Annotated in this window: 111 protein-coding genes and 3 tRNA genes (2 of these 114 cut by a window edge); 36 read left to right on the forward strand and 78 right to left on the reverse strand. The window is 62.1% G+C overall.

The genetic code is table 11. The features are described 5' to 3' along the window. The 4 genes in view from LC298_RS04960 to LC298_RS04975 are tightly spaced (each overlapping or abutting the next) and all read right to left on the reverse strand, a layout consistent with a single transcriptional unit that may run on beyond the window. Positions 1-190, reverse strand: partial view of a maleate cis-trans isomerase family protein gene (locus tag LC298_RS04960; protein ID WP_131568518.1) — the 5' portion only. Its footprint begins 554 nt before the window's first position; 190 of the gene's 744 nt are visible here — the first part of the coding sequence; its start codon is at positions 188-190; its stop codon lies off the left edge, out of view. Continuing rightward, positions 187-1,344: a M24 family metallopeptidase gene (locus tag LC298_RS04965; protein ID WP_131568516.1), complete on the reverse strand. Its 1,158-nt coding sequence runs from the start codon at positions 1,342-1,344 to the stop codon at positions 187-189. The genes LC298_RS04960 and LC298_RS04965 overlap by 4 nt, the downstream gene beginning before the upstream one ends. Next, positions 1,341-2,417, reverse strand: a complete 1,077-nt coding sequence (locus LC298_RS04970) for a pyridoxal-phosphate dependent enzyme (protein WP_131568514.1) — start codon at positions 2,415-2,417, stop codon at positions 1,341-1,343. The genes LC298_RS04965 and LC298_RS04970 overlap by 4 nt, the downstream gene beginning before the upstream one ends. Continuing rightward, a complete protein-coding gene (locus LC298_RS04975) occupies positions 2,414-3,397 on the reverse strand; it encodes a LysR family transcriptional regulator (protein WP_131568512.1) in 984 nt (327 codons plus the stop codon). Before LC298_RS04975 ends, LC298_RS04970 begins: the two co-directional genes overlap by 4 nt. 118 nt (positions 3,398-3,515) lie before the next feature. Between LC298_RS04975 and LC298_RS04980 the strand changes: the two genes are divergently transcribed. The 5 genes from LC298_RS04980 (at position 3,516) to LC298_RS05000 (ending at position 7,260) form a co-directional block, all read left to right on the forward strand. Beyond that, positions 3,516-3,971, forward strand: a complete 456-nt coding sequence (locus tag LC298_RS04980; RefSeq protein ID WP_223385553.1) for a cupin domain-containing protein — start codon at positions 3,516-3,518, stop codon at positions 3,969-3,971. A 78-nt stretch (positions 3,972-4,049) separates the two neighbouring features. Then, complete coding sequence (locus LC298_RS04985; protein WP_131568510.1) at positions 4,050-4,433, forward strand: hypothetical protein; 384 nt, start codon at positions 4,050-4,052, stop codon at positions 4,431-4,433. Positions 4,434-4,516: 83 nt separating this feature from the next. Continuing rightward, the gene (locus LC298_RS04990) at positions 4,517-5,248 is read left to right on the forward strand and encodes an NYN domain-containing protein (RefSeq protein ID WP_131568508.1); all 732 of its coding nucleotides are present in this window, start codon (positions 4,517-4,519) and stop codon (positions 5,246-5,248) included. A 57-nt stretch (positions 5,249-5,305) separates the two neighbouring features. Next, the gene (locus LC298_RS04995) at positions 5,306-6,028 is read left to right on the forward strand and encodes a hypothetical protein (RefSeq protein ID WP_131568506.1); all 723 of its coding nucleotides are present in this window, start codon (positions 5,306-5,308) and stop codon (positions 6,026-6,028) included. Positions 6,029-6,903: 875 nt separating this feature from the next. Beyond that, a complete protein-coding gene (locus LC298_RS05000) occupies positions 6,904-7,260 on the forward strand; it encodes a hypothetical protein (RefSeq protein ID WP_131568504.1) in 357 nt (118 codons plus the stop codon). A gap of 66 nt (positions 7,261-7,326) precedes the next feature. Here LC298_RS05000 and dnaE read toward each other — a convergent pair whose 3' ends face one another. From dnaE to LC298_RS05130, 26 genes are all read right to left on the reverse strand, one after another. Continuing rightward, on the reverse strand, positions 7,327-10,824 hold the full coding sequence (gene dnaE / locus LC298_RS05005) for a DNA polymerase III subunit alpha (protein ID WP_131568502.1): 3,498 nt from the start codon (positions 10,822-10,824) through the stop codon (positions 7,327-7,329). A gap of 358 nt (positions 10,825-11,182) precedes the next feature. Beyond that, positions 11,183-11,872 carry an ABC transporter ATP-binding protein gene (locus tag LC298_RS05010; protein ID WP_428977551.1) on the reverse strand — a complete coding sequence of 230 codons (690 nt, stop codon included), beginning with the start codon at positions 11,870-11,872 and terminating at the stop codon, positions 11,183-11,185. Further along, complete coding sequence (locus LC298_RS05015; protein WP_428977550.1) at positions 11,869-13,185, reverse strand: lipoprotein-releasing ABC transporter permease subunit; 1,317 nt, start codon at positions 13,183-13,185, stop codon at positions 11,869-11,871. The genes LC298_RS05010 and LC298_RS05015 overlap by 4 nt, the downstream gene beginning before the upstream one ends. 3 nt (positions 13,186-13,188) lie before the next feature. Next, positions 13,189-14,517, reverse strand: coding sequence for a proline--tRNA ligase (gene proS, locus LC298_RS05020; protein WP_131568497.1), 1,329 nt, complete (start codon positions 14,515-14,517; stop codon positions 13,189-13,191). 397 nt (positions 14,518-14,914) lie between these two features. Further along, positions 14,915-15,184, reverse strand: coding sequence for a DUF1467 family protein (locus tag LC298_RS05025; protein WP_131568495.1), 270 nt, complete (start codon positions 15,182-15,184; stop codon positions 14,915-14,917). Between the two features lie 2 nt (positions 15,185-15,186). Further along, complete coding sequence (gene mce / locus LC298_RS05030; protein ID WP_131568493.1) at positions 15,187-15,591, reverse strand: methylmalonyl-CoA epimerase; 405 nt, start codon at positions 15,589-15,591, stop codon at positions 15,187-15,189. Between the two features lie 9 nt (positions 15,592-15,600). Further along, positions 15,601-17,271, reverse strand: a complete 1,671-nt coding sequence (locus tag LC298_RS05035) for a ribonuclease J (protein WP_428977549.1) — start codon at positions 17,269-17,271, stop codon at positions 15,601-15,603. Between the two features lie 8 nt (positions 17,272-17,279). Then, entirely contained in the window at positions 17,280-18,062 is a 783-nt protein-coding gene (locus tag LC298_RS05040) for a biotin--[acetyl-CoA-carboxylase] ligase (RefSeq protein WP_131568843.1), read from the reverse strand. 37 nt (positions 18,063-18,099) lie between these two features. Beyond that, positions 18,100-19,545 carry an NADH-quinone oxidoreductase subunit NuoN gene (nuoN, locus tag LC298_RS05045; RefSeq protein WP_131568489.1) on the reverse strand — a complete coding sequence of 482 codons (1,446 nt, stop codon included), beginning with the start codon at positions 19,543-19,545 and terminating at the stop codon, positions 18,100-18,102. A 17-nt stretch (positions 19,546-19,562) separates the two neighbouring features. Then, positions 19,563-21,083 (reverse strand): NADH-quinone oxidoreductase subunit M, encoded by a 1,521-nt coding sequence (locus LC298_RS05050; RefSeq protein ID WP_131568487.1) that lies wholly within the window; start codon positions 21,081-21,083, stop codon positions 19,563-19,565. After that, positions 21,083-23,098: an NADH-quinone oxidoreductase subunit L gene (gene nuoL, locus LC298_RS05055; protein ID WP_131568485.1), complete on the reverse strand. Its 2,016-nt coding sequence runs from the start codon at positions 23,096-23,098 to the stop codon at positions 21,083-21,085. Before nuoL ends, LC298_RS05050 begins: the two co-directional genes overlap by 1 nt. A 7-nt stretch (positions 23,099-23,105) precedes the next feature. Beyond that, positions 23,106-23,414: an NADH-quinone oxidoreductase subunit NuoK gene (gene nuoK, locus LC298_RS05060; RefSeq protein ID WP_131568483.1), complete on the reverse strand. Its 309-nt coding sequence runs from the start codon at positions 23,412-23,414 to the stop codon at positions 23,106-23,108. Positions 23,415-23,418: 4 nt separating this feature from the next. After that, positions 23,419-24,042 carry an NADH-quinone oxidoreductase subunit J gene (locus LC298_RS05065; RefSeq protein WP_131568481.1) on the reverse strand — a complete coding sequence of 208 codons (624 nt, stop codon included), beginning with the start codon at positions 24,040-24,042 and terminating at the stop codon, positions 23,419-23,421. A gap of 95 nt (positions 24,043-24,137) precedes the next feature. After that, complete coding sequence (gene nuoI, locus LC298_RS05070) at positions 24,138-24,629, reverse strand: NADH-quinone oxidoreductase subunit NuoI (protein ID WP_131568479.1); 492 nt, start codon at positions 24,627-24,629, stop codon at positions 24,138-24,140. Further along, complete coding sequence (locus tag LC298_RS05075; RefSeq protein ID WP_487353244.1) at positions 24,626-25,084, reverse strand: GFA family protein; 459 nt, start codon at positions 25,082-25,084, stop codon at positions 24,626-24,628. Before LC298_RS05075 ends, nuoI begins: the two co-directional genes overlap by 4 nt. Further along, on the reverse strand, positions 25,081-26,115 hold the full coding sequence (gene nuoH, locus LC298_RS05080) for an NADH-quinone oxidoreductase subunit NuoH (RefSeq protein WP_131568477.1): 1,035 nt from the start codon (positions 26,113-26,115) through the stop codon (positions 25,081-25,083). The genes LC298_RS05075 and nuoH overlap by 4 nt, the downstream gene beginning before the upstream one ends. Before the next feature lie 35 nt (positions 26,116-26,150). Beyond that, complete coding sequence (gene nuoG, locus LC298_RS05085) at positions 26,151-28,238, reverse strand: NADH-quinone oxidoreductase subunit NuoG (RefSeq protein ID WP_131568475.1); 2,088 nt, start codon at positions 28,236-28,238, stop codon at positions 26,151-26,153. Between the two features lie 205 nt (positions 28,239-28,443). Further along, positions 28,444-29,289: an NADH-quinone oxidoreductase subunit E gene (locus tag LC298_RS05090; protein ID WP_131568473.1), complete on the reverse strand. Its 846-nt coding sequence runs from the start codon at positions 29,287-29,289 to the stop codon at positions 28,444-28,446. 140 nt (positions 29,290-29,429) lie between these two features. Then, positions 29,430-30,734, reverse strand: a complete 1,305-nt coding sequence (nuoF, locus tag LC298_RS05095) for an NADH-quinone oxidoreductase subunit NuoF (protein ID WP_131568471.1) — start codon at positions 30,732-30,734, stop codon at positions 29,430-29,432. Beyond that, positions 30,724-30,990, reverse strand: a complete 267-nt coding sequence (locus LC298_RS05100; protein ID WP_131568469.1) for a hypothetical protein — start codon at positions 30,988-30,990, stop codon at positions 30,724-30,726. The genes nuoF and LC298_RS05100 overlap by 11 nt, the downstream gene beginning before the upstream one ends. Continuing rightward, on the reverse strand, positions 30,987-32,198 hold the full coding sequence (locus tag LC298_RS05105) for an NADH-quinone oxidoreductase subunit E (protein WP_131568467.1): 1,212 nt from the start codon (positions 32,196-32,198) through the stop codon (positions 30,987-30,989). The genes LC298_RS05100 and LC298_RS05105 overlap by 4 nt, the downstream gene beginning before the upstream one ends. Further along, positions 32,198-33,388 (reverse strand): NADH-quinone oxidoreductase subunit D, encoded by a 1,191-nt coding sequence (locus tag LC298_RS05110; protein ID WP_131568465.1) that lies wholly within the window; start codon positions 33,386-33,388, stop codon positions 32,198-32,200. The genes LC298_RS05105 and LC298_RS05110 overlap by 1 nt, the downstream gene beginning before the upstream one ends. Next, positions 33,385-33,996, reverse strand: a complete 612-nt coding sequence (locus tag LC298_RS05115) for an NADH-quinone oxidoreductase subunit C (RefSeq protein WP_131568463.1) — start codon at positions 33,994-33,996, stop codon at positions 33,385-33,387. The genes LC298_RS05110 and LC298_RS05115 overlap by 4 nt, the downstream gene beginning before the upstream one ends. Before the next feature lie 30 nt (positions 33,997-34,026). Next, positions 34,027-34,605, reverse strand: a complete 579-nt coding sequence (locus tag LC298_RS05120) for a NuoB/complex I 20 kDa subunit family protein (RefSeq protein ID WP_131568461.1) — start codon at positions 34,603-34,605, stop codon at positions 34,027-34,029. Then, on the reverse strand, positions 34,596-34,961 hold the full coding sequence (locus tag LC298_RS05125; RefSeq protein ID WP_131568459.1) for an NADH-quinone oxidoreductase subunit A: 366 nt from the start codon (positions 34,959-34,961) through the stop codon (positions 34,596-34,598). Before LC298_RS05125 ends, LC298_RS05120 begins: the two co-directional genes overlap by 10 nt. 236 nt (positions 34,962-35,197) lie before the next feature. Continuing rightward, positions 35,198-35,274, reverse strand: a tRNA-Asp gene (locus LC298_RS05130). Between the two features lie 190 nt (positions 35,275-35,464). Between LC298_RS05130 and LC298_RS05135 the strand changes: the two genes are divergently transcribed. Next, positions 35,465-35,540, forward strand: a tRNA-Val gene (locus LC298_RS05135). A gap of 233 nt (positions 35,541-35,773) precedes the next feature. Then, entirely contained in the window at positions 35,774-36,367 is a 594-nt protein-coding gene (locus tag LC298_RS05140; RefSeq protein ID WP_131568457.1) for a HupE/UreJ family protein, read from the forward strand. 165 nt (positions 36,368-36,532) lie between these two features. Here the strand turns inward: LC298_RS05140 and LC298_RS05145 are convergent, their stop codons facing one another. Then, on the reverse strand, positions 36,533-37,090 hold the full coding sequence (locus LC298_RS05145; RefSeq protein ID WP_131568455.1) for a thioredoxin family protein: 558 nt from the start codon (positions 37,088-37,090) through the stop codon (positions 36,533-36,535). A 169-nt stretch (positions 37,091-37,259) separates the two neighbouring features. Here LC298_RS05145 and LC298_RS05150 point away from each other — a divergent pair, with 169 nt between their 5' ends. After that, positions 37,260-38,108, forward strand: a complete 849-nt coding sequence (locus tag LC298_RS05150; protein WP_199223257.1) for a D-alanyl-D-alanine carboxypeptidase family protein — start codon at positions 37,260-37,262, stop codon at positions 38,106-38,108. 81 nt (positions 38,109-38,189) lie between these two features. Here the strand turns inward: LC298_RS05150 and LC298_RS05155 are convergent, their stop codons facing one another. The 4 genes from LC298_RS05155 to LC298_RS05170 all read right to left on the reverse strand — a co-directional run bounded on the left by LC298_RS05155 (position 38,190) and on the right by LC298_RS05170 (position 43,837). After that, positions 38,190-38,465, reverse strand: a complete 276-nt coding sequence (locus LC298_RS05155; protein ID WP_131568453.1) for an HU family DNA-binding protein — start codon at positions 38,463-38,465, stop codon at positions 38,190-38,192. 185 nt (positions 38,466-38,650) lie between these two features. Next, positions 38,651-41,080 carry an endopeptidase La gene (lon, locus tag LC298_RS05160; RefSeq protein WP_131568451.1) on the reverse strand — a complete coding sequence of 810 codons (2,430 nt, stop codon included), beginning with the start codon at positions 41,078-41,080 and terminating at the stop codon, positions 38,651-38,653. A 200-nt stretch (positions 41,081-41,280) separates the two neighbouring features. Further along, complete coding sequence (locus tag LC298_RS05165) at positions 41,281-41,979, reverse strand: response regulator (protein WP_158284757.1); 699 nt, start codon at positions 41,977-41,979, stop codon at positions 41,281-41,283. Then, positions 41,969-43,837, reverse strand: coding sequence for a sensor histidine kinase (locus LC298_RS05170; RefSeq protein WP_131568447.1), 1,869 nt, complete (start codon positions 43,835-43,837; stop codon positions 41,969-41,971). The genes LC298_RS05165 and LC298_RS05170 overlap by 11 nt, the downstream gene beginning before the upstream one ends. 211 nt (positions 43,838-44,048) lie before the next feature. Between LC298_RS05170 and LC298_RS05175 the strand changes: the two genes are divergently transcribed. Both LC298_RS05175 and LC298_RS05180 read left to right on the forward strand, forming a co-directional pair. Then, positions 44,049-44,408 carry a hypothetical protein gene (locus LC298_RS05175; RefSeq protein WP_131568445.1) on the forward strand — a complete coding sequence of 120 codons (360 nt, stop codon included), beginning with the start codon at positions 44,049-44,051 and terminating at the stop codon, positions 44,406-44,408. 39 nt (positions 44,409-44,447) lie between these two features. Next, positions 44,448-44,771, forward strand: a complete 324-nt coding sequence (locus LC298_RS05180) for a hypothetical protein (protein WP_131568443.1) — start codon at positions 44,448-44,450, stop codon at positions 44,769-44,771. Between the two features lie 91 nt (positions 44,772-44,862). Here LC298_RS05180 and clpX read toward each other — a convergent pair whose 3' ends face one another. The 3 genes from clpX to LC298_RS05195 form a co-directional block, all read right to left on the reverse strand. Then, entirely contained in the window at positions 44,863-46,149 is a 1,287-nt protein-coding gene (clpX, locus tag LC298_RS05185; protein ID WP_131568441.1) for an ATP-dependent Clp protease ATP-binding subunit ClpX, read from the reverse strand. A 299-nt stretch (positions 46,150-46,448) separates the two neighbouring features. Beyond that, a complete protein-coding gene (locus LC298_RS05190) occupies positions 46,449-47,081 on the reverse strand; it encodes an ATP-dependent Clp protease proteolytic subunit (protein ID WP_131568439.1) in 633 nt (210 codons plus the stop codon). 307 nt (positions 47,082-47,388) lie between these two features. After that, positions 47,389-47,919 carry a carbonic anhydrase gene (locus LC298_RS05195; RefSeq protein WP_131568437.1) on the reverse strand — a complete coding sequence of 177 codons (531 nt, stop codon included), beginning with the start codon at positions 47,917-47,919 and terminating at the stop codon, positions 47,389-47,391. A gap of 197 nt (positions 47,920-48,116) precedes the next feature. Between LC298_RS05195 and LC298_RS05200 the strand changes: the two genes are divergently transcribed. Continuing rightward, entirely contained in the window at positions 48,117-48,779 is a 663-nt protein-coding gene (locus LC298_RS05200) for a winged helix-turn-helix transcriptional regulator (protein WP_131568435.1), read from the forward strand. Positions 48,780-48,844: 65 nt separating this feature from the next. Here LC298_RS05200 and LC298_RS05205 read toward each other — a convergent pair whose 3' ends face one another. Further along, positions 48,845-49,951 carry an NAD(P)/FAD-dependent oxidoreductase gene (locus LC298_RS05205; protein ID WP_131568432.1) on the reverse strand — a complete coding sequence of 369 codons (1,107 nt, stop codon included), beginning with the start codon at positions 49,949-49,951 and terminating at the stop codon, positions 48,845-48,847. A gap of 113 nt (positions 49,952-50,064) precedes the next feature. On the opposite strand from LC298_RS05205, the gene LC298_RS05210 reads away from it, so the two are divergent. Next, complete coding sequence (locus tag LC298_RS05210; protein ID WP_223385555.1) at positions 50,065-51,315, forward strand: cytochrome P450; 1,251 nt, start codon at positions 50,065-50,067, stop codon at positions 51,313-51,315. Here the strand turns inward: LC298_RS05210 and LC298_RS05215 are convergent. Continuing rightward, positions 51,302-51,649, reverse strand: a complete 348-nt coding sequence (locus tag LC298_RS05215; protein ID WP_131568428.1) for a cupin domain-containing protein — start codon at positions 51,647-51,649, stop codon at positions 51,302-51,304. The genes LC298_RS05210 and LC298_RS05215 overlap by 14 nt on opposite strands. Before the next feature lie 43 nt (positions 51,650-51,692). Here LC298_RS05215 and LC298_RS05220 point away from each other — a divergent pair, with 43 nt between their 5' ends. After that, positions 51,693-52,229 (forward strand): DUF6653 family protein, encoded by a 537-nt coding sequence (locus LC298_RS05220; protein WP_131568426.1) that lies wholly within the window; start codon positions 51,693-51,695, stop codon positions 52,227-52,229. Here the strand turns inward: LC298_RS05220 and LC298_RS05225 are convergent. The 5 genes from LC298_RS05225 to LC298_RS05245 all read right to left on the reverse strand — a co-directional run bounded on the left by LC298_RS05225 (position 52,195) and on the right by LC298_RS05245 (position 55,780). Next, positions 52,195-52,485, reverse strand: a complete 291-nt coding sequence (locus LC298_RS05225; RefSeq protein WP_131568424.1) for a hypothetical protein — start codon at positions 52,483-52,485, stop codon at positions 52,195-52,197. The genes LC298_RS05220 and LC298_RS05225 overlap by 35 nt on opposite strands. 86 nt (positions 52,486-52,571) lie before the next feature. Continuing rightward, positions 52,572-53,855: an O-acetylhomoserine aminocarboxypropyltransferase gene (locus tag LC298_RS05230; RefSeq protein ID WP_131568422.1), complete on the reverse strand. Its 1,284-nt coding sequence runs from the start codon at positions 53,853-53,855 to the stop codon at positions 52,572-52,574. A 107-nt stretch (positions 53,856-53,962) separates the two neighbouring features. After that, on the reverse strand, positions 53,963-54,481 hold the full coding sequence (locus tag LC298_RS05235; protein ID WP_131568420.1) for a CoA-binding protein: 519 nt from the start codon (positions 54,479-54,481) through the stop codon (positions 53,963-53,965). After that, positions 54,478-54,906 carry a VOC family protein gene (locus LC298_RS05240; RefSeq protein ID WP_131568417.1) on the reverse strand — a complete coding sequence of 143 codons (429 nt, stop codon included), beginning with the start codon at positions 54,904-54,906 and terminating at the stop codon, positions 54,478-54,480. Before LC298_RS05240 ends, LC298_RS05235 begins: the two co-directional genes overlap by 4 nt. Positions 54,907-54,967: 61 nt before the next feature. Further along, complete coding sequence (locus tag LC298_RS05245) at positions 54,968-55,780, reverse strand: enoyl-CoA hydratase (RefSeq protein WP_131568415.1); 813 nt, start codon at positions 55,778-55,780, stop codon at positions 54,968-54,970. Positions 55,781-55,870: 90 nt separating this feature from the next. On the opposite strand from LC298_RS05245, the gene LC298_RS05250 reads away from it, so the two are divergent. The 6 genes from LC298_RS05250 to LC298_RS05275 all read left to right on the forward strand — a co-directional run bounded on the left by LC298_RS05250 (position 55,871) and on the right by LC298_RS05275 (position 60,772). Further along, a complete protein-coding gene (locus LC298_RS05250; RefSeq protein WP_131568413.1) occupies positions 55,871-56,305 on the forward strand; it encodes a PaaI family thioesterase in 435 nt (144 codons plus the stop codon). A gap of 369 nt (positions 56,306-56,674) precedes the next feature. Continuing rightward, positions 56,675-57,139 carry a 50S ribosomal protein L13 gene (rplM, locus tag LC298_RS05255; protein WP_131568411.1) on the forward strand — a complete coding sequence of 155 codons (465 nt, stop codon included), beginning with the start codon at positions 56,675-56,677 and terminating at the stop codon, positions 57,137-57,139. A gap of 5 nt (positions 57,140-57,144) precedes the next feature. Then, positions 57,145-57,636, forward strand: coding sequence for a 30S ribosomal protein S9 (gene rpsI, locus LC298_RS05260; protein ID WP_131568409.1), 492 nt, complete (start codon positions 57,145-57,147; stop codon positions 57,634-57,636). Between the two features lie 114 nt (positions 57,637-57,750). Continuing rightward, the gene (gene speB / locus LC298_RS05265; RefSeq protein ID WP_131568407.1) at positions 57,751-58,701 is read left to right on the forward strand and encodes an agmatinase; all 951 of its coding nucleotides are present in this window, start codon (positions 57,751-57,753) and stop codon (positions 58,699-58,701) included. A gap of 39 nt (positions 58,702-58,740) precedes the next feature. Then, positions 58,741-59,670: an N-acetyl-gamma-glutamyl-phosphate reductase gene (gene argC / locus LC298_RS05270; protein ID WP_131568405.1), complete on the forward strand. Its 930-nt coding sequence runs from the start codon at positions 58,741-58,743 to the stop codon at positions 59,668-59,670. Positions 59,671-59,713: 43 nt separating this feature from the next. Further along, positions 59,714-60,772: an aminopeptidase gene (locus LC298_RS05275; RefSeq protein ID WP_131568403.1), complete on the forward strand. Its 1,059-nt coding sequence runs from the start codon at positions 59,714-59,716 to the stop codon at positions 60,770-60,772. Between the two features lie 176 nt (positions 60,773-60,948). Here LC298_RS05275 and LC298_RS05280 read toward each other — a convergent pair whose 3' ends face one another. Then, positions 60,949-61,494, reverse strand: a complete 546-nt coding sequence (locus tag LC298_RS05280) for a glycine cleavage system transcriptional repressor (protein WP_131568401.1) — start codon at positions 61,492-61,494, stop codon at positions 60,949-60,951. Between the two features lie 214 nt (positions 61,495-61,708). On the opposite strand from LC298_RS05280, the gene LC298_RS05285 reads away from it, so the two are divergent. Then, a complete protein-coding gene (locus LC298_RS05285) occupies positions 61,709-62,953 on the forward strand; it encodes a cation:proton antiporter (RefSeq protein ID WP_131568399.1) in 1,245 nt (414 codons plus the stop codon). 45 nt (positions 62,954-62,998) lie between these two features. On the opposite strand, the gene LC298_RS05290 is transcribed toward LC298_RS05285, so the two are convergent. Further along, entirely contained in the window at positions 62,999-63,913 is a 915-nt protein-coding gene (locus LC298_RS05290; RefSeq protein ID WP_131568397.1) for a PhzF family phenazine biosynthesis protein, read from the reverse strand. 230 nt (positions 63,914-64,143) lie between these two features. Here LC298_RS05290 and LC298_RS05295 point away from each other — a divergent pair, with 230 nt between their 5' ends. After that, on the forward strand, positions 64,144-65,055 hold the full coding sequence (locus tag LC298_RS05295) for a hypothetical protein (protein ID WP_131568395.1): 912 nt from the start codon (positions 64,144-64,146) through the stop codon (positions 65,053-65,055). Positions 65,056-65,150: 95 nt separating this feature from the next. Here the strand turns inward: LC298_RS05295 and LC298_RS05300 are convergent, their stop codons facing one another. Beyond that, positions 65,151-66,263: a COX15/CtaA family protein gene (locus tag LC298_RS05300; RefSeq protein WP_131568394.1), complete on the reverse strand. Its 1,113-nt coding sequence runs from the start codon at positions 66,261-66,263 to the stop codon at positions 65,151-65,153. Positions 66,264-66,394: 131 nt separating this feature from the next. On the opposite strand from LC298_RS05300, the gene LC298_RS05305 reads away from it, so the two are divergent. Together LC298_RS05305 and LC298_RS05310 are read left to right on the forward strand one after the other, a co-directional pair. Then, positions 66,395-66,622 carry a DUF2842 domain-containing protein gene (locus tag LC298_RS05305; protein WP_131568392.1) on the forward strand — a complete coding sequence of 76 codons (228 nt, stop codon included), beginning with the start codon at positions 66,395-66,397 and terminating at the stop codon, positions 66,620-66,622. 250 nt (positions 66,623-66,872) lie between these two features. Then, complete coding sequence (locus tag LC298_RS05310; RefSeq protein WP_158284756.1) at positions 66,873-68,042, forward strand: GNAT family N-acetyltransferase; 1,170 nt, start codon at positions 66,873-66,875, stop codon at positions 68,040-68,042. Between the two features lie 9 nt (positions 68,043-68,051). Here the strand turns inward: LC298_RS05310 and LC298_RS05315 are convergent, their stop codons facing one another. Further along, entirely contained in the window at positions 68,052-70,193 is a 2,142-nt protein-coding gene (locus tag LC298_RS05315) for a GumC family protein (RefSeq protein ID WP_131568388.1), read from the reverse strand. 271 nt (positions 70,194-70,464) lie between these two features. On the opposite strand from LC298_RS05315, the gene LC298_RS05320 reads away from it, so the two are divergent. The 4 genes from LC298_RS05320 to LC298_RS05335 all read left to right on the forward strand — a co-directional run bounded on the left by LC298_RS05320 (position 70,465) and on the right by LC298_RS05335 (position 75,081). Next, entirely contained in the window at positions 70,465-70,998 is a 534-nt protein-coding gene (locus tag LC298_RS05320) for a polysaccharide biosynthesis/export family protein (protein WP_428977555.1), read from the forward strand. Positions 70,999-71,034: 36 nt separating this feature from the next. Continuing rightward, positions 71,035-72,180 carry a glycosyltransferase gene (locus LC298_RS05325; RefSeq protein WP_223385556.1) on the forward strand — a complete coding sequence of 382 codons (1,146 nt, stop codon included), beginning with the start codon at positions 71,035-71,037 and terminating at the stop codon, positions 72,178-72,180. Positions 72,181-72,262: 82 nt separating this feature from the next. Next, the gene (locus tag LC298_RS05330; protein ID WP_131568385.1) at positions 72,263-73,795 is read left to right on the forward strand and encodes an undecaprenyl-phosphate glucose phosphotransferase; all 1,533 of its coding nucleotides are present in this window, start codon (positions 72,263-72,265) and stop codon (positions 73,793-73,795) included. Further along, positions 73,792-75,081: an O-antigen ligase family protein gene (locus tag LC298_RS05335; protein ID WP_223385557.1), complete on the forward strand. Its 1,290-nt coding sequence runs from the start codon at positions 73,792-73,794 to the stop codon at positions 75,079-75,081. Before LC298_RS05330 ends, LC298_RS05335 begins: the two co-directional genes overlap by 4 nt. Here LC298_RS05335 and LC298_RS05340 read toward each other — a convergent pair. From LC298_RS05340 to LC298_RS05370, 7 genes are all read right to left on the reverse strand, one after another. Further along, positions 75,044-75,120 (reverse strand) — tRNA-Pro (locus LC298_RS05340). The two genes, LC298_RS05335 and LC298_RS05340, sit on opposite strands and share 38 nt — an antisense overlap. A 58-nt stretch (positions 75,121-75,178) precedes the next feature. Then, entirely contained in the window at positions 75,179-75,742 is a 564-nt protein-coding gene (locus LC298_RS05345; protein WP_131568383.1) for a MerR family transcriptional regulator, read from the reverse strand. A gap of 111 nt (positions 75,743-75,853) precedes the next feature. Continuing rightward, positions 75,854-76,192 (reverse strand): integration host factor subunit alpha, encoded by a 339-nt coding sequence (locus LC298_RS05350; protein WP_131568381.1) that lies wholly within the window; start codon positions 76,190-76,192, stop codon positions 75,854-75,856. Positions 76,193-76,292: 100 nt separating this feature from the next. After that, positions 76,293-77,264 (reverse strand): beta-ketoacyl-ACP synthase III, encoded by a 972-nt coding sequence (locus LC298_RS05355; RefSeq protein ID WP_131568379.1) that lies wholly within the window; start codon positions 77,262-77,264, stop codon positions 76,293-76,295. Between the two features lie 7 nt (positions 77,265-77,271). After that, complete coding sequence (gene plsX, locus LC298_RS05360; protein WP_131568377.1) at positions 77,272-78,336, reverse strand: phosphate acyltransferase PlsX; 1,065 nt, start codon at positions 78,334-78,336, stop codon at positions 77,272-77,274. A 122-nt stretch (positions 78,337-78,458) separates the two neighbouring features. Next, positions 78,459-79,022 (reverse strand): YceD family protein, encoded by a 564-nt coding sequence (locus LC298_RS05365; RefSeq protein ID WP_131568375.1) that lies wholly within the window; start codon positions 79,020-79,022, stop codon positions 78,459-78,461. After that, positions 79,019-79,558, reverse strand: coding sequence for a ubiquinol-cytochrome C chaperone family protein (locus tag LC298_RS05370; protein WP_131568373.1), 540 nt, complete (start codon positions 79,556-79,558; stop codon positions 79,019-79,021). Before LC298_RS05370 ends, LC298_RS05365 begins: the two co-directional genes overlap by 4 nt. Before the next feature lie 112 nt (positions 79,559-79,670). Between LC298_RS05370 and LC298_RS05375 the strand changes: the two genes are divergently transcribed. Then, positions 79,671-80,195, forward strand: coding sequence for an outer membrane protein assembly factor BamE (locus tag LC298_RS05375; RefSeq protein WP_131568371.1), 525 nt, complete (start codon positions 79,671-79,673; stop codon positions 80,193-80,195). Between the two features lie 72 nt (positions 80,196-80,267). Here LC298_RS05375 and LC298_RS05380 read toward each other — a convergent pair whose 3' ends face one another. The 11 genes from LC298_RS05380 to LC298_RS05430 form a co-directional block, all read right to left on the reverse strand. Further along, positions 80,268-82,403 carry a sodium-translocating pyrophosphatase gene (locus LC298_RS05380; RefSeq protein WP_131568369.1) on the reverse strand — a complete coding sequence of 712 codons (2,136 nt, stop codon included), beginning with the start codon at positions 82,401-82,403 and terminating at the stop codon, positions 80,268-80,270. Between the two features lie 150 nt (positions 82,404-82,553). Continuing rightward, positions 82,554-83,783: an MFS transporter gene (locus LC298_RS05385; protein ID WP_131568367.1), complete on the reverse strand. Its 1,230-nt coding sequence runs from the start codon at positions 83,781-83,783 to the stop codon at positions 82,554-82,556. A gap of 4 nt (positions 83,784-83,787) precedes the next feature. Further along, on the reverse strand, positions 83,788-84,303 hold the full coding sequence (nusB, locus tag LC298_RS05390) for a transcription antitermination factor NusB (RefSeq protein WP_131568365.1): 516 nt from the start codon (positions 84,301-84,303) through the stop codon (positions 83,788-83,790). Beyond that, on the reverse strand, positions 84,296-84,742 hold the full coding sequence (gene ribH / locus LC298_RS05395) for a 6,7-dimethyl-8-ribityllumazine synthase (protein ID WP_223385558.1): 447 nt from the start codon (positions 84,740-84,742) through the stop codon (positions 84,296-84,298). Before ribH ends, nusB begins: the two co-directional genes overlap by 8 nt. A gap of 40 nt (positions 84,743-84,782) precedes the next feature. Further along, entirely contained in the window at positions 84,783-85,412 is a 630-nt protein-coding gene (locus LC298_RS05400) for a riboflavin synthase (protein ID WP_199223256.1), read from the reverse strand. Beyond that, entirely contained in the window at positions 85,409-86,512 is a 1,104-nt protein-coding gene (gene ribD / locus LC298_RS05405) for a bifunctional diaminohydroxyphosphoribosylaminopyrimidine deaminase/5-amino-6-(5-phosphoribosylamino)uracil reductase RibD (protein ID WP_131568360.1), read from the reverse strand. The genes LC298_RS05400 and ribD overlap by 4 nt, the downstream gene beginning before the upstream one ends. Before the next feature lie 15 nt (positions 86,513-86,527). Further along, positions 86,528-87,022, reverse strand: a complete 495-nt coding sequence (gene nrdR, locus LC298_RS05410; protein WP_131568359.1) for a transcriptional regulator NrdR — start codon at positions 87,020-87,022, stop codon at positions 86,528-86,530. Between the two features lie 9 nt (positions 87,023-87,031). Next, positions 87,032-88,351, reverse strand: a complete 1,320-nt coding sequence (glyA, locus tag LC298_RS05415) for a serine hydroxymethyltransferase (RefSeq protein WP_131568358.1) — start codon at positions 88,349-88,351, stop codon at positions 87,032-87,034. A 189-nt stretch (positions 88,352-88,540) separates the two neighbouring features. Next, positions 88,541-89,812 carry a L,D-transpeptidase family protein gene (locus tag LC298_RS05420; protein WP_131568357.1) on the reverse strand — a complete coding sequence of 424 codons (1,272 nt, stop codon included), beginning with the start codon at positions 89,810-89,812 and terminating at the stop codon, positions 88,541-88,543. A 318-nt stretch (positions 89,813-90,130) separates the two neighbouring features. Next, complete coding sequence (gene ldtR / locus LC298_RS05425) at positions 90,131-90,640, reverse strand: transcriptional regulator LdtR (RefSeq protein ID WP_428977547.1); 510 nt, start codon at positions 90,638-90,640, stop codon at positions 90,131-90,133. Positions 90,641-90,775: 135 nt separating this feature from the next. After that, positions 90,776-91,207 (reverse strand): DUF6163 family protein, encoded by a 432-nt coding sequence (locus LC298_RS05430; protein WP_131568356.1) that lies wholly within the window; start codon positions 91,205-91,207, stop codon positions 90,776-90,778. A 114-nt stretch (positions 91,208-91,321) separates the two neighbouring features. On the opposite strand from LC298_RS05430, the gene hemB reads away from it, so the two are divergent. The 4 genes from hemB to LC298_RS05450 all read left to right on the forward strand — a co-directional run bounded on the left by hemB (position 91,322) and on the right by LC298_RS05450 (position 94,651). Further along, positions 91,322-92,347, forward strand: a complete 1,026-nt coding sequence (hemB, locus tag LC298_RS05435; protein ID WP_131568831.1) for a porphobilinogen synthase — start codon at positions 91,322-91,324, stop codon at positions 92,345-92,347. A 50-nt stretch (positions 92,348-92,397) separates the two neighbouring features. Continuing rightward, a complete protein-coding gene (locus LC298_RS05440; protein WP_131568355.1) occupies positions 92,398-92,874 on the forward strand; it encodes an RDD family protein in 477 nt (158 codons plus the stop codon). A gap of 67 nt (positions 92,875-92,941) precedes the next feature. Next, complete coding sequence (locus tag LC298_RS05445) at positions 92,942-93,691, forward strand: arginyltransferase (protein WP_131568354.1); 750 nt, start codon at positions 92,942-92,944, stop codon at positions 93,689-93,691. Between the two features lie 21 nt (positions 93,692-93,712). Beyond that, positions 93,713-94,651 (forward strand): DMT family transporter, encoded by a 939-nt coding sequence (locus tag LC298_RS05450; protein WP_131568353.1) that lies wholly within the window; start codon positions 93,713-93,715, stop codon positions 94,649-94,651. On the opposite strand, the gene LC298_RS05455 is transcribed toward LC298_RS05450, so the two are convergent. The 3 genes from LC298_RS05455 to LC298_RS05465 are packed head-to-tail and all read right to left on the reverse strand — an operon-like array spanning position 94,592 to position 97,178. Further along, a complete protein-coding gene (locus LC298_RS05455) occupies positions 94,592-95,095 on the reverse strand; it encodes a flavin reductase family protein (RefSeq protein WP_131568352.1) in 504 nt (167 codons plus the stop codon). The genes LC298_RS05450 and LC298_RS05455 overlap by 60 nt on opposite strands. 14 nt (positions 95,096-95,109) lie before the next feature. Beyond that, positions 95,110-96,021 (reverse strand): aldo/keto reductase, encoded by a 912-nt coding sequence (locus LC298_RS05460; RefSeq protein ID WP_131568351.1) that lies wholly within the window; start codon positions 96,019-96,021, stop codon positions 95,110-95,112. Continuing rightward, positions 96,021-97,178: an LLM class flavin-dependent oxidoreductase gene (locus tag LC298_RS05465; protein WP_131568349.1), complete on the reverse strand. Its 1,158-nt coding sequence runs from the start codon at positions 97,176-97,178 to the stop codon at positions 96,021-96,023. Before LC298_RS05465 ends, LC298_RS05460 begins: the two co-directional genes overlap by 1 nt. Before the next feature lie 159 nt (positions 97,179-97,337). Here LC298_RS05465 and LC298_RS05470 point away from each other — a divergent pair, with 159 nt between their 5' ends. Then, complete coding sequence (locus LC298_RS05470) at positions 97,338-98,069, forward strand: GntR family transcriptional regulator (RefSeq protein WP_223385559.1); 732 nt, start codon at positions 97,338-97,340, stop codon at positions 98,067-98,069. On the opposite strand, the gene LC298_RS05475 is transcribed toward LC298_RS05470, so the two are convergent. From LC298_RS05475 to LC298_RS05485, 3 genes are all read right to left on the reverse strand, one after another. Next, positions 98,066-98,764, reverse strand: coding sequence for a glutamine amidotransferase-related protein (locus LC298_RS05475; RefSeq protein WP_158284755.1), 699 nt, complete (start codon positions 98,762-98,764; stop codon positions 98,066-98,068). The two genes, LC298_RS05470 and LC298_RS05475, sit on opposite strands and share 4 nt — an antisense overlap. Continuing rightward, positions 98,761-99,720 carry a glycoside hydrolase family 25 protein gene (locus LC298_RS05480; protein WP_131568345.1) on the reverse strand — a complete coding sequence of 320 codons (960 nt, stop codon included), beginning with the start codon at positions 99,718-99,720 and terminating at the stop codon, positions 98,761-98,763. The genes LC298_RS05475 and LC298_RS05480 overlap by 4 nt, the downstream gene beginning before the upstream one ends. Before the next feature lie 171 nt (positions 99,721-99,891). Next, a complete protein-coding gene (locus LC298_RS05485) occupies positions 99,892-101,097 on the reverse strand; it encodes a phytanoyl-CoA dioxygenase family protein (protein WP_131568343.1) in 1,206 nt (401 codons plus the stop codon). A gap of 180 nt (positions 101,098-101,277) precedes the next feature. Here LC298_RS05485 and LC298_RS05490 point away from each other — a divergent pair, with 180 nt between their 5' ends. Next, positions 101,278-102,024 carry a sulfite exporter TauE/SafE family protein gene (locus tag LC298_RS05490; protein WP_131568341.1) on the forward strand — a complete coding sequence of 249 codons (747 nt, stop codon included), beginning with the start codon at positions 101,278-101,280 and terminating at the stop codon, positions 102,022-102,024. A 24-nt stretch (positions 102,025-102,048) separates the two neighbouring features. On the opposite strand, the gene parC is transcribed toward LC298_RS05490, so the two are convergent. Beyond that, entirely contained in the window at positions 102,049-104,325 is a 2,277-nt protein-coding gene (gene parC, locus LC298_RS05495; protein ID WP_131568340.1) for a DNA topoisomerase IV subunit A, read from the reverse strand. A gap of 160 nt (positions 104,326-104,485) precedes the next feature. Between parC and LC298_RS05500 the strand changes: the two genes are divergently transcribed. Further along, positions 104,486-105,874, forward strand: a complete 1,389-nt coding sequence (locus LC298_RS05500; protein ID WP_131568338.1) for a putative bifunctional diguanylate cyclase/phosphodiesterase — start codon at positions 104,486-104,488, stop codon at positions 105,872-105,874. 15 nt (positions 105,875-105,889) lie between these two features. Here LC298_RS05500 and galE read toward each other — a convergent pair whose 3' ends face one another. The 3 genes from galE to mscL form a co-directional block, all read right to left on the reverse strand. Further along, the gene (gene galE, locus LC298_RS05505; RefSeq protein WP_131568336.1) at positions 105,890-106,891 is read right to left on the reverse strand and encodes a UDP-glucose 4-epimerase GalE; all 1,002 of its coding nucleotides are present in this window, start codon (positions 106,889-106,891) and stop codon (positions 105,890-105,892) included. A 115-nt stretch (positions 106,892-107,006) separates the two neighbouring features. Then, positions 107,007-108,185, reverse strand: a complete 1,179-nt coding sequence (locus LC298_RS05510; RefSeq protein WP_131568334.1) for a pyridoxal phosphate-dependent aminotransferase — start codon at positions 108,183-108,185, stop codon at positions 107,007-107,009. 25 nt (positions 108,186-108,210) lie between these two features. Further along, entirely contained in the window at positions 108,211-108,624 is a 414-nt protein-coding gene (gene mscL / locus LC298_RS05515) for a large conductance mechanosensitive channel protein MscL (RefSeq protein WP_131568827.1), read from the reverse strand. Between the two features lie 177 nt (positions 108,625-108,801). On the opposite strand from mscL, the gene LC298_RS05520 reads away from it, so the two are divergent. Next, entirely contained in the window at positions 108,802-112,308 is a 3,507-nt protein-coding gene (locus LC298_RS05520; RefSeq protein ID WP_131568332.1) for a hybrid sensor histidine kinase/response regulator, read from the forward strand. Between the two features lie 3 nt (positions 112,309-112,311). Here LC298_RS05520 and LC298_RS05525 read toward each other — a convergent pair whose 3' ends face one another. After that, positions 112,312-112,851: the 3' portion of a response regulator gene (locus LC298_RS05525; RefSeq protein ID WP_131568330.1), read on the reverse strand. 129 nt of this gene lie beyond the right edge of the window; only the last 540 of its 669 coding nucleotides appear in the window; the start codon falls outside the window, past its right edge; the stop codon is at positions 112,312-112,314.

Below are 112,851 nucleotides of genomic sequence, written 5' to 3' on the forward strand. Positions count from 1 at the left end.
GTCTCATCTGCCGCAAGGTCTCGGGGTTAACCGCGTCGGCAAAAGGAATGCGGGTGTGGTGGAGCGCAGCGCCGTCCGCGGCGAACAGCGGCGAAAGCTCCCGCTCCAGCGTCTCGTCGCTTTGCAGCACGACGACGCCGAAAACGCCGTTCGGCGCGGCCTCCCGGTCGAGGTGATAGCCAAGTTTCATGACGCCGCCCCAATGACGGGCAGCTCCGCGGGCGCACGCCATGACAGCAGTTCCGGCGCACCATCGCGAATGACGATATTTTCCTCCTGCACCATCATGCGTCCCTCCGCGACCTCAATGCCCGGCTCGAGCGTTATGACCATCCCGGCCGCCAGGATCGTATCATCGAAGGGCGCGAGCGAGGGCGGCTCGGTCAACTGCATGCCGAGACCGTGCCCGAAACGTCCGACCCCTGCCGTATCGGAGCCGCCGGCGCCGATCTCGCCGGCCATGACCCGGAACAATTCGCTGCATCGAACTCCCGGCCGGGCAATCGCCAGCGCCGCATCCGTGGCACGAGACAGAGTGCTGTAGGCCTTGCGGCTGGCCACCGGAGCGTGGCCAATGGCAAAATTCCGGTCGAAATCGCAATAATATCCCCCAAGCGTCGCGCCGGTGTCGAGCATAAGGATGTCTCCGTCCATGAGCGGCCTTTCGGTAGGCGGGGAGATCACGCCGGAATATCCTCCCTGTCCGGCGCCACCAACGAGATAGGGCACGTCGTCTGCGCCATTCTCCAGCAGCGAAATCCTGAAGGAGCGAAACACCTCCTTCAGGGACTGCCCCGCGGAGAAGAGCGCGGGCGCGGCCTCGAAAGATCGCGAGGCGATGGCGCAGATGGACTTTATCTTCGCGATCTCGTCGGGCGACTTCACCATGCGCAGCTTCTGCACCATCGCCGTGACATCGACGAATTCACATGCCGACAATCGGCGACGGAGGGCCTCGAAATCGGCAAGCGGCATGCGTAGCGACGTTTCGCGGCCCATCATCGCGCCGACCCGCGGATAACCGGTCAGCAACGAAGCGAGCAGGGAGTTGCCGTCGTCGACGGGATCGGGCGAATTCCACGTGCGGATGTCATCGATCCATGTCTCGTGCATCAGCGCTGCGCCGATTTCGGGGATCACCGCGATCGGCTTTCCCCGTTTTGGAACGATGAGAAACCACGGCCTAGTGGGGCTGAGCCAAAACAGCGTGCGGAAGCCGGAAAAGTAGTGCACTTCCGCTTCGGAGGTGAAGAACAGCGCGTCCACCCGTGCGGCATGCATCGCTGCCTGTACGCGCTCCAACCGCTCCTCGTATTCAACCTGCGGAAAGTCGGGCGTCGTCACCCTTCAGCGCCCTCGGTCACATAGGCGAGCACATGCGAGCGTTCGTCGAGCCCGATCGCGTCTGCCTCACCCATATGATGCAGCCCTGCAAGCCCCCCTGCCCCGGAAGGCGATGTGACCAGTCCATGGCGGGCCAGCAGTGCCACCGTTTCGCAGGCGGCATCGTCACTTACGGTCATGAAGGCGTCGGCCTCCCGGGCAAGACAGGCGAGCGCAAGATGCGACGGTTCCTTGCAGTCGAGACGGCCCATGTTCGACTCTGGACCTCTTGCACGCACCGGCTTGCAGGCCCGAATACTCTCCAGCAAGGCCGCCGCTCGATCCGGTTCGACGACGACAATTTTCGGTGCATCGCCCCACAGCGCCCGAGCGGCCACAGTGCAGGCGGCGGCCAGCCCGCCGACCCCCGCCTGAAGGAAGACATGCGTCGGAGGCTGAGCGATCTGTTCGCCGGCCTCGGCTGCCATGACGAGATAGCCTTCCATCACGTCTCTCGCCGGGTCGACATAGTCCGGCCATGAGCTGTCCGAGAGCAGATATCCTTCCTGTTTTTCGGCAAAAGCTTGGGCAGCCGCCATGCCTGCTTCGTAGCCGGCACCCTCGCGCACGACCCGCGCGCCTTTCTCGCGGAGCCGGTCTGCAAACCCTTCGGGAACGGTTTCCGCAAGAAAGACCACCGCCGAGGCACCGAACAAGCGCGCTCCGGCGGCGACCGAAAGTCCGTGATTGCCGGCACTGGCGCAAACGAACGTGACCCCCTTCAGGGCATTCTCGATGTTCTCCACCGACCCGCCGTTCTTATCGAATGCCAACTTGGCGATCGCATAGGCTGCTCCGAGCGCCTTGAAGCTGCCGAGCCCCATCCGGCCGCGCTCGTCCTTGACGGAAAGGCCGGCGACGCCGAGATCGCGCGCAAGAACATCCATGGATATCAGCGGCGTTGCATGGGCGGCTGGGCATCGGGCAAACAGGCGCCTTGCCGCCGCGTTATCGTTCGACACAGGCTTCCTGTCCCACTCGCGGAGTGTCGCGAGCCCGCAGCCCCTGTGAGGATTGAGGAGGAAATCGGTCATTCTGCCGCGCGACCCGCCCCGTGTGGCGGCGCGACGTCGCCGAATACCGGATCATCGTCGAGCATCAGCGCCAGTTCCACCTGCCGCCGGAGCCACCTGTTGGCGGGATCGCGATCCACGCGCCTGTGCCAATACATACTGACGCCGATGACAGGAGGATCGAAGGGGGGAAGATACAGTTCGATATCGAGTGACTGTGCCGCCTGACGGGCGAAATGCACCGGCAGATTGCCGAGCAGGTCGCTCGATTCGGTAGCCAGGGCGACAGCCTGAAAATGCGGTACCGTCATGGCCACGCGGCGATGGAGCCCCCGCTCCTTCAACTCCAGGTCGATCGTTCCCGTCTTGCCGCCGTCCATGGACATCAGTACTTGGGGTATCGCGCAGAAGATATCGGGCGGAACCCGTTCGCCGGGCGCGATGCCACGTGCTGCAAGGACGGGATGTCCTTTGCGGGCAACACAATGGATATACGACGAGAACAGGGTGTCTCGAACGATCCACTCCGGAGCGTCGAGGTTGCGGTCGACCGCGAGGTCTATCTTCCCTTCGACCAGCAGCGGAATGACGCTCGACGACGGGTAATCCAGCATCTGGATGGTTGCCGCCGGAGCCTCGCGCGTCAGGCGCATCGCCAGGCGCGGCATCAGAAGCGTCGAGAAATAATCGGAACCGAGAATGACAAAGTCCCGCTCCGAAGTGGCCGGATCGAACGCCGATGCTGAGCAAAGCGCAGCCTCGATCTGTCTCAGGGCGTTTCGGACCGGGTCCTGCAATTCGACCGCGCGAGACGTCGGCACCATCCTGTTGCCCTCGCGAACGAACAATTCGTCACCAACCAGATGACGCAGCCTGCCGAGGGCGGAGCTCACGGCGGGCTGGCTGAGGCCGATGCGTTCACCCGCACGCACTGTCGAAAGTTCCATCATCATCGCGTCGAATACCCGAAGGAGATTGAGATCGACGGAACTCCAATTCATCGCGTGAATATCCCCGATACGATCATTCGATTTCCGCCCCTTCGCGTTATCGCCTAACGTCAGGAAAGCGCTGCAGCGTCCGAAAGTCCAGAAGCAACCTCGATTGCAGGAGAACGACATGACGACGATTGTCCAGGAAAAGAAGAAGACGCGCGCGGTCTCGTGGATGGGGACCGATTACACGATCACCGTGAGCAAGGGCGACAGTGCCGGGCTGATCGGCGTGTTCGAGGGTCGGGTGCCGGCCGGCGACGGGCCCCCCGTCCATATTCATCACAACGAGGACGAGGTCATCCACGTCATCGAGGGCGATTACGAATTTTGGCTCGACGGCAAGACCGAACGGGCCGGACCCGGCCGGTCCGTCTTCCTTCCGAGGGGAGTGCCCCATACCTTCAGGGTGGTTGGCGACCGGCCGGGACGCAATCTGGCGATCCTGACGCCGGGTGGGTTCGAGGAGTTTTTCATCAAGGCGGCGGAGCAAGACCTCACTATCCCCGAGGACATGGCTGCGGTGGTCGAACTGGCCGGTCTCTACGGACTGGAATTCGTGGGACCCGCCGACTGGGCCTGACGCCCGCCAGGCCGGCATCCTGCCCGGATGCCGGCGACCGTCTTAATGCCAATGCCCACGGGGAAGGAAGGGGAAGTCATGCATGGAATAGCATTCAGGTTCTTCATATCGGCGGCGCTGTACGTGCTCATCGGCATGGCGCTCCGCATCTATATGGCTGCGTCGGGCGATCACGCGATGACGCCGGTGCACGCCCATCTCAATCTCGTCGGCTGGGCGTCGATGGGTCTGTTCGGCCTCTATTATCACAACGTACCCGGTGCCGCGCAGACGCGCCTCGCCAACTTTCATTTCTGGGTGTCGAGCATCGGCCTCTGGATGATGGTGCCGGGGATCGCGCTTGCCATTACCGGAGGACCGGAGGGACTGGCGGCCGGCTCCTCCTTTGTCGTGATCGCCGGCATGCTGCTGTTCGTCTTCATCGTCTGGCGGAGCCGCGGCGCGGTAAGCGAACTCGCCTGAATGCGCAATCGAAGATAGGGTGACCATGGAATCAGCGACGCGGGCCTACTCTTTGCCCGCGCGCCTCCATGGAAAGGTAGCCCATGCCGGAAGACCGCGCGCCGCGACTGGCCGTCCTGATCGACGCCGACAACATTTCCGCCAAAATCGTGGATGGCCTGTTCGAGGAGATCGCCAAGATCGGCGAAGCCAGCGTGCGGCGCATCTATGGCGACTTCTCCAGCTCGCGCATGAAAGGCTGGGAGAACGTGCTTGCCAGCCATGCGATCGTACCGCAGCAGCAATTCGCTTACACGAAGGGCAAGAACGCCTCGGACATCACGCTCGTGATCGACGCGATGGACCTGTTGCACAGCGGCCGCTTCGACGGCTTCTGCCTTGTTTCCTCCGACAGTGACTTCACCCGCCTTGCCTCGCGCATTCGCGAACAGGGGTTCGACGTGTACGGATTCGGCGACCAGAAGACGCCCGAAAGCCTGCGCCAGGCGTGCCGCCGCTTCATCTATACCGAGAACCTGCTGCCGGAAGCCGTCGCTCAAAGCTCCGGGACGTCGGCCAAACGCGAGCCGCCCAGCAAGGCGACGCCGATCATCCTGAAAGCCATGGAACAGATCGACAGCGAGGACGGCTGGATGCCGCTCAGTGCCGTCGGAAAGCAGCTGGCGAACCTGTCGTCCGATTTCGATCCGCGCACATTCGGCTTCCGCAAACTCTCCGATCTGGTGCGCAAGACCGGCGGCTTCGAGATCGAAGATCCGGAGGGCGGCGCGATCAGGATCCGGAAGAAGCCGGCCGGCGCAAAAGGCAGGCACTAAAACAGCGAGTGTCGCTGGCAGAACAATGCAATTGCAAGCAGAAACTTAGGTTAAAATATGTGCGCAAGTTTGAGATTATTAACCTCTGTATTTTTGCTGACTCTTACGAATGCTCCCCAGGCTGAGGCTGAAGTACACTCTTCCCCAAGCTGCCTGCAATGGAAAGCGGATAGCGGTCTGCTTGGCTCTATCGGAATCAAGCTTGGAGACAATATTGAAGTCCTGAATTTTAGATATGAAAGAAGGAAGTCAGACTTTCAGAGAGCATATGATGGAGCGACTGTCGATTTGTATAAAAGTGTAGGCGTTACAGGAACTCCTCCTGGCGTATTATTTGAAACAATTCGATGCACGAATGGCGATAGAATAGTAATCGGTATTCGAAGTGGTACGGTAACAGTTGGAAATACTCCTAATATAAAAAATTGGCGCCGCCTAGCCATCGAGGAATTGCGTAGTGTAACTAAAAGCAATGTACATATTACCAGTGACGATATTTCTATAAATTTAATATATTTAAAAGCAGCAATGGATGCGCGTTGCTCCGGCTTCCCAAGCCACGCGTTATATCTTATACGAGGGTGCAGAAAGCAATTTAAAGACGATAATTATTGTTCAATTGCTTCACAAAATCGGCCCTGGAGTGATCCGATGAGTAATCCATGGCTTAACCCCGAGGTCACGCTTGAGGTGATTTCCCTATGGTATGCCTATGCGGACCGAAACCAGCTTGCCGATGCAGAGCTGTTGCTGCGGTCTATGGACATGGAGGCTTCTTGACGCCGATCGGTGGGAAAATCCGGTGGTACCGGGGATCATGATCACGCCCCCCCCCTTCCTCCTTGATCACGATCAGGCTGACCGGGCTGTCGCCGTAGCGCCAAGTGCCGATCCATCCAGGGAGTTGGGTCTAACTATGCAGGATTGGCGCAGCGGGCGAAATGAGAGAAATTCACAAATTGCAGTTCTGAGTAGAGATTTAAATTAGATTACATAAAAGAGGTCCGATCTCATGACGTTAGAAAATTTAGCATAGCAGTATATGTGGAACGTATTATTATTTATAATCGCGCTTGCAGTGCATATAGATGCGCCATTATATAAGAATTTCACGAGGCTTTCTCATGACGAATACATACGAATTGTAGTTCAAGACGAAGTCGAAAGGAGCGGCTACGGACTGGTCACAAGCGCTCGCTCTCCCCAAGAATTTCTCGAAATGTATCCGGATTGCTGCAACTTCATTCGTTATGGAAACTCAATCTGGGAGCGTATAATTGGCGTTTCTGTTTCCGTGGTAGAGATGAAATACGAAAACCTGATCGCGACATTTTCCATGGGCCGTTGCGGTGTTATCCTCGACAGAATTTCGATAGAGACGGACTATAACAGAGGGCAATCGAACCGTGCCCGACGCGGATAAATGACCCGAACCGTCGAAATGCGCCACTATTGTCTTTCCGCGGCGGCTATACGCCCCTTGAGGGCAGTCACATGAAGTCCTGATCAATCTTGTGCTCCTCATTGCCGGCATTGCCTTGATTTACGTTCACCGGCGGCGCCCTTCGAGGATCATTGCCGCCCTTTTCACACTGATCGTGATAAGTGCGATCGTCTACAACGGCATCCGGAACATCGCTCCGAGAGTGGTAGACATGGCGTTTCTGGAACAAGTGGCTCGGGTAGCGTCTGAACTTGAAGGCTACGATTTCGATGCTGCCAGCTTCGTTCCCGTGAAGGTGCGACCGCGGTCGTTTAAGCAAAGGGACGGCGACTTCGATGAAGTGATCAACATCACCGTCCCGCATCCCTGGAACGAAGTTTGGGGCTTTACAGTGTGGATGCAGTGGTTATCGAAGGACAAGCAAGTGGTATCCGTGCTCGCAATGACAGAGGCAAGCGAGTCACGCCTCTTTTCCGGCTTTACAGGGGGACCCGATACGGTGGGCCGCGGAGTGAAGTTCATGTCTGAATCCGCGCTTGAGGAGGATAGAAACGATGGTCAACAATAGCACGCTCAAAACGGCGCACAGATACCGATCGCAAAATCGCGATCGGCCTAAAGGCGTTCTTTCGACCTAAACCAGTTCCACATCGACCACGCCGCCGATCGCCTTGATCGCGCCGGCGATAGGAGGGGAGATCTGGTAGGTATCGGGAAGTGCGATCTCGACCTCCCCCTCGCCTTCCTCCTTGATCACGATCAGGCTGACCGGGCTGTCGCCCTTGCGTTTAAGATGCGCGGCGATGCTCTTCGCGGGGACATGATCCCGCACGAATATCCGCAGCGCGTGGTTCTGCTTGTTGGCCTCGTCGTCGAGCCGCTGCACCGTGTTGGCGCGCAGGCTGATGCCCTCCTCGCGGTTCTCGGCCGCAACGGTCAGCACGACCGACTGGCCGGGCTCCATGCGCTCCTCGTAGAGCGCCAGCGTCTCGGAAAACATGACCACCTCGAACTGCCCGGTGGCATCGGACAGCACGAAGATGCCCATCTTGTTGCCGGTCCGCGTGCGGCGGACCTGTTTCGACGCCACGGTGCCGGCAAGGCGTCCGGCCGTCGCGCCGCGCTTAACGGCCAGCGCGAAGTCCGCATATTGCTGCACCCGCATCTTTTCCAGCGTCGGTCCGTATTCGTCGAGCGGATGGGCGGAGAAATAAAAACCCAGCACCTGAAACTCCCGCATCAGCTTCTCCGGCATCGTCCACGGCTCGGTCGCCGGGAGATAGAGCCGCTCGGGCTCGACCGCGCTCGACGCGCCGAAGATATCGCCCTGCCCGCTCTCCTCGGTTTCGACGGCGCGCTGGGACAGGCCCATGATCCGGTCGAGGCCGGCGACGAGCGCGGCGCGGTCGTGGCCGAAGCAGTCGAGCGCGCCGGCCGCGATCAGTCCCTCCATGGTGCGCCGGTTGACGACGCGCGGATCGATGCGGCCGGCAAAATCCTCGAGGCTGTCGAACGGTTTGTCGCCGCGCCGTTCGACGATGTGTTCCACCGCCGCCTCGCCGACGCCCTTGATCGCCGCAAGCGCATAGAAGATCTCGTTCTCGCCGACCTCGAAGGCGCGATACGAGGTCTGCACCGACGGCGGCTTGACCTCTATGCCGAGGCGGATGGCGTCACGCCGGAAGTCGTTGAGCTTGTCGGCATTGGCCATGTCGTAGGTCATCGACGCTGCAAGGAACTCGACCGGATGATGCGCCTTCATGTAGGCGGTCTGGTAGGACACGATCGCATAGGCGGCGGCGTGCGACTTGTTGAAGCCGTAATCGGCGAATTTAGCCAGCAGATCGAAGATGTTGTTGGCCTGCGGCTTGGAAACGCCGCGTTCCGTCGCGCCGGCCACGAAGATGCCGCGCTGCTTTTCCATCTCGGCACGGATCTTCTTGCCCATGGCGCGGCGCAGCAGGTCAGCCTGTCCGAGCGTGTAGCCGGCCAGCTCCTGCGCGATCTGCATGACCTGCTCCTGGTAGACGATGACGCCCTGCGTCTCCTTCACCAGATGATCGATCTTGGGGTGGATCGAGGCGACCTCCTCATCGCCGTGCTTGCGCGCGTTGTAGGTCGGAATGTTCTCCATCGGACCGGGGCGATAGAGCGCAACCAAGGCGATGATGTCCTCGATGCGGTCTGGTTTCATGCCGATCAGCGCCTTGCGCATGCCCGCCGATTCCACCTGGAACACGCCGACGACCTCGCCGCGCGACATCATCTCGTAGGTCGGCGCGTCGTCCAGCGGTATCGTCGCCAGATCGATGCCGATGCCCTTTCTGGCGACGAGATTGACCGCCATTTTCAGGACCGTCAGCGTTTTCAGCCCGAGGAAGTCGAACTTTACGAGGCCGGCATCCTCCACCTTCTTCATGTTGAACTGGGTGACCGGCATGTCGGAGCGCGGATCGCGGTACATCGGCACGAGCCGGGACAAGGGCCGGTCACCGATTACGATACCGGCTGCGTGGGTGGAGGCGTGGCGGTAGAGGCCCTCCAGCTTCAGCGCCATATCGAGCAACTTGCCGACGATCGGCTCCTTCTGCTTTTCCTCCTCGAATTTCGGCTCGCCCTCGATGGCCTTGGCGAGGGGCGTCGGATTGGCCGGGTTGTTCGGCACTAGCTTGCACAGCCTGTCGACCTGGCCATAGGGCATCTCCAGCACCCGCCCGACGTCGCGCAGCACAGCCCTCGCCTGCAGCGTACCGAAGGTGATGATCTGGCCGACCTGCTCGCGGCCGTATCGCTCCTGCACGTAGCGGATCACCTCCTCGCGGCGTTCCTGGCAGAAGTCGATATCGAAGTCGGGCATCGACACCCGGTCCGGGTTCAGGAAGCGCTCGAACAGCAGCGAAAAGCGTAGCGGATCGACGTCGGTGATCGTCAGCGCCCACGCGACCAGCGAACCTGCGCCAGAACCGCGGCCCGGCCCGACGGGGATATCCTGCGCCTTGGCCCACTTGATGAAGTCGGCGACGATCAGGAAGTAGCCCGGAAACTGCATCCTCTCGATGACGCCGAGTTCGTATTCAAGGCGTTCGTCGTAGTCGCCGCGCCCGTATCCGTCGCTCATGCCCTGTTCGGCGAGACGCTTGTCGAGGCCCTCGCGCGCCTGACGGCGTAGTTCTGCGGCTTCGGCGGCGACCGCCTCATCGGGGGTCGCATCCTTGGCGGCGGCGGCAAAGCGCGGCAGGATCGGCTTGCGATTTTGCGGGAAGTAGGAACAGCGGCGAGCGATCTCGACCGTGTTTTCGACCGCTTCCGGCAGATCGGCAAACAACGCCACCATGTCGGCAGCGGGTTTCAGCCAGTGATCGGGTGTCAACTGGCGGCGGTCATCTATGGAAATCAGCGTGCCTTCGGCAATCGCGATCAGTGCATCGTGCGCCTCGTAATCCTCCGGCTTCAGGAAGAAGGCCTCGTTGGTCGCGACCAGCGGGAGTTCGTGCCGGTAGGCCAGTTCCACGCCCTGCTGCTCGACCATGCGGCTATAACCCTTGTGGCGCTGCAGTTCGACATAGAGGCGGTCGCCAAAAAGCGATTTCAGAAGCTCCAGCCTTCTTTCAGCGAGTCCCGCATGCCCGTCGGCGAGCATCCGCCCGATCGGGCCGCGCGGTCCACCGGTAAGGCAGATGATTCCCCCCGACCGCTCGCGAACCCAGCCGGGCACGATCTGGGCCCGCGCGCCGTCGGAGGACGACAGGTAGGACTGGCTTACGAGTTCGACGAGGTTGGCGTAGCCTTCCTCCGTCGCCGCGATCAGCACCACCGCCTCGCCGGACTGCGCGGCGGGCGCCTTGGCATTGCCGGACTTCGGTGAGGCGAGTTCGCCGTCGAAAACGAGGTCGAGCTGACAGCCCACGATCGGCTGGATGCCGGCTCCGACTGCCTTCTGCGCGAATTCCAATGCGCCGAACAGGTTCGCCGTGTCGGCCACGCCGATAGCGGGCATGGCGTTCGTCTCGGCGAACCCGATGACCTTGGCGAGAGGAAGCGCTCCCTCAAGCAGCGAGTAGGCCGAATGCACCCGCAGGTGGATGAAACCGGGCGATATCAGTTCAGGTGGAGTTGCGTCGTGGTCGGACATCCGGCTTCCATGCTGACGAAATTGGAGTCGGTGCCGAGCCGGAAACCCGGGTACGGCACTGCCCCACTATGCGAGCGGCAGGGCCTGTCGTCCAGCAATGCGGGGAGCGATCCCCAGGGAACAATTCCCGGCCGCGCGGGGAGACCTCATAAGGCGTTCAGGCAGATCGAGAAGGTCGCGACGAACGCCGCAATGGAAACGAAAGAGGCGATGTCGCGGGCAAATGCAGGCATAAACCGGGCTCCTTGTTTTGTGTATGCACTCTTTATGTTCTATTTTTGTTCTTTTATCAAGTCCAGGAGAGCGCGCGTCCGAGGGGAGCCGAAAACGCGGTTAACGGTAGGTAAAAGGAGTAACGTCAGACCGCGACGACGCGGCCTTCGGCGAGCGTGACCACCCGGTCCATGCGCTCGGCAAGCGCGTGATTGTGGGTGGCGACGAGGGCGGCGAGGCCCGACTGGCGTGCCAGAGCCGATAGCGCCTCGAACACGTAGCCGGACGTCTCCGGATCGAGATTGCCCGTCGGCTCGTCGGCGAGCAGGACCAGGGGTGCATTGGCAACGGCGCGGGCGATCGCTACCCGCTGCTGCTCACCGCCGGACAGTTCCGCAGGGCGGTGCGCCGCCCTCGGTCCGATACGCATATAGTCGAGCAATTGCTGAGCCCGCTCAGCGGCCTTGCCTCTGGAGAGTCCGCGGATCATCTGCGGAATCATCACGTTCTCGAGCGCGCTGAACTCCGGCAGCAAATGGTGGAACTGGTAAACGAACCCGACATCGTTGCGGCGGCGGGCCGTCCGCTCGCCGTCCGACATCGTGCCGCACGCAGTGCCGTTGATAAACACCTCGCCGCCATCGGGCCGCTCAAGCAGGCCGGCGGTGTGGAGCAGGGTCGATTTGCCGGCCCCCGACGGGGCTACCAGCGCCACCATCTCGCCTTCGCGCAATTCGAAATCGGCGCCCTTCAGGATCTGCAGCGTGTGGTTCGCCTCGTTATAGGCGCGATCAACGCCTCTGAGACGCAAAACAGTCTTCCGGTCGGCCATCATTCGTACCTCAGCGCCTCGACCGGATCGAGCTTGGCGGCGCGCCAGGCCGGAAGAATGGCCGCCAACAGCGACAGCGTAAGCGACAGCAACACGACAGAGGCGGTCTCGTACACGTTCAACTTCGCCGGTATCTCGGACAGGAAGCGTATGGTTGGATCCCAGACATCCGATCCGGACACCCAGTTCACGAAGCGCTGGATATAGCGGATATTCAGACAGAACAGCACGCCCAGCACCAGTCCGGACACTGTGCCGACAAAGCCGACGCCGACGCCCGCCATGATGAAGATGCGCATAACAGACGCCTGGGTCGCGCCCATGGTGCGCAGGATGGCCACACCCCGCGCCTTTTCCTTCACCATCATGATCAGGCTGGCGACAATGTTGAGCGATGCGACCAGCACCACGATCGACAGGATCAGGAACATGGCGTTGCGCTCGATCAGCAGCGCGGAGAAAAACGCCTGATTGCGTTGCCGCCAGTCGCTCACATACATCGGCCGGTCCCCCGCCTCCTCGATCAGCGGACGGTAGTGGTCGACCGCATCCGGGTCGTCTACGAATATCTCAATGAGCTGGGCTACGCCTTCGGTGTTGAAATAGAGCTGTGCCTCTTCGAGCGGCATGAAAATGACTGAGCGGTCGTACTCCGACATGCCCATCTCGAAAATCGCGCGGACCGGATAGGACTTCACCCGCGGAGTCGTCCCGAATGGCGTGACGTCGCCCTCCGGCGAGATCACCTTGATGAGGTCCCCGACGGCAAGGCCCAGATCCTGCGCCATGCGCGTGCCGATCGCCACACCGTCGCCGGTCAGGTAGGTTTCAAGCGAACCGTGCTGAATGTTCCCGGAGACGGAGTCCAGGTTGACGAAATCCTCGCCGCGCACGCCACGCACCAGGACACCGGATCCGGCACCGACATTGCCGGTCGCCAGAGCCTGCCCCTCGACAATCGGCATCACCATGCGCACGCCCGGAACGGTGGTGACGCGCGCCGAAAGCTCTTCGTAGTCGTCGAGCGGACGGTCGATCGCGGAAATCATGAGATGGCCGTTCAGGCCAAGGATCCGGTCCAGAAGTTCGGCCCGGAAGCCGTTCATCACCGCCATGACGATGATTAGCGCCGCAACGCCCAAGGTAACGCCGATGAGCGAGATGATCGTCACGATGGAGACGGCAGCTTCCTTGCGGCGCGGACGCAGATAGCGCCACGCTACGAGCCTCTCGAAGGCCGAGAACGAACCGGCGGATCCGTTCCGGTCATCCCGCACATTCGACGCCGGGGCTTTGGTATCGGTTATGCTGGCCACCCGTCACGCCCCTCCGACGATGCGGTGCACCGCAGTGTCGATGGACAGTTCCTGTTTGTCGCCGGTTCTGCGATTCTTGATCTCCACGACATCGGAAGCGACGCCGCGCGGGCCAACGACGACCTGCCAGGGAAGTCCGATCAGGTCCATGGCGGCAAACTTCGCGCCGGCGCGCTGATCGGTGTCATCCATCAATGGGTCGATGCCCGCGTTCGACAGCTTCTCGTAGATGCTGTCGGAGAACTCGTCGCATCCCCGATCGCCGGGTTTCATGTTCACGATTGCCGCTCCGAACGGGGCAACACTTTCAGGCCAGATGATTCCATTGTCGTCATGGGAGGCTTCGATAATGGCCGCGATAAGGCGTGTCGGACCGATCCCGTAGGATCCCATAGAGACCGGATGCTGCTTGCCGTCCGGGCCGGTGACCGTCGCGCCCATCGGCTCGGAATATTTCGTACCGAAATGAAAGATGTGGCCGACTTCGATGCCGCGCGCCGAGAGACGGTCTGACTCATCCGTCTTCGACCAGTCTGACTCATCATGCATTTCGTCGGTCGCAGCGTAGGGAGTCGTCCACTTCTCAACGATGGAAGCCATCTCCTCGTCGTTCCGGAAGTCGACGTCAATTCCGGGGACTTCCATGTCGAGATATGCCCTGTCACAAAACACCTGGCTTTCGCCTGTCTCCGCGAGGATGATGAATTCGTGACTGAGATCCCCACCGATTGGGCCGGTATCCGCGCGCATCGGTATCGACTTCAGGCCCAGGCGTTCGAAAGTCCGCAGATAAGCAACAAACATCCGGTTGTAAGCTGCCTTCGCACCCTCGTAGTCGAGGTCGAACGAATAGGCGTCCTTCATCAGAAATTCACGACCGCGCATCACGCCGAAGCGCGGGCGCACCTCGTCCCGGAACTTCCACTGGATATGGTAGAGATTAAGGGGAAGGTCCTTGTAGGACTTCACGTAGGACCGGAAAATGTCGGTCACCATCTCCTCATTGGTCGGACCGTAAAGCAGGTCACGCTCATGGCGGTCGGTGATGCGCAGCATCTCCTTGCCATAGTCGTCGTAGCGGCTGCTTTCGCGCCAGAGATCGGCGGGCTGGATCGTCGGCATCAGGATTTCAATCGCGCCCGAGCGGTTCTGCTCCTCGCGAATGACGCGGCACACGTTTTCCAGAACTCTCAGGCCGAGCGGCAGCAAAGAATATATGCCGGCGGCCTGCTGGCGGATCATTCCCGCGCGCAGCATGAGGCGATGGGAAACGATTTCCGCTTCCTTTGGGTTTTCTTTGAGAAGCGGTAAAAAATAACGCGAGAGACGCATGGCAATTTCCAGAGAACAAATCGGGCGAACCGGAATCAGAAGGCATACCGGCCTGACGGAGCCGTACATAGACCGCCTCACCTTCATTGGAAAGAAAAACGCTCGCTCGGCACCTCCAGAGCGTTTTGCGCCTCTCCAGTGTAATCATTTTCTCACGTTACGTTATTTTTTAATGACAAGAGCCTCAACCGTTGCTAGGAAAGGCTCCCGGCACGTGACGTGAGAGCCGAACGTGTTGGAGAATGCGGCCAAAGTCTTGGGAGGATTGGATTTTCCGCGCCTGTTTCATGGCAGCGACGTTACGGAGGTAGCGTATGAAAATCGGGCCGATTCATGAGTGGCAGGGCTTCAACCCTGCCACTTTTTTTGGGCCGGATGGGGCGGAACCGATGGGCTCTCAGTCAAACCGCGGCACGATGCGGGGGATGTCATCGACGCCATACCCCAAGGTAACCGTGACCAGGTAGAATAGTCCGAACAGAACGAGCGAGATCGCGGTGGTCAGCAGCATCTTGCGCAACAGTGCCGGGCGAGTCGGCGCGCCGTGTTCGGTCCCAAGCGTGACATCGTCATCTTCGACCTGGCTCCGCACACCGAGCGGAAGTGTCGTGAACAGCACGACCCACCAGATGATGAAGAAGATGGCAAAGGCGGAGATCAGGTTCATGGTCACACCTGTTCCAATTCGATCAGGGTCCCGTCAAAATCCTTCGGATGAAGGAACAGGACGGGCTTTCCGTGCGCGCCGGTCTTCGGTTCACCGTCGCCGAGCACGCGGACCCCATTCACCTGCAGAGCATCGCGCGCCTCGATGATGTCCTCGACTTCGTAGCACATGTGGTGGATTCCCCCGGCGGGGTTTTTCTCCAGGAACGCCGCGATGGGCGAAGCCTCGCCAAGCGGCTCCAGCAATTCGGTCTTGGTGTTTGCGACCTCGACAAAAACCACCGTCACTCCATGGTCCGGCAGCGCCTGCGGCTCGGTCACCGTCGCACCCAGCACAGCGCGATATCGCTCCGCCGCGACCTCTAGGTCCGGTACCGCGATTGCGACATGGTTGAGGCGGCCCAGCATTGCATCCTCCTACACTTTCGAGACCAGCACGGTTGTCAGCGGCTTTTTACCCCATGCGTCGCGAGCGGCGGCCCGCACCGCGCTTTGCACCGCCCTTTCGACGAGATCCGGATCGCGACGCCGCGCGCGGGGAATGCTCTCCACGGCGCCGAGTGCGGCGTCATACAGCAAATCCTCGAAATCTTCGCCCCCCGCATCGGATTCCGGTACACCGATAGCGACCAGCTCCGGATCGGCGACAAGCTCGTGCTTGCGGTCTAGAACGATGCTGACGGCCACATGACCGGCGAACGAAAGGCGCCGGCGGTCGCGTACCCCGACCGCCTCGTCATCGCCGAACAGCTTGCCGTCCTTGAAGAAGCGGCCATTCGGCACATCGTCCACGATCTCGGGCTGCCCCGGGGCGAGGCGCACGAGATCGCCGTTGCGCGCGGGCACCACGTGCTCGATGCCGTTCTCGGTCATCAGCTTCGCATGAGCACTCAGGTGGGCAGCTTCGCCATGCACCGGAATGCCGATCTGCGGCCTTGTCCAGCCATACATCTGGCGTAGTTCGTTGCGGCGGGGATGACCGGAAACGTGGACAAGCGCATCGCCGTCCTCGATCACTGTGATCCCCATGTCGATCAGCCTGTTCTTGGTCTCGAGGATCGCCTTCTCGTTGCCCGGAATGGTGCGCGAGGAATAGACGACAGTGTCGCCCTTCGTCAGGGATACGTCGCGCATCTCGTCGCGGGCGAGTTTTGCCAGCGCGGCACGGTTTTCACCCTGCGACCCGGTAAGGATGATGACAACCTTGTCGCGGGGGATGTAACCGAAATCCTCCTCCGCGAGGAATGGCGGCAGGCCCTCCATGTAACCGAGTTCCGAGGCGACATCGACCACACGTTTCATCGAGCGGCCAAGCAGGAGCACCTCGCGTCCGTTGTCACGCGCGGCCTCCACGATCGAACGAATGCGGCCGACGTTGGAGGAGAAGGTCGTGACGGCCACCCTGCCCTCGGCGGCGGCGATGACCTCCTTCAGCCCTTCTGAGACTTCACGTTCCGACGGTGAGACCCCCTCGCGCATCGCGTTGGTGGAATCGCAAATCAGTGCCAGAACGCCCTTTTCGCCAAGTTCCTGAAACCGGTTGTGATCGATCAGCGGCCCCATCGAGGGGTCCTCGTCATTCTTCCAGTCGCCGGTGTGAACGACTGTGCCGAGCGCCGTGGTGATGGCGAGCGACATCGGTTCAGGAATCGAGTGCGTAACCGAGATACCCTCGATCTCGAACGGACCCGCCTTAAACGTCGATCCGGCCTTGAATTCTGTCACCACGATCTTCGGGGAACCGGGTTCCGACTCGGCTTTCGCCTCGAGCATTCCGGCGGTAAAGGCCGTGGCGAAGACAGGCACGGTGCCTTCGGGCGAAATAAGCGGATAGAGCGTCAGCAGCGCGCCGTAGTGATCCTCGTGCGCGTGGGTGATGACGATGCCGCACAGGTTCTCGCGCTCGGCTTCGAGGAAACGGATATCCGGCAGCACGAGGTCGACGCCCGGCAGCTCCGGGCCTGGAAAGGTCACGCCGCAGTCCACCACCAGCCATTTGCGCCTGGCGGGCGGTCCGAAGCCGTACATCGCCAGGTTCATGCCGATTTCGCCGACGCCGCCCAGCGGCACAAACACCAATTCGTCCATGATCATTCTTATTCTTGCGCTGGCGCCGGATCGGCGCGGTTGTTCGGATTGTCAAAGAAGAGATCGCCTGCGGAAATCGCGCGGATCGTGCCGTGACGGTCGCGCAGGAGCAACATGCCCTCGCTGTCGATGTCATCGAATATGCCCTCGATGCGCCTGTTGGCAAGGTTGACGACGATCGGCTCGCCGACACCGCGCGCGTGTTCCAGCCAGAGGCCGCGAATACGGGCCGCGCCGTGCCCTTCGTTCCAGATGTCGAGCGCATCGCTCATTGCCCGCGCCAGATGCGCGAACAGCGTCGAGGGCGTCGCCGCCACACCCTCGCGGTTGAGCGCGGTCGCGGGGTAAAGTCCGGGGTCCGGATGGCTGACGACATTAATGCCGCAACCGATCACCACGGCGCGCGGCCCGCCGGCAAGAAAACTGCTCTCCAGCAGCATGCCGCAGCATTTCGCGCCGTTGAGCAGGATGTCGTTCGGCCACTTGATGTGCAGCTTCGTTCCGGGCGGCAGGCCACATGCGGCGATGGCATTGCGCACGGCAACGGCCGCGACAAGCGGCAGCGCAGCCAGCGCCTCGAGCGGTGCCGGATCGACGAGCAGCGCGGATGCGTAGAGATTTCCCGGCGGCGAGCTCCAATCGCGGCCGCGGCGGCCCCGGCCCGCCGTTTGTTCGCGCGCCGTGACCCATAAGTGCCCGGCATCGCCCTCGGCGGCAATCGCGATCGCCTCGGCATTCGTCGAACCGACGGACATCAGCTCAAGGTGCCGCCAGCCCGGAATTCCGTCCATCGGAGTACCTGTCACGCCGCGAACATTTCCCCGTTCGTCAGAACAGCGTTCGTGCGGCGGCCTCGGCGGTCGCCGCGATCGGCCCGCCGATCAGCACATAGCCGAGAACGAAGAGCCCGGAGACGCCCATCACCAGGCGCAGTTCGGCGGCCACGGGCAGGAAACCGCCTACTGACTCGTCGAACCACATCAGCTTGATAATGCGCAGGTAATAGTAGGCCCCGACGACCGAAGCGAGGACGCCGATGATCGCGAGTGGATAAAGCCCGGCCTCTATGGCGGCGAGGAAAACGTACCATTTTGCCCAGAAGCCGGCGAGCGGCGGAATGCCCGCCAGCGAGAACATCATGATGGTCAGCACTGTCGCCATCACCGGATTGGTGGCGGACAGCCCAGCCAGATCGTCGATGTTCTCGACATTCCCCTCGTCCTTGCGCCGCATGGCGAGAATGAAGGCGAACGTGCCGAGGGTCATGACGAGATAGATCGCCATGTAGAGCATCACGCCCTTGACTCCGACCAGCGTGCCGGCGGCAAGCCCTACCAGCGCGTACCCCATATGGCCGATCGACGAATAGGCCATCAGGCGCTTGATGTTGCGCTGGCCGATCGCTGCAAACGCGCCGAGGAGCATCGAGGCGATGGCGATGAAGACGACGATCTGCCGCCAGTCCGCGGTCACTGGCGCGAAGGCGTCCATCACAACCCGCACGAACATGGCCATGGCCGCCATTTTCGGGGCGGCGGCGAAAAACGCGGTTACCGGCGTCGGCGCGCCTTCATAGACGTCCGGCGTCCACATGTGGAACGGTACTGCCGAGATCTTGAACGCCAGCCCCGCGATCAGGAACACCAGCCCGAACAACACGCCGATGGATCGCTCGCCCCCCGTGAGGGCGGCAGCGATTTCGGCGAACCCGACATGGCCGGTAAAGCCGTAAATCAGCGATATGCCGTACAGCATCATGCCTGAGGAAAGAGCACCGAGAACGAAATATTTGAGGCCGGCTTCGGTGGAGCGCACACTGTCGCGGTTGATCGCAGCGACGACGTAGAGCGCGAGGGATTGAAGTTCGAGCCCCATATACAGCGTCAGCAGGCTGTTGGCCGACACCATCAGCAACATGCCGAGCGTCGCCAGCACGATCAGCACGGGGAATTCGAACCGGTCGAATTTCTCGGCGCGGGCAAACCCGACCGACATCGCCAGCGCGACAACCGAGCCGATGAGCGTCAGCGCCTTCATGAAGACGGCGAAGCCATCCTGCACGAATGCGCCGGCGAAAGCCTCCCCTCGACCGCCGATGAACAGCATCCAGCCGAGCGCGGCGATCAGCAGCGCCACGGCCAGCCCGGTGACGGTGGCGTTGGCCCGGTCGGCGGGAACGAAAACGCCCACCATCAGCAGCACCATGGCGCCAGCCGCGAGGATCAGTTCCGGTATCGAAAGGGCAAGGCCCTGTGACAGAAAATCGGCAGACATCGAACCTGGCTCCCGGATCAGTTCGCCGTCATCGCGACATCCGCAGCGGCACGGGCAGCATCCAGCGCGGCGGAATAATCGGACAACAGGGCGTCGACGGACGCCGAGGTAACATCGAACACCGGCGCCGGATAGACGCCGAAGAAGATGGTGAGAACGACGAGCGGATAGAGGATCGCCCGCTCGCGCGGCGAAAGGTCGAGCATCGCCTTTAGGCTTTCCTTTTCCAGCACGCCGAAGATGACACGCCGGTAGAGCCACAGCGCGTATGCCGCGGAAAGGATTACGCCGGTGGTGGCGATCACGGCAAACCACGTGTTCGCCTTGAAAATCCCCATCAGCACCAGGAACTCGCCCACGAACCCGGAGGTCCCCGGCAGGCCGACATTGGCCATCGTGAATACCATGAAGGCGGCGGCGTAACGCGGCATGATCTGGACGAGGCCCCCATAGGCCGCGATGTCGCGTGTATGCATCCGGTCGTAGATCACGCCGACGCACAGGAACAGCGCGCCCGACACGAGGCCGTGCGATAGCATCTGGAAGATCGCGCCGTCGACGCCCTGATGGTTCGCCGCGAAAATTCCCATCGTCACGTAGCCCATATGGGCGACGGAGGAATAGGCGATCAGCTTCTTGACGTCCTCCTGCATCAGCGCGACCAGCGATGTGTAGACGATCGCGATCACCGACAGGGTGAAGACCAGCCCGGCAAACTCCGCCGAGGCAAGCGGGAACATCGCCAGCGAGAAGCGGATCAGGCCATACCCGCCGAGTTTCAGCAGGATGCCGGCAAGGATCACCGAGCCCGCGGTCGGCGCTTCGACGTGGGCGTCGGGAAGCCATGTGTGGACCGGCCACATCGGCATTTTCACCGCGAAGGAAGCGAAGAAGGCGAGCCACAGCCACGTCTGCATTGATGCCGGGAAGTCATGGGCCAGCAGGTCCGGAATGCTCGTCGTACCGGCGTTGAAGAACATCGCCATGATGGCGAGCAGCATCAGCACCGAACCGAGCAGCGTATAGAGGAAGAACTTGAACGAGGCGTAGACCCGCCGCTTTCCGCCCCACACCCCGATGATGATGAACATCGGGATCAGCCCGCCCTCGAAGAAGACGTAGAACAGAACGATGTCGAGCGCGCAGAAAACGCCGATCATCAGCGTTTCCAGTACCAGGAAGGCGATCATGTACGCCTTCACGCGGGTCTGGACCGCGTCCCAGCTCGCGAGGATGCAAAGCGGCATCAGGAACGTCGTCAGGATGACGAACAGCATCGAAATGCCGTCGACCCCCATGTGGTACGAAATTCCGCTGTCCAGCCATTCGGCCTTCTCGACGAACTGGAAGCCCGGATCGGACGTGTCGAACCCGATCCAGATCAGCAGCGAAATGGCGAAAGTGAAGCCGGTCGTCAGCAATGAGACCATGCGTATGTTGCGTTTCGCGATCTCGCTGTCGTCGTTGATGAACAAAATGATCAGCACGCCGACGAGCGGCAGAAACGTAACGAGTGAGAGGATGGGCATCCCAGCCATTAGACGGCGCCCCCAAGGATCATCCAAGTGACAAGCGCGGCAACGCCGATCAGCATCGCGAACGCATAGTGATAAAGGTAGCCGGACTGCAGCTTGACGACCCGGCCGGTGGTTTGGAGAACCCGCGACGCCACGCCGTCAGGTCCGAATCCGTCGATCAGCCAGCCATCGCCGCGCTTCCACAGGAACCGGCCAAGACGCATTGCGGGCCTCACGAACAGGAAGTCGTAGAGCTCGTCGAAATACCACTTGTTGAGCAGGAACTTGTAGAGGCCCTCATGCTGCGCGGCGAGATTGCGCGGCGTCTGTGGCGAACGGATGTAGAAGTACCAGGCGGTTACCAGGCCGATGGCCATGGCGATGAACGGGCTCCATTTCACGAGCAGCGGCACGTCGTGGAATTCCTCTAGGATACGATTGTCCGGCCCGGCAAACAGCGCGGTGCGCCAGAACTCATTGTACCAGCCGGCATGCTCGCCCTCTGCGTGGCCGGTGAAGGCTCCGTAGAAGAGCACGCCCGCGAGCAACGCTCCGGCGGCCAGAATGTAAAGCGGGACCAGCATTACCTGCGGCGATTCGTGCACATGGTGCATCACGTCCGCGGATGCGCGGGGCTTGCCGTGGAACGTCATGAAGATCAGCCGCCAGGAATAGAAACTGGTGAACAGCGCGGCGATGACCAGCAGGGCGAAAGCCACACCGGCGGCGGCGTTGTTCCCGACATATGCGCTCTCGATAATCGCATCTTTGGAAAAGAACCCGGCGGTGCCGATATAGGTGCCCGGAATGCCGACGCCGGTAAGCGCCAGCGTGCCGATTATCATCATCCAGTAGGTCAGCGGAATATGTTTGCGCAGGCCGCCCATCTTGCGCATGTCCTGCTCGTCGGAAACCGCGTGAATGACCGAGCCCGCGCCAAGGAACAACAGCGCCTTGAAGAAGGCGTGGGTGAACAGGTGGAAGATGCCAGCGCCATAGGCGCCGACCCCCAGCGCCACGAACATGTAGCCGAGCTGAGAGCAGGTGGAATATGCAATCACGCGCTTGATGTCGTTTTGCACGAGGCCGACGGTTGCGGCAAAGAAGGCGGTGATCGCGCCAATCATCGTGACGAAGGTCAGAGCCGTCGGGCTCAGTTCGAACAGCGGCGACATGCGCGCAACCATGAACACCCCGGCGGTGACCATCGTCGCGGCATGGATCAGCGCGGAAACCGGCGTCGGGCCTTCCATCGCGTCGGGCAGCCAAGTGTGCAGCAGGAACTGCGCCGACTTGCCCATCGCGCCCATGAAGAGCAGCAAGCAGACCACCGTCAGTGCATGCGCTTTGTCGAGCTGGTAACCGAGGAAATTCATGACGTTGCCGGCCTGCGCCACGCCTTCCGCGCCCTCGCCGGTGAGGTCAGCCGCTGCGCTGGCGAAAACCGTCTCCAGATTGACCGAGCCGAACAGCACGAATACGCCGAAGATGCCGAGCGCGAAACCGAAGTCGCCGACGCGGTTGACGATGAAGGCCTTCATCGCGGCAGCGTTGGCCGACGGCTTCTTGTACCAGAAGCCGATCAGAAGATAAGACGCCAGTCCGACGCCCTCCCAGCCGAAGAACATCTGCACGAGGTTGTCCGACGTCACCAGCATCAGCATGGCGAAGGTAAACAGAGACAGATACGCGAAAAACCGCGGACGGTGCGGATCGTGGTGCATGTATCCGATCGAATAGATATGAACCAGCGACGACACCGTGTTGACCACGATCAGCATGACGACCGTCAGCGTGTCGATCCGGAACGCCCACCCCACGTCCAGGCCCCCCGACTGTATCCAGCGCATCACCGGAACGGTGAATGCTTCGGAGTCGGAGAAGGAAAACGTCAGGAACGCGATCCACGACAGGATGGCGGCAACCACCATCAAGCCGGAGGTGATGTACTCGCTGGCCTTCGCGCCGAGCGAACGGCCGAACAGACCGGCAACCAGCGCGCCGATAAGCGGCAGAAAGACGATGGCGTGATACATGGCGCGGTCAGCCTTTCATCATGCTCACGTCTTCGACCGCGATGGAACCGCGGTTGCGATAGAAGACGACGAGAATTGCAAGCCCGATTGCCGCCTCGGCGGCCGCCACGGTCAGGACGAACAGGGCAAAGACCTGCCCGACGAGATCCTCCAGATGCGCAGAGAACGCGACGAAGTTCAGGTTCACGGCAAGGAGGATGAGTTCCACCGACATTAGGATGACGATGACGTTCTTGCGGTTCAGGAAGATGCCGAACACACCGATGACGAAGAGCAGCGCCGAAACGGTCAGGTAATGGGAGATGGTAATTGTCATGTGGTCAAATTCCCTTGCCGGTCTCGACGTCGACGACATCGATCGCGGTCTCCGGTGTCCGGGCAACCTGTTGCGACATGTTCTGGCGCTTCACGCCGGCGCGCTGCGGGCGAAGCGTAAGCACGATGGCGCCGATCATCGCCACGAGCAGCACGATGCCGGCGATCTGGAAGAAGAAAATGTAATCCGTGTAAAGGATATCGCCGAGCGCTGCGGTGTTGTGGCGCACGACCGGGTTGGGTGCGGGTAGCGCCGTCTGAGCCGGTTTTTCGACATCGAAGGCGGCTCCGGCCAGAACGATCAGCAATTCGGCAGCCAGGATGATGCCGACCACCGCCCCGATCGGCGCGTATTCCAGCGCGCCGCGCTTCATTGACGCAAAGTCGACGTCGAGCATCATCACGACGAACAGGAACAGCACCGCGACCGCTCCCACGTAAACGACGAGCAGAATCATCGCGAGGAATTCCGCCCCGGTCAGCAGGAACAGTGCGGCCGCGTTGAAGAAGGTGAGGATGAGATAGAGAACCGAGTGCACGGGATTGCGCGCCGCAATCACCATGAAGGCGCTCCCGACGGCAACGAAGGCAAACAGGTAAAAGAATGCCGCCCCTAAACCACTAATCATGATCGCTTCCCCGATCTCCCTGCCCGGCCGCCAGCGCGCAAGCGCCCTGTGCCGGAGCCGCACCGCCATCCCGGGCGGCGATTATGCGTTTGCCTCTAGCGATACGGCGCGTCGATCGCGAGGTTGCGTGCGATTTCACGTTCCCACCGGTCGCCGTTTTCCAGAAGTTTGTTCTTGTCGTAATAGAGTTCCTCACGGGTCTCCGTCGCGAACTCGAAATTCGGACCCTCGACGATCGCGTCGACCGGACAGGCTTCCTGGCAGAAGCCGCAATAGATGCATTTCACCATGTCGATGTCGTAACGAACCGTGCGGCGCGTGCCGTCATTACGGCGCGGCCCGGCCTCGATGGTGATCGCCTGGGCGGGGCAGATCGCCTCACACAATTTGCAGGCAATACAGCGTTCCTCGCCGTTCGGATAACGGCGCAACGCGTGCTCGCCACGGAACCGTGGGCTGACCGGACCCTTCTCGAACGGATAGTTGACCGTGAATTTCGGTTCGAAAAATCGCCGCATCGAGAGAAAAAACGCGCCGACGAACTCTTTCAGCAGCAGCGCCTTGGCGGCTTGTGCGATCGTGTTCATGTCCGATCCCTCATTGTCTCCGGCGAACCGGCCAGCCGCGCGCGCGACGACGTGGCAAACCGTTCGACGCTGTCGTCGATGTGTAGCCAGCGCAGACGCTGCGATTCGTAGCTGTGGACCTCCGGCACGAGTTCGTCCGCTTGGTCCAGCAGTCCGAGCGGGACGTAGACCTGGCCGGGTAGATAATCAAAGCGCGAGGAAAGCGGCGATCCGCAGGATCTGCAAAATGACCTTTTCACACCCGGATTGGAAGGCGCCACGGCACCTTCGTCGGGAGTGAAAGTCAGATCCTTTTCCTCAAAGGCGGCCATCGCCGCGACAGGCGCACCGGTGACACGTCGACAGTCGACGCAATGGCAGTATGCGACGGTCTGCGGCGAGCGTGATGCCCTCACGGCCGTCTCGCCGCAGTAGCAGCGTCCTTTAATCGGCAATGTGACGGCCGCGCCCATCATGCCCAGCCCATCAGTTTCAGGAAAGCCGCGGTCGCGAAGACCATGAACAGCGAGATCGGCAGGAACACCTTCCAGCCGAGCCGCATCAGCTGGTCGTAGCGGTAGCGCGGGACGAATGCCTTCACCATGGAGATCAGAAAGAAGACGAAGCAAAGCTTCAGAACGAACCAGAAGACACCGGGAACCCAGGTGAACGGCGCGAAGTCGAATGGGGGCAGCCATCCTCCGAGAAACAGGATGACGGTCAGCGCGCACATCAGCAGGATCGCGATGTATTCGCCCAGCATGAACATCATGTAGGGCGTCGAGGAGTACTCGATCATGTGGCCGGCGACGAGCTCGGATTCGGCCTCGACGAGATCGAAGGGCGGACGGTTGGTCTCGGCCAGCGCCGAGATGAAGAAGATGACGAACATCGGGAACAGACCGAGCCAATGCCAGTCGAGGAAAGTGTTGGGCAGGCCGAGACGCGTGCCGAGGCCGTCGCGCTGGGCGAGCACGATGTCGCCGAGATTGAGCGAACCGACGGCCAGCAGCACGGTCACGATGACGAAGCCGATCGAGACTTCGTAGGAGACCATCTGGGCGGCCGAACGCAATGCGCCGAGGAACGGGTATTTCGAGTTCGACGCCCAGCCGGCCATGATCACGCCGTAAACCTCAAGCGAGGAGATCGCGAAAACATAGAGAATTCCGACATTGACCGAAGCGATCGCCCAGCCGTCATCGAGCGGAATTACGGCCCATGCCGCAAGCGCCAGGACAGCCGAAACGAAGGGGGCAAGCAGGAAGATTCCCTTGTTCGCTCCGGACGGGATGATCGGTTCCTTGAGGATAAATTTCAGCAGGTCCGCAAACGACTGCAAAAGCCCCCACGGACCGACGACGTTCGGGCCGCGCCGCGACTGGACGGCCGCCCAGATCTTGCGGTCGGCATAGAGAATGAAGGCGGTGAAGACCAGCAGCGACACCAGCAGGACGAGCGTCTGCAGGAGGATGATCAGCCCCGGTACGACGTAGGTTTCAAACATCTATGCGGTCCGTTTCCTGCCCTTGTTGAACCCGGTCATTCGGCGGCCTGCTTAAAGCCCTTGCGCGCGAGGCTGGAACATTCGGCCATCACGGCGGATGCCCGCGCGATCGGGTTGGTCAAATAGAAGTCTTTGACCGGCGATGCAAACGCCGACTTGCCCAACCGTCCGCCTTTTTCGGCAATTGCGGCAATATCGGCGCTCTCGTCGCGCGCGACCTCCCCGATCTCGGCAAAATGCGGATGATCGGCATAAAGCGCGGCGCGCAATTGCGGCAGCGAATCAAACGGCAGCTTGTGGCCGAGCACCTCGGAGAGCGCCCTCAGGATGGCCCAGTCCTCTTTCGCCTCGCCCGGCGCGAAGCCGGCCCGGTTAGTCATTTGCACACGGCCTTCGGTGTTCACATAGGTTGCGAATTTTTCGGTGTAGGCCGAAGCGGGAAGGATCACGTCAGCATGGTGGGCGCCGACGTCTCCGTGCGTGCCGATATAGACGGTAAACCCGCCCTGCTTGCGCTTGCGCAAATCCAGTTCATCGGCTCCGAGCAGGAACAGGACATCGCTCCCCGCCACCATGTCGGCAGCGGCAAGCCCACCCTCGCCCGGCACGAAGCCGAGATCGAGCCCGCCGACCCGTGCGGCCGCCGTATGGAGCACGGCGAAGCCGTTCCAGTCCTTCGTTACCGCGCCCGCGGCATCCGCGACCTTCGCCACCAGTCCGAGGACTGCCGTGCCGTCGCCTCGCGCCAGAGCGCCCTGCCCTACGATGACCATCGGACGCTTGGCTTTCTTCAGCGCCTTGAAGAAGCTGTGGTTGCCGCCCGCCAGTTCCTTCAGCGTCTCCGGGCCTGAGCCGAGCATCTCGTAGTCATAACGCAGATCGCCCATGTCACCGATCACGCCGATCGGAATGTCGTTTGCTCGCCATGCCTTGCGGATGCGCGCGTTCAGCACCGAGGCCTCGAAACGCGGATTGGAGCCAACGATCAGAATCGCATCGGCCTGCTCGATGCCCTCGATGGTCGGATTGAAAATATAGGATGCCCGCCCGAGCGACGGATCGAGCGCGGCGCCATCCGGGCGACAGTCGATACTGGACGATCCGAGCGACGCCATCAGCGTCTTCAGCGCATACATTTCCTCCACGCCGGCAAGATCGCCGGCGATCGCGCCGAGCTGGTTGCCGGACTTCCCGGATACCGCCCCCCATACGGCGCCGAACGCTTCGATCCAGCTTGCCGGCTTCAGCTTGCCGTCTACGCCGCGCACATAGGGCCGGTCGAGGCGCTGGGTGCGGAGCCCGTCCCAGATGAAGCGCGACTTGTCGGAAATCCACTCCTCGTTCACTGCGTCGTTAACCCGCGGCAGGATACGCATAACTTCGCGGCCGCGCGCGTCGACGCGGATCGCCGAGCCGACGGCGTCCATGACGTCGATGGACTCGGTCTTGGAGAGCTCCCATGGGCGCGCCTGAAACGCATAGGGGCGCGAAGTCAGCGCGCCGACCGGGCAAAGGTCGATCACGTTGCCCTGCAATTCCGAGGTCATCGCCTCTTCCAGGTAAGTAGTGATTTCAGCGTCCTCGCCGCGGCCGATCAGGCCAAGTTCTGAAATCCCGGCGACCTCGGTGGTGAAACGGACGCACCGCGTGCAGTGAATGCAGCGCGTCATGATCGTCTTGACCAGCGGGCCGATATATTTGTCTTCCACGGCGCGCTTGTTCTCGTGATAGCGCGACGAGTCGACGCCGAACGCCATCGCCTGGTCCTGCAGATCGCACTCGCCGCCCTGATCGCAAATCGGGCAATCCAGCGGATGATTGATGAGCAGGAACTCCATCACCCCCTCGCGTGCCTTCTTCACCATCGGGGTATTTGTGAAGACTTCCGGCGGCTGACCTTCCGGACCCGGACGCAGATCGCGCACGCCCATGGCACAGGACGCCGCCGGTTTCGGGGGGCCGCCCTTCACCTCGACCAGGCACATGCGGCAATTGCCCGCGATCGAGAGCCGCTCGTGGAAACAGAAGCGCGGGATTTCCGCGCCCGCTTCCTCACACGCCTGGAGAAGCGTGAAGTGATCGGGAACCTCGACCTCTTTACCGTCGACCTTGATCAGTGCCATGAACCGATTTCCAACTTTCAGTATCTCGCCGCAGCGCCGCGGCCGCCAGAGTTTGACATGGGGCTGGGACCAGCCGAACGCATAGTCGCTGCCGCCGTGCCGGTCCAGATGCTTTGGACGTTCCGAAGTCCCACCGGGCCGTGGGATCCGGCGAGGTCAGGGTTCGGCATGGCGAGGATGAGTGCGGCAAGATGCATCGCGACGACTACTTGCCCTTTCCGGCGAGTTCGCCGGCTTGGGGAATCCAGTTGTCGCGCTCGATCCGACCCTTGAACTGCAAATAGTCGTCAACCCAGGCGATCTCGTTCGGAGTCCATGCCGCTATCTGCCCGAACGTCCAGACGCCGAGACCGTTCAGGACTGTCTCGAGCTTCGGCCCGATTCCGGAAATCTTTTTCAGATCATCCGGTTGGTCGGGTTTCTTCATGGACGCCGGCTTTTTGAAATCCTCCGGCATGACCGGCTCGGCCGCCGACTCCGCCGCTTGCGGTTTCGCCGGTGGCTCGGGTGTTTTGGTTTTCGCCGGAGCTTCTGGCGCTTTCGTCTTTGCAACCGGGTCCCCGACCGGCTCGGCTGTGGTGGCCTTCTTCACCGAAGCACTGTCCGAACTGACGATCTTCGCGACCGGAACCGGTTTCGGCGCCGGCTTTGGCGCGGCATCCGGGGTCTTTGCCTTCTTCTCGGTCGGCGCCGTCTCGGAGGTGTCATCGAAGGACCCGATCGCCCAATCGAAATTGAAAGGGTTCGCGGCCCCGAAGGGTGTCGAAAGGCCACCGGTCGATTCGGAGGCCAGCATGTTTGTCGCCTTCATCGCACCGGCCATGGCGCCTGCCATCATGCCGAACATCTGGCTCGCCATCCCCATGCCGATCGCCGACGACGCGGCGATCGCAGCCATCGGCTGGGCGGCAAGGTTGGCGGCGCCGGGATATTTCGTAACGCCGGCCGCGGTCATCCAGCCGACCGCATTTTTCTGCATTTCCGTCATGCCATCCGAAAAAGTGGCGAAAGGGTTGTCCTTGGTCATCATCGTTTCCTTCAGCGAGCCCATGTGAAACCTCCCTCATCGAGGTCTTCGATTGAATGTGACGCCGCCGTTCCCGAACGTTTCCTCTTTGCGGTCTTGCCGCTCGCGGGGCCGTATCTCCGGCCCACGCCCGTCTTTTCATTTCAGCGCCCGAAGGCGCAACTCTATTCGGCGGCCTCCAGCACGGGGGCCGTCTGGTGAGCATTGCGCGAGAACTCGTCGATGCGCCGCTCGATCTCCGGGCGGAAGTGGCGGATGAGGCCCTGGATCGGCCAGGCCGCAGCATCGCCCAGGGCACAGATCGTGTGTCCCTCGACCTGCTTGGTCACATCGAGCAGCATGTCGATCTCGCGCTTCTGCGCGTTGCCAACCACCATGCGCTCCATCACGCGCCACATCCAGCCGGTGCCCTCCCGGCACGGCGTGCACTGGCCGCAGCTCTCGTGCTTGTAGAAGTAGGCCAGCCGCGCGATCGCCTTCACGATATCCGTCGACTGGTCCATAACGATGACCGCGGCCGTGCCGAGGCCCGATTTCAGCGCGCGCAGCGAGTCGAAGTCCATCGGGCAGTCGATGATTTCCTCGGCGGGTACGAGCGGAACCGACGAGCCCCCGGGAATGACGGCCAGCAGATTCTCCCAGCCGCCGCGAATACCGCCGCAATGGCGGTCGATCAGTTCACGGAACGGGATCGACATCTCCTCTTCCACCGTGCACGGATTGTTGACGTGGCCGGAGACGCAGAACAGCTTGGTGCCGGTGTTGTTTTCCTTGCCGAGGCCCGCGAACCAGCCGGCACCCCGGCGCAGGATGGTAGGCGCGACGGCGATCGATTCAACGTTGTTGACCGTCGTCGGGCAACCATAGAGGCCGACATTGGCCGGGAACGGCGGCTTCAGGCGCGGCTGGCCCTTCTTGCCTTCGAGGCTTTCGATCAGCGCGGTTTCCTCGCCGCAGATGTAAGCGCCCGCGCCGTGGTGGACGTAGACGTCCATGTCCCAGCCGCACTTGTTGTTTCGGCCCAGAATGCCAGCGTCGTAGCATTCGTCGATCGCCGACTGCAGCGCCTCACGTTCCCGGATGTATTCGCCGCGGATATAGATGTAGGCAGCGTGGGCACCCATTGCGAAACCCGCGATCACGCATCCTTCGATCAGGGTATGCGGATCGTGGCGCATGATGTCCCGGTCCTTGCAGGTTCCGGGCTCGGACTCATCAGCGTTGACGACAAGATAATGGGGCCGTCCGTCGGACTCCTTTGGCATGAACGACCACTTCAGGCCGGTCGGGAAACCCGCGCCGCCGCGGCCTCGCAGGCCGGATTCCTTCATCTCGGTGATGATCCAGTCGCGGCCCTTTTCGATCAGGCCCGCCGTGCCGTCCCAGTGGCCGCGCCCCATCGCGCCCTTCAGCGTCTTGTCGCGCAGGCCGTAGATGTTGGTGAAAATGCGATCCTGATCAGCGAGCATCGCCACAGCCTTTCATTCCACATGCCGTTCTCCCGCGCAGCGCGGGGAAGAAAACCAGCAGCAGGCCCTGAATGCCCGCCATGAACACGACCGCTGCCGGGATGACCAACCACGCCCATTCGTGCGTCAGGAGCGCGACCAGCGTGAAGACCAGGGTCACGCCCACCGCCGAGATCACGCTGGTGCGCATGCACAGCGAAGGTTCGCCCAGCGAATCCTGCTCGATCGAATGCGTCGCGTCTGCGGCCATCGTCATCCGTTCTCCCCGGCGAGGGTCCTGGCCTGATCGACCCAGTTGTCGCGTTCGATACGGCCCTTGAACCTGAGGTAGCCGTCGACCCATTCACGCTCGGCCGCATTCCAGCCGGCAATCTGCTCAAAGGTGTAGATGCCGAGCGAGTGTAGAATTCCCTCGATTTTCGGACCGACGCCGGAAATCCTCTTCAGATCGTCGGGCTGTGCGGGCCTTTCGATGCCCGCCGGGCGGTTCGTGTCGTCAGAGGCCGGCGCGGCTGCCGCAACCCTCTCCTTGCTTGCGGCGCGCGCGCGCCCCGACGCGGTCGCAGCGACCTTCATCGTCGGATTGCCGGACTCGACGGTTGCGCCTCCGGTCTCCTTCGGCCTGACGGAGCTCGCCGTGCTGGCGACCTTCAGGGTCGGGCCGGCATCCTCGGTCTTGGCGTCGACTTGCGTTTTCGAAGCCTTCTTCCTGCCCGGCCCCTCGGCCTCGTCCGGATCAGCAAAGGCGGGCGCGCCCTCAGGGGCCGCGGTCTTCGGCTTGGCGGCCTTGGTCATCTCCTGCTCGCCATTGGCCTTGCCGTTCGGCGTATGGGTGGATTCCGACGGACCGGCCGGGTCTTCCAGCAGCGTCGTCGGGCCGCCCGCCGGGGCCGAGAACACGCGGTCGACCTGCGGGCCGGGCGTAATCGTGTCACCCTTGCCGGCCTCGAACGCGTCGATGATTTCCTCGAGGCGCTCCGGCGTCAGGTCCTCGTAGGTGTCCTTGCCGATCATCACCATCGGCGCGTTGACGCAGGCCCCCTGGCACTCGACCTCTTCCCAGGACAGAGCGCCGTCCGCGCTGAGCGCGAACGGATCGTGATGAATCCTGTTTTGGCAGACCTTCTTCAGGTCCTCCGCTCCGCGCAACATGCAGGGCGTCGTGCCGCAAACCTGTACATGGGCCTTCCTTCCGACCGGCTGCAGCATGAACTGCGTGTAGAAGGTCGCGACCTCCATGACGCGGATGCGCGGCATGTCGAGCGTTTGCGAAATATGCTCGATGGCGGCGCGCGTCACCCATCCGTCCTGCTCCTGCGCCAGCATCAGCAGCGGGATCACGGCGGACTGCTCACGCCCCTTGGGATATTTGCCGATCCACTTCTTGGCCTCCGCGGCCATGGCGCGCGAGAATTTGAAGCTGTCGGGCTGGACGCTTTCTTCTGCGAGACGACGAACGGACATTAGCGGTCCACCTCACCAAACACGATATCGAGCGAGCCGAGCACGGCGGAAACGTCGGCCAGCATGTGACCCCGACAGATGAAATCCATCGCCTGGAGATGCGCGAAGCCGGGGGCGCGAAGCTTGCAGCGATAGGGCTTGTTGGTGCCGTCGGAGACGAGATAGACGCCGAACTCGCCCTTCGGCGCCTCGACCGCCACGTACACTTCGCCAGCCGGCACGTGGTAGCCCTCGGTGTAGAGCTTGAAGTGGTGGATCAGCGCTTCCATCGAGCGCTTCATCTCGCCGCGATTCGGCGGCACCACCTTGTTGTCGGTATTGGAAACAGGCCCCACCGCCTCTTGGCCAAGCAGCCGGTCGACGCACTGGCGAATGATCGAGGCCGACTGGCGCATTTCTTCCATGCGGATGCAGTAGCGGTCATAACAGTCGCCGTTCTTGCCGATCGGGATTTGGAACTCCATCTCGTCGTAGCACTCATAGGGCTGCGACTTGCGAAGGTCCCAGCGCGCGCCCGAGCCGCGCACCATGACCCCCGAGAATCCCCACGCCCAGGCGTCTTCCAGCTTGACCACCCCGATATCGACGTTGCGCTGCTTGAAGATACGGTTTGGTGTCAGCAGATCATCGAGATCGTCGACCACTTTCAAGAACGGATCAATCCACTTGCCGATGTCCTCGACGAGATCGCGCGGCAGGTCCTGGTGAACGCCGCCCGGCCGGAAGTAGGCGGCATGCAGGCGCGCGCCGCAGGCCCGCTCGTAGAACACCATCAGCTTTTCGCGTTCCTCGAAACCCCAGACAGGCGGGGTCAGCGCGCCGACGTCCAGCGCCTGCGTGGTGATGTTGAGCAGATGCGACAGGATACGGCCGATTTCCGAGTAGAGTACCCGGATCAGTTGGCCGCGCTTCGGCACCTCGAGCCCGATCAGCCGCTCGACCGCCAGCGCGAAGGCGTGTTCCTGGTTCATCGGCGCGACATAATCGAGCCGGTCAAAATAGGGGATCGCCTGAAGATAGGTCTTGTGCTCGATCAGCTTCTCGGTGCCGCGGTGCAGCAGGCCGATATGCGGATCGACGCGCTCGCAAACCTCGCCGTCGAGCTCCAGCACGAGCCGCAGAACGCCGTGAGCGGCGGGATGCTGCGGCCCGAAATTGATGGTGAAATTGCGGACGTTGTGTTCGGTCATTGTTTGGCCTTCTCATCCCCCGGAAGCACGTATTCCGTGCCTTCCCATGGCGAAAGGAAGTCGAAATCGCGGAACTCCTGGCGCAGCTTGACCGGCTCGTAAACGACGCGCTTTGCCTCGTCGTCGTAATGCACCTCGACGAAGCCGGTCAGCGGGAAATCCTTCCGCAGCGGATGACCCTCGAAACCGTAGTCGGTGAGGAGACGGCGCAGATCCGGATGGCCGGTGAACAGGATCCCATACATGTCGTAGGTTTCGCGCTCGAACCAGTTGGCACCGGGAAAGACCGGCACGGCGCTGGGCACGGCCGTTTCCTCGTCGGTCTCCACCTTCACCCGCAGGCGCTGGTTCAGCGTCGGCGACAACAAATGGTAGACGACGTCGAAACGCTTCGTGCGGCCGGGGTAGTCGGCACCGCAAATGTCGATGATCGAGACGAATTTCAACTGGACATCGTCGCGGAGCGCGGTCAGCAGTTCGATCAGCGAGCCGAGGCCGACCTTCAGCGTCAGTTCGCCATGAGCGACCGACGTCTCGTAGTCGATACCTTCCAGCTCGTCAGCAAGCGTGCTGACCAGGTCTTCGATCGTTTCAGTGGTTGCGGCCATATCGTGGTGCGGCTCCGTTGGGCGCGGCGATCAGCGTTCGATCGTGCCGGTGCGGCGGATTTTCTTTTGCAGCAGCAGCACGCCATACAGCAGCGCCTCGGCAGTCGGCGGGCAGCCCGGTACGTAGATGTCGACCGGAATCACCCGGTCGCAGCCGCGCACCACCGAATAGGAGTAATGGTAATAGCCGCCGCCATTGGCGCAGGAGCCCATCGAGATCACGTAGCGCGGCTCGGGCATCTGGTCATAGACCTTGCGCAGCGCCGGCGCCATCTTGTTGGTCAGCGTGCCGGCGACGATCATCACGTCGGACTGGCGCGGAGAGCCGCGCGGAGCGAAGCCGAACCGCTCCGCGTCGTAGCGCGGCATCGACATCTGCATCATCTCGACAGCGCAGCAGGCAAGCCCGAACGTCATCCACATGAGCGAGCCGGTGCGCGCCCAGTTGATCAACTCGTCAGTGGAGGTGACGAGAAAGCCCTTGTCGGCAAGTTCGTTGTTGACGTCGCCGAAAAAGGCATCGTCTGCTCCGGCGGTCTTGCCGGTTCTCGGGTCGATCACGCCCTTCGGCTGCGGCGCGACGAGGGTCGGGCCGTCGCTCAATCCCATTCCAGCGCTCCCTTTTTCCATTCGTAGATGAAGCCGACCGTCAGCACCGTCAGGAACACCATCATCGACCAGAAACCCATCATGCCGATCTCGCCGAACGACACCGCCCAGGGGAACAGGAACGCCACTTCAAGGTCGAAGATAATGAACAGGATCGCCACCAGATAGAAGCGCACGTCGAATTTCATGCGCGCATCGTCGAAGGCGTTGAACCCGCACTCATAAGCGGACAGCTTCTCCGGATCGGGGTCCTTGTAGGCGACAATGAAGGGCGCGATCAGCAGCGCGGCGCCGATGCCGGCGCTGACCAGAAGGAAGATGATGATCGGCAAATAGGATGCGATGACTGCGTCCATGGGTACGGCTTCACCATTTCACTGTGCGGCGGAGCGCCTTTCTGCGCAGCCGGACGGCAGGTCCGGCTAAAGCACTTCACCGCATTTGCGTTGTGCATCGGTTAGACCCTGGTGCGTTTCTGCGCAAGTGCAGCATAGGGGAAAAATTCGGAACTGTTTAGGTGTCGCGCCCAGCCCGCTACAACGCGGCACACGGGACAAAAATGGTATCCAGCGAAAATGTTTCTGATGGTTGATGGCGCGAGTGACGGGGCTCGAACCCGCGACCTCCGGCGTGACAGGCCGGCACTCTAACCAACTGAGCTACACCCGCGCATCGGCTCCGGCCTGGACCGAAGCGTGAGCGGTCAATAGAGCGGTTCCCCATACGCTGTCAAGCGCGCCGAAGCCTGTGCGCGAACGAATTTTTCGCGGCGCTTCGAACCTGGTTCATCGCCCATTGGATCCACTTCTACAGGTGCTTGCATCATGCGGCATTCGCGATTAGATAGCGGCCACGGTCCGGGCGGTTAGCTCAGTTGGTAGAGCGCTTCGTTTACACCGAAGATGTCGGGAGTTCGAGCCTCTCACCGCCCACCATTTTCCTATCTAGGATCCCGGCAGCTTAGGGACCCCACCACAAACTCCTCGATGCGGCTGCGTTCGAGCTCTAATTACGACCTGGTCATGGCTATCATTCCGAGAAGCTAGCCGGATAGGAGCCGTTTCGGGAAAATATTCGGAGTGCATTGTGGTCTGGGGGTGAAACGATATAGCTGTTTTCGAGCGCGACCCATTTCGGGGCGCTGATTTACTCAAGACAGGGGATCACGATGCTCAGACGACTTTCCTGCGCAGCCGCACTCTTGGCGCTGACGACTGTACCGACTGCCGCCCACCTCAATCCGGGCGAACAGGTCTCCGTTGCAACTGGCTTTTCTCACCCGCTTCTTGGCGTCGACCACATATTGGCGATGATTGCAGTCGGGCTCTGGGCTTATTCGAATGGCGGAAAGGGACTTTGGGTTATTCCGTCGGCATTTGTCGGCACCATGCTTTTCGGCTTCCTACTGGCATTGTCGGGCTTCCCGCTTCCCTTTGTCGAACCCGCGATTCTAGCATCGGTCTTAGCGCTGGGTCTGTTGGTGGCCGTTGCCGTTAGAATGCCCCTCGTCCCAAGCGCCACCCTGGTGGGTGTCTTCGCCCTTTTCCATGGTTATGCACATGGAGGAGAAATCGGGCTTGCCGGAGAAGTTGGTTATGCGGCGGGCTTTGCAGCGGCAACAGCGCTTCTTCACGCCCTTGGACTGACGATCGGCTTCGCCATCAACTCCACGTTCGGAGCACACAGCCGCAACGGGGAATACCTTGCCCGGGTCCTTGGCGGACTTACGTCCGTTGCCGGAGTGGCACTTTTCTTCGCCTGAACGCCATTCATCATTGTCTCCCGTTGTCGCCAGAGGCCGCGGGAGGCACCTGTCGCTGCCACGCGCCGCAATCGGACGCGGCGTCTACCAGAGGCCCCTCTGCCGCGACGACCGACAAAACGCGCGAGGAGCCTGGCGCCGAGCCGGTCACCGTCAGCCGGTTTTCTAGGCCGCGTCCTTCCACTTGATTGAGCAACCCATTGACGGGGTCTGGTCGCGCGGGCCCTCGCCCGTCTCCGCAACCTGTTTCATCGCCTCGAACAGATCGCGTCGGGTGTCCGGCCCGGCGGGCTGGGCGCGCGAAGCATCCAGCCTCCCCCGATACTGCAGCTGGAGATCGCCGTTGAAACCAAAGAAATCGGGAGTGCAGACCGCCCCGTAACTGCGGGCGACCGACTGATCCTCGTCGTGCAGGTAGGGAAAGGAGAAAGCGTGGCGTGCGGCGAAGGCCTGCATGTTCTGGAAGGAATCCTCGGGGTAGGCCGTGGCGTCGTTGGCATTGATCGCAACGATACCGACGCCGAGCGGCGCCAGATCCTCGGCGTCGCGGACCAGGCGTTCGGCCACCGCCTTCACATAGGGACAGTGATTGCAGATGAAGGCGACGACGAGGCCGTTCGGGCCGGCGAAATCAAAAATCGCGTGCTCCGCGCCATCGGTGCCCTTCAACTTGGCGTTCACGGCCTTCCAGCCAAAATCGCAAATTGGTGGGGTTGCAGCCATTTCCGGTCTCCTTCAATCAACATACGCGCCCTCGCCCGGTCGCAATGATAGGCATTCCGCGAGCCGTTTCCAGCGGCACGGATCAGTAGGCGTTAACGAGATTTTGTTATTGGCCAAATATTTCGGATTGTAATAGTCCGGCTGGCGCCAACGCCATGGGGAGCCAATCTTGAGTTTTATAACGCGCCGCAGTTTCCATGCGATTGCCCTGCTGTGCATAACGAGCCTTGCCGCCTGCACGACGTCGTCCGTTCTGGAAATTCCGGCGCCGCAAGCCGATCCGCAGAAATACGCTGCCATCATCGTCGACGCGAAGGACGGCACGGTGCTCTATGCGAAGGCAGCCGACGAACCGCGCTATCCGGCGTCGCTCACCAAGATGATGACGCTCTATCTGCTATTCGAGGCTATCGATCAGGGCAGGTTGTCGCGGATGTCGCAGATTCCGGTTTCCGCCAACGCCGCCACCAAGCCTGCATCGAAACTCTATCTGAAGCCTGGCGAAACGATCGGAGTCGACACCGCGATCCGGGCGCTGGCTGTCAAGTCCGCCAATGACGTGGCCACGGCGGTGGCCGAGCAACTCGCCGGGTCCGAGGAGGCGTTCGCATACCAGATGACGGCGAAAGCGCGCGCGCTCGGAATGCGCTCGACCGTCTTCACCAATGCATCCGGCCTGCCAGATCCGCAGATGCGGACCACCGCGCGCGACATGGCCCTTCTCAGCCTCGCGCTCCGGCGGAATTTTCCGCATTACTACAGCTATTTCTCGCTGCGCAGCTTCGACTACAACGGCAAGACAATTCGCGGTCACAACAAGGTACTGGAGATGGTGGCCGGCGCTGACGGCATCAAGACCGGCTACGTCCGCGCGTCGGGCTACAATCTTGCGGCATCGGTGCAACGCAGCGGCAAGTCACTCGTCGGGGTGGTGATGGGAGGCGATTCCGGCGGTGCGCGCGACGCGCACATGACGCAATTGCTGACCGCGAGCTTCAACCGCGCCCGCCGGCGGTAGACATTTTTCCCAAATCAACGCAAAGAAAAACCGCGACTGCCCGGGCGGGCGGCCGCGGTCTTCCGAAAAACGTCTGCGCGATCAGCCGTTGAGGGCGTCCTTGAGGCCCTTCCCGGCCGAGAACTTGGCGACTTTCTTGGCCGGAATGTCGACCGGCTTGCCGGTCATCGGGTTGCGGCCCGTCGTTGCCGCGCGATGATTCACGCTGAAATTGCCGAAGCCGAGGACACGAATGTCGCCGCCGGATTTCAGTTCGCTGGTGATCGTCTCGAAGACAGCATCGACCGCCGATGCTGCATCTCCCTTGGAAAGACCAGCCTTGTCAGCCACAGCGGCCGCGAGTTCGTTCTTATTCATTGTCACTATCCTTCTTTATGCGAACCGGTGGCCACCGGACCTGCCCGGCCAGCCGCACCGTGAGCACCGGGACATTATAGGTTTTCTGCCCCGAGCCGAAGCCAAATACCGGCAAAAAGCCCGGAATTCCAACAAAAAACGCCGCATTTCTGCGGCGTTTTCCAATGTCGGCGGCCAGGAGGGACCTAATGCGGCAAATTCGCCACGCTTTCGTCCTCGATCGAAGCGACGTCACGCTTGGCTGATTCGGCCTCGGCGTCCCATTCGATGGGCTCCAGCTTCTCGGTGAGCGCGTGTTCGAGCACCTGCCCGATGCGGCCCACGGGAATGATCTCCAGTCCGCTCTTCACGTTCTCTGGAATGTCGGCGAGATCCTTCACATTGTCTTCCGGGATCAGCACCGTCTTCATGCCGCCGCGCAGCGCGGCGAGCATTTTTTCCTTGAGGCCGCCGATTGGCAGCACCCGGCCACGTAGCGTGATCTCGCCGGTCATGGCGATATCCCTGCGGACGGGTACACCGGTCAGGACCGAGACGATGGCCGTCGCCATGGCGATGCCCGCCGACGGACCGTCCTTGGGCGTCGCGCCTTCCGGCACGTGCACGTGGATATCGGTCTTGTCGAACACCGTCGGCTTGATGCCGAAATCGATCGCCCGCGAGCGGACATAGGACGCCGCAGCGGAAATCGATTCCTTCATCACGTCACGCAGATTGCCGGTGACGGTCATCTTGCCCTTGCCGGGCATCATGACGCCCTCGATGGTCAGCAGCTCGCCGCCCACCTCGGTCCACGCCAAGCCGGTGACGACGCCGACCTGGTCCTCGCCCTCGATCTGGCCGAAGCGGAAGCGCGGCACGCCAAGATAATCGGCGAGGTTGTCGGGCGTGACCTCCACCTTATCCTTGCCGGTGCGAAGGATATCGGTGACGGCTTTCCGGGCGAGCGTCATCAATTCGCGCTCGAGGTTACGCACACCAGCCTCGCGGGTGTAGGTGCGGATGATTTCGTGGATCGCCGCGTCGGTGACCTCGAACTCATCCTCCTTCAACGCGTGATCGCGGACCGCCTTGGGCAGCAGGTGCCGCTTGGCGATCTCGACCTTCTCGTCCTCGGTGTAGCCTGCGATGCGGATGATCTCCATCCGGTCCATCAGCGGCGCCGGGATGTTGAGCGTGTTCGCCGTGGTGATGAACATCACGTTGGACAGGTTGTACTCGACCTCGAGGTAGTGATCCATAAATGTCGAGTTCTGTTCCGGGTCCAAGACTTCGAGTAGCGCCGACGACGGATCGCCGCGGAAATCCATGCCCATCTTGTCGATCTCGTCGAGCAGGAAGAGCGGATTGGATTTCTTGGCCTTCTTCATCGACTGGATGACCTTGCCGGGCATCGACCCGATATAGGTCCTGCGGTGGCCGCGGATTTCGGCCTCGTCTCGCACGCCGCCGAGCGCCATTCGCACGAATTCGCGGCCGGTCGCCTTTGCGATGGACTTGCCGAGCGACGTCTTGCCGACGCCGGGAGGACCGACGAGGCACAGGATGGGGCCCTTGAGCTTGTTCTGGCGCTTTTGCACCGCAAGATACTCGACGATGCGCTCCTTGACCTTGTCCAGGCCGTAGTGATCCGCATCGAGCACTTCCTGGGCGACGTCGAGGTCGTACTTGACCTTCGACTTCTTGTTCCACGGAATGGACAGCATCCAGTCGAGGTAGTTACGCACCACCGTCGCCTCGGCCGACATCGGGCTCATCTGCTTGAGCTTCTTCATCTCGGCGTCGACTTTCTCGCGCGCCTCCTTGGAGAATTTCGTCTTGGCCAGACGCTCTTCCAGCTCGGCAATCTCATTATGGCCGTCCTCGCCATCGCCGAGTTCCTTCTGGATCGCCTTCATCTGCTCGTTGAGGTAGTACTCGCGCTGGGTCTTCTCCATCTGGCGCTTGACGCGCGAGCGGATGCGCTTTTCGACCTGCAGAACCGAAATCTCCGATTCCATGTGTCCAAGCGCCTTTTCGAGGCGCGTCTTGACGCTGGCGGTCTCAAGGATGTCCTGCTTTTCGCTGATCTTTACCGAAAGATGCGAAGCCACCGTATCGGCGAGTTTCGACGCATCGTCGATCTGCGTCACCGCGGAGACGATATCCGGCGAAATCTTCTTGTTCAGCTTCACGTAGTTCTCGAACTCGGAGATCACCGAGCGCGAAAGCGCGGCCAGTTCGACCGCATCCTCTTCCGGCTCCTCGACCGCAACGGCGAAGGCTTCAAGATGCGTGTCGCGTTCGCTGAAGCGCTCGATCTCGAGCCGGGAAACGCCCTCGACCAGCACCTTCACGGTGTTGTCGGGCAGCTTCAGAAGCTGAAGAACATTGGCGACCGTTCCGTGACGATAGATCGCTTCGGGGGACGGATCGTCGTCGGCGGCGTCCATCTGGGTCGCGAGGAGTATCTGGCGATCGTTCTCCATCACGTCTTCGAGCGCACGGATCGACTTTTCACGACCGACGAAGAGCGGAACGATCATGTGGGGGAAAACAACGATGTCGCGCAACGGCAAGACGGCATAGAGCCCGTCGGAACCGCCCGCTGCTGTTTTCGTTTCGGCTTCAGCCATTCGTATTTTCCTTTCGTGCCGTATCGGCTTTGAGGTGCCTGCCCGTGCCAATTGGCCCCGAACAAATCACTCCCTGTAAGTGGCTTCGGGGTCTGCGGATTTCAACGGGGTCAGACCCGGAATCACCTGATAGTGTCAACCCATCGGCACATGTCCGCAATGCGCGAATGCATCGGCCCAAAGAAAATCCTGGACGGGCGTTATATTCTTGAACCGGGATCGCCACAAAGGCGGGCAATCTCATCTCGGTTGGACAAGGCGAAGGTCAACAGTGCGTTGGCTCCGTGTACGCCGATTTTTGCGCAGATGTTGTTGCGGTGGGTGTGCACGGTACGTTCCGAGACGCCCAGTTCATCAGCGATCGTCCGGCTCGCCAGGGACCTGGATACGAGCCGCAGGACCCGCCGTTCGGCCGGTGTGAGCCGCTCAAGCATCTGCGCGATCCCTTCGCCAGTGTCTGAGGCCACCGTCAGCAACGGCTCGGGTTTGCCGACCGAACTGCTCATGAAAAAGCCGCTGCCCGCCTGCACAAACGCCATTCCGAGTTCCGTTCCGGCGTCCTCCTTTGCGACAAAACCGTGCGCACCGCACTCCATCGCCTTCTCCACATATGCCTTGTCGGCGTACATCGAGACGACGATCACCAGACAGCCGCTGCCTTGATCGCGTAGCCGCAGCGCGACCTCGAATCCATCCATACCCGGCATATTCAGGTCGACAGTGACGAAATCCGGCTTGAACAGGGCCGCTTGCGTCACGCATGCCACACCGTCCGAAACCTCTCCGACTACACTGAAATCGGGCAGATCCTCGACGGTGGACCGGACGCCGGCGCGAAACAGCGGATGGTTGTCCGCGATCAGCACAGTCCGTTCCCGCTGTCGGCGATCAGCTTCCATGCCGCGCTCCTGCCCCACCGTCATCCCCGGCAAGCGGAAAACGAAACTCGAAGCCGCTTCCCGTCCGCCTGTCACGAATTACCCTGCCATTCAGACACCTAATTCTTTGCGCCACCAGTTCCAGCCCGATGCCGGTCTTACGTTTCGAGGCCGTCTCGACGTCTGCATCGACCCCGTCGTCTTCCACCCTCACGTTTACCTCGCTCCCGCGTCTCTCGACCGTAACCGCTGCTTGACTGCCTTCGGAGTGCTTTGCGGCATTGACGAGCAGTTCCTGGACAATGCGGTAGACGTGGCGGGCCTGCTCGTCCGTCAACACGTCGTCGGTAATGCCGTTTTGGATTCCGACGCCCAGGCTTCCCGAGGATTCTATCCTGTCCGCCAACGAGCCTAGCGCCTTGCTGAAGCCGAGTTGTCGCAAGGCGACGGCATGGAGTTCATGCGATATGCGGCGGATGTCACCGACAACGGTTTTTGAGGCTTCCGCGGCGGAGGTGATTTCCGACTGCGCTCCCTTCGGGATGTCTTCATTTCGGCTGAGCCGGGCCAAGCGGTTGGTAATCGCCACCAAGCCCTGGCCCGCGGTGTCATGCAAATCATCGGCGATCCGCGACCGCTCTTCGTCAAGCGCTGCGAGAACCCGCCGCTCGGATTGCGCCATGAAGTCGAGGAGTTCACGATGCGCGTCGCTTCGCTCCCGCTCCGCCAGCCGGATGCGATAGGCCAATGCGAGCGAGAACAGGATCGCCTCGCTGGCGAGCGTGATTTCGAGTACATGCTTTTCGGCAGTCCCGAAATTCGTGCCAAGCAATCTGGAAGCAACAACGATCGCGATTCCGGGAAAGATGCTGAATAGAAGCGGCGCGGCGAGTGCCAATGCCCGGCGGTTTCCGCTCAGTGCCTCCGGAATGACCGCCGCGAAGAGTGCGACAAATGTGAGCGGCAGCAGCGCATAAACTCCGATCATGACGCGCCAGTAGTCAACGAACGGGATGCTTACGAGCAGCGTCAGCGCGAGCAGGGGCACGATCTGTAGCAGCCTGAAGAACCTCGGCTTCTCGCCGCCCGGTCCCCGCAGGAACGAATGGAAGAAGATCGCGCCGCCCGAACAGGCCAAGAGGAGCGAGACCATCAGCGCGAAGTTCGAGAGTTCCGGCCATTCCGGCCAGACATAGGCCGCCCCGAGGCCGTTTAGATAAATTGCCAGCAGGAGCATCGAGGCAATGGTGACGGCGTTAAAGAAAAACGCGCGGTCGCCGGTTGTAAGCGCCAGCGCAGTGTTGAAGACAATCATGATTGCAATCGCACCCAGGAGGCCGGCGCGCATCAGCGCGTCGCGCGATAGCTCGCGCCAAAAGGCATCGGCGTGGCGGAGTGAAATCGTGATGGCGACCGGTGACGGTTGGCGGACGCGCATGAACAGCGTTTCGGCCTCCTCAAGCGGGGGTAGCGGAAAGACGATCTGGCTGGATAGGATCGGGCGTACCGAAGCCGGAAGCGTATCGCCTGCCCGCATCGGAGGAGCGATGCTCGCGGACCCGGCCGCGATCGCATATACCTCCGCCTCGTCCACCATCGCGTCGAGAACGAGCAGGTCCTCCTGTCCGCGCCGCTCGATCTTGATCCAATGATCCGCTTCGCCCAATCCCGTTTGAAACGTTCGGTCCGGAAGCGGCTTGAACCCAGCAGCACCGGCTTGCAGCACATCGGCGATCTGCAGGTGCGGGGCGCCGGGTGCCGCCAGAACTGAAATCGACGGCTCGGCAGCGTGCAGTTCCATGATGGCGACCGAAAAGCCCAAGACGGCTGCGACAGCCGTCACCACGGCGCGCAAGATTGTGACCCGCGAGCATTTCATCCGGGCGACCCCCCGGTGCTTTTTCCCGGCGCAACTCTACCCCGCAACGCGACAGATCAAAATACGCGGTTCTACCTAGTCTCATCGCCCTCTCTGCGGATTCCGCAGAGGTAGCAGGCGAGATACGCTGTTTTCACGAGGCAACCACTTGCCGGGAAGATTCGCGTGGTCTCGCGCTGCCCATCCCGGCCAGCCACGGCGGAGGGATTCCATGACCAAATGCCAAACGAAAGGGCCAAACCCTGTCGGCGGGTCCGCAGCAGCAACCGCGGCAATCGCCGTCGTGTTGCTGGCGGGATGCGTACAGGTGCCCAATACGGCGACCGAAATCGACACCTTCAAGGCCCAGAATGCCTTGGTGGAACGGGTCAGCAGTGACGCTCGAGCCCGCGAGGCCGCTTCGGCAGCACAAAGTCGGGAACGCGAGAGGCGCCGGGTCTTCGTCCGTGAACTCTGCTACGCGGCCGCCCGGGATATCCGTGATCGTACCGCCGCTATTGCCGTCTTGGTGGAAGACATGCACGCCGAATATGGCTCGCCCGGCGGGGGCGGCGGCGAAGGAAGTTGCTAGCGATGCCAAGGGCCGACATTTTCAGCGAGGATGAGCGAGATGAGGGAAAATAGCTACGATACAACAAGAAATGGCTGGGGTCGGGCGGCCCTGCTGCTGATAGGCGGTGCAGCGCTGAGCGCCTGCACCACGGGGGCTGCCGATGAAGCTTACTATCAGGCGACGCCAATGCTCGCCACGGCTGCTCAGCAGAGCGCCGAACGGACCGAAGAACGCCGCACGCGTCAGCGCTTCCTGCAGCAAATTTGCTACGCCCCGGCTCTCCCTGACCGCACAGCCGCCTTTAACGTCCTCGTGAGGGATATGCGCGGCGAATACGGCTCGCCTGGGGGCGGAGGCGGAGGCGGCGAGGGTAGCTGCTGACGAACCCTCCCGCGATTCGTGCCACTCAGCCCGCAAAAAAGGCCGGGAAACCCGGCCTTTCTTATTCACATCTGATCCTGCCTGACGAGCTTTACGCCGAGGCGTTCTCCTTGTCTTCGGCGCGGTCCGCATAGATGTAGAGCGGGCGGGCGCTTCCGGAAACGACTTCCTCGGAGATCACGACTTCGCGAACGCCTTCCAGAGCGGGCAGTTCGAACATCGTCTCCAGCAGGATCGCCTCCATGATGGAGCGCAGACCGCGCGCGCCGGTCTTGCGTTCGATCGCCCTGCGGGTGATCGCGCGCAGCGCATCCTCGTGGAAGATCAGGCTGACGTCCTCCATTTCGAACAGTCGCTGATACTGCTTCACCAGCGCGTTTTTCGGCTCCGTCAGGATCTGCACCAAGGCGTCCTCATCAAGGTCCTCGAGCGTCGCCAGAACCGGCAGACGGCCGACAAACTCCGGGATCAGGCCGAACTTCAGCAGATCTTCCGGCTCGACCGTGCGGAACAGTTCACCGATCTTGCGGTCCTCGGCCGAACCGACGGTCGCGCCGAAGCCGATCGAGGTCTTGCGGCCGCGGTCGGAGATGATCTTGTCGAGGCCGGCGAACGCGCCGCCGCAGATGAACAGGATGTTGGCCGTGTCGACCTGCAGGAATTCCTGCTGCGGATGCTTGCGGCCGCCCTGCGGAGGCACGGAGGCGACAGTGCCTTCCATGATCTTCAACAGCGCCTGCTGGACGCCCTCGCCCGACACGTCGCGGGTAATCGACGGATTGTCGGACTTGCGGGAAATCTTGTCGATTTCGTCGATATAGACGATCCCTCGCTGGGCACGCTCGACATTGTAGTCGGACGACTGCAGCAGCTTGAGGATGATGTTCTCGACATCCTCGCCGACATAGCCCGCCTCCGTCAGCGTCGTGGCGTCGGCCATGGTGAAGGGGACATCGATGATGCGGGCCAGCGTCTGCGCGAGCAGCGTCTTGCCGCAGCCGGTCGGTCCGATCAGCAGGATGTTCGACTTCGCCAGTTCGACGTCGTCGTTCTTCTCGGCATGGGCAAGCCGCTTGTAGTGATTGTGGACCGCGACCGACAGGATGCGCTTGGCGTAGCCCTGGCCGATGACATAATCGTCGAGAACCTCGAGGATCTGCTGCGGCGTCGGAACGCCCTCCTGGCTCTTCACCATCGAGGACTTGTTTTCCTCGCGGATGATGTCCATGCACAGTTCGACGCACTCGTCGCAGATGAAGACGGTCGGGCCCGCGATCAGCTTGCGCACCTCGTGCTGGCTCTTGCCGCAGAAAGAGCAATACAGGGTGTTCTTGGTGTCGCCACCATTTCCGCCGCTGCTGCTGCCAACCTTGCTCATGCCTGTTCCTTTCAGTGGATCGCGGTTCGCGGCCCTCGGGCCCCTGCCTTGATCCGCACTGTCACGATGCCTGCATACATTCCGGAAAATCCCGGAAACCGGTCATCGGGACCATTTACATATTCGTACACATAATCGCCTTACGTGCAACGATCCGACATTTTCCTTTACCGAACCCTTACCGCCCGGCTCAACTTACAACCTAATGGGTGGTTCGCTTTTGACAATCATAGTGTCTTCAAGCTTTCGCGAACCTTCCCGGGCGTCACATTCCGGCAACATCGCGGCGCCAGGCCGCGCTATTTCCCGGTTTCCGCCTCTGCCGCCTCGCGTGACTCGATGACCTTGTCGATCAGACCGAATTCCTTCGCGTCCTCCGCAGTGAGGAACTTGTCGCGCTCCAGCGCGGTCTCGATCTCGTCGTAGCTGCGGCCGGTGTGCTTGACGTAAATCTCGTTCAGCCGGCGCTTCAGGTTCTCGGTTTCGCGGGCGTGGATCATGATGTCCGTCACCTGCCCCTGATACCCGCCCGAAGGCTGGTGCACCATGATGCGCGAGTTGGGAAGCGAGAAACGCATGTCGTCGGCGCCGGCGGTCAGCAGCAGGGAACCCATCGAGGCCGCCTGGCCAATGCACAGCGTCGAGACCGGCGGCTTGATGAACTGCATCGTGTCGTAAATCGCGAGACCGGATGTCACCACGCCGCCCGGCGAGTTGATGTACATCGCGATTTCCTTTTTCGGATTGTCCGCTTCCAGCCAGAGCAGTTGCGCGCAGACCAGCGACGCCATTCCGTCCTCGACCGGGCCGGTGATGAAGACGATCCGCTCCTTGAGGAGCCGTGAAAAAATATCGTAGGCGCGCTCGCCGCGATTGCTCTGCTCGACCACCATCGGCACGAGGTTCATGGCGGTTTCGATCGGATTGCGCATATGTGACCTTCCCGGGAATTGTCTGGAAGCGCCCGGAGGACACCGGGGCCAAGAGGAATCAAGTTTGTTCTCGCCCCTAAATAGGGCGCTCATGCGGCGTTTCGCAAGGCGCGGTTTCCGTAAACCTTAATGGGAAAGGATTGGGGATAATCACCGCTCCGCGCGCATCCACTTCTTCAGGCCCGCGAAGTCCCCGTCCCCGGCATACATCGCCACCCTCCGGCCGACCGCCGCGCCGAAGTTGTCACTGTGGCCGGAGCACGCAGAGACTGCAAGACGTCAGGCAGTGTCGCCAGCCGCCCTTCCGCTAATCTGCCAACGCGATCGGCGCGACGACTTCGCGGATCCCGCCTGATTTCATGTCGTAGATAAACGCCGAGACGACGATATAGCCGGGTATTTCGGGCGCCATTCGCAAGCGCTCGATATCGCCGTGCAGGCTCGCCTCGTGGTTGGTGATCGCGACCTGCGATACGTCGACACCGAGTTGCTCCTTCAGCGCGCTTTGTACACCCGGATCGGCAAAACGCTCCGCGCCGCATTGCGTGTGTTGCAGGAGGATGAGTTCGAACGGGCCTGGTTCGTCCCCATCCATCTGTTTGACGATAAAGGCGAGCGCCGCGATCTCATCGATCACCGCCGGCGTAACCCGCCCGCCATTGTTGCGGATGACGACGGCATCGCCCAGTTCTAGACCGAGGATGTGCGCAGGATCGACCCGAGAATCGCCGCAGGCAACAATGACGGAGCGCATCTTGGGCAGGATCGGCAAATCCGCCCCGTCGAAATTTTCGGCGAATGCGCGGTTGCGGTCGAGAAGGATATTCATGCTGGACATCTTGTCCTCCCTGCTTGGTTTGACGGTCGAGCGCCGCTACGGGCGACTAGCCTGCAAAGGAGGACAGGATCGTCTAACCGCCTGCGCCGGTAGGGCGTGATTTCCTGCCTGTTGACACGGAACGTGCCCGATATATCTTCACTGTTGAATATAAAGCGATTACTTTATATTATAAAGTAACATTCCCGTGAGGCTTCATGGCCAAATCCCGGTCGTACAAGCTGCTTTGCCCGATCGCCCGGGCGCTCGATCGAATCGGCGACCGGTGGACTTTGTTGATCCTGCGCGATCTTCACGCGGGGCCAGCGCGTTTCACGGATCTTCAGCGCGGCCTGACGAGTGTGGCAGCGAACCTTCTGACCGAGCGTCTCGGAAAGCTGGTCGCGGACGGGCTGGTGGTAAAGGCAGACGGCGGCCACGGAACGTCGGTATACGAACTGACCGACCTTGGCGCCCGCACCCGCGACATACTGTTCGAACTCGCGCTATTCGGCGCCAGGTTCGAGCCCGAGGGCGAAGTCGTCGCACCGGGCAATCTGCGCACCGTCACTACGACACTGGGCGCGGCGGCGCGGCGCGTCGTCGTGCCGGGCATGAATTTCCGGGTCGCCTTCATCGTAGACGGCGAGAACATGGCGCTGAACGTGGAAAACAGCGTTGCTCAGGTTCTTTACGGGCCTTGCGTTGACCCGGACCTCATTTTCTCGACTACTTACGCCGATCTGATCGCCGTCTCCGAAGGCGAGATGACGCTCGACAGGTTCGCCCGCAAATGCGGTAAGCTGGAGGTCAGGACACCGGGCACGGAAAAGCAATTTCAAAAGTTGATGTCAGCAATCATCCATCTTCTGAATGACTAGGACGGCAGCATCACTTGATTGGATTCACCGGGCCATCCGTTGGTCAGGGCCGCGGCTTTCTGGCATTATAATCTGCCCTCCGCGCGCATCCACTTCTTCAGGCCCGCGAAGTCCCCGTCCCCAGCATACCTCGCCACCCTTCTACCCACCGCAGCACCGAACTTGTAGCCGTGGCCGGAGCATGCCGAGACCGCGAGGCACCTGCCCTCCTCGCGCACAAAGAACCGCTCGTCTTCGGTGAAGGTGTAGGCGCAGGTTACGGTGTCGGTCACGCGGTAGCGGTTGAGATCGCGCAGCGGCGGCGCGAACAGGTCGCGCACCGTCTCCCCTTCACCCGGTTCCGGCTCGCGGTTCGCGTCGGCGTCCGCGTTCGCAAACTTGTGCAGTCCGGAGCCGAATTTCAGCCCGCCCCCGCCCGATGGCGGAATGATGTAGCCGTCGGTCATGCCGCCGACATCGAGGATCACCGGAGCGCTCGCCCACGCCTCGGCGAAATCGGCCGGCGGGTCGAGATAGACGACTGCGGTCCGGAAAGGGGTCAGAACGGATGCGAGGTCGGGAAACAGCTTGGTCACCCACGCGCCCGCCGTGACGATCACCAGATCGGCCTGCGCTGTCTCCCCGTCCGCCACCGTCACCGATGCTGCCGCCGGGTCGACCGAGGCGACACGCGTGTTCTCCCGCAAGTCGACGCCGCGCGCCCGCAGCCAACCGGCCATGCCGGACGCGATGCGGCGGCAATGCAGCGCGCCGCCCTCCGGCGAAACGAAGGCGTAGCGGAATGTACCGGGATTGAGGAACGGGAAGCGCTTTACCGCCTCGTCCGGCTGGAACAGCTCGCAAGGCCAGCCGCCCTCGCGCAAGCCGTTCAGATAATCCTCCGCCTCGTCGTCCGGCTCGCGGCTGACGGCCATGAAGCCGCGTGGATCGAGATGGCTTTCGCCCAGATCGGCCCACAATTCGTCCCAGGCCTCGTAGGCCTCGGTGATCGCTGCCCCGTAGCCAGAACCCGCGCCGTAGGCGCGGCGGATGATACGGTGATGGTCGCCGGACGCGGCCATCGGGTTCGGCACCGGCCCCTGCTCAAACAGCGTCACATTGTGGCCGGCCTTCGACAGCGCCCATGCGGTGGAAAGACCGGCGATCCCTGCTCCGACGATGATGACTTTCATGACAATGTAAACTCGTGGCTGCCCTCGACCCGATTATCGGGCCACGATAACGACAGCAAGCGGAAGAAAGGTGCCCACTCCCGTTCCGGCCCGCCCCCTGCTAAGGAATGCGGATGCTTCCCTCCTCCTTCCAGCTTTCCGGCAACCGGCTGTCGCTCGATCCGCACGATCCGGACTTCGTGCAGAACCCCTATGCCGCCTATGCCGAGCTGCACCGCGTCAGCCCGGCCTTCTTCTGGGAGCAATACGGCCACTGGTGCTTCGCCGGGTTCGACGCGGTCAGCGCGCTGCTGCGCGACCGGCGCTTCGGGCGGCAGATCCTGCATGTCGCGACGCGTGAGGAGCTCGGCCTTCCCGGCCCAAACCCGGCGCTCGCGAATTTCGACGCGGTCGAACGCCACTCCCTGCTCGAACTTGAGCCGCCCGGCCACACGAAGCTGCGCAAGCTGATCAACAAGGCGTTCGTCTCGCGCAACGTCGAGCGCCTGCGTCCGCAAATCGAGGCGCTGGCGAACCGCCTGATCGACGGTTTCGCGCCGGGCAAGCCGGTCGAACTGCTGGAGCGCTACGCGACGCCAATCCCGCTGGTGACGATCTGCGGCATGCTCGGCGTGCCGGTCGAGGCGGGTCCGCAGCTCGTCGCCTGGTCCCATGCCATGTGTCGCATGTATGTGCTCGACCCGTCCAACGACGACGCGCGCAACGCCGATGCCGCCGCCGGCGAATTTTCCGCCTTCCTGCGCGAACATATCGTTGAACGCCGCCAAAATCCCGCCGACGACCTGCTCTCTGCCCTGATCGCGGCTGAGCAGGACGGCGACACCCTGACGCTCGACGAATTGATCTCGACCATCGTGCTTCTGCTCAACGCCGGCCATGAGGCGACGGTCCACCAGATCGGCAACGCGGTAAAAACGATCGTCGAGAGCGGCCGCGACCCGGCGGTTTTGTTCGCCGACGACAAGGCGAGCGCGGCAACGGTGGAGGAGTGCCTGCGCCATGACGCGCCGCTTCACATGTTCACCCGTTATGCGCTGGAGGATCTGACCTTCGACCTGGAAGGTCATCCGGTAGCGCTGAAGAAGGGCGACACGATCGGTCTGATGCTGGGGGCGGCGAACCGCGATCCGCGGCGTTTCGACGAGCCCGGACGGTTCGACCCGGCGCGTGACAAGAACGACAACGTCTCGTTCGGCGCGGGCATCCATTTCTGCGTCGGCGCGCCCCTCGCCCGGCTGGAACTGCAGGTCGCGCTGCCCGTCCTGTTCGAGCGTCTGCCCGGTCTGCAGGTCACCGAGGCGCTGCGCTACGCCGACGTCTATCATTTCCACGGGCTGGAGCGGGTGCCGGTCACAGCCGGATGACGTATTCCTTGCGCGTCGTCTCGATCACTTCCCAGGTTCCCTCGAAGCCCGGCCGAAGGACGAAGCTGTCGCCGGCCCTCACCGTGCGCACGTTCCCGCCATCCTCCGCGATCACCGACACGCCTTGGAGGATGTGGCAGAACTCCCATTCGTCGTAGGAGATCTTCCATTTCCCCGGCGTCGCCTGCCAGACGCCGCAGTAAAGGCCGTCGCGCTCCTCCACGTTCCACGTCGTGAACTCCGGATCGCCCGAAATCGCTTTTTCCGGCGCGGGGCGGTCGGTTTCCGGCGCCGCGCCGGACGTATCGATTGCAACACACAACGGTTCGGGCATCGGGCACCTCGCAAGTTCAACGACCCGTTCCTATAGTCACATCATGCGACTGGACAAAAGCCTCGAACGTTCGATGGCGATGAGCGACGCGACCTGGGCGCGCCACGCCAACCCATGGAGCGTCTGGACGCGCTTTCCGGTTCTCCCGCTATTGGCGCTGGCGATCTGGAGCCGCGTCTGGATCGGCTGGTTGTCGCTCGTGCCGATCGTGCTGCTAGTCCTGTGGACGTTCTACAATCCGCGCGCCTTCCCGCCCCCCGCCTCGACCGACAACTGGGTGTCGAAGGGAACATTCGGCGAGCGCGTCTGGCTGAACCGGAAGACGATCCCGATCCCGGCCCACCACGCCGCCTGGGCGAGATGGCTCAGCGTGGCGAGCGGCCTGTCGCTGCTGCCGATGATCTGGGGACTTTACGCGCTCGACCCGTGGGCTGCGGCGCTCGGCGCGCTGCTTGCCTCCGTCTTCAAGATCTGGTTCGTCGACCGCATGGTCTGGCTCTATGAGGACATGAAGGACGCCGATCCGGTCTATGCCGGCTGGCTCGTCAGCAAACCTGAACGCCGCACTGCTCGATCGTGAACATCGAGGCCGGTTCGGTCCGGGCGCCGTCGAACTGACGGCCGTCGCGGCATTGCGCCCGCGCCTCGAAGGTGTTGCGCCCCCCAAGCGTGCCCTCGCGCACGTTGATGTAATAGTCGACGGCGCAGTCCTGCTCCACCGCAAGCTGGTCCGACAGCTCGTCGAGCCAGGCCGGGTCCTGCGACTGGGCAAAAGCTGCGCCCGAGGCCAGAGCGGCGATCGCGGCAATCGCGATCGCTCCTGCGCGCTTTGACATGAAGGCCTCCACCGGTTGTTTCCAGTGGAATCTAACCGAGGTGGCGTCCCGGAAAATTGCGGTAGGTCAACTCCGCACCGCGCATGTCACGCTTTCGCCAGCGCCTGGTCGATGTCGGCGATGATGTCGGGGGCGTTCTCGATGCCGATCGAGAGGCGCACGACGTTGTTGCCGGCGCCCGCTGCTTCGCGCTGCTCGTCGGTGAGCTGGCGGTGCGTCGTCGACGCCGGATGGATCACCAGGGTGCGGGTGTCGCCGATGTTCGCCAGATGCGAGACGATCTCGAGGCCCTCGACGAACCTGACGCCCGCCTCGTATCCGCCCTTCAGGCCGAAAGTGAAGACCGCGCCCGCGCCGTTGGGACTATAGCGCTGCAGAAGCGCGTGATTGGGATGGTCCGGCAGGCCGGAATACTCGACCCAGTCAACCTTGTCGTGGCCGGTCAGATGTCTGGCGACGACCAGCGCATTGTCGCAGTGGCGCTGCATGCGCAGCGGCAGCGTCTCGATGCCGTTGAGGATGAGGAACGCGTTCATCGGCGCGATGGCCGGGCCGAGATCACGCAGGCCAAGGACCCGGCAGGCGATGGCGAAGCCGAAATTGCCGAACGTCTCGTGTAACACGATGCCCCCATATTCCTCGCGCGGCCTGGACAGCATCGGATACTTGTCGGAGGCCGACCAGTCGAACGTGCCGCCGTCGACGATGACGCCGCCCATCGAGTTGCCGTGGCCGCCGAGGAATTTCGTCAGCGAGTGGACGACGATGTCGGCGCCGTGCTCGATCGGCCGGAGCAGGTAGGGCGTCGCCATGGTGTTGTCGACGATCAACGGGAGGCCGGCGTCATGGGCGACCTTCGCCAGCGCCGCTATATCGGTGACGAAGCCGGCGGGGTTGGCGAAGCTCTCGACGAAGATCGCCTTGGTGCGGTCGTCGATCTGCCCGGCGAAGCTGTCGGGGTCCTTCGCGTCGGCCCAGCGGACCTCCCAGCCGAAATTCTTGAAGGAGTGCCCGAACTGGTTGATCGAGCCGCCATAGAGCTGGCGGGCGGAGACGAAATTGTCGCCGGAACTCATCAGCGTGTGAAGGACGATCAACTGCGCCGCATGGCCGGAGGCGACCGCGAGCGCGGCCGTCCCGCCTTCCAGCGCCGCGAGCCGTTCCTCGAGCACCGCTTGCGTCGGATTCATGATGCGCGTGTATATGTTGCCGAAGGCTTGCAGGCCGAACAGCGAGGCGGCGTGGTCTGTGTCGTTGAAGACGTAGGAGGTGGTCTGGTAGATCGGCGTGATCCGCGCGCCGGTGGCGGGGTCTGGCTGCGCGCCTGCATGGATGGCGAGGGTTTCGAAGCCGGGTACACGCTGCGACATGGGTCGTTCCTCCTAACTCGTGCGGCCAACCTTGTGGCGGGGAACGGCGAACCTGTCAAAGAGGATTGTCGCGCGCGACGGTGCGCCCGGGCGAAACGCTGCCTGCGCTACCGGCGGATGCCGAAGCTCTGGTAGCCGCTACGCAGTTCTGGCCGGCGGGACGAAAGGACGCTCGAATTGACGCCGTTCCAGCCGATTTCGCCGGAGAGCCGCGCATATTCGATTTTGGGGCAGCGGTTCATCACGACCGTGATGCCGCGCTCCTCCAGGCGTGCCGCCGATTCGTCGTGGCGGACGGTGAGTTGCATCCACACGACCTTCGGCAGCGGCTCCATCGCGAGGATCGCGTCGGTGACCCCGGGCACCGCATCAGATCCGCGGAAGACATCAACCATGTCGACCGGTTCCGGCAGGTCGGCGAGGCTGGCATACACGGGGCGGCCGAGGATCTCGTTGCCCGCCTGTCCGGGATTGACCGGATGGACCGTGTATCCCTTGGCGATCAGGTACTTGGCGACGAAATAGCTTGGCCGCGCGACATTCGCCGACGCGCCGACGACGGCGATGGTGCGGACGGAATTGAGAATGCCGGCGATGTGCTCGTTGCAATAGGCGTCATGGTTCATGGAAGCTGCATGAACCCGTCATCGTCGTTGTGCATCAACGGGTTGAACGCCAGTTCCCAAAGATGGCCGTCCGGGTCGGCGAAATATCCGGAGTACCCGCCCCAGAACACTTTTTCCGGTTTCTTGACGGGGCTCGCGCCGCAGGAGACGGCGTGGTCGAAGGCGGCGTCCACCGCCGCCTCGCTGTCGAGATTGTGCGCGATCGCCACGCCGGAAAATCCCGGCGCACTGTCCTCGACGCCCGCGTCCCTGGCCAGCGAGGAGCGTCCAAAGAGGCCGAGTGCCGTGCCCTTCATTTTGAAGAAGGTCACGTCGTCATTGGATGCCGACGACCGCTCGAAACCGAGCTTTTCATAGAACGCGGTCGAGGCCGCGACATCGGCGACGCCGAGGGTGACCATCGTTAGGCGGGGTTCCAATGCCATGACACCAACCTCTTGAACAAATCATGAACCTATTATGATGATGCGCGCTTGGCCGCAAGCCCTATTCACCCGTCCAGTGCGGCTTTCGCTTGTCGAGGAAGGAGCCGATCCCCTCCTCCGCGTCGCGATAAAGCATGTTCTCGACCATCACCTGCGCGCAATAGTCATACGCTTCCGACAGGCTCATCTCGGCCTGCCGGTAGAAGGCCTCCTTGCCGGTCTTGACCACCAGCGGCGATTTCGAGGCGATCACCTCGGCATACTTCTGGACGACCTGGTGCAGATATTCCTTCGGCACGATCCGGTTCACCAGGCCGAATTCGCGCGCCGTCGAGGCGTCGATCGTCTCGCCGGTCAGCAGCATCTCCATCGCCTGCTTGCGGTGTACGTTGCGCGAAAGTGCGACCATCGGCGTCGAGCAGAACAGGCCGATATTGACGCCCGGCGTGCAGAAGCCGGAGGTGTCGGTGCAGATCGCCAGATCGCAACTGGCGACGAGCTGGCACCCGGCGGCGGTGGCGAGCCCGTCGATTTCCGCGATGACGGGCTTGGGATGCGTCACGACGGCCTGCATCAGTTGCGAGCACATCCCCATCGTCTTTGCGAAGAACTTCCTGCCCCGGTCCTCGTCCGTGCGGTGCGCCGTCATTTCCTTGAGGTCGTGCCCCGCGCTGAACACCCGGCCGGCGGCCGCGATGACGATCACCTTGACGGCGTTGTCGTTCCGCGCATCCTCGAGCGCGGCCATGAGGTGCTTCATCATCGCGATGGAGAGCGCGTTGGCGGGCGGATTGGAAAGCGTCAGACGAAGCACCGGCCCTGTCATGTCGCGGGTCACGAGCGGGTGTTTGACCAGTTCGGGTTTTGCGGTCATGCGACGGGCTCCGGAATCTGCGCTGCTTGACGGCGAACCTATCAGCAGGTCAAACGCGGCGACAAGACACTCGATTCCACACGGAACACCATGGCCCCCCATCCCGAACCCGTCGTCACGATCCCCGAACTCGAACACTTCGCCGAAACCGAGTTCCCGCAGATCCATCAGGACGGCCGGGTGTTCTCCTTCGTCGATCTCGGGCCGGGCTTCATCACCATGCGGCTCGATACGAACGAAAAGCACCTGCGGCCCGGCGGCACCGTGTCGGGGCCGACCCTCTTCACCTTTGCCGACGTGACCGCCTATTTCGTCATCCTCGCCCATGTCGGCCTGAAGGCGCTGACGGTGACGACGAGCTTCCACATGAACTTCATGCGCAAGGCGGCGCCGGGGCCGCTGTTCTGCACCTGCCGCCTGCTGAAAGCCGGCCAGCGACTCGCCGTGGTCGAGGCGTCGATCGTCGATCAGGAAGAAGAGATCATCGCTCACGGCTCCTGCACTTACTCGATCCCGCCGAGGTAGAGCCAGCAGCGATGGGGCGGGCACCGCGCATTAGAGCTTTTCATCGCGCTCACCTACCGTACAGGCCTCAACAAAGCCGCCGCCTAGGTGGAGTATCAAGTCGCCGTGGCCCCTCGTCATCAAACGCTGACATGCGGTAAAATAATACCACATCTGCAACACACTGTTTTTGCTCTGTTTTTTCTTGACGCACGCAAATCAAACGCTTGACGTTGCGGGATTTTGGGTCTAGTTGACCCGCGATCGCGTCGGGTTCCGCCTGGCGCGCTCTGTTTTTGCGTTCGCCGCCCGATGCGGTGCCGCAATCCAAGCAACAAGAAAAGCCCCGGCTTCGGTTCTCCGGACGGGGATGAATTCAAGGACAAGAAAATGCGGACATTCTCCCAGAAGCCCGCGGACGTGCAGAAGAAGTGGATCCTGATCGACGCCGAGAATCTCGTCGTCGGCCGTCTTGCATCCATCGTCGCCTCGCGTCTCCGCGGCAAGCACAAGCCGACCTACACACCGCACGTCGACGACGGCGACAACGTGATCGTCATCAACGCCGGCAAGGTCGCGCTCACCGGCAAGAAGCGCACCGACAAGGTGTATTACTGGCACACCGGCCATCCGGGCGGCATCAAGCAGCGCTCCGCCGAGCAGCTTCTCGACGGACGCTTTCCCGAGCGCGTGGTCGAGAAGGCCGTCGAACGCATGATCCCGCGCGGCCCGCTCGGACGCCGCCAGATGAAGAATTTGCGCGTCTATGCCGGCGCGGATCATCCGCACGAGGCGCAGCAGCCCGAGACGCTGGATGTCGGCGCTCTCAATCCCAAGAACAAGAAGGTCGGTTGAACACCATGGCTGAATTGAACTCTCTCGAAGAACTCGGCGAAGCAACCGGCGCGGCGCCGGCGGAAGAAACCGCCCAGGAAGCGCCGGTCCATGTCCAGAAGCTGGACGCCCACGGCCGCGCCTACGCCACCGGCAAGCGCAAGGACGCCGTCGCCCGCGTCTGGCTGACGCCCGGAAGCGGCCGCATCGTCGTCAACGGCAAGGACTTCACCGCCTATTTCGCGCGCCCGGTCCTGCAGATGATCCTGCAGCAGCCGATCGTCGCGGCCAACCGCAACGGCCAGTACGACGTCAACGCGACGGTCGCCGGTGGCGGTCTTTCCGGTCAGGCCGGCGCGGTGCGCCACGGCATCTCCAAGGCGCTTACCTATTACGAGCCGACCCTGCGTCCGACCCTGAAAAAGGGCGGCTTCCTGACCCGCGACAGCCGCGTGGTGGAACGCAAGAAATACGGCAAGGCGAAGGCCCGCCGGTCGTTCCAGTTCTCCAAGCGCTAATCCGCTTCGGAAGACAGGACTTCGAAAAGCGGGGCTTCGGCTCCGCTTTTTTGTTTGCGTGCTTGGCCGCGGCCACGGATTTGCGCTAGGTGGCTTGGCGACAGGGAACCGACCATGCCATCGAAATCCATCGACCACGCCTTTACCGCCCGCGGCCTCACCGGCGCGGCAAGCGACCCGACCCATGCCGGCGCGCTGTCCTTCATGCGCCGCAAATTCACCAAGAGCCTGAAGGGCGCGGACGCGGTCGTCTGGGGCATCCCGTTCGACGCCGCCGTCTCCAACCGTCCCGGTGCGCGCTTCGGCCCGCAGGCGATCCGCCGTGCCTCGGCGATCTTCGACAACGATCCGCAATATCCGTTTCAGCGCGACCTGTTCGAGGATCTCGCCGTGATCGACTACGGCGACTGCCTGCTCGACTACGGCAACCACCAGAAAACGCCGGGGAGAATAGAGCGGGAGGCCGCGAAGATCCTCAAATCCGGCGCGTTTCTCGTCTCGCTCGGCGGCGATCATTTCGTCACCTGGCCGCTGCTGAAGGCCCATGCCGCGACACACGGCAAGCTGGCGCTGGTCCAGTTCGACGCCCACCAGGACACCTGGTTCGACGACGGCAGGCGGATCGACCACGGCTCCTTCGTCGGTCGGGCGGTGCGTGACGGCGTCATAGACCCGGCGCATTCGATCCAGATCGGCATCCGCACCCATGCGCCGGAGGATTGCGGCATCCAGATGCTTCACGGAAACGAGATCGACGAGATGAAGGCCGCCGACATCGCCGCGGCGATCGCGAGCCGCGTCGGCGATATGCCGTGCTACATCACCTTCGACATCGACTGTCTCGACCCGGCCTTCGCGCCCGGCACCGGCACCCCGGTCGCGGGCGGCCCGTCATCGGCCAAGATGCTGGCGGTGCTGCGCCAGTCCGGCGGTCTCGACATCCGCGGCGCCGACATCGTCGAGGTTGCGCCTGCCTACGACCATGCCGACATCACCGCCATCGCCGGCGCGACGGTCGCCCAGCACTATCTCGGCCTGCTGGCGGAGAAGCGCGCCGGGAACTGAATCAGGAAGCGTCTGCAAAGCATTGAAAAGAAAACAGTTATGAAACCCAAGCTCTTCATCGACGGCGAACACGGAACCACTGGGCTGCAAATCCGCCAGCGGATCGCCGCGCGGGACGATCTCGAAGTCCTGTCGATCCCCGAAGCCGAGCGGCGCAACGCGGCCCTGCGCGAGGAACTGCTGAAGAGCGCGGATATCGCCATCCTCTGCCTGCCCGACGATGCGGCCCGCGAGGCCGTCGCCATGCTCACCGACGCGCACACGCGCATCATCGACACCTCGACCGCCCACCGCACCCATGACGACTGGGTCTACGGCTTTGCGGAAAGCGAGCCGGGCCAGGGCGAGCGGATCGCCGAAGCGCGCTACGTCTCCAACCCCGGATGCTATTCCACCGGCGCGATCGGGCTGCTGCGACCCCTCACCCGCGCCGGCATCCTGCCGGGCGATTATCCGGTCACGATCAACGCCGTCTCCGGCTACACGGGCGGCGGCAAGCAGATGATCGCGCAGATGGAGGACGAGGCCCGCGACGATCACATCGCCGCGCCGCATTTCCTCTACGCGACCGCGCTGCGCCACAAGCACGTCCCCGAGATCCAGTCGCGCAGCGGGCTCGCCGTGCGGCCGCTGTTTTCCCCGAGCGTCGGCCGCTTCGCGCAGGGCATGCTGGTGCAGGTGCCGCTGCATCTCGACGCGATGGACGGACGCCCCGCCATGGGCGACATCCACGCCGTCCTGGCGAAACACTATGACGGGCAGGATATCGTGGAGGTCGTGCCGCTTGCCGAAAGCGCGGCCATCGCCCGGCTCGACCCGACCGAGATGGCCGGCACCGACCGGATGAAGCTGTTCGTCTTCGGCACCGACGGCGACGGCCAGGTCAACCTCGTCGCCTCGCTCGACAATCTCGGCAAGGGCGCGTCCGGCGCTGCGGTGCAGAATCTCGACCTGATGATCGGCGCATAGGGAAGCGCGCCTTGCCCCTCACCCTTCGCGCTGCGTACCGGTCATGACCCTTGCATTCGCGCGGCCCCTGGCGGCCCTTTCCCTGACTTTCGTCCTGTCCGGCTGCACCGGCATTTCCTATTACGTCCAGTCGGTGAACGGCCATCTGCAGATCGTCTCGGCCCGCCAGCCGGTCGACGAACTGATCGCCGATCCCGAAAAGCCGGCGATCTTGCGCGCGCAAATGGCGCTGGCGAGCGACATCCGCCAGTTCGCGTCGGAGGAACTCGCGCTGCCGGACAACGACAGCTACCGCAGCTATGTCGACACGCACCGCGATTACGTGACCTGGGCGGTGTTCGCCGCGCCCGAATTGTCGCTGGAGGCGCGGACATGGTGCTTCCCGGTCTATGGCTGCGTCCCCTACCGGGGCTACTTTTCCGAGGAGACCGCGAACCGTTTCGCCGCGCAATTGCGGCGGCAGGGCCTCGACGTGCATGTCGCCGGCATCACCGCCTACTCCACGCTCGGCTGGTCGAGCGATCCGCTGCTCAACACCATGTTCGGCCAGGATGAGGCGCATCTGGCGGGGCTCGTCTTCCATGAGCTCGCCCACCAGCAGTTCTATGCGCGTGGCGATTCCGCGTTCAACGAGGGATTCGCCGTCGTCGTCGAGACGACGGGCGTCACGAAGTGGCTGACCCACCGGGGCGACCCGGCGGCGCTGCGGCGTTACCGGGACGGGCGGGAACGCAGGGCCGATTTTCTCGCGCTGGTCGCCGGCGCCCGGGACGCGCTGGCGCAGATCTATGACGGCCCGGGCAGCGAGGCGCAAAAGCGGGCGGCGAAGGCTGCCGTCATCGAAGAGCTGCGGTCGGACTACCGCCGCCTCCGCGACCGGCGCTGGAGCGGCTTTGCGGGCTATGACGCCTGGTTCGACACCCCGATCGGCAACGCCAAGATCGCCGCGGCCGGCGTCTACAACGATCTCGTCCCCGCATTCGAGCGCCTGTTCGACCTCTGCGCGGGCGACCACGCGCGTTTCTACCGGGCGGTCCAACGCCTCGGCGCGCTCGACGGAGCCCGCCGCGCCGACGCCCTGAAAACGGTGGAGAGCTGGTGAACGGCCTGATCCCGACTCAACGAGACAAGGATCGGCGACGGGCTGATCGGGCACGATCGGGACAATGAGCCTTCTGCGCCCCGCCCAATAGGCGCCGCGGATTACAATCGCGAGTGGCGCTCGCTCTCGGTGCCAAGCAGGACATATCCTCCGGGAGGCCTGTCGGCTGGCGCACCTCAGCCTGGTTTCGCGGCTACCGCATCCCGCTCATGCAGATCAAGATCCACCATGAGGGCATTCGCCAGCTGTTCGAGTTCGGCATGCAGCGCCGCTTCATCAAAACCCGATGGCGCACGCAGGTCGAAATGGGCATGGAACAGAATTCCTCCGCCCATGGGGGCATCCGCTGTGTAGGTGTCCATTTTTTCGATGCTCACCCGGTGTGTGGCGAGGCAATGCGTAATGTCCTGGACAATCCCGGGCTGATCGGATCCGACGAGATCGATTTCGAGTGGCGAGCCCGTCGGTTCGGCTTGCTCACGCGCATCGCTCACCATGATGTTAAAACCGTCGCGTTCGAGAGTGGCCAGTTGCGCCATGAGCCCTTCGGCGCGCTCCCGGTCCGGCAACTCCACGCGGATGATGCCGGTGAACTTTTCGGCCATATGGGCCATCCGGCTTTCCAGCCAGTTGCCGCCGCATTCGGAGATGGCCTTCGAAAGCGCGTCGACCAGTCCCGGTTTATCGGCAGCGATGAAGCAGAGGATCAATTGCGCTGACATGGGATGTTTCCGTGAGTAGTGGTGCGCGGCAAACCACCATAGGCGTCTGACTGCGGCAAGCAAAGCTATGGAATTTCACGTCCATTCAGCGATGACGCCGTAAACTTCCGCATTGGACCGACTAACGGCAGCACCTGCCGCACAACCCCCCATTTCCTCAATTCAGCCTCTTTGTGTTACGACACCCCGCCGGGCGAGTCGGGAACGGGAGTGCATGCAGAACGAACCCTTCTTTGGCCTGAACGCCTACCATGTCACCCTTGCGCTCGTCGGCGTGATCGTCATCGCCGCGCGCTGGCTGCCGCGCCTGGTTTCCAAGCGCGAACCGGCGGCCGCGCCGCTGATGATCATGTTCGGCGCGGGAGCCTCGCTGCTGCTGCCCGAACTTCCCGCCCTGCCCGATCCACGCAGCACGCCGCTGCCCTGGGAACTGGTCAGCGAGCTGACGGTGATCGTCGCCCTGTTCGGCGCGGGCATGCGGATCGACAATCTGCGCCCGTGGAAGCGCTGGAACCCCACCTTCCGGATGCTGGCCATCGCGATGCCGATCACCATCCTGGCCGTCGCGCTGCTCGGGGTCGGCGTCGCCGGGCTCACGGTGGCCGGCGCGATCCTGCTCGGCGCGGTGCTCGCCCCCACCGATCCCGTTCTAGCCGCGGATGTGCAGGTCGGCCCGCCGCACGAGGGAGCCGAACATCCCGTGCGCTTCACCCTGACAACCGAGGCCGGGCTGAATGACGGGCTCGCCTTTCCGTTCGTCTATCTCGGCCTGATCGTCGCCGCCGAGGGCATGAACCCCGGCGCATGGGGGGCGGAGTGGGTGCTGCGCGATGTCGTCTATCGCATCGTCGTCGGCGTCGGCATGGGGTGGCTCGGGGGGAAGACGCTCGGCTATGTGCTGTTCGCGATCCCGAAGGGGGCGATCCTCGCCGAAACCGGCTCGGGTGTGGTCGCGCTGGCCGGCGTGCTGCTGTGCTACGGGTCGACCGAACTGGCCGAGGGTTACGGTTTCATCGCCGTCGCGGTTCTTGGACTGACGCTGCGGCGGGTGGAGGAGGAACATCATTTTCATCGCGCGCTGCACGATTTTTCCGAATCCATCGAACATGCCCTCACCGCGCTGCTGCTCATCGCGCTGGGCAGCGTTCTTCCGGTCGTGTTTGCCGATCTCACATGGACGCATGTCGCGGTGGCCCTGGTGCTGCTCCTCATCATCCGCCCCCTGTCGGGATGGATCGCGCTTTCGGGAACGAGCCTCCGCAAGCGGGACCGGGCGGTGGTCTCCGTCTACGGCGTGCGCGGCATCGGCTCGATCTACTATCTATGCTATGCCGGCAGCCACATGGAGTTCGTGAACGAACCGCAATTGTGGGCGCTGATCGGGCTGGTGATCCTGCTGTCGACGATCCTTCACGGCTTCACCGTCGGCTGGGCGATGGACACGCTGAAGGAGGATTGAGCCGGCGGCATTGCCGGTTCCCGGCGGAGGCCCTTCAGTGCAGGCTCAGACGAACATCGTCCCCCCGCCCGCCATCACGCAGTCCCCCCGGATCAGCGGCGGACGACCCGTTCCGATAATCTCAACCCCGATTTCGCCGGGGCGTCCGATCTCGACGCCCTGAGTGACCCTGAACACCCCGCCCTCGCGACTCTCCACTTCGCTCAATAGGGCGGCAAGTGCACCGGAGGCGCTGCCCGTTGCCGGGTCCTCGGCCGGGTGACCGAGCGGCGAGAGGACGCGCGAGCGGACGAGCGTCACCGGCTCGTTTTCCTCCATGACCACGAAAGCACAGACCGCGAAGCCGTCGACCGTCCGCGGCCCCGCATCCGCCGCGTCGCGGAACGCCGCTACATCCGGAGTGATCGCGCCAAGCGCCTCCAGGCTCCGCAACTCCAGGAAGGCGAAAGGCAGGCCGACCGACGCGACACAGGGAGTGATGCGATCGCTCACTATATCGCGTTCCGCCAGTCCGAGGCACCGCGCGGCCAGCTTAGAGTCCACATTGCCGAGCTTCTGCAAGGAATGCGGCGCCTCGATCACGGCCCCGGTAACAACCCCGTTTTCCCGAGTGAGGCGAACGCGTACGACTCCTCCCGGTTCGTCAAAAACTGCGCCTTCCGTCAGCGGTCCGCGCGCCGCGGTATCGCGTGTCGCGAGGACGAACGCCGTACCGATGTTGGGATGCCCCGCAAACGGAACCTCTTCGAAGGGCGTGAAGATGCGGACCTGCGCGATGGTCTCGGGATCGCTGGGCGGCAGGATGAATGTCGTCTCGGAAAAACCGAACTCGCGTGCGATTGCCAGCATCTGCGAGGTGTCGATTTCGCTCGCATCGTGGATCACAGCCACCGGATTTCCTGAAAACCGGGTGCGGGTGAAAACATCGACAATGCTGTAGAAAACGTGCCGCTCGCTCATGTCTGCATCATGGATCGCTACCGCCGGAATGCGCAAGCAGCCCCCTTGCGCGCTACTTGCGCCGCTTGGGGAGGCCCGGCTGTGGCCAAATAACGGGACGGCCCCGTCGACAAATTCGCCTCCATTTTCCGCCAACCCAACGTTTTTCCGGCATACCGCAAAAAACTTATCCACACCCCCCGAAACCTCCCGGATAATCCGTCCCGTGTTTGTTGCCGAAGGAGGCGGAGATGGGTTTCGACTGGGAAGGGTCGGTGGAGCATTACGGCGATGCGCTCGATGCCATCGCCGCGCGGATGATCACCATGGCCGGGATCCTGTGGGGCCGTCCGGTCGAGACCCTGCCGCGCCGGCTCTATCTGGAGATCCTGTCGATCCTGCGCCCCGCCGAATTCGCATTGCGCCGCCTGATCGTCATGGCCGCCTGGAAGGTGGTCCCTTTCAGGGAGCTTGCCACTGCGAAAGAGAAAACCGGCAGCGGCCTGCCGCTTGTGAAAGAGGAAAGCCCGCAGCTTGAGGATGGGACATCAGGGGCCCGCCAGCGACGAGCCTGCGGCGAGGAGCTTAAGGGCGGGACAAAGACCCCTTACGCCCCTCTCCCCCCTGATGAGGAGAGTGAGAACCGCTTGGGAAAGGCCAGGGATTTTAACGGCCTGGCCGAGCGGACTGCGACGGCCAAATGTCGAAAATCGCAAGATCACCAATCGCAGGAAAGAGGGACTGTTCCCTCGTCCGGTTTCGGGCATTCACGGAATGCCCGCGTTCCCTATTTCCCGATCTTCGATCCGTGGAAGCGCTACGGCCCGCCCTTTCTGACCGAGGAGCAGATCGCGGCGCTGAACGATCCGAACCGCGTGCCCGCGCCGCCCCGGCCGGTGCTCGACCCGGACGAATTGGTCCCCGCCACGACCCTCTGCCGGCGGGTGCGCGCCTTTGCCAACGCGCTGCTCAACCTCGACCATCACATCGATCGCATGGCCTGCTGGCGGGCGCGGTGTCATCTGGAGTCCACGCGGCCGCGGCGCTGGTGGCCGATCCGGCCCGGGGTGCCGCCCGGCTACCGCGAGCGGCCGAAGACCCTCGTCGGCGAGACGGTGAAGGACTGCCACATCCTCGCCCTCGACGCCCTCAACAGTTCGTAAGGCCCTCCACATCGCTGGTCGTTTCGGGCTGCGTTTCAATGAGACGCGGCGGAAATCGCGCGCCCTTCCGCACGGGGAGAGACCGCAACCCCTCCCTATCTGTGGGCCGTCCCGTTCTTCAGCGGCAGCGGGCCCACAAGACCGCGCCAGTGCGCCACCGCGAAGCCGAGGACGATCAGCGCCGTCGCCTGGTGGACCAGCGCCCAGCCGAGCGGAACATGCGTGACCAGCGTCACGATTCCGAAGGCGGCCTGCAGCGTGACCAGCCCGAACAGCAGCACGGCGCGCAGCGCGTGTGTCGACCCCGGCGCCCAGCGCCAGGAGATGCTCGCATGGGCGAGCGCGGCGAGCCACACCGCATAGGCGAAACTCCGGTGCACGGCCTGGACGATCGGCGGATTGTCGAAGAAATTGCGCAGGCCAAGCTGCGCGTCCCACATCCATGTCGGGAACAGGCTGCCGTCCATCAGCGGCCATTCGTTGTAGCCGATGCCGGCGTCCAGCCCGGCGACCAGCGCGCCGAGATAGATCTGGACGAGCACCAGAAGGACGAGGATACCACCCGCCTTGTCGGACCGGGCCGTCGGCTTCAGGTCGGGCGCGTGGGGCGCGATCGAGCGCGCCACCCACGTCACTCCAGCGAAGATCAGGCTGGCGAGCGTCAGATGCACCGCCAGCCGATACTGGCTGACGTCCGTGCGCTCCGAAAGCCCCGACGAGACCATCCACCAGCCGATAAAGCCCTGCAGGCCACCGAGCGTGAGCAGCATTGCGAGCGGCAGCTTGATGCGGTCATCGAGCCTTCCCGTCACCCAGAAGAAGGCCAGCGGCAGCGCGAAGACCAGACCGACGCCACGCGCGAGCAGCCGGTGGGCCCACTCCCACCAGAATATGAACTGGAATTCGGCGAGGCTCATGCCCTTGTTGATCTGCTGATATTCGGGAATCTGGCGGTACTTCGCCAGTTCTTCCTGCCACTCGGCCTCGCTCAGCGGCGGGATGACGCCGTGGATCGGCTTCCATTCGGTGATCGACAAGCCGGAGTCCGTGAGCCGGGTCGCGCCGCCGACGACGACGAGGGCCAGCAGCACGAGCAGCGTGAAATAGAGCCAGCCGCGAACCTGCGCGCGGTGCCGGAGTTCGGCGTTCCCGGCGGGCAAAGGTTGCGCGGACGCCGCGCCGGCGGACCCGTAGGTGGAGAGTGTCATCTTGTCGTTTCCGTTTCCGGCTGTGATCTATCGCTGCGCCGCAACGATTGGAAGCGTCCAGTTGCCGCAGTCGCGGGATTGGCTTCCGCGGCCAAGCTGCTAAGTAGCAGCAAACAATCCGGAAGCCCCGCATGCCCAAACGTCTCAGGAAATTTGTCGGAATGATCGTGCTGGTCGCCCTTGTCGTGCTCTACGCGCTGATCGCCGTCACGGTCGCGTCCTACCGGCTGGCGGAAAGCCCGTGGTACATCCACCTCGCCTTCTTCGCGTTCTCAGGGGTGCTTTGGGTCGTTCCGGCGATGCTCGTGATCAGTTGGATGGAGCGGGTGCCCAGGAGCGAGCGCGACGCTACACGGTGACGAGCCGACGGCCGTAATTGGCCGCGGGTACGGTGATCCCGGAAAGCATGGTCCGAATCTACTCGACACGCCGGCAATAGCCGACACCATGTGCGCGCCGAGTGTCGACCCGAAACCACCCTCGCGGTGATGCCAATTTCCCGCTCGCCGGCGGCGAGTGCATGCCGTAGGTGCGTCCCCGTTTCCAGCATACCGAACGAAGGAATTTCGAAACCCGGCCATGGCAAAATGCCGTGCAAAGGATCGAAGCATGGTTGATATCGGCGCACAGGCCTTCGGCACGAACCACCCATCAGCCGATGCGGGCGGGTTGCGGTGCGATGTCCATACAGGCCGTGAAATGGCGTTGGCGCTGACGGACGCGATCCGCTCTGACACACTGTATTCGGGATACCAGCATCCGGCCTTTCTAAAACCTTGGATTGCCAATTCGCCACACCAGCCGGTCTTCCTCGTCTTCCGGCCGAACGCTTCGGGACCGGTGGTGCTCCCGCTCGAACGGACGCGCAGCGGCGTACTGACCTATCCCGGCGAGCGCCAAGCCAACGGTAACTTTCCAATCGGCCGGGCGAGCGACCTCGCCGCGTTGGCGCTGGCGGGCGAATCCGCGATCCTGCGCGCGGTGCGAAACCTGCCACTGGAAGCAGACGCGATTATCCTCGAGCGGCAGCTTCCGGCGTTGAATAAGATCGCCAACCCGTTTGTCTTCGAAAATTCGTTCGCCAGCCCCAATCCGGCATTGGCGCTGTCCCTGGACGGAGGCTTTAACGAGGTGCTTAAACGGCACAGCGCGAAACGGCGGAGGAAACGTTTCCGCGGTCAGGAGCGACGGCTGGCCGGCACCGGCGGATACCGCTACGTGCCGCGGGCGGAGCCTGATAGGGTCGCAGCCACGCTCAACCGCTTCTTCGCGCTGAAGGCCGCGTGGTTTGCCAGGGCAGGCATCGCGGATGTCTTCTCGGACAATCACGTCAAGGCGTTCTACCATTCGATCTTCGAGCGCGGAGCGGCAACCGAGCCGGCAACCCACGAGCTGAAATATCTGGAGGTCGGCGGCGACCCCATCGCGATTATCGGTTGCACCGTACACCGCGGGCGTCTGACTGTGGAGTTCGGCAGCTACGACGAAACCTGGAGTGAGCTCGGGCCAGGTGACATGCTCTTCTTCCTGGCGATCCGCGAGGCCGCCGAACGCGGGCTCGAATTCTTCGACTTCGGCATTGGCGACGAGTTCTACAAGCGAGGCTGGTGCGAAATCGAGACATTGCACAGCGACACCATCATTCCCCTGACGCTGAAGGGACAAGCGCTTGGCGCCAGCAAGGCCATCCGCAACGGCCTTATCCGCTCGGTCAAGAACAACAAGACGATCTGGCAGACTGTCAAGGAGCTGCGTCGGCGGCTTCCCATCGCCCGCTAAGGATTCAATTCAACGCGCGTAAGCGCGGCGCGGCTCGGGCTCGTACGGGTCGTGTTCCTCGCTGCCCGCGGCGACCAGGATCAGGTCGTCATAACCACCATCGACGAGATTGCCGGCCGTGTTCATGATTTCGGGAGCGGTTGCGTCGACGACTGAAAGAGCGACCTGCGTCCCCTCTCCGGCCAACCGCTTCAGCCCTGCAGCGTCGGTGGGACCACATTCCACAACGACAATGTCGTAGGCCGACATCAGCGCATCAAGAATGATCGGCAACCGGTCCGCAGCCCGCATCGCGCGTACCGGGTCGGCGGTCCCGGTCGGAACCACATGGGCATTGGTCAGAAAGTCTGGATAGATGACGTCGGAATAGGACGAAGATGACGCGAGAAGATCGGTGATCCCCGGGCAGTTGGCGTCCTCCAGCATCCGGCGCGATGCGGCGCCGTTTCCGGTGAGATCCACCAGAATCGTGCGCAGACCGTCATCAGCAAGCGCGCGTGCGACGCCAACCGATGCGCCGGCTGCCGCATCGCCCTCCGGCGACACGATGATGGCGCGGTCGGCCCCGGTATCGATCAGCCGCCCCGCGAGCGCGGAGATGTCGTAATTGTCGTTTGCGCCGGAAGCGCTTTCCACGGGGTCCGGTCCGGTCGCCGGCGTGTCATCCGGCCCTGGGGTTGGCGGCCGGTCATCGATCTCGACAGCTGCCATCGGTCCTGCGCGAAAAGCTACCTCCGCCGGCACCGCCGGGACGAAGGCGCGACCGGTGGCGAGCTCGCGCACCACCGTTGAGAGGATCATGATCAGGAGCGAGACGAAAAACGCCGCCGCCGCCATAGGCGTCATCTTCGGAAAGGCCGGTTCGACGGGAACGATAGCTCGCGATATCAGGCGCGCCTTGGCGGGCGCGTACTGACCCTCATCGCGCGACTGTGCCTCGCGGAACCTGACCAGATAGGACTCCAGCAACGCCCGCTGGGAATCGGCTTCGCGTTCCAGCGCGCGAAGTTCCACCTCGCGCTCGCTGGCACTGCCTGACGCCGCCTTCAATTCGTTCAGGTCTGCCATCAATTCGTTTTCCCGAGAGCGGGCGATCTCGGCGGCATTCTGCAGGCCAACGAGAACCTTTCGTCCTTCCGCACGAATCTGACGGCTGAGATCCTCCAACTGGGATCTCAGTCCCTGTATACGCGGATGCCCCGGAAGCAACGTCGTCGAGAGTTCCGCGATCTCGGCGTTGAGCGCGATCTCCCTTTCCCGCAACCGAGCGATTAGTGCTGACTCCACGACTTCGGGGATGGCGTCAAGCGAACCGCCATTGTCGAGCGCGGCCTTGACGCTGCGCGCGCGTGCCTCGGCACTGGCCCTGGCGGCACGGACACGAGACAGTTCTGACGCCAGTTCGGTAAGCTGCTGGGTGGCGAGGATCGAGTCGTTTTGGCCAATCAGCAAGTCCGATGACGAACGAAACGCCGCTACAGCGGCTTCAGCTTCACGCACGCTGCGCTGCAATTCCTCGATCTCCGACGCAAGATAGGTCGCCGCGCGTCCGGTGCTCGCCAACTCATTGCGGCTCTCCAGAGCGAGATATGCTTCGGCCAATGCATTCGGGAACCGCGCGGCCAGTTCCTTGTCCTGTGAGCGAAACCCGATAACGATCACACGCGAATCCGGCACAGCATAAACTTCCAGGCGCTCGCGAACCGCGTCGAGCACGCGCTTTTCGGGCGGCACCAGCGCGGGATCGCTCAGCATGCCGAGAGCGACGAGACCGCGCTCGAGACCGGACATAGCCGGCGCGGCATCAAATTCGCTCAACTTTTTCAGGTCGAGTTCGTTCGCCACCTGAATCAGGAGATCGCTCGACGAGAGGATTTCAACCTGACTGGCAACACCTTCCTGATCAAGCAGCGACGCATCCGGCGCATTGCCCCCGTCTCGCTCCGGCCGGGTGAAGATGGATTCGCTTGACTGGATCAGAAGGCGCGCATCGGCCTCGTATTTGGGCGTGACCATGCTCAAGAGCGCCACTACGAGCACTGTCAGGACGAGCGTTCCAAGAAGGATACGCACCTTGTCGCGCCACAGGGCCGCAAAGATGCGCCCAATATCGATATCGGCGTCCTGCGGCCTGTAATCCAATTGTGACATGCACTTACCCCGGAACTCAGTCCATTTATCCCTTGCATGTAAACGATCATGGTTTCCGGGCGGTAAATGCGCCAACGTATCCTGTAGGTTGACCGGCGTTTATCCTGCCCACTCCCCTGGACGTGCAGTCGGGACCTTGGGACACATCCTTTACCGGCCATTAACCCTAACAGACGGATAACGGATCTGACCGGCGACCACGCCGGAACGAATTGAGGTATCGTCCATGCAACGGCTGTTCCGCCATCGCCCAATAGCGGTCGCATCCCTGATGGGGCTTGCGGTTCTCGTTGCCGGATGTTCCGGGTACCGCCCTGCCCCCGCTGCCTTTCACGAAGCAATCAATCAGCCCTATGTGCTGGACGCCGGCGACCGGATCCGGGTGACGGTCTTTGATCAGGAAGATTTGACCAACACCTACGCCGTCGATCAATCCGGCTACATTTCCTTTCCGCTCGTCGGCGCGGTACCTGCGCGCGGCCGCACCGTTCAACAGATCGAACAGGAAATTGCGGGCGAGTTGCGCGAGGGATATTTGCGTAATCCCGATGTGTCGGTTCAGGTGGACCAGTACCGGACGGTATTCATCATGGGAGAAGTCGGCTCGGCGGGACAGTACACCTACACGCCCGGCATGACCGTGCAGAATGCGGTTGCGGCAGCAGGCGGATTTTCAGCCCGAGCAAATCAGCGAAATGTCGACATTACCAGACAGATCAACGGAAAGGTCATGACCGGACGCGTCCTGATCAGTGATCCTATCTTGCCCGGCGACACCGTATTCGTACGCGAACGCCTGTTCTGAGGCAGCGAAAAATTGTGAGAGCGAGCATCCAGATTTATGGCCAGATCCGAGCCAATGCGCATCGTGCACATTCTGCGAGCGCCTATGGGAGGACTGTTTCGTCACGTACGCGATCTGGCGCTGGCCCACGAGGCGGCAGGGCACTCGGTCGGCATAATCTGCGATACGCCGGGGGTCCCCGGCTACAGCGAAGGCATGGTCGCGGAGTTGACCCCGCGGATTTCCCTCGGGGTGAAGCGTGTCTCGATGCGGCGGGAGGTCGGTCCGCGCGACTTAATTGACGCACGGAAGGTATTGAATGTCCTCAAGGAATTGAAACCGAGTGTTCTGCACGGGCACGGCGCGAAAGGCGGAGTTTACGCCCGCGCACTCGGTTCACTCATACGGGCAGAAAGGTCTCGCGTCGCCCGTTTCTACTCACCCCACGGCGGCAGCCTGCATTACGGCGCCGCGACGCGTCCGGGGAAGGCGTATTTTCGCGTCGAGCGCTTTCTGGAAAGGTTCACAGACCACATCCTGTTCGTCGCGGACTTCGAAAAGCGGGCCTACACGGCGAAAATCGGTCCCCCTGCCTGTCCCTGGTCGGTGAACCGCAACGGCCTTACCGCGGCTGAATTCGAGCCCGTCGAACCGGTAGCAGATGCGGCGGATTTCCTCTTTCTCGGTGAACTGCGCGCAATCAAGGGGCCGGACCTTTTCATCCATGCGCTGGCGGAACTAAAATCGGCCGGTCACGCGCACATTCGCGCAGTGATTGTGGGCGACGGCGCCGAGCGTCAACAACTTGCCGGACTGGCGGAGAGCTTGGGCCTTTCGGATTCGGTCGAGTTCCGCCCCTCCATGCCTGCGCGCGAGGCGTTTGCGCTGGCGCGGACATTCGTGATGCCGTCACGCGCCGAGGCATTGCCTTATGTCGTGATCGAGGCTCTGGCCGCGCAGGTGCCCGTCGTTGCCACATATGTGGGCGGCATACCCGAGATATTCGGGAGCAGTGCCGATGCGCTCGTCGCACCGGAAAGCGGTGCGCTTGCGGCGGCGATGCGAGCAGCTGCCGAGAACCGGGCGCACTTCATGCGCCTCCTTCCCGGTCAAACCACCTTGAAGGAACGTTTCTCGATAGAAAGGATGGCCGAACACGCGCTGGAAGCTTACCGCGAAGCCGTCACCAAACTGGCACACTGAAGGGTTCGGACCAAATTCCCCGTCAAACGTTTCTTAGGGGCTTTCGCCTACAAACTCAGGCCAACTGGATCGAAAGCGCCCCATGAACGAAGTAGACCCGAAGCTACGCTACAATGCTGAGGCCGTGAAAAATCACCGCGGCTCTGGCGATCTGGGCGCCCCCGAGGTCAGCCTGGATCCGTTGGTCGCCCGTATCGCGGATGAGTTCCGCAAAGACAGCATATCGCCAGTGATGGTGAGCGGATATCTTCGCATCGGCGAGTTTGCGACCCTTTCGCTGATCGCCGCCACCATCATGATCGCCTACGTCGGTGTCGGCCAGTTGTGGACCTACGCGTTGGCGATCCTTTTCGGTTCGGGCCTGTTCGTCGTGCTCAACGAATTTTCTGACGGGTATGATCTGCGTGCGCTGCGCAAGCCCATTTCCTCGCTGCCGCGGATCGTCTTTGTCTGGATCGCCACATTTGCACTTCTCGCACTCGCGGCATTTCTCCTCAAGATTTCCGATAGCTTCAGCCGGGTGTGGAGCGGCTCGTGGTTCGTCGCAGGGCTGGTTTTCCTGGTTGCGACCCGGCTGCTGGTCGGTCTGCGCGTCCGGACATGGGCGCGCAACGGCATCATGGAGCGGCGCGCGGTCATCGTGGGCGGAGGCAAATCCGCCGAGAAACTCATCCGTGCCCTCGAAGTCAGGCACGACAGCGATATCCGCATCTGCGGAATCTTCGACGACCGTGATGACGACCGCTCGCCGCCGGTTGTTGCGGGCTATCCCAAGCTGGGCAATATCGACGAGCTCGTCACGTTCACGCGCCGCGCGCGAATCGACATGCTCATCGTAGCCCTTCCGCTTGATGCGGAAGACCGCGTGCTGACAATGTTGAAGCGGCTCTGGATCCTGCCCGTGGATATCCGCCTATCGGCGCATTCCAACAAGCTGCGGTTCCGTCCCCGAACCTATTCCTTCATCGGTTCCGTGCCGATGCTCGACATCTTCGATCGTCCGATCCGCGATTGGGATTCCGTCGCCAAGCGCGCCTTCGACATCTTTTTCTCCGTGTTCGGGATCGTCACCCTCGCGCCCGTCATGGTGGCCACCGCCATCGCCATCAAGCTCGACAGCAAGGGGCCGGTGATCTTTCGTCAGAAGCGTCATGGCTTTAACAACGAGATGATCGACGTTTTCAAGTTTCGTTCGATGTACACGGATCAGTGCGATCCAACAGCGCGCAACCAGGTAGTCAAGGACGACCCACGCGTAACGCCGATTGGACGCTTCATCCGCAAAACCTCAATTGACGAACTGCCCCAGTTCTTCAACGTCCTCCGCGGCGATCTATCGCTGGTGGGGCCACGGCCGCACGCAGTGAGCGCCCAGTCCCGGAACCGGCTCTACGGAGAAGTTGTCGATGGGTATTTCGGTCGTCATCGGGTTAAACCGGGCGTCACGGGCTGGGCACAGATCAACGGCTGGCGCGGCGAAATCGATACCGACGAAAAGATACGCAGGCGAACGGAGTTCGATCTGTACTATATCGAGAACTGGTCACTCTGGTTCGACCTCAAGATCCTTTTCCTTACTCCGATCCGCCTGCTGAACACGGAAAACGCCTATTGAACGATGCGGCAGCGATACCGGGCGACCCCTCGGCTGTGCGTGCACTGAACGCAGTTCTGGGAACGGCCACTATCTGGGTGGGCGCTTTTCTCAGCGGCTTCGTAATCAACGAACCCGCGCCTTACGAATTGTTCATGACCGGCCTGATCGTGATTTGGCTTCTGGCTGGTCTCGCGATCCCGCGGAGCGCCGTATTCCTGCTTGCCCTGCTTGTCGCGTTCAACATCGGCGGAGTGATCGCGACCTCGCAAATGACGACGCTTGGAACCGCTCCGATTTATGTTGCCGTGTCACTGTTTCTCGCGCTAACGTCCGTTTTCCTCGCTTCGGTCATCGCGGCACGCGCAAGCTATCTCAGCGTCATATACAGCGGATGGACCGCAGCCGCCATCCTGACCAGCCTCGCGGGCATCGCAGGCTATTTCAGCCTGTTGCCGGGAGCCGAGATGTTCACGCTCTACGGCCGCGCGAAGGGCGCATTTCAAGATCCGAATGTCTTCGCGCCTTACTTGATCCTGCCCGCCCTCTATAACCTCCGTGCGGTTCTCACCGGACCACGCCTGTCACGCTCCCTGATTCCGATTACAGTCCTCTGCGTGCTAACCTTCGGGGTTTTTCTATCCTTCTCGCGCGCGGCCTGGGGCCTTTACCTCCTGTGTTCCTTGCTGCTCATGGCAGCGCTGTTTACCGGCAGTTCGTCCAGCCGGTTTCGTCTTCGCATGATCGCGATGTCGTGCTTTGTGTTGCTTGCCGTGGCGGCCACGCTCGTCATCGCCCTGCAATTCGAAAGCGTGCGCGAACTGTTCCTCGAACGTGCGCGTCTGGTCCAAGATTACGATGCCGGACCGGGCGGCCGGTTTGGTCACCAAATTACGGGCTTCCTGCTTGCGATGGAAACGCCTTTCGGGATCGGTCCGCTCGAATTTGGAAGAATCTATGGGGCGGACACCCACAATATCTGGCTCAAGTCCTTGTTCGACTATTCGTGGCTCGGCTTTGCTGCCTATGTCACGTTGCTGACGGCCACGCTCGCGGGCGGCTTTCGCATCCTTTTTCGCGATCGCCCCTGGCAGCCTTACCTGCTGTGCGCCTACATCGTCTTCCTCGGGCACGTGCTAATCGGCAATGTGATCGACACCGACCACTGGCGCCACTTTTACGTTCTTCTGGGAATTATCTGGGGGTGCATCGCGCTCGAGGCGCGGCACGTTCGCGAAGCGTCGGGCGGCGGGGCAAAGGAAAAGAAAATGGTCGGAGCGGCGGGATTCGAACCCACGACCCCTTGACCCCCAGTCAAGTGCGCTACCGGGCTGCGCTACGCTCCGAACCGCGTGCAGCTATAGACATCCGTCTGGGTCGACACAAGCGGTTTTCGGCGGCGTCTTAACGCGCCTGATCGAGTAGTCGCTTGCACTCGAGGAGATCGAACAACGCCTCCTGCAGAAGCGCCCGGTTTTCCCGCGAAAGCTGGGTATCGCCTCCGGCTTCAGCGGCATCCTCCGGGCCGGACTTGGAGAATCCGAATATCTTCTTGCCCTTAACCTTCGCTTCGCCGACCAGAACGTTTCCGTCGGCTTCTTCCGCGCGCTGCGCCGCCTCTCTGCCAGATTGTTCATCCTGAACGGCCTTGGCGGCCTCGGCATTCTTGCGCGACATCTCCTCGAAAGCGGACATGTCCCCGGTTCCGATGGCGACCGCAAATTGCACGCCGTTTTCGCGAAGCAGCTTCTGCACACCTTTAATCGTGTACCCTTCCTCGTAGAGGAGGTGCTTGATCCCGCGCAGCATGTCGACATCGTTGGGGCGATAATAGCGGCGTCCGCCGCCGCGTTTCATCGGTTTGATCTGAGAAAACCGCGTCTCCCAGAATCGAAGCACGTGTTGGGGAAGATCGAGTTCATCAGCAACTTCGCTGATCGTGCGAAACGCGTCGGGACTTTTTTCCATGAACGACCGCCGTCTGTCCGAATCAAGCAAAGTCTACCTATCGCGCCGCCTGCCGCCAAGCACGCAAACGGCCATCAGCGCCGAAAGCATCTCCCGGCCACGGCGGAGACTTTACTCATCGTCGGGCTGATCGTGCGAATTTCCGAGCCGATCTAGATGGGCATCAGCGATTTTCTGCTTTAGAACGTTCGATGCTTTGAAAGTCATAACTCGGCGTGGAGAGATCGGCACTTCCTCGCCGGTCTTCGGATTGCGGCCAATTCGCTCGGCCTTGTCACGCACCTGAAATGTCGCGAAAGACGAGAGTTTCACGGACTCTCCGCGCACCACTGCCTCGCAAATCTCGTCGATGATCATCTCGACGAGCACTGCCGATTCGCTACGGGAAAGCCCCACTTTGCGATAGACCGCTTCTGCCAAATCCGCGCGCGTAAGCGTTTTGCCTCCCATCTGATCCGGCTTCCCTCAACGCACTGATAAGACACCGGAAAGGCTAACGTCTGACCAAGCAGGGGTCAAGCAAACTTCCGAAAGGAGCCTTTGCAAATTCTTACCAGCGCAGAAGCACCGCCCCCCAGGTGAAACCGCCCCCCATCGCTTCGAGCAGCACAAGGTCACCCTTCTTGATGCGTCCATCCCCGGCCGCCACTGAAAGAGCCAGCGGAACGGATGCCGCCGAGGTGTTGCCGTGCTGGTCCACCGTGACGACGACCTTGTCCTCGGATATGCCGAGTTTTCTGGCCGAAGCGTCGATGATCCGCCGATTGGCCTGGTGCGGCACGAACCAGTCGATCTGGTCCGAAGTGATGCCGGCCATAGAAAAGGAATCCTCGATCACATCGGTGATCATTCCCACGGCGTGCTTGAAGACCTCCCGGCCCTGCATGCGCAAATGGCCCACGGTTCCGGTGGTCGACGGCCCGCCATCGACATAAAGCTTGTCGCAATGCGCCCCGTCAGAACGAAGCTTTGCAGCAAGGATGCCGGTGTCTGAAGTCAGGCCGACGCCCTCTGCCGCCTCGAGCACGACCGCGCCGGCACCATCGCCGAACAGAACGCATGTGGTGCGATCCTCCCAATCGAGGAGACGCGAGAAGGTTTCGGCGCCGATAACCAGAATCCGGCGCGCCATGCCACCTCGGATATAGAGGTCGGCAGTGGTCAGGGCATAGATGAATCCGGTGCAGACAGCCTGCACGTCGAACGCTGCACCATGTGTCATTCCGAGACGGTTCTGGATATTCACAGCCGTCGCCGGAAACGTGTTGTCTGGAGTCGATGTCGCAAGGATGATCATGTCGATATCCGCGGGCGTCCGTCCGGCGCTCTTCAGCGCGTTACGCGCCGCCTCCTCGCCTAGCGAAGCCGTCGTCTCGCCATCACCGGCGATATGACGCTGCTTGATGCCCGTCCGCTGAACGATCCATTCGTCGGATGTCGCGACGAGCTCCTCGAATTCCTTGTTGACCATGACGCGCTCAGGCAATGCGCGTCCGATGCCTGTGACGGCTGATCTGATCATTTCAGAACTATCCTGACTGTTCGCTGACTTCCAGGGCGGGCTCCTTGCCGTTGGCCCGCCGGCCATGAAAGTATTTGAGATCGGTCTCGATCTTCACCAGAAGCTGGTTTCTCACCATGTCGTAGCCGACATCGATGGCGGCGGCGAAACCCTCCGCGTCAGTGCCACCGTGGCTCTTGATGACGATACCGTTCAGTCCCAGAAACACACCGCCGTTGACCTTGCGCGGATCCATTTTGTCGCGCAGCTGGCTGAATGCGCCGCGCGCCAGAAGATAGCCAAGCCGCGCCATCATTGTCCGGCCCATCGCGGCGCGCAGATATTCGGCGATCTGCTTGGCGGTGCCCTCGGCCGTTTTCAGGGCTATGTTGCCGGAAAATCCTTCAGCCACCACAACGTCCACCGTACCCTGCCCGAGATCGTCGCCTTCGACGAAACCGTGATAGTCCAGCGTGGTAAGGTTCGACTGGCGCAGCAACCGCCCAGCCTCCCGGACCTCCTCCTGCCCCTTGATTTCCTCAACGCCCACATTGAGCAGACCGACCGTAGGTTGTTTGACCTCGATCAGCGCGCGCGCCATCGCCGCGCCCATGACGGAAAAATCGACCAGTTGCTGAGCGTCGGCCCCGATCGTCGCGCCGACATCGAGGACGATGCTCTCGCCGCGCAGCGTTGGCCAGATCGCAGCGATCGCCGGGCGCTCGATATCGGCCATGGTCCGCAGGCAGAATTTCGACATCGCCATCAGGGCGCCAGTATTGCCCGCCGATACGCATACATCCGCCTCCCCGCTCTTGACCGCTTCGATCGCCTTCCACATCGACGATTTCCAGCGGCCCTGCCGCAGGGCCTGGCTCGGCTTGTCATCCATGCGCACGGAGACATCGCAATGGACAAACTTCGAAGCGTCGTTCAACCGGGGATGGCGCTCCAGAATGGGAACGACCTTGTCCTCCTGACCGAAGAAGATGAAGCGCAGTTCGGGATGACGCTCGAGCGATTTTGCGGCGCCGGGCACGATCACGGCCGGTCCGTGGTCGCCGCCCATAGCATCAATGGATACCGTTATCACTCGTGCCCGATCCCGTTATTGTTCTTTTCCGTCATTTGCGCACCGGGGTGCGGTCGCGGCGCGCCGACCATAACTTTTTTGGCATCGGCCTCAACACCTTATTTCCGGGAGCGTTTTGCCCTTCACAGCTTATTCTTAAGCGCGCGCAGCCCTGCGAACGGATTTTCGCCCGTGTCGCTCCCCTCGCCGGCCGGATCGCCGGCTTCAGGCAGTTCGGCACCGGGAGTACGCGGGAAGGGATCGATTTCAAGTTCGAAGAACTCCTCCGCCACCGCGCCCGCGTCGAGGATTCCGTGTTCGAACGTTTCAGGCGCATCCGGCCCGTTGGGATCGATAAGCAGGGCCCCGTCGGAATCGAGCGGGCGTCGGAGTTTCGATCCTTCCGGCAGGAAGACCGCATCGAATTCCGCATCGATAACGCTTTCCAGCGGCTCCAGCGTGACCACGCACGTCTGCTCGACATTCGCCTGGATCCTGCCGCGCAGACGCACGCCGTCCTTGCGCCAGCGCTTGATTTCCAGGTCGGTGTGAAACCGGTGCACGGCGACCAGATCGTGGGCTGCGGCTAGCGCAGCCCGCTCGCTTTCGTCCGCATCTATCGTAAGATTGAAGCCGCTGGCCGGTAGCACGGAGACCGTGATCGGACGCGAGATCGGGCTTTCCCGGTGCGTCGGCGAACTTATCATACCACCTCCGGGAACAGGATAGCGCCGGCAAGGAGAACTTCATCGGACACTCCGGCCAGCGTTGCCGCCGATCGGATCATGTAGTCGGCGATCTCGGAGGACTTCAAAGCCGCCGGACTATCCGGCGCGATATTGCGCGAGACCGCATCCGCCAGCGCCGCGCCATCGCCTTCGTCGAGCGCTGACCAGTAGGGTCCCATGCGACCGTAAAACATCCGGGCGAGCCCTTTCATTCGCTTTGGCACCGACTGATCGCCGACGCCCAATTCCCGGATCGAGTGATCGACGTCCTTGAAAAACTCATCGAGAACATCCTGCGCAAGCGCCTCGGCCGGCTGCGATGAGGCGCGTGTACGGTGGAGAAACAAAATCATGTGTAACGCGATGCACTCGTAACGGCCGAGCGGCGTGTCGGGAATGCCCCAGTCGCGATAGAACACTGGCTGGCGGGCGGCGGCGACAATCCGCGCATAGATCGCATCGACGATTCGCATGTTGACGTTTTTCGGTCCGCGCCGAAAGAGTGACATAATCATCTGCAAACGCATCTTCGTTACGGGTTGGGGGCTCGGCTGCGATCTTGCAACCGAACGCAAGTCAGGATACCGAACCCGTCGACTTCGGTTCCCCGGGCCTTCAATCACGGAGATGATGGTGACGCAAAAGAAAATCAACAAAACGGCGCGTCCGGCGATCACCCTGTCAATCGCCGCGGCACTGGGAGCAACCGCACTTTCCGGATGCACGTCGGCCGGCTTCCTCGACACATCCGAGACCTTCAAGCACGGATACGTGATCGACGAGCAATCGCTGGAGCTCGTTCCGCCAGGATCGAGCCGCGAGCAGGTCCTGCTCACCCTGGGCACGCCGACGACCCGGGAGACCTTCGACAACGAGGTGTTCTATTACATCTCTCAGACGCGCAAGCGCAATGCGGCCTTCCTCAAGTCAAGGCTGGTAGACCAGCGCGTCCTCGCCGTCTATTTCAACGAGGATGCGACGGTGGAACGGATAGCCAACTACGGACTGCAGGATGGGCGGGTGTTCGACTTCATCTCGCGCACGACGCCGACCGGCGGCACCGACCAGACATTCCTGGCGCAAATCCTCTCCGGCACCATCGGCGGGCCAAGCGCCGAAAGTGTCCTCAAACGCCGCGGCGGCGGGCTCTGAACCTTTCTCAGGTAAACAAAAACCGGCGCTGGGCAACCACCGCCGGTTTTTTTGTCGCGTGATGGACGTGGCTTAGTGCGCCAGGATGGCCAGCAGCAAGAGGGCCACGATGTTGGTGATCTTGATCGCCGGGTTCACCGCCGGACCGGCCGTGTCCTTGTACGGATCGCCGACCGTGTCGCCGGTCACGGAGGCCTTGTGGGCTTCCGAACCCTTTTCGTGTTTCACGCCGTCCTTGTCGATAAAACCGTCCTCGAACGACTTCTTGGCGTTATCCCAAGCGCCGCCGCCGGATGTCATCGAGACTGCCACGAAAAGGCCGTTGACGATCACGCCCAGCAGCATCGCGCCAACGGCGGCAAAGGCTGAGGCCTTGGACCCGGAAAGCAGCAACACGCCGAAATAGACGACGAGCGGCGCCAGAACCGGCAATAATGACGGAACGATCATTTCCTTGATCGCCGCTCGGGTCAGCATGTCAACTGCACGGGCGTAATCCGGCCGGTCCTTGCCTTCCATGATGCCCGGCTTCTCGCGGAATTGCCTGCGCACTTCCTCGACGACGGAGCCACCGGCGCGTCCGACCGCGGTCATCGCCATGCCGCCGAACAGATACGGGATCAGACCGCCAAAGATCAGGCCCGCCACCACGTAAGGGTTCGAAAGCGCAAACGAGATGTCACCCATGTCACTGAAATACGGGAACCGGTCGGCGTTGGCGGCAAAGAACTCCAGGTCGTTCGAATAGGCCGCGAACAGCACCAGCGCGCCGAGACCGGCAGAACCGATCGCGTACCCTTTGGTGACTGCCTTGGTGGTGTTGCCGACGGCGTCAAGCGCGTCGGTGGACTTGCGCACTTCCGGGTCAAGGCCGGCCATCTCGGCGATGCCGCCGGCATTGTCCGTGACCGGGCCGAAGGCGTCGAGAGCCACGATCATTCCGGCGAGACCGAGCATTGCTGTCACCGCGATACCCGTGCCGAACAGGCCGGCGAGTTGGTAGGTGCCGATGATGCCGCCGACGATGACGATCGCCGGAAGAGCAGTCGACTCCAGCGATATCGCGAGACCCTGGATAACATTGGTGCCGTGGCCGGTCACCGATGCCTGGCTGATCGAGTTGACCGGGCGCTTGTTAGTGCCGGTGTAGTACTCGGTGATGATCACGATCAGGCCGGTGACGATCAGTCCGACGATACCGCACAGGAACAGGTTCCAGCCGGTGATCGTCCGTCCCGCCACTTCTCCGACGGCATCCCAGCCGATTGTCAGGGAGGTCGCGGCACCGAGGCCGATGATCGACAGAACGCCGGTCGCGATCAGCCCCTTGTAAAGGGCGCCCATGATCGACCCGTTGGTGCCCAGCTTGACGAAGAAGGTGCCGGCGATCGAGGTGACCAGGCAAGCTGCGCCGATGGCAAGCGGATAAAGCATTACCGAGGCAAGCACGTCTGTTCCGGTGAAGAAGATCGCCGCGAGAACCATCGTCGCGACGACAGTCACGGCGTAGGTCTCGAACAGGTCGGCGGCCATGCCTGCGCAGTCGCCAACGTTGTCGCCGACGTTGTCGGCAATCGTTGCCGGGTTGCGCGGATCGTCTTCCGGAATGCCGGCCTCGACCTTTCCGACGAGGTCGCCGCCAACGTCCGCACCCTTGGTGAAGATGCCACCGCCGAGACGTGCGAAGATCGAGATAAGCGATGCGCCGAAGCCAAGCGCGACGAGCGCATCGATGACCGTGCGATCATCCGGCACCATGCCCATCGGACCGGTCAGGACGTAATAGTAGATCGAGACGCCGAGCAGCGCGAGGCCGGCAACCAGCATGCCAGTGATCGCGCCTGACTTGAACGCGATCTCGAGGCCCGCAGCGAGGCTGTGCGAGGCCGCTTGCGCGGTGCGGATGTTCGCGCGAACCGAAACGTACATTCCGATGTAACCGGCCAGGCCCGAGAGCACGGCGCCGATCAGGAAGCCAACTGCGGCGACACCCGTCAGCAAGAGCCATGTGCCGGCGAACACCACAACGCCCACAATGGCGATCGTCGTGTACTGGCGGTTGAGATATGCCTGTGCGCCTTCGCGGATCGCCCCTGCGATCTCCTGCATCCGCGCATTGCCTTGGTCAGCGGCCAGGACCGACTGCGTCGCCCAGATCGCATAGACGATCGAAAGCAGGCCGCAGGCGATGACAGCAAGAAGTACCATGCCAAAATCCTTTAATTGAGCAGACCCGAAAACCCCTCCCAGGCCCATCTGGACGTCACCGGATTCGCGAAAGCGCAGCCGGATCGGCGCATTGGTAGTTTAAGCCGCAAGTCAACGTCAAGCAGACTTCCGTACGGTCCAGAGGCAATTCTATTCGCCTGGTTGTGCAACCTCGCGATTTCGCGAACCCAGAACAAGAAGTCCGAGCAGGAGAAGACAGAAAGCCACAACCGGAAAGACGACCCAGTTGAGCATGTTCCAGCCAAACGCATTGAGCGTGAAACCTGACATCAGGGACGCGAAAGCGACCGTCGAAAACAGCAGGAAGTCATGCAGTCCCTGCACCTTGTTCTTCTCGCTCGGCCGGTAGGCGTCCGTCAGCATAGCGGTCGAACCGATGAAGCCGAAGTTCCACCCGATGCCGAGCAGAACGAGCGCGAACCAGAACTGCCAGAGAGCGATACCCGAAAGCGCGACCGCCGCGCAGGCGACCAGAAGCAGGAGCCCGGCAGCAATGATCCGTTCCTTGCCGAACCGGGCGATCAGACGGCCCGTCACGAAGCTTGGGGCGAACATTGCCATAACATGGAATGAGATACCTATCGCCGCCTCGTCAGTGGTAAAGCCGCAGTCCACCATGGCCAGCGGAGCGCCGGTCATGACGAAGCTCATCAGAGCGTAGGAGCCAACCGCACATGCAAACGCCACCAGAAAGCGCGGCTGCACCAGGATTTCGCTCAGCGGGCGCGGCGGTTGTCCGGTGGGCACCGTCGCCCCCGGAACATCGCGTCCGATCTTGAGTGTCGACAGCACGATCATGCCAAGCAAGCCGAGAGCGACCATCGAGACGAACGCTCCGGCGAACATCACAGGCGCGAACAGGTCACGCGTCCACACGACGGCCTGCGGACCTATAATTGCCGCAAAGACACCGCCTCCGAGCACCCATGAAATCGCCTTCGGGCGGAAATGCAGCGGCGCATTGTCAGCAGCGGCGAAGCGGTATTGCTGAACGAAGGAGCCGCCGACGCCCACGATCAGCAGTCCTGCGGCAAACAGCCAGAAATTCGCCATGAAGATCGCAGCCGCCGCAATCGTGCCGCCGAGCGCCGTGACCAGCGCACCTGACATGAAACCGGCGCGGCGGCCGACCGCGCGCATGAGCATCGCGGCGGGCAGTGCGCCCAGCGCGACGCCGACGTTGAAGCCCGTGACAGGCGCCGTAGCCAGAGACTTGTCGGCGGCTAGCAGATAATGTCCGGCGAGACCGCCGACCGAGATCGCGATCGGCGCCGCGGAGCCGACGATCGCCTGCGCCACGGCGAGGGTCAGCGCGGCGCGTTTGGCAACCGCTGCTTCTGCCGTGGCATCGGCTTTCATGAGGTCAAAGATCCTTTTTTGTCTTTTTCTGGATGTCGCGCGCCACACGGTCCAGCACGGCGTTCACCAGACGCGGCTCCTCGCCATCGTCGTAGAATGCACGGGCGATATCGACATATTCGGAGATCACGACGGCGGTTGGCAGATCTTTGGTACGGGTCAGTTCAAAGGCTCCGGCGCGCAAGATCGCACGCAATGTCGAATCGAGACGCGAAAGCGGCCAATCGTCGGTGAGCGCTTGGCGAACAATCGGGTCGAGCGTCCTCTGTTGACTCACCACACCCCCGAGAATCGAACGGAACCACGAGGCGTCGGCCTCTCGGTACTGCTCGCCATCGAGTTCCTTGCCAAGGCGGAAGGTCTCGTATTCTGCAGCCGTCTCGAGAACGCCCCCGCCCGATACGTCCATCTGATAGAGCGCCTGGACCGCGGCGAGCCGTGCTGCGCCGCGCTTGTTCGCCGCTTTGGGCCCGCCATCACGCGCTCTGGCCGGCGGCTTGCTTTTTTGCGCATCAGTCATTGGCGCCAAATTTCTTTCGCAGCGCGATCATCACCAAGGCGGCGCGGGCGGCAAAGCCGCCCTTGTCCAACTCGGTGACGCGTGCGCGTTCCCAGGCCTGATCCTTGTTTTCTACTGTCAGGATGCCGTTTCCGACCGCGATCCCCTCGTTGACGGACAAGTCTGTCAGCGCGCGGCTCGACTCGTTGGCGACGATTTCGAAGTGGTACGTCTCGCCACGGATCACGGTACCGAGCGCGATATAGCCGTCATAAGCGACCTCTCCCTTCCGCGCCCAGGCAATGGCTGCCGGAATTTCCAGCGCCCCCGGCACTGTGACGACATCGCAGGTCGCTCCGCCCTCCTCGAGCGCCGCTTTCGCGCCTTCCAGAAGGGCGTCGGACAGGCCGTCATAAAAACGCGCTTCGACAATCAGCAAATGCGGTTGGTCGCCTGCCATGTTTGGCATCTCCGGAGAAGTATCGTGGTCGGGCGGTGGCCTACGCCTCTTTGCCATGCTCCGCAAGGCGCTTCACATATCTCTCGACATAGCGCGCCATCTGGTCGATCTCGAGATTGACCTCCTCTCCGGCAACGCGCTCCTTCCATAGCGTGACCTCAAGCGAATGGCGGATCAGCAGAACGTCGAACTCGTCACCCTCCACGGTGTTAACCGTGAGCGATACGCCATCGAGTGCGACCGACCCTTTGGGCGCGATATAGCGCGCGAGCGCCTCAGGCGCCCGCAACCGGAAGCGGATCGCCTCGCCTTCGGCCGTTCGCGCGACGATCAGTGCCTTGCCGTCAATGTGCCCCGAGACCATGTGCCCGCCGAATTCGTCTCCTGCCCTCATGGCGCGTTCAAGATTGACGCGGGTGCCTTTCGTCCATGCGGCCGCAGTCGTCAGCCGCAACGCCTCCTCCCAGGCTTCGACCTCGAACCATCGCCGGTTGGCGCCTTGTTCAGCCTTCCCTGTGACGGTCAGACAGATGCCGGAGCAGGAAATCGACGCGCCTATGTCAATGGACGCAGGATCGTAAAGCGTCTCGATGCGGAAGCGCCGCCCCTGATCGCGTTCGGATATCTCCACGATCTGCCCGATGTCGGTCACGATGCCGGTGAACATCATTTGCTCCGGAGGAATTCGTGGCACCGGTCGGCGCCAAAGCGCCATTCGCCCGAAGCGGTGTATTCGCCTGGGATCGTTGCGCGGGTGAACGGCGCGGCGATGCCGTTCGCACCGACGACCACGTCGCTTTCGAAAAGCACGATGCGATCGGCGAGACCTTCCGCAAGAAACGACCGTGCCACCTTCGCGCCGCCTTCCACCAGCAACCTCATCACGCCCTGAGCCGCCAGGTCGTCCAGAAGTTCGGGCAAGGCGACGCGGCCTTCGTGCTCCTCGCAAGCGATAAGCCGGACGCCTGCGCCCTCCAGCGCCTGTGCCCGTTCGGATGCCGGGTGCGCGGTGCCGATCGCGAGCGGCGCATCGCCGACGGAATGGACCAGCCGCGAACCCAGCGGCAGCCGCGCGGTTCGGTCAAGAATGATACGCAGCGGCGACCTTGCGCTGAGCCCCGGAAGGCGGCAGGTCAACTCCGGATTGTCCGCCAGCGCGGTACCGATGCCGACCAGAATGGCGTCATGCTCGGCACGCAGGAGGTGGCTTTGCGCACGGGCTGCGTCGCCGGTGATCGGCACCTGTCCGGCAGCGTCACGGCCGATCATGCCGTCGGCGGAAACCGCCAGTTTGACGGTCACTTCACAGCGTTTCTCTGCAGATCGAGTCAAATAGCCGGAAAGAACGCCTTTTGCCTCTTCCGCCATTACATCCTGCTCGACCTCGATACCGGCAGCGCGCAGCATCTCGTATCCCCGCCCCGACACCCGGCTGTCGGGATCGGTGGCCGCAGCGACCACCCGCGCGATCCCGGCGTTTACCAGTGCCTCGGCACAGGGTGGCGTGCGGCCGTGGTGTGCGCAAGGCTCTAGAGTGACGTAGGCGGTTGCGCCCCTGGCCCGATCTCCGGCTTCAGCCAGCGCGAGCGGCTCGGCATGGGGGCGGCCACCGGTCGCGGTCACGCCACTGCCGACGATGACGGGGCCATCGCCGTCGTCCCTGACGACAAGGGTTCCGACCGACGGATTCGTGCCGGTCAGGCCAAGATGACGGCGCGACATCCGAATGTTGGCGGCCATGAGGCGGCGATCGAGAGCGGTCGTGGTCATGACACCAAAACGGGGCTAATCCTTCGCGGGCGCAATCACTTCCTCGTTGGCGGCAGGCAGATTGCCGCCCAATTCGCCAAGAAGATCCTGAAAATCCTGCGGATCGCGGAAATTCTTGTAGACCGAGGCAAAACGTACATAGGCGACGTCGTCCATGCCCTTCAACGCTTCCATCACCAGCGTGCCGATGTTTTCCGCGGCGATCTCCTGCTCGCCCGTGCTTTCTAGCTGCCGGACGATACCGGATACGGCCCGTTCGACGCGCTCGGGATCCATCGGGCGCTTGCGCAAAGCGATCTCGAAGGAACGTGCCAGCTTGTCACGGTCGAAAGGCACCTTCCGGCCGCTCTTCTTGACCACGTAGAGATCGCGCAACTGCACGCGCTCGAACGTCGTGAACCGCCCGCCGCAGTCGGGACAGACACGCCGGCGGCGGATAGCCGCCCCGTCCTCAGCAGGGCGGCTATCCTTCACCTGTGAGTCCAGCGATTGGCAGAACGGACAGCGCATGCTTGGCGTCTAACCCATGTATCCGTAAATCGGAAAGCGATCCGTCAGCGCGATCACATCCTTTTTCACGGTCGCCTCGACTGCGGAATTGTCGCCCTCCGGCCCTGCATCACGCAGGCCGTCGAGCACGCGCACGATCATCCGGCCGATTTCTCGGAACTCCGCCGGGCCAAAACCGCGTGTCGTCCCCGCAGGCGTGCCGAGGCGGATGCCCGAGGTGATCGTCGGTTTTTCGGGATCGTCGGGAACGCCATTCTTGTTACAGGTAATGAACGCGCGGCCAAGCGCCTGCTCGGCGGCCTTGCCGGTGACGCCCTTGGGGCGCAGATCGACCAGCATCAGATGCGTGTCAGTGCCGCCGGAAACGATCTCCAGACCGTTCTCGACCAGTGTTTGGGCGAGCACCTTGGCGTTCTCGGCAACTGACCGGATATAACCACGGAATTCGGGATGCAGCGCCTCGCCGAATGCGACCGCCTTTCCCGCAATTACGTGCATCAGCGGGCCGCCCTGTAGGCCGGGGAATACGGCCGAATTGATTTTCTTGGCGATGGTCTCGTCACTGGTGAGAACGATGCCGCCGCGTGGGCCGCGCAGGGTCTTATGGGTGGTCGATGTCGCGACATGCGCGTGCGGGAACGGGCTGGGGTGCTGGCCCCCGGCGACAAGGCCCGCGAAATGCGCCATGTCGACCCACAGAAATGCCCCTACCTTGTCGGCAATCTCGCGAAAGCGCTTGAAGTCGATGATCCGCGAATAGGCCGAACCACCGGCAATGATGATGACCGGCCTGTTCTCGACGGCAAGTTCCTCAACCTGATCGTAATCGATCAGCCCGGTCGCGTTGTCGAGACCATACTGCACCGCGTTGAACCACTTCCCGGACAGATTCGGCCTGGCGCCGTGGGTCAGGTGACCGCCGGCATCGAGACTCATGCCAAGGATCGTGTCGCCCGGTTTCGCTAGTGCAAGCATCACGGCCTGGTTGGCCTGCGACCCGGAGTTCGGCTGTACATTGGCATATTCGCAGTTGAACAGTCTGGTCACGCGCTCAATCGCGAGATCCTCGGCAATATCGACAAAATGACAGCCGCCATAATAGCGGCGGCCGGGATAGCCTTCGGCGTATTTGTTCGTCATCACCGATCCCTGCGCCTCAAGGACCGCGCGCGACACGATGTTCTCGGAGGCGATCAGTTCGATTTCGGAGCGCTGGCGGCCGAGTTCCTTGCCGATCGCGTCAAAGATTTCCGGATCGCGGTCCGCGAGGGTCTCTGTGAAGAACGCGTCCGAGTAGGCCGCGCTTTCGGCCGTGCTGCTGTGTGACATCGAAAATTCCTTTCGAAGAGGCAAGTTAAGGCTGATCGAAGCTCGATTGCCGGCGCATTATCATGGAATCGGCGAGACTTCTATCGCCTCACAGCGAAATCCGGATGGCGCGAACAAGCATATCGTCAGACCCTCCCGAATAGAAAAAGCCGGCTCAAGGCCGGCTCTTTCACTAGATCTCTCTTGGGCTCAAAGCGAGGTGGAAGACAACTGAAGTTCGTCCACGCCGTCGTTGCGATAAATATCGTCACGAAAGTGTACAACACCGTCACCTGTCGACCAGGCGGTGACATAGACCATGTAGATCGGAACCGGGGTACTCAGCGGAATCTCGGTGTTTTCCCCGCTCGCGATCACCGCTTCGATCTGATTGCGCGACCAGCCAGGTGTGTCGCGCAGCAGCCATGTGGTGAGTTCGCGCACATTGTGCACGCGAACGCAGCCTGACGATTCAAACCGCAAGAGTTGCCCGAACAGGCTCTGTTGGGGCGTATCGTGCAGATACACCGCATGCGGATTAAGGAAATTGATCTTCGTCGAAGCCATCGCATTGATCTTGCCGGGGTCCTGACGAAACCGCAGATTGACTGCCTCGTTCGTCGACCAGTCGACCTGCTCCGGCGGAACCTCTTGCCCCTGCCCGTCGAACAATCGAATGCTGTTTCGAGTAAGATAGGTCGGGTCCTTCCGCATCAGCGGAATGATGTCCTTTTCGATGATCGATTTCGGGGCGGTCCAGTAGGGATTCAGAATGATCTCATGCACGTTGGATGTCAGAACCGGGGTCTGCCTGTCGGTCTTGCCGACAATTGCCTTGTGGTTCTGGGCGACACGCCCATTCTCCACCGCCTCGATCTCTGCGCCGGGAATGTTGACCATCACGTAACGGTCGCCAAGGAAACCGGACATCGAGTGGAGCCGTACCAAGTTCGTTTCCAACTGACCGAGCCGGATGGGCGCAGGCACATTCAGCGCAGCGAGCGTGACGTCCCCGATGACGCCATCAGCAGTCATGCCGTGACGCATCTGGAAACGCTTTACCGCCTCATCGAGGAAGGTGTCGTACACCGGACTGTCGCCGGAATTGCGAGGCAGGTCACCGGAAACGATCAGACGGCGACGCAGATCGCGAACCGCCGGCGTCGAGGAACCGACCTTCAGCCGTTCGGTGAGATTGACGTGCGGCCAGCCGCCCTGCGCGACAATACCGCGATACGTGGCTATCGCCTGCTCGACATAGGAAACGGTCGCCGGACTGAGAATGGGCTGGCGCGAGCGAACCTCCGGGGCGCGCGTACCGACCGCGTCGAACTGGTCTTCCCAATTGCCGCGCCGCGGTGACCGCAGTACCTCGATCAGGGTGTCCTGCGCCCTGGCTTGGGAAAGACCGGCAAGTGTTGCTCCCAGCGCGCCCGCGCCCTTCAGGAAAGACCGGCGGCTGCCTTGTTTGGATCTGTTCATTATTCACCTGCGTAATTAAGCCCAGAAAGACGGAGGTCAGCCTTGAAGAACTCTCACCTAGCACCGTCAACTTAACAAAGCGGAAAGCATGATCACGGTTACGCGACCACATAAGCAGCACCAGGAATGTGAACGCCGCCCTTACTCTGACTTTCGCCCTCGCCCCGGGATTTTCACAGCTTTATGGCCAATTCATGTTGAGGATGCACGCGGCTGTCGAAGCTTTCGGGGTGGCCGGATTCAGCAGCGCCAAGGAGCGGGAATCAGAAAAGGCGCGGACTTCCATCCGCGCCTTTAACCCTGTAACCGGCGGAATGCTCAGAGCCGATAGAGAATCGTGTCGTTCCAGAATCGGTCGAGGCGCTGCATCGCTTTGTTCATAATCTGAAATTCATCGGCGCCGATGCCGCCGACTGCTTCGATCGACAGGATGTGTCTGTTGTAGAGTTCGCCCACGATCTCGGCGACCTCCCTGCCCTTTTCGGTTAGGCTGACACGAACCGAACGACGGTCCGACTTCGACTTCTTGTGATCGATAAAGCCCAGATCGACCAACTTCTTCAGGTTGTAGGAGACGTTCGACCCAAGATAGTAACCGCGCGAGCGCAACTCGCCAGCGGTCAGAACGCTTTCGCCGATATTGAACAGGAGCAAAGCCTGCACCGCATTGATGTCGCTGCGGCCGGCACGGTCAAATTCGTCCTTGACCACGTCAAGAAGGCGGCGGTGCAGCCGTTCAACAAGTTGAAGCGATTCCAGATAAAGATCGCGTACCTCACTTGCCGACGGACTCGCGGGCATTGCGCCCACCATGCTGGTAGCATTCATGATTAGATTGCCTCTCTGTTATGTCGGCGATTGTTTTTTCTTTCGCCGTTGAGAGGCAACCTAGCCAATGCGAATAAAATTCGAATTAAACACCATCGTTAATGTTTGATTACAGTGAAATGCATTGGAACAGCGTTAATAATCGTTTATGCGCCGGCGCCAGCGCTGTACCACGATGATGATCAGGAACGCTGCGAGCACTGCCAGCGAAACGGCATGACTGGCGACGAGCTGGGGCTTGGAGAGATACCGCTCGGCCCAGACGCCATACATCCCAATTTCGATGAACAGCGATGCGCCCCAGAGCACGATCCCCCAAGTGGTCAGCATCCACAGTCCCATCGCGGCACAGGGCAGAAGGACGGCCAGTACAACGGTGGGAACCTGCCAGTGCAGTTCCAAGAGATCGAACCTCGGCAGATGGTCGTTGTCCACTCCGATCAATTGCGCCCAATAGGATAGCCCTGCAGCCATCGCGAAAGCGGCCATTACGCGGAGGAACCAGACAAAGGCTATCTGCACCAGCGAGGGCCTGTCTTCCTTCATTTCCCCGCTGAGCGCTACCACGTGTCGATCCGATGCGTCCGGTCTAGAATTGGAGTCACAATTGGCCCTCTTGGCCATACCGGAATTCCCGTGATAGGCAAACCCGTCAGACGCGATCCGGCTAACGGTGCGAGGATGAACATGCGGCGCGATGTCGATGAAATAACGGGCGGAAAGCGGCTTCGGCGAATGCGAAAAGCCGAATGGTCGCGGCGTCTTGTTCGCGAGAACCTACTGTCGGCGAGTGATCTTATCTGGCCGGTCTTTCTGATGGAGGGCGACGATTCGGCGGAGGACATTGCCGCGATGCCGGGTGTCCGGCGGCTCACGGTCGACCGCGCCGTGGAGGCCACGCGCCGCGCTGCCGCGCTCGGTATTCCCGCTATTGCCACATTTCCGAACATTCCGATGGAGCGTCGCGACCGCACCGGAAGCCACAGTCTCGATGCCGACAATCTGATCAACCGCGCCACGCGCGCCATCAAGTCGGCGGTTCCCGAGATCGGCATCATCACCGACGCGGCCCTCGATCCGTTCACTGACCACGGTCATGACGGCGTGCTGCGGGAGGGCGTCATCGTGAATGACGAGTCTGTCGCGCTAATCACGGAGGCAGCCGTTGGCCAGGCTCGGGCCGGCGCAGACATCATCGCACCCTCCGACATGATGGACGGCCGGGTTGGCGCAATACGCGACGCGCTGGACGAGGCCGGATACGCCGATGTCGCAATCATGTCGTATGCAACCAAATTCGCGTCCGCCTATTACGGCCCCTATCGCGAGGCGATCGGCACTGCTGGCGTCCTGCAGGGCGACAAGAAGACCTACTACATCGATCCGGCGAACACCGAAGAGGCCCTGCGCGAGACCGAAGCCGATATCGCCGAGGGCGCGGACATGGTCATGGTCAAGCCCGGTTTGCCCTATCTCGACATTTGCTGGCGCGTGAGGGAGACCTTCCAGGTGCCCACCTTCGCCTATCAGGTCTCGGGTGAGTACGCGATGATCGAAGCTGCGGCCGCCAATGGCTGGATCGACGGCGAGCGTGTGATGATGGAAAGCCTGCTCGCCTTCAAGCGCGCCGGCTGCGACGGCATACTCACCTACTACGCCTTGCGGGCAGCCGAGGCGCTTCAGAACCGGGGTGCCGGCGGTTCTTGATATCGAACGTTCCGGCCCCCACCTCGGGGTAAGGAAAACGGAAGACACCAATGAGCGATCCGCAGATTATGCATACCGCCGGGGAGCGCATGGCATCCCGGTTCGACGACTGGCGCCTGTTCGAGGGTGTACGGACCCGTAGAATCATCGCCTTCCTGATCGATTACGCGATGGTGATCCTGCTCATCTTGATCGCCGTTCCGCTGATTTTCGTACTCGGTTTCGCGACGTTCGGCGCAGCGTGGCTGCTCTACCTCATGCTCTCTCCCCTTGTCGCGCTCACCTATGTCGGCTGGACGATCGGGGGCCCCTCCCAGGCGACCATCGGCATGAGGCTGACGGGGGTTCGTCTCGAGCGCTACGACGGTCGGAAAATTGATTTCCTCACCGCCGTCGTGCACGCGGTTCTGTTCTGGGCATCGGCGGCAATCTTCCTCCCGCTGCTCCTCGCTCCGCTCGTCCTGGAGCACAAGCGCACCCTCCATGATCTGGCGCTGGGAACGGTCGTCGTACGCTCTGGACGGTGACCCCGGTCGGCGTATTGACCTTTTCGCGTTTCTCGCCAACTCTGGATGCGGACGCGAGATTGGTGGAATGACTCAGCACTCACCGAAATCACCGCAATTCTTCCTGACGTCGCCGTCTCCCTGCCCCTATCTGGATGGGCAGTTCGAGCGGAAGGTCTTTACGCATCTGGTCGGCGACAAGGCCGCCGAGATGAACGATCTGCTAACCCAGGGCGGCTTCAGGCGGAGCCAGAACATCGCCTACCGGCCAGCGTGTGAGACGTGCAGGGCCTGCGTCTCGGTACGGATCCTCGCCAACGAATTCATGCCCTCCAAGAACATGCGGCGCATCCAGAATCTCAACAGCGATATTATCGGTGTCGAACACACCGCCGAACCGACGAGCGAGCAGTATTCGCTGTTCCGACGCTACCTCGATTCGCGCCACCGCCAGGGCGGCATGTCGGAAATGACGGTGCTCGACTACGCCATGATGGTCGAGGACACGCATGTACCGACGAGGATTGTAGAATACAGGCTGCGCGACCCGGACAGTTTTATTACGGGCGGCAGCACGGGGCCGTTGCAGGCCGTCGCGCTGTCCGACAGGATGGCCGACGGTTTTTCCATGGTCTATTCGTTCTTCGACCCCGATCAGACACCGCGCTCACTCGGGACGTGGATGATTCTCGACCATATCGAGCGTGCACGCGCAGCCGGTCTTCCGCACGTATATCTCGGCTATTGGGTGGAGGGATCGCGGAAAATGGAATACAAGACGCGCTTTCGGCCGCAGGAGCATCTGCTCGCCGATGGCTGGGAACGGATCGACTCCTGATCAGGCACGCGCGTACGATCCATGACACCACACCAAAAAGGTCTGGCGCTGACCGGCTTCGGCGCCATGGTTCTGACTTTCGACATTCCCGTCCTTCGACTTGCCGGGGGTGACCTCTGGCCGGTGCAGTTCGTGCGGTCGGGTCTCGGCCTGGGCGTCGCTCTTCTCGCCTGGGGCGTTCTGGCACTGGCCAGGAGGCGCTCTGCCCTGATCCCCGGCCGGGTCGGCGTGGCAACCGCTGGGCTTTACGGCCTGTCGGCGATCGCCTTCGTCAACGCCGTGTTTCACACGGCCGCGGCAAACGTCGTTTTCATCCTCTCCTTCAACATAGCCTTTGCGGCCATGCTGGGTTGGCTCGTGCTGGGCGAACGGCCCGCGCGGGCGACGCTGGTGACCATGGCGATCATGATCGGTGCGGTCGCGCTCATCGTCGGTGACAGCATGCGCACTGGAAACCTGTTTGGAGATATTTCCGCCCTTTTTGCCGCCTTCCTGATCGCGGCGGCCATCACCCTCACCCGGGCCAGCGGCCGGGACATGGGATTTGCGCCGATGGTGGGCGGAATCCTGCCGGTCGTCCTTGCATCCGCGGTCATGCTCGGCGGCGGACCCGGGGCGGAGACGATCGAGGCGCCATGGTGGCTGATTCTCAATGGCGCCGTGCTGATACCGTTGTCATTCTGGTGCCTTGCAACGGGACCCAAATACATTACCGGATCGGAGGTCGCGATGTTCTTTCTTCTCGAGACGGTGCTCGCGCCGGTGTGGGTCTGGATGATTTTCGGCGAGGTCCCCACCACGCCCGCACTGATCGGCGGCGTAATTCTGATCGCGGCACTTGTCGGGCACACGCTGTGGCAATTGCGGCGCGAACGCCGCCGGACGCTGGTCAGAAAGCGGTCAGTTGCGCAAGGTCGTGAACCGGCCGCGGACGTAGCCAAGCGGCGCCTTGCCGTTTGAGGAAAACCCGAGGATTCTCCCGATAAGGACATCATGGTCGCCGGCCTCGACCACGGTCTCCAGCGCGCAGTCGAACCATGCCACCGCGCCGTCCAGAATCAACCGTCCCGAGGACAGCCGCCTGACCGGGACCTCGGCGAAGCGCTCGGCCAGCGTTCCACGCGCAAATTTTGTGGCAAGCAAGCTCTGCCGCTCGGCGAGAACACTGACGGTGTAGCCCTCACCCTCAGTGAAGGCCGTGTGGCTATGCGAGGCGCGGCGGACGCTCCACAGGACCATCGCCGGATCAAGCGAGACGGTGTTGAACGAGTTGCAGGTCATGGCATGATCAACGCCCTCGTGGCGGGTCGTCACCACTGTTACGCCGGTTGCGAAGCAGCCCATCGCCTCTTTGAGCGCGCTATGGTTCAGCGCTTCGATATTCAAATTGGCTTCGGCGTTCATGATATGCGTTCTCCTCAAGGAACTTCCTTGCCTTCCGCGAGAGTCCACAACTCGAACCATGTCTCGCGGTCGATATCGACTTTCAGGCAATCAGACAATCTCTCGATGCGGTTCGGATTGTTCGTGCCGACGACCGGCATGATGTTGGCCGGATGCGTCATGATCCACGCCAGAGCGACGGCATCGGCGCCGACACCGTGTTCGCGACCAAGCTCGTCCAGCCTCGGCGCGAGCCGCGCCGCAGCCGCATTCTCCCGGTCGAACAACGCACCACCAGCCAACGGGGACCACGCCATCGGTGACATGCCCCTCAACTGAATTTGCGACAATTGCCCGTTGGTGAAAGACGACCGTTCCAGAAGGCTGATCTCGATCTGGTTGGCCAAAAGCGGTTGTTTCATTGAGGCCTGCAACAAATCGACATCCCAGGGCATGAAGTTGGAGACGCCGACACCGCGCACCAGCCCGTCATCCACCAGCGCGTCGAGCGCCGCGCCCGTTTCCTCGGAATCCATCAACGGATCGGGGCGATGGATCAGCATAAGGTCGATTACCTCGACGCCGATGCGCTTGAGCGCCGTTTCGGCCGAGGCGCGAATATGGGCCGCCGAGGTGTCGTAATACTTCACGCGGCGGTCGGGATACGTCTCGGACATCAGCATGATGTCGCATTTGGTGATCACTTGGATGCGGCTCTTCAGATCGTGGCGAAGCGCTAGAGCTTCGCCGAATAGACGCTCGCAGGCGTAACCGCCATAAATGTCGGCGTGGTCGAAGGTGGTGATCCCCTGATCGAGACACGCCTCGACCTTGCGCTGGATATGCCTGGGCGACGTGTCGGCATCGTCACCAAGCCGCCAGACTCCGTAGATCAGGCGGGAAAAGGCCGGCAGATTGGCGTCGACGACCAGTTTCGGAACAGTCATCACCGGCGCGCTCCCACGCCGAGCGGCGTTGCCGGCGTTTCGGCCGGCACCCGGCCATAAATTTCCGGCATCGAGCATGTCTTCAACTGCGGGAGCACCTTCGTCCCGAAAATCTCGCACTCGTCCTTGTGGGGATAGCCGGAGAAAATGAAGGCACGAATGCCCATCTCGCGATAGCGCTCGATCTTGGACAAGACCTGATCCACGGACCCGACCAGTGCCGCGCCGCATCCCGAACGCGCCCGGCCGACACCGGTCCACAAATTCGGTTCGACATACCCGCCATCATCGGCTTTCTCGCGGTTCGCGGCCTGCAGCGAAACGCCCAACGTCTTTGCGTCGAGAGCGCGGCCACGAATTTCCGACCCTTTCTCGTCCTCCAGCCGGGAGACGAGTTCGTCGGCATATTCGCGCGCTTCCGCCTCCGTGTCGCGGACGATCATGTGAACCCTCAGACCGTAATCGATCACACGACCGTGGGCTTCCGCTCTTTCGTTCACCGTCTTCATCCGTTCGGCGATCAGGTCCTCCGGTTCGGGCCACATCAGGTAAACGTCGCAGAAGCGACCGCACAATTCCACCGCGTCGGGCGAATAGCCGCCAAAATACAGAAGTGGCCCGCCATTTTGCTGATATGGCTTGACCGGATCGGTCGACAACCCTCTGAGCTGGTAGATGTCCCCTTCAAAGTTGATCTCCTCGCGCGTCCATGCCTGGCGAAGGATCTGCACGACTTCTGCGGACCGCTTGTAGCGATACTCGCTCGTCGCGTCCTCGCCCGGAAAATTCGACGAAATGACATTTAGCGTGAGGCGGCCCTTCATCATATGGTCGACCGTCGCGACGGCGCGCGCCAGCATCGCTGGATGGATCTCGCCGCAACGGATCGCGGCCAGCAGATTGATCTGTTCCGTCAGCGGCGCCATTGCCGATACGAAACTCCAGGTATCCTGTCCGACCTGATAGGAGGACGGGCAGAGCATGTTGCGGAATCCCAGCCGGTCGGCGGTCTTGACGATGTCGCTTGTGTGCTCGAACGACGACCGTAGATCGCCTTCCGGTACGCCAAGATGGCGGTAGTCGTCGGAACAGATCGGCGCGAACCACGCCACTTCCGCCGCATCAAGATCTGCGCTGTTGACCGGAACCACGGTCATGATCGGACTCTCCTGCCAGGTTGGGCGTTGGCCGGCGTATTCGCCGCCTCGCCTCCATGCGAAATAGCATCCGCATTGATGTATATCAATAGTGAATGAATTTCTTCGGATTACAATGAAATTTACGTTTTGCTAGGTTGGCGCAACGGATTCGAACGAGTGCCCGATTTGGACGTCAAGGCGGAACCAGTACAGGGCGGACTGCCGCTCTACCTGCAGATCACGGAAATGATCAGCCGTGAGATATCGGCTGGCATCTGGCCGGACGGTTCACGCCTGCCGACCGAGGCGGAACTGTCGAAAAAGCTCGGTGTCGCGATCGGCACGTTGAGAAAGGCGCTGGCGCTGCTAGAGGAGCGCGGACTGTTGGAGCGCATCCAAGGGTCCGGTACCTATGTTCGGCGCAAGGCGAAGACCGGCGCGATCTACGAGTTCCTGCATTTGGAACTGAAACATGGCGGCGGTCTGCCGACCGCGCGGATACTTTCGCTCGACCTTTGCCCCAATCCGGATTTCCTGCCGCGCTTCGGTGACGGCGCGTCGGACAAGGCGTGGCGGGTGCGCAGGCTGCGCCGACTCGACGGCGTACCTGCGGCGCTCGAGGAAATATGGTTCGACGGCCGTCATGCCGCCTCACTCGCCGTCGACGACATGCCGGAATCGATGCACCTCTTCTACCGAGAGAAGCTGTCCTTCTGGGTTGCACGGGTCGAAGACAAGGTGTCTGTCGCCCCCTGCCCCGCCTTCGCGCCCGCCGGCGGACATTTCAATCCCGGAGAAGCGCTCGGCTACGTCGAGCGGGTCTCTTGGGGCAATTCTGGCACCGTCGAGGAATTCTCGCGCAACTGGTTCGACCCGGAAACGGTGTGCTACGCGGCCCGGTGGGTTTAGTTACCCGCTCCGAACCACCTATCCAAAAACCCCATATACCAGGCCTTCAGGGCCTGATCATACTCGTCAAAACCGGCGTCCTGTTCCTCTATCGAATGCGTGCCCAGCCTGCCGATTGAGTCGGCGAACTCTGTCTGCCACTGATCGAGAATCTTTCGGGTCACTTCCGGGTGGAATTGCAAGGCGATCGTCGTCTCGCCTGCTTGGAACGCCTGGTTTGCGAAGAGTTCGCCATGGGCGAGTGCCGTCACGCCGGAGGGCATGTCCCAGCCTTGGCTATTGCCGGCGAGGACCTTCATCCCGTCCGGAATATACCGCCGTCCCTCGTCCGTCGGCGCGACATTGTAATATCCCATCGCCATCGCGCCGTCGGGATGGTTTCCAACGCGCGCGCCCAGCACGTGGGCAATCATCTGCGAGCCAAGACAGACGCCGACCAACGGCACGTTTTTCGCCATCGCGGCTTCGGCAAAGCGCATCTCGTCAACTAGGTACGGCGCCTCATCCAGCGCCGTGACATATTGCGGGCCGCCCATCAGCATGACGCCGGTCTCCTCGCCCGTCAGTTCGGGAAGGATCGCGCCTCGCCAAGGTTCCACCACTCGTACATCATACCCGCGCGCAGCCAGGTGCTGCCGGCCGAAATCCGGCTCGGCTACCGCCCAGTGTTCGATCACAATTATGGAGTTGTTCAAAGCTTCCGCCGGGTCAGCCAGTCGTTCCAGCCTTGCTCCGTACCATTGAACACGTTCAGGTCAATCTGTCCCGAAACGCCTTTAGACAACCCCGTGCCGGAATATTGCCAGAAGGCCCAGTCACGGTCGGGATAGACTTGGCTCGGATGGGCGGCAACCGAGCGCAGCCAGAAGGAATAATCTGTGAACCGGCCGCGCAGATTGTCCTTGTAGAAGTCGGGGGCTGTGTAGATGATCGGGCGCTGGCCGTAATGGGCCTCCAGCCTGTCGAGGAAGACCTGCATCTTCTTCAGAACCACGTCACGCGATGGGCGTTTCTTGCAGTTGCGCGAATAGGCGTTCCACTCGACGTCGAGCACCGGCGGCAGCGCACCCTTTTCCTTTGGCACGTTGCGGATGAACCAATCCGCCTGCTCGCTTGCCGGCCGGCACCAGTAGAAGAAGTGATAGGCGCCGCGCGGAATGCCGGCCTTTGCCGCCTCTTCCCAGTTGCGGCGAAACGCCGGATCCTTGTGATCGCCGCCGTCCGTCGCCTTGATATAGGCGAAGTTCGCCCCCTGCTTGCGCAACGTCTCCCAATCGATGTCGCCCTGCCAGCGCGAGACATCGACGCCATGAACCTGAAACGGATAGGGATCCGCGCCCCGAAACTTCACCGGCTTGGCCTCGCCGAAGCGCGGGGAAAAAACGTCAACACCCTTGCCACGCGGCCCCAGTACAGCCCGCGATGGCGGCGTGAATGCCACTTGTGTGATGTCAGACCGGACGTGGCGCGCCGCGTCAGGCGTACTACCAGCCAAGGCTGTCACCCCACCCGAACCGACGTCGGCCGCCGGGCGGGGTCCGATGGAACTTGTTATTTCAGTGGACGGTTGGAGGCTTAACACATCATCGGTGGAGGAGGCTGTACAGCCACTAAGCGCCACGGCAAACATGGCATATCTGACAAATCGCATAATGACCCGTTACGCAAGACACATGGGTTACCGGCGCTAATCTTCGCGCCAAACGTCAACCGTTAACGAGAAATGACCAAGAAAGAGTGAATCCGATTCATTATTTATCGGGAGGTTCGATCTCGCGCGCTGGGAGAGCCGTCATGCACGCGACCCTCGGGGCTACGGGCATCAGCAAATGACGGCGCTCCGCCGCTTTTTCTCGCAGACGCGCAGCTCCGCGATGACATCATCACCCCGTCCATCGGCGAGCGCGCGGCGTACCCGCTCTGCCTGTGATAGCGGTGCGAGACCGCCGACAGGGGGATCGAGGTCGAGATTCGTCGGGAACGGATACCCCTCTGCACTGGCCGCGATCACACAATCGATTTCTCTCGATGCCATTTTCCCGGAGGCCCTTTGAGCGGACAAGACCGGATAAAGCCGGGCTACCATCTCCGTGCGGTCGACCGTCTCCATCGCCCGGCCGAACGCTGAGGAAATCTGCAACAGATTGGCCATTCGCGAGATGTCTTTGGTGAAGTTGGCCCCGGCGCCATGCATCAGGGCCGGATTGAAGAACACGGCATCACCCTTCTTCAGCGGCAATTGAACGTAGTTCTCTTCGAAATACCGCTGGAACTCATCGCGGCCGAAAGCGAGATAGCCTTCGAAAAAGGTCTGGGAATAGGGCAAGAAGAGCGTCGGCCCGCTTTCGACGGGCATGTCGGCGTGGGCCACCGCACCCTGCAGCGTCAAAACCGGCGAAACGGTGTGCACATGAGCGGGGTAGCGCGCGATCTGCTCCGGCGTCATAAAGCCCAGATGATAGTCCCGGTGCGCCTTTTGGGCCTCGCCGCCGGGATAAACCACGTTCACCTGAGCGGTCATCTGGTAGGCCGGACCGAGCCAGGCCTCGCAGACCAGTCCAAGCGGGACATTTCCATAATACGCGGCAAAGTTTTGCGGATCGGCAAGGCAATGCTTTTCGAGCGCGTTCCAGATACGGGCATTGGCGCCGGGTTTCGCGAAGTGATCGCCGCCTCCCAGGTGCCGCGCTTTCTCTTGCGCGATAATCGTTTCGAATATTGCTGTTGCTCGATCGATGGGACCGGTGTCGGCGAAAGCCCCGGAGATGACCACAACACCCGGCCCATTGGCGAACACCTCCACCCATTCGGCCATCAGCCCGCGTGCAGCGTCGGCGCCCTCCTCCGCCGCGTTTCGCACCGTGCTTCCATCGTAAATTGGCACATTTCGGGAGACCGTCGCCGCGAGGGGATACTCGGCGGGATCGGTCGTTCGCTCGACGATTGCCTTGAAGGTGTCGAAATCCCCGGAGTCCGGCGACAGCCAGACCCGCCGCGTCCGTTCGGCCTGTTTTGCGACTGCGTCCATGGCTCTCTCCCATTCAATAGACCCTCTCTTGCCATCCTAGCCGATTTCCGAACATCTGGAGACCGGCTTCTCCAAAGGATGAGCAAACGACGCGCGCCCGCGCCATGAAAATCGTCCAGGGTTGTGTTTCCGCCCGCTTTCGCGCACACGGCCTGTTCCGACACGAAATCCTGTTCCCGAATGCTCGACTACGCCATCATCACCGCCGCGGCCTTCCTCGCTGGCGTTCTTAACACGATCGCGGGGGGCGGCACGTTTCTGACATTCCCTGCGCTGGTGTTCGCCGGACTTCCGCCGGTCGCCGCAAATGCAACAAGCGCGGTGGCGGTCTTCCCGGGATATTTCGGCGGCTTTTTGGGCTTTCGGCGCGAAGTCGCCACGTTCGACCGGAAGCGCCTAGTGTCGGTCACGCTCTTCACCGCGATTGGCGGGCTTGTCGGGTCAGCCCTGCTTCTCATCTCGTCCAACGAGGCCTTTTCCGTTGTCATCCCCTTTCTCCTCTTGGGCGCCACGCTTGTGTTCGCCTTCGGCCAGCGAATGCGGGATTGGGCCGAGGGCAAAGCCCGTCAGATCACGCCCGAAGGCAGATTCGGAACCGTTCTCGTTTCCATCTATGGGGGATATTTCAACGGCGGCCTCGGCATCGTCCTGCTCGCGCTCTTCTCGCTCTGGGGTATGAAGGACCTGAACCAGATGAACGGCCTGAAAACCTGGCTGTCCTTCGTCCTGTCGGCGGTCTCGGTCGCCGCGTTTGCAATTGCGGGGATCGTCGCCTGGCCGCAGGCGATAGCGATGATGATCGCGGCGACAATCGGCGGCTATGCCGGCGCGCCATTGGCGCGGGCCCTGCCGGCGGTGGTGGTTCGCACGATCATCGTCGCGGTCGGACTAACGATGAGCTCCATCTTCTTCTACCGCCTCGCCTGAACAGGTGCCCGGAAAGGCTAACCCCTAGCCGAACTTGCCATTCCTCGGGAATCCCTTCGGCACCATCCGTCCAGCGCTTGCGCGCACGCCCATCCATTCGGCCAGTTCGGCCTTCTCGCGGGTGAAGTTGCGGCCGGATGCATCCTGCCAGGTAAGGCCGTCATCGAGCGCAAACACCCGCAAGTCAGCGATACCGCCATCCTTGTAGCGCTGCAGCCGAACGCCCTTGCCGCGGGTCATCTCCGGAACCTGAACGAGCGGGAAAATCAGCAATTTGCGGTTTTCTCCCACGGTCGCCACGTGATCGGCGGAGACGGAATCGTCTTCGCCCACCGGCAGCCGCACGCAGAGCTTTGCCTCGTCCGGCAGCTTGACGTTCATCACCTGTTTGCCCTTGCGGGTGTTGGCGATGATGTCCGCCTCGGGAACCACAAAACCGTTTCCGGCGCTGGACACGACCAGAAGCTTCCCTTTCGGCTGGTGCACGAAGGCGGATACGATGTCCTGATCATTGTCCATGTCTACCATGATGCGGATCGGCTCGCCGTGGCCGCGCCCGCCGGGCAGCTTGTCGGCGCCGAGCGTGTAGAACTTGCCCCCAGTCGTGAAGACGAGGATCTTGTCCGTTGTCGCAGCGTGGAAGGCGAGCTTCAGCTTGTCGCCTTCCTTGAAGGTGAGCGCGGACATGTCGGCCAAATGGCCTTTCATGGCCCGCATCCAGCCCCTTTCGGACACGACCACCGTGACGGGCTCCTTTTCGATCATCGCCTGCTGTACGGCCTCCAGGTCGATCTCCGCGGCTTCCGCGAAATCGGTGCGCCGGGCGCCCAGTTCGGTGTCTTTGCCGAACTTGCCGCGGACTTCGCCGATGTCCCATGCCACCGTCTTCCACTGGATTTCCTCGGAGGCCAGCAACTGTTCGATGCCGTCCTTCTCGTCGGTTAGCGCGTCGAACTCCCTGCGGATTTCGACTTCCTCGAGCTTGTTCAAGGCCCGCAAGCGCAGGTTCAAGATTGCGTCGGCCTGGACCTCGGTCAGCTCGAAGCGCTCGATCAGCTTTGCCTTGGGATCGTCCTCGAAGCGGACGATGCGGATTACCTCGTCGATGTTCAGGTAGGCGATGAGGAAGCCCCCCAACACCTCCAGTCGCCTCTCGATGATGCCGAGCCGGTGCTTCGAGCGGCGGATCAGCACCTCGCGGCGATGGTCCAGCCACTCGCGCAGCACCTCGCGCAGGTTCATCACCCTCGGCACCACGCCGCCCGAAAGCACGTTCATGTTCAGCGAAATACGACTCTCCAACTCGGTGAGCTTGAAAAGCGACTCCATGAGTATTTGGGGGTCGACGGCCCGCGACTTCGGCTCCAGGACGATACGGATGTCCTCGGCACTCTCGTCGCGGATGTCCTCCAGCAGCGGAATTTTCCTGGCGATCAGCAATTCGGCGATCTTCTCGATCAGCCGAGACTTCTGCACCTGATACGGGATCTCCGTGATCACGATCACGTAGGCGCCCCGGCCGGTCTCCTCCTTTTCCCAGCGTGCGCGCACGCGGAAACTGCCCCGTCCCGTCGCGTAGGATTCGAGAATCGACGCCTTCTGCTCGACGATGATCCCGCCCGTCGGGAAGTCCGGGCCGGGCACCAGTTCGACCAGCTTCTCGATGCTCGCGTTCGGATGCTTGATCAGATGCAGCGCCGCGTCGCATAGCTCGGCGGCATTGTGCGGCGGGATCGAGGTCGCCATGCCGACCGCAATGCCGGAGGAGCCGTTGGCAAGCAGATTCGGAAACGCGCCCGGCAGCACGACCGGCTCATCGTCTTCCTCGTTGTAGGTCTTGCGGAAGTCGACTGCGTCCTCGGTAATGCCTTCAAGAAGCAGCGTGGCGACATCGGTCATCCGCGCTTCGGTGTAGCGCATGGCCGCGGCGTTATCGCCATCGATATTGCCGAAATTGCCTTGTCCGTCGACGAGCGGATAACGCACCGCGAAATCCTGGCTCAACCGCACCAGCGCGTCGTAGATCGCTTGGTCGCCATGCGGGTGAAACTTACCCATCACGTCACCGACGATCCGCGCGCACTTCTTGTAGGCTTCCTTGGGATCGAGCTTGAGAAGCCGCATGGCATGCAAGATGCGCCGATGGACCGGCTTCAGGCCGTCCCGCGCATCCGGCAGGGCGCGATGCATGATCGTGGACAGCGCGTAGGCCAAGTAGCGCTCTTCCAGAGCGGACTTCAGGTCGACGGGCTCGATTTCCTTGCCCGGACCGTCTTCGGGAGGCGGGACTTGCTTTGACATATCGTTTCGTTAACGAGGAAGCCGATTCGCAGCAAGCATCACAACGCCCGTCGGGCACTCTCCACACCGCTACAAGCGCGGAAAGTGAAGCTTTTCCACATACTAAGCGTTAATACTGCACTGATAGGGTCCGCCCGACGAAACGGCTTGGAAACGCTGAATGACTTATGTTGGCGCCGGAATCGGGCTTGTTCCGGACGAAGACGTGGATCTTTCCGAACGGCTGATCCAGAACGAGGAAGAAGACCGGAAAGTCCTTACCGACGCCCTTACGGGCCTCGGCAATCTCCGTCGTCTCAAACTGAAGACCGAAAGTCTGATCGAGGAGCGCGCAGCGGATCCCGCGCCGTTTTCCATCGGCGTTTTCAATATCGACCGCTTCAAGCCCCTCAACGATCTGTTCGGGCGAAAGGCCGGCGACGAGATCCTTGCGCAAGTCGCGCTCCGGATATCGGCTGCGCTCCCGGACGACGCCACTCTCGTTCGCATTTCCGGCGACAAGTTCGGCATGTTGCTGCCTACCTGCTTCTTCGAAAAGGACGCGGAAAAGGTCGGCCTCCTGTTGAAAGAGGTCTTCGCCGCGCCTTTCGACCTTGGCGAGCGCACGGTGCGCATGTCGGCATGTTTCGGCTTCTGCCAGCACCCTTTCGCCGGCAGCAGCTTCGACGCTCTCTTCGACCGCTGCGAATCCGCGCTCTATCTCGCGAAGAAGGCGGGGGCCGGACTGGTTCAGGTCTACACGTTTGAGATGGAAGAAGAGATGCGTAAGCGCACGCGCGTCGAGCAGGCGCTGCGAAAAGCGATCGCCGCAGAGGAAGTCATCCCGTATTTTCAGCCGATTGTGAGTCTCAACCAAGGATCCGTTGTCGGTTTCGAGTGTCTTGCGCGATGGACCGATCCCGAACTCGGGCCGGTTTCCCCCGGCGTTTTCATCCCGCTCGCCGAACAGGCGGGTTTTATCGATTCCCTGACCAAGTTGCTGCTCCGCCGCGCAATCGAATGCGCGCAGAGCTGGCCGAAGGAGATCTTTCTCTCCTTCAACCTGTCTTCCGTACAATTGATCGACCCCACGACCGGCCTGATGATCCTATCGATGCTGAACCGGATGGACTTCGATCCGCGACGCATCGAAATCGAGATCACCGAAACCGCGACGATGTCCGATCCGGTAACGGCCGAGCGGGTCATCAACGACCTGCGCGCCGCCGGAATCCGGTTGTCGCTGGATGATTTCGGAACCGGTCAGTCGAGCCTCGGACGCCTCCGTGATTTCTCGTTCGACAAGGTGAAGATCGACCGCGCATTCGTCTCGGCGCTCGACGAGGATAAGCAGTCTGAACACATTGTCCGGGCAATTTTGAATATGTGCGAGGCGCTGGAACTGTCCGTGATAGCTGAGGGGATCGAGACTCCCGAACAGGCGGAGAAGCTCATCAGCCTCGGCTGTCTGGCCGGCCAGGGATTCCATTATGGACGTCCCGCCGACGCCGAAAACACGCTCGGCTACTTTCGCGATGCGCAAGCGGCGCTGTCACGGGTCGCCCTCTGATCCGCGATCGCACACTCAGGCGCTCGCTTTGGGGCTGTTTCGCCGCAGCAAGTCTTCTTCCCAACTGAACGCGGAAGCGACAATCCGGTCCAGATTGGCATGCTCAGGCCGCCAGCCCAAAATTCCCCTGGCGCGGTCCGAGTTAGCGACAACGGCCTCGGCATCGCCCTCCCGGCGGGCCGCATAGCGGACGTCGAGCGTCCTGCCGGTAACGCGCTTGACGCAGTCGAGCACCTCAAGCACCGAGTAGCCCCGGCCGTATCCGCAATTGGCGACCAGGCTTTCGCCGGTCCGGCGCAGGCTCTCCAGAGCGTGCAAATGCGCCTTCACCAGATCGGTCACGTGGATGTAGTCGCGGATGCATGTCCCGTCCGGCGTGTCGTAATCCGTGCCGAATACCTCGATATGCCCGCGCTTTCCGAGTGCGGCCTCGCAGGCAACCTTGATCAGATGCGTCGCACCCTTTGTCGACTGGCCCGTGCGTCCTTCCGGATCGGCGCCTGCCACGTTAAAATAGCGCAATGCCGCGTAGCGAAAATCGTGCGCCAAGGCGGCGTCCTGAAGGATCGTCTCGGTCATCAGCTTGGACATGCCGTAGGGCGAGTCAGGATTGCACGGATGGCTTTCCTGGACTGGCTCCGCGCCAACCGAGCCATAGACTGCCGCGCTCGAGGAAAACACGAAGTTGCGCACCCCGTTTCTAACAGCGGTCTCGATAAGCGTGCGCGATCTGGCGGTGTTATTATCATAATAGAGCAGCGGGTCGGCGATCGACTCCGGCACTACCACAGAACCCGCGAAATGGACGATAGCATCGACCGCGTGATTCGCGATGAGGGACGATACCAGCCCCGTGTCCCCAACGTCGCCGACGAACAATCTCGCTTCCGGCGCGACGGCCCACTCGAATCCGGTCGACAGCCGGTCGAGCACGACCACCTCCTCACCGGCTTCGAGCAACGCCCAAACCATGTGACTGCCGATGTAACCGGCTCCGCCCGTTACGAGTACCGCCATGTTGGCACTCCTTTCATGCGCCGCCGTGCCGCCTCGCACGGGCTCCGCTTCTTAGAAGCCTACCCGCCAAGGCTTAAGACTCAATGGACGAAGCGTCATGGCGGTCGAACGTGCTTCAGCCGAATTCGATGGCCAGCCGATCAGCGGCCCGTTCGATCTGCCGTAGGTCCCGGTTGAAGCATAGGCGGAAAAAGCCCTCGCCCCCGGCTCCGAACGCGCTTCCCGGCGCGAGTCCAACGCCTGTGCGGTCGACGATTTTCTTTGCCGCCGTCAGCGTGTCGCTAACGCCATCGACGGCAAAGAAAAGGTAGAAGGCGCCCTGCGGTGGGGCGAACCGGACGCGCGACGCTGGCGCCAGACGATCGGCGAGGATGCCGAGCGCCCTCTCCGCCCGCTCCCGCTGACCGGCCACATGCGCGTCCCCTTCGTCGAGTGCGGCTGTGCAGCCGCGCTGAAGGAACTGCGGAACGCCGGACGTCGAATATTGGACGAGGTTTTCGAATATGGGCATTAGAGCTGGATTGGCCATGATCCAGCCGACGCGCCATCCTGTCATCGCCCAGTTCTTGGAGAACGTGTTCACGTATAAAATTCGGTCGTCAGGCCGCGAGACGTCGAGAAAGGACGGAGCGCGCGGTCCCTCGCCATACCAGTATAAGGCGTATATCTCGTCGGCGATGATCCAGAGGTCGTGGCGTCGCGCAACATCGATGAGCGCTTCGAGCGCGGGGCGGTCGGCCGCCCAGCCCGTAGGATTGGAAGGGGTGTTGATAAAGAGAGCGCGTGTCCGCGGCGTGATCGCGCTCTCGATCCGCGAAACATCCAGCCTCCAGCCGGTCTCGGCGAAATCTAGCGGGACGGGTACCGCCGAGCCGCCGCCGATCTCGAGCGCCGCAGCGAAGTTGGGCCAGGCCGGCGAGAGATAGATACACTCGTCTCCAGGATCCACGACCGCTTGGATGGCGAGTTTGATCGCCTGCATGCCCGATCCGGTGACGATGAACCGGTCAGGACCCGCCTCCACACCGAAATGGCGCAAAAAGTATCGTCCGAGCGCGGCGCGAAGTTCGGGAATACCCTGTTGCCAAGTATAGAAGGTTTCACCGGCCAGCAGGGCCTCACACGCCGGCCGCGCGATAAAGTCGGGCGTGGGCTGGTCACCCTCCCCCACCCATAGCGGAATTAGGCCCTGGCGCCCACGCGCGTGATCGACCACAGCGACGATGCCGCTGGGCGGCGCTTCGAGCGCACGATCGCTGAGGGGAAGCGGCCGAAGCCGTTTGACGCCAGACACTTCCTCTCTTTCAGTCTCTTTCGGACTATTTCTTCAGCAGATCGCGAATTTCGGTGAGGAGTTGAACGTCCGCCGGCGGCGCATCGGGAACCTTCGGCGCGGCTTCTTCCTTGCGCCGCATGTTGTTCACCATCTTCACCATCAGGAAGATGATCCAGGCCAGGATCAGGAAGTTGATGACGGCCGTGATGAAGCTGCCATATGCCAGCACGGCGCCCTGTTCACGCGCGGCATCGAGGGTGGAGGCGGTCACGTCGGAGGAAAGAGGAATGAAGTAATCGGTAAAATCGAACCCGCCGAAGATCGCGCCGACAATCGGCATGATCACATCGTCGGTCAGGGAAGTCACGATGGTGCCGAAAGCGCCGCCGATGATCACACCGACCGCGAGATCCATCACATTGCCTTTAGCGATGAATTCCTTGAATTCCTCGAACATCGGTCCCTCCAGTTGTTCGATCAACAAGTACTCGCATCAAATACCCGTCAACTTCGAGAACACAATCTTTCCCGACCGTCTATCCACCGCTATTCAGGATCGCATGGGCCTTTACGTTGGATCATTGGACAGTTTTGACGGGGTTTGCTTGTATGGTTCCACCTCGGGGGAGGAGCCATGCAAGGCGGCCTGATCATTGTTGTCGCGCTGGGCTATATGGCGCTGCTGTTCGCCGTTGCAGCCTACGGTGACCGAAAGTCGAGATACGGGCGCGGTACAGCCCCGCGACCGAACATCTATGCCTTCAGTCTGGCCGTTTACTGCACCTCCTGGACATTCTTCGGTTCGGTCGGCGTCGCCTCGCAGCGCGGTTTCGAATATTTCGCGATCTATCTCGGCCCGATCCTCGTCTTCACGGTCGGCTACAGGCTTGTCCAGCGGATCATCCACCTGTCCAAGGCCGAGAAGATCACCTCGGTCGCCGATTTCCTCGCCTCGCGATATGGCAAGAACGCTTGGGTCGCGGCGCTTGCGGCGGTCATAGCGGTCATTGGAATTGTTCCCTATATCGCATTGCAATTGAAGGCGATTTCGGATTCGGTCACGCTGATGGCCGACAGCTACGGCGTCTTCCAGCACGACGATTCCACCTTTCCGGTCGATATTTCGCTGGTCGTCGCCCTCCTCCTGAGCGCGTTCGCCGTCCTGTTCGGGACCCGCCACGCCGACGCCACCGAGCATCAGGACGGGTTGATCCTGGCAGTCGCGCTGGAATCGCTGGTCAAGATCGCTGTCTTCCTCACCGTCTCCGCGGCGGTCGTTTTCTTCCTGTTCGACGGCCCGGGCCCGATCTTCGAAGCGTTGCGCAACGATAGCCGGGTCGCGAGGGCGATCGAAAGCGGCAGTTCCGGAAGCGCGTGGCTGGTCCTCACCCTGCTCAGCGCGGCCGCCATTCTCGTGCTGCCGAGACAGTTTCACGTCACCGTGGTCGAAAACCGCGCCGACGTCGAGCTGCGTCGCGCCGTCTGGTTGTTTCCGCTCTATCTGGTGTTGATCAACCTGCTGGTGCTGCCGGTCGCGGTCTCTGGCATGCTCTATCTCGCGCCCGAGGTCTCGCCCGATTCCTACGTGCTCGCCCTGCCGCTGGCGGCCGGACATGATTGGCTCGCCTTCCTGACCTTTACCGGCGGCCTCTCGGCAGCCACAGCGATGGTTATCGTCGCAACCGTCGCGCTTGCCGTGATGATCTCCAACGACCTCGTCATGCCGCTGCTTCTGTGGCGGTTCGCCAACCGGCTCCGGACCGCCTCGGGCGACTGGTCAAGCGTCATTCTCAACATTCGCAGGGTCTCGATCTTTATCCTGCTGTTCGCCGCGTTCGCCTATTACAGGGCCGCTGCGAACACCACCCAGCTCGCGGCGATCGGTTTGCTGTCATTTGCTGCCGTCGCGCAATTTGCGCCGGCGCTCGTCATCGGACTCTTCTGGCGCAGCGCCAATGCGAGAGGCGCGATCCTCGGCATGGGCGCGGGCTTTGGGGTGTGGGCGTACACGCTGCTCCTCCCGACCCTTTTGGGACAGGACGCGGAGTTCATCCGCGAAGGCATTTTCGGCATCGGCTTCCTGCAGCCGCAAGGATTGTTCGGGACGCAGATGGAGCCGCTCACCCACGGCGTTTTCTGGAGCCTGCTGGCCAACGTCACGTTACTGGTCGCGGGATCGCTGTCACGCGGGCAAACCCCGCTGGAGCGCATGCAGGCAATCACCTTCGTGCCCCGCGACACCCCGCAAAGCGTGAATATCCGCAAGTTCCGCACGACCATTACCATTGACGACCTGAAGGCCACCCTCGCCCGGTATGTCGGCAAGGCACGCACCGAACGTGCCTTCCAGGCGTTCGAGGAGCGCGAGGGGCGGGTGCTCGACGGTCGCCATACGACCGATCTTCCGGTGGTGCGCTATGCTGAGCAAATCCTCGCCAGCGCCGTCGGGTCTTCGTCGGCGCGGCTGGTGCTGTCGCTGTTGTTCGAGAAGGACGGCGCCTCGTCGCGCGAGACCGTGCAGTTGCTAGACGATGCCTCCGAGGCGCTGCAGCAGAACCGCGACCTCTTGCAGATGGCCCTGAATCAAATGGATCAGGGCATATCAGTGTTCGACCGCGATCTTCGCCTCACCAATTGGAACACGCAGTTCAGGGCGCTTCTCGGACTGCCGAGCGAGGTCGGGCAGTTCGGCTTTCCGGTCAAGATGATCGCGGAACGCCTGATTGCAGACGGCCAGATCGACGAAGAGACGGCTATTACCGTCGTCACCAACATCACCGGTTTCAAGCGCGCCTGGCAACTTGCCTTGCAGGACAGCGGGCGTATCCTCGAGATCCGCTCGAACCCGATGCCCGACGGCGGTATCGTTGTCACCTACACAGATATCACCGGGCGGGTGGAAGCCGACGAAGCGCTGCAGAAGGCCAAGGAAGGCCTTGAGCACCGGGTCAGCGCCCGAACGGCCGAACTTACGGAGGTCAACCGCGAACTGGCGCGCGCGCAGGCGCTGGCCGAAGAAGCGAACCTCGGCAAAACCCGGTTTCTTGCCGCAGCCGGACACGACATTTCGCAACCGCTCAACGCCGCCAGGCTCTACGCCTCCTCGCTGGTCGAGAAAACCGCGGCCGCCCGCACGCCCGAACATGAGATCGCCCAGCGCATCGATTCGTCGCTACAAGCCGTCGAGAACATAATCGGCGCCGTCCTCGACATCTCGCGCCTTGACGCCGGCGCGATGACGCCGGACCCGACGGTCTTCTCGCTTGGCGAATTGCTGCAGCAGATCAAGTCCGACTTCCAGCCGATGGCCGCCGGCAAGGGGCTGGAATTCGTTGTCGTGCCCACGTCCGTGGTTGTCGAATCCGACCGGAATCTGCTGCGGCGACTGATCCAGAACCTCGTCTCGAACGCGCTGAAATACACCAGGTCCGGAAAGGTTCTGGTCGGCGTGCGGCGCAACGGGCCCGATGCGCTGATATGCGTACACGACACCGGCATCGGAATTTCGTCGAAGAAGGCGAAGACCGTTTTTCGGGAATTCGAGCGTCTTTCGGAAGGCGCGCGTATCGCGACCGGGCTTGGCCTCGGATTGTCGATCGTCGACCGCATTTCGCGCGTGCTGGGCCTCGAGATCGACATGTTGTCGGCGCCATCGCGTGGCACGCGGTTCGTGGTGCGTATCCCCCGGTCCAGCGCGCCGAAGGCGGCATTGCGCACGCCAGGCGGGCGCTCCGCTGTCACGCGCCGGGTCCTTGCCGGGCTGATGGTCGCCTGCATCGACAATGAGGAAACGATCCTGTCGGGAATGACCGTTTTGCTCGAAGGCTGGGGCGCATCCGTCGTTGCAGCCCCGAACGAGAAAGCGCTTCTTGAGCGCATCAGCGAAACCGGACGAACGCCGGACGTGATCGTCGCCGACTATCATCTTGACGGCGGCGAGAACGGTCTCGCCGTGATCGCGGCGATGCGCACGCGTCTGGACCCGGGCATGTTCGCCATTCTGGCCACCGCGGACCGTTCCGCAGAGATCCGCTCGGCTGCAGCGAAATCGGATATCCACATTCTCAACAAGCCGCTCAAACCGGCGGCGTTGCGCGCCCTTCTGGCCAGCGTGTCACCCGGAAAGGTCGCTGCGGAGTAACCGTCAGTTTTCCTCGTCGCGCAGCATGTCCGCGCCGATTTTCGACAGCAGGATTACCGCTTGGGTGCGGCTGTCGACGTTCAGCTTCTGCAGCACCGCCGACACGTGCGCCTTGATCGTCGCCTCCGAGACGCCAAGTTCGTAAGCGATCTGCTTGTTCAACAAGCCCTCGCCGAGCATTCCCAGCACACGCGCCTGTTGCGGCGTAAGTGTCCTTAGACGGGCGATCAGGTCGCCGATCTCGGCATCCTGCTCGCTGCCCAGATCCATGTCCTCGGGAACCGCGATGTCGCCCGCCAGCACGTCGGCGACCCCCTTGCGGATGGCGTCGGTTCGGGCGGATTTGGAGATGAAACCGGATGCGCCGAGCTCGATCGAGCGCCGCACGGTTGACGCGTCGTCCGTGCCAGAGATGACGATCACCGGCACCGCCGGAAAAGCGGCACGCACTGCGACGAGCGCCGAGAGGCCGCTCGACCCCGGCATGGAAAGATCAAGCAGTACGAGATCGGTTTCCGGCGTGTTCGAGAGCGCCTCCATGGC

The sequence above is a fragment of the Oricola cellulosilytica genome (assembly GCF_019966575.1).
GTDB lineage: Bacteria > Pseudomonadota > Alphaproteobacteria > Rhizobiales > Rhizobiaceae > Oricola > Oricola cellulosilytica.

Bases quoted from the DNA above. Each gene is read 5' to 3' on its own strand.
- LC298_RS04970 (WP_131568514.1), bottom strand. From the start codon at position 2,417: ATGACCGATTTCCTCCTCAATCCTCACAGGGGCTGCGGGCTCGCGACA.
- LC298_RS04975 (WP_131568512.1), bottom strand. From the start codon at position 3,397: ATGAATTGGAGTTCCGTCGATCTCAATCTCCTTCGGGTATTCGACGCG.
- LC298_RS04980 (WP_223385553.1), top strand. From the start codon at position 3,516: ATGACGACGATTGTCCAGGAAAAGAAGAAGACGCGCGCGGTCTCGTGG.
- LC298_RS04985 (WP_131568510.1), top strand. From the start codon at position 4,050: ATGCATGGAATAGCATTCAGGTTCTTCATATCGGCGGCGCTGTACGTG.
- LC298_RS04990 (WP_131568508.1), top strand. From the start codon at position 4,517: ATGCCGGAAGACCGCGCGCCGCGACTGGCCGTCCTGATCGACGCCGAC.
- LC298_RS04995 (WP_131568506.1), top strand. From the start codon at position 5,306: ATGTGCGCAAGTTTGAGATTATTAACCTCTGTATTTTTGCTGACTCTT.
- LC298_RS05000 (WP_131568504.1), top strand. From the start codon at position 6,904: ATGGCGTTTCTGGAACAAGTGGCTCGGGTAGCGTCTGAACTTGAAGGC.
- dnaE (WP_131568502.1), bottom strand. From the start codon at position 10,824: ATGTCCGACCACGACGCAACTCCACCTGAACTGATATCGCCCGGTTTC.
- LC298_RS05010 (WP_428977551.1), bottom strand. From the start codon at position 11,872: ATGATGGCCGACCGGAAGACTGTTTTGCGTCTCAGAGGCGTTGATCGC.
- proS (WP_131568497.1), bottom strand. From the start codon at position 14,517: ATGCGTCTCTCGCGTTATTTTTTACCGCTTCTCAAAGAAAACCCAAAG.
- LC298_RS05025 (WP_131568495.1), bottom strand. From the start codon at position 15,184: ATGAACCTGATCTCCGCCTTTGCCATCTTCTTCATCATCTGGTGGGTC.
- mce (WP_131568493.1), bottom strand. From the start codon at position 15,591: ATGCTGGGCCGCCTCAACCATGTCGCAATCGCGGTACCGGACCTAGAG.
- LC298_RS05035 (WP_428977549.1), bottom strand. From the start codon at position 17,271: ATGGACGAATTGGTGTTTGTGCCGCTGGGCGGCGTCGGCGAAATCGGC.
- LC298_RS05040 (WP_131568843.1), bottom strand. From the start codon at position 18,062: ATGGACGGAATTCCGGGCTGGCGGCACCTTGAGCTGATGTCCGTCGGT.
- nuoN (WP_131568489.1), bottom strand. From the start codon at position 19,545: ATGTCTGCCGATTTTCTGTCACAGGGCCTTGCCCTTTCGATACCGGAA.
- LC298_RS05050 (WP_131568487.1), bottom strand. From the start codon at position 21,083: ATGGCTGGGATGCCCATCCTCTCACTCGTTACGTTTCTGCCGCTCGTC.
- nuoL (WP_131568485.1), bottom strand. From the start codon at position 23,098: ATGTATCACGCCATCGTCTTTCTGCCGCTTATCGGCGCGCTGGTTGCC.
- nuoK (WP_131568483.1), bottom strand. From the start codon at position 23,414: ATGACAATTACCATCTCCCATTACCTGACCGTTTCGGCGCTGCTCTTC.
- LC298_RS05065 (WP_131568481.1), bottom strand. From the start codon at position 24,042: ATGATTAGTGGTTTAGGGGCGGCATTCTTTTACCTGTTTGCCTTCGTT.
- nuoI (WP_131568479.1), bottom strand. From the start codon at position 24,629: ATGAACACGATCGCACAAGCCGCCAAGGCGCTGCTGCTGAAAGAGTTC.
- LC298_RS05075 (WP_487353244.1), bottom strand. From the start codon at position 25,084: ATGATGGGCGCGGCCGTCACATTGCCGATTAAAGGACGCTGCTACTGC.
- nuoH (WP_131568477.1), bottom strand. From the start codon at position 26,115: ATGTTTGAAACCTACGTCGTACCGGGGCTGATCATCCTCCTGCAGACG.
- nuoG (WP_131568475.1), bottom strand. From the start codon at position 28,238: ATGGCACTGATCAAGGTCGACGGTAAAGAGGTCGAGGTTCCCGATCAC.
- LC298_RS05090 (WP_131568473.1), bottom strand. From the start codon at position 29,289: ATGGGCTCGCTGAAGGAAACGATGATGACCAAGGACAACCCTTTCGCC.
- nuoF (WP_131568471.1), bottom strand. From the start codon at position 30,734: ATGCTCGCTGATCAGGATCGCATTTTCACCAACATCTACGGCCTGCGC.
- LC298_RS05100 (WP_131568469.1), bottom strand. From the start codon at position 30,990: ATGACGATGGCCGCAGACGCGACGCATTCGATCGAGCAGGATTCGCTG.
- LC298_RS05105 (WP_131568467.1), bottom strand. From the start codon at position 32,198: ATGTCCGTTCGTCGTCTCGCAGAAGAAAGCGTCCAGCCCGACAGCTTC.
- LC298_RS05110 (WP_131568465.1), bottom strand. From the start codon at position 33,388: ATGACCGAACACAACGTCCGCAATTTCACCATCAATTTCGGGCCGCAG.
- LC298_RS05115 (WP_131568463.1), bottom strand. From the start codon at position 33,996: ATGGCCGCAACCACTGAAACGATCGAAGACCTGGTCAGCACGCTTGCT.
- LC298_RS05120 (WP_131568461.1), bottom strand. From the start codon at position 34,605: ATGGGATTGAGCGACGGCCCGACCCTCGTCGCGCCGCAGCCGAAGGGC.
- LC298_RS05125 (WP_131568459.1), bottom strand. From the start codon at position 34,961: ATGGACGCAGTCATCGCATCCTATTTGCCGATCATCATCTTCCTTCTG.
- LC298_RS05140 (WP_131568457.1), top strand. From the start codon at position 35,774: ATGCTCAGACGACTTTCCTGCGCAGCCGCACTCTTGGCGCTGACGACT.
- LC298_RS05145 (WP_131568455.1), bottom strand. From the start codon at position 37,090: ATGGCTGCAACCCCACCAATTTGCGATTTTGGCTGGAAGGCCGTGAAC.
- LC298_RS05155 (WP_131568453.1), bottom strand. From the start codon at position 38,465: ATGAATAAGAACGAACTCGCGGCCGCTGTGGCTGACAAGGCTGGTCTT.
- lon (WP_131568451.1), bottom strand. From the start codon at position 41,080: ATGGCTGAAGCCGAAACGAAAACAGCAGCGGGCGGTTCCGACGGGCTC.
- LC298_RS05165 (WP_158284757.1), bottom strand. From the start codon at position 41,979: ATGGAAGCTGATCGCCGACAGCGGGAACGGACTGTGCTGATCGCGGAC.
- LC298_RS05170 (WP_131568447.1), bottom strand. From the start codon at position 43,837: ATGAAATGCTCGCGGGTCACAATCTTGCGCGCCGTGGTGACGGCTGTC.
- LC298_RS05175 (WP_131568445.1), top strand. From the start codon at position 44,049: ATGACCAAATGCCAAACGAAAGGGCCAAACCCTGTCGGCGGGTCCGCA.
- LC298_RS05180 (WP_131568443.1), top strand. From the start codon at position 44,448: ATGAGGGAAAATAGCTACGATACAACAAGAAATGGCTGGGGTCGGGCG.
- clpX (WP_131568441.1), bottom strand. From the start codon at position 46,149: ATGAGCAAGGTTGGCAGCAGCAGCGGCGGAAATGGTGGCGACACCAAG.
- LC298_RS05190 (WP_131568439.1), bottom strand. From the start codon at position 47,081: ATGCGCAATCCGATCGAAACCGCCATGAACCTCGTGCCGATGGTGGTC.
- LC298_RS05195 (WP_131568437.1), bottom strand. From the start codon at position 47,919: ATGTCCAGCATGAATATCCTTCTCGACCGCAACCGCGCATTCGCCGAA.
- LC298_RS05200 (WP_131568435.1), top strand. From the start codon at position 48,117: ATGGCCAAATCCCGGTCGTACAAGCTGCTTTGCCCGATCGCCCGGGCG.
- LC298_RS05205 (WP_131568432.1), bottom strand. From the start codon at position 49,951: ATGAAAGTCATCATCGTCGGAGCAGGGATCGCCGGTCTTTCCACCGCA.
- LC298_RS05210 (WP_223385555.1), top strand. From the start codon at position 50,065: ATGCTTCCCTCCTCCTTCCAGCTTTCCGGCAACCGGCTGTCGCTCGAT.
- LC298_RS05215 (WP_131568428.1), bottom strand. From the start codon at position 51,649: ATGCCCGAACCGTTGTGTGTTGCAATCGATACGTCCGGCGCGGCGCCG.
- LC298_RS05220 (WP_131568426.1), top strand. From the start codon at position 51,693: ATGCGACTGGACAAAAGCCTCGAACGTTCGATGGCGATGAGCGACGCG.
- LC298_RS05225 (WP_131568424.1), bottom strand. From the start codon at position 52,485: ATGTCAAAGCGCGCAGGAGCGATCGCGATTGCCGCGATCGCCGCTCTG.
- LC298_RS05230 (WP_131568422.1), bottom strand. From the start codon at position 53,855: ATGTCGCAGCGTGTACCCGGCTTCGAAACCCTCGCCATCCATGCAGGC.
- LC298_RS05235 (WP_131568420.1), bottom strand. From the start codon at position 54,481: ATGAACCATGACGCCTATTGCAACGAGCACATCGCCGGCATTCTCAAT.
- LC298_RS05240 (WP_131568417.1), bottom strand. From the start codon at position 54,906: ATGGCATTGGAACCCCGCCTAACGATGGTCACCCTCGGCGTCGCCGAT.
- LC298_RS05245 (WP_131568415.1), bottom strand. From the start codon at position 55,780: ATGACCGCAAAACCCGAACTGGTCAAACACCCGCTCGTGACCCGCGAC.
- LC298_RS05250 (WP_131568413.1), top strand. From the start codon at position 55,871: ATGGCCCCCCATCCCGAACCCGTCGTCACGATCCCCGAACTCGAACAC.
- rplM (WP_131568411.1), top strand. From the start codon at position 56,675: ATGCGGACATTCTCCCAGAAGCCCGCGGACGTGCAGAAGAAGTGGATC.
- rpsI (WP_131568409.1), top strand. From the start codon at position 57,145: ATGGCTGAATTGAACTCTCTCGAAGAACTCGGCGAAGCAACCGGCGCG.
- speB (WP_131568407.1), top strand. From the start codon at position 57,751: ATGCCATCGAAATCCATCGACCACGCCTTTACCGCCCGCGGCCTCACC.
- argC (WP_131568405.1), top strand. From the start codon at position 58,741: ATGAAACCCAAGCTCTTCATCGACGGCGAACACGGAACCACTGGGCTG.
- LC298_RS05275 (WP_131568403.1), top strand. From the start codon at position 59,714: ATGACCCTTGCATTCGCGCGGCCCCTGGCGGCCCTTTCCCTGACTTTC.
- LC298_RS05280 (WP_131568401.1), bottom strand. From the start codon at position 61,494: ATGTCAGCGCAATTGATCCTCTGCTTCATCGCTGCCGATAAACCGGGA.
- LC298_RS05285 (WP_131568399.1), top strand. From the start codon at position 61,709: ATGCAGAACGAACCCTTCTTTGGCCTGAACGCCTACCATGTCACCCTT.
- LC298_RS05290 (WP_131568397.1), bottom strand. From the start codon at position 63,913: ATGAGCGAGCGGCACGTTTTCTACAGCATTGTCGATGTTTTCACCCGC.
- LC298_RS05295 (WP_131568395.1), top strand. From the start codon at position 64,144: ATGGGTTTCGACTGGGAAGGGTCGGTGGAGCATTACGGCGATGCGCTC.
- LC298_RS05300 (WP_131568394.1), bottom strand. From the start codon at position 66,263: ATGACACTCTCCACCTACGGGTCCGCCGGCGCGGCGTCCGCGCAACCT.
- LC298_RS05305 (WP_131568392.1), top strand. From the start codon at position 66,395: ATGCCCAAACGTCTCAGGAAATTTGTCGGAATGATCGTGCTGGTCGCC.
- LC298_RS05310 (WP_158284756.1), top strand. From the start codon at position 66,873: ATGGTTGATATCGGCGCACAGGCCTTCGGCACGAACCACCCATCAGCC.
- LC298_RS05315 (WP_131568388.1), bottom strand. From the start codon at position 70,193: ATGTCACAATTGGATTACAGGCCGCAGGACGCCGATATCGATATTGGG.
- LC298_RS05320 (WP_428977555.1), top strand. From the start codon at position 70,465: ATGGGGCTTGCGGTTCTCGTTGCCGGATGTTCCGGGTACCGCCCTGCC.
- LC298_RS05325 (WP_223385556.1), top strand. From the start codon at position 71,035: ATGGCCAGATCCGAGCCAATGCGCATCGTGCACATTCTGCGAGCGCCT.
- LC298_RS05330 (WP_131568385.1), top strand. From the start codon at position 72,263: ATGAACGAAGTAGACCCGAAGCTACGCTACAATGCTGAGGCCGTGAAA.
- LC298_RS05345 (WP_131568383.1), bottom strand. From the start codon at position 75,742: ATGGAAAAAAGTCCCGACGCGTTTCGCACGATCAGCGAAGTTGCTGAT.
- LC298_RS05350 (WP_131568381.1), bottom strand. From the start codon at position 76,192: ATGGGAGGCAAAACGCTTACGCGCGCGGATTTGGCAGAAGCGGTCTAT.
- LC298_RS05355 (WP_131568379.1), bottom strand. From the start codon at position 77,264: ATGATCAGATCAGCCGTCACAGGCATCGGACGCGCATTGCCTGAGCGC.
- LC298_RS05365 (WP_131568375.1), bottom strand. From the start codon at position 79,022: ATGATAAGTTCGCCGACGCACCGGGAAAGCCCGATCTCGCGTCCGATC.
- LC298_RS05370 (WP_131568373.1), bottom strand. From the start codon at position 79,558: ATGATTATGTCACTCTTTCGGCGCGGACCGAAAAACGTCAACATGCGA.
- LC298_RS05375 (WP_131568371.1), top strand. From the start codon at position 79,671: ATGATGGTGACGCAAAAGAAAATCAACAAAACGGCGCGTCCGGCGATC.
- LC298_RS05380 (WP_131568369.1), bottom strand. From the start codon at position 82,403: ATGGTACTTCTTGCTGTCATCGCCTGCGGCCTGCTTTCGATCGTCTAT.
- LC298_RS05385 (WP_131568367.1), bottom strand. From the start codon at position 83,783: ATGAAAGCCGATGCCACGGCAGAAGCAGCGGTTGCCAAACGCGCCGCG.
- nusB (WP_131568365.1), bottom strand. From the start codon at position 84,303: ATGACTGATGCGCAAAAAAGCAAGCCGCCGGCCAGAGCGCGTGATGGC.
- ribH (WP_223385558.1), bottom strand. From the start codon at position 84,742: ATGGCAGGCGACCAACCGCATTTGCTGATTGTCGAAGCGCGTTTTTAT.
- LC298_RS05400 (WP_199223256.1), bottom strand. From the start codon at position 85,412: ATGATGTTCACCGGCATCGTGACCGACATCGGGCAGATCGTGGAGATA.
- ribD (WP_131568360.1), bottom strand. From the start codon at position 86,512: ATGACCACGACCGCTCTCGATCGCCGCCTCATGGCCGCCAACATTCGG.
- nrdR (WP_131568359.1), bottom strand. From the start codon at position 87,022: ATGCGCTGTCCGTTCTGCCAATCGCTGGACTCACAGGTGAAGGATAGC.
- glyA (WP_131568358.1), bottom strand. From the start codon at position 88,351: ATGTCACACAGCAGCACGGCCGAAAGCGCGGCCTACTCGGACGCGTTC.
- LC298_RS05420 (WP_131568357.1), bottom strand. From the start codon at position 89,812: ATGAACAGATCCAAACAAGGCAGCCGCCGGTCTTTCCTGAAGGGCGCG.
- ldtR (WP_428977547.1), bottom strand. From the start codon at position 90,640: ATGAATGCTACCAGCATGGTGGGCGCAATGCCCGCGAGTCCGTCGGCA.
- hemB (WP_131568831.1), top strand. From the start codon at position 91,322: ATGAACATGCGGCGCGATGTCGATGAAATAACGGGCGGAAAGCGGCTT.
- LC298_RS05440 (WP_131568355.1), top strand. From the start codon at position 92,398: ATGAGCGATCCGCAGATTATGCATACCGCCGGGGAGCGCATGGCATCC.
- LC298_RS05445 (WP_131568354.1), top strand. From the start codon at position 92,942: ATGACTCAGCACTCACCGAAATCACCGCAATTCTTCCTGACGTCGCCG.
- LC298_RS05450 (WP_131568353.1), top strand. From the start codon at position 93,713: ATGACACCACACCAAAAAGGTCTGGCGCTGACCGGCTTCGGCGCCATG.
- LC298_RS05455 (WP_131568352.1), bottom strand. From the start codon at position 95,095: ATGAACGCCGAAGCCAATTTGAATATCGAAGCGCTGAACCATAGCGCG.
- LC298_RS05460 (WP_131568351.1), bottom strand. From the start codon at position 96,021: ATGACTGTTCCGAAACTGGTCGTCGACGCCAATCTGCCGGCCTTTTCC.
- LC298_RS05465 (WP_131568349.1), bottom strand. From the start codon at position 97,178: ATGACCGTGGTTCCGGTCAACAGCGCAGATCTTGATGCGGCGGAAGTG.
- LC298_RS05480 (WP_131568345.1), bottom strand. From the start codon at position 99,720: ATGCGATTTGTCAGATATGCCATGTTTGCCGTGGCGCTTAGTGGCTGT.
- LC298_RS05485 (WP_131568343.1), bottom strand. From the start codon at position 101,097: ATGGACGCAGTCGCAAAACAGGCCGAACGGACGCGGCGGGTCTGGCTG.
- LC298_RS05490 (WP_131568341.1), top strand. From the start codon at position 101,278: ATGCTCGACTACGCCATCATCACCGCCGCGGCCTTCCTCGCTGGCGTT.
- parC (WP_131568340.1), bottom strand. From the start codon at position 104,325: ATGTCAAAGCAAGTCCCGCCTCCCGAAGACGGTCCGGGCAAGGAAATC.
- LC298_RS05500 (WP_131568338.1), top strand. From the start codon at position 104,486: ATGACTTATGTTGGCGCCGGAATCGGGCTTGTTCCGGACGAAGACGTG.
- galE (WP_131568336.1), bottom strand. From the start codon at position 106,891: ATGGCGGTACTCGTAACGGGCGGAGCCGGTTACATCGGCAGTCACATG.
- mscL (WP_131568827.1), bottom strand. From the start codon at position 108,624: ATGTTCGAGGAATTCAAGGAATTCATCGCTAAAGGCAATGTGATGGAT.
- LC298_RS05520 (WP_131568332.1), top strand. From the start codon at position 108,802: ATGCAAGGCGGCCTGATCATTGTTGTCGCGCTGGGCTATATGGCGCTG.